The 109094-nt window shown below is 59.2% G+C and carries 119 protein-coding genes, 1 tRNA gene and 1 riboswitch (2 of these 121 running past the window's edge); of the genes, 64 read left to right on the top strand and 56 right to left on the bottom strand.

The genetic code is table 11. The annotated features are described in order from the left end of the window. The 3 genes from HF931_RS03080 to HF931_RS03070 all read left to right on the top strand — a co-directional run. Positions 1-769 carry the 3' portion of a pyrimidine 5'-nucleotidase gene (locus HF931_RS03080; RefSeq protein WP_051602511.1) on the top strand. 5 nt of this gene lie to the left of the window's left edge, so only the last 769 of its 774 coding nucleotides appear in the window; its start codon lies off the left edge, out of view; its stop codon occupies positions 767-769. Next, positions 762-1589: a 2,3,4,5-tetrahydropyridine-2,6-dicarboxylate N-succinyltransferase gene (dapD, locus tag HF931_RS03075; RefSeq protein WP_035549280.1), complete on the top strand. Its 828-nt coding sequence runs from the start codon at positions 762-764 to the stop codon at positions 1587-1589. Before HF931_RS03080 ends, dapD begins: the two co-directional genes overlap by 8 nt. A 99-nt stretch (positions 1590-1688) precedes the next feature. Then, the gene (locus HF931_RS03070; protein WP_272983221.1) at positions 1689-2183 is read left to right on the top strand and encodes an SRPBCC family protein; all 495 of its coding nucleotides are present in this window, start codon (positions 1689-1691) and stop codon (positions 2181-2183) included. Here HF931_RS03070 and HF931_RS03065 read toward each other — a convergent pair. The 5 genes from HF931_RS03065 to gluQRS form a co-directional block, all read right to left on the bottom strand. After that, positions 2180-2425: a hypothetical protein gene (locus HF931_RS03065; RefSeq protein WP_051602510.1), complete on the bottom strand. Its 246-nt coding sequence runs from the start codon at positions 2423-2425 to the stop codon at positions 2180-2182. The genes HF931_RS03070 and HF931_RS03065 overlap by 4 nt on opposite strands. Before the next feature lie 85 nt (positions 2426-2510). After that, on the bottom strand, positions 2511-3611 hold the full coding sequence (locus tag HF931_RS03060) for a Zn-dependent alcohol dehydrogenase (RefSeq protein ID WP_035549274.1): 1101 nt from the start codon (positions 3609-3611) through the stop codon (positions 2511-2513). Between the two features lie 110 nt (positions 3612-3721). Then, positions 3722-5293 (bottom strand): alkaline phosphatase, encoded by a 1572-nt coding sequence (locus HF931_RS03055; RefSeq protein ID WP_273014196.1) that lies wholly within the window; start codon positions 5291-5293, stop codon positions 3722-3724. A 66-nt stretch (positions 5294-5359) separates the two neighbouring features. Further along, the gene (locus tag HF931_RS03050; protein ID WP_273012634.1) at positions 5360-6262 is read right to left on the bottom strand and encodes a DMT family transporter; all 903 of its coding nucleotides are present in this window, start codon (positions 6260-6262) and stop codon (positions 5360-5362) included. Further along, the gene (gene gluQRS, locus HF931_RS03045; protein WP_273012632.1) at positions 6259-7113 is read right to left on the bottom strand and encodes a tRNA glutamyl-Q(34) synthetase GluQRS; all 855 of its coding nucleotides are present in this window, start codon (positions 7111-7113) and stop codon (positions 6259-6261) included. Before gluQRS ends, HF931_RS03050 begins: the two co-directional genes overlap by 4 nt. A 127-nt stretch (positions 7114-7240) precedes the next feature. Between gluQRS and HF931_RS03040 the strand changes: the two genes are divergently transcribed. Continuing rightward, the gene (locus HF931_RS03040; protein WP_273241825.1) at positions 7241-8308 is read left to right on the top strand and encodes a hypothetical protein; all 1068 of its coding nucleotides are present in this window, start codon (positions 7241-7243) and stop codon (positions 8306-8308) included. A 15-nt stretch (positions 8309-8323) separates the two neighbouring features. Here HF931_RS03040 and msrA read toward each other — a convergent pair whose 3' ends face one another. Then, a complete protein-coding gene (msrA, locus tag HF931_RS03035) occupies positions 8324-8980 on the bottom strand; it encodes a peptide-methionine (S)-S-oxide reductase MsrA (RefSeq protein ID WP_035549260.1) in 657 nt (218 codons plus the stop codon). 108 nt (positions 8981-9088) lie between these two features. Between msrA and HF931_RS03030 the strand changes: the two genes are divergently transcribed. Next, positions 9089-9178 (top strand) — tRNA-Ser (locus HF931_RS03030). Positions 9179-9321: 143 nt separating this feature from the next. After that, the gene (locus HF931_RS03025; protein ID WP_273241824.1) at positions 9322-11214 is read left to right on the top strand and encodes a DUF3604 domain-containing protein; all 1893 of its coding nucleotides are present in this window, start codon (positions 9322-9324) and stop codon (positions 11212-11214) included. Between the two features lie 71 nt (positions 11215-11285). Here the strand turns inward: HF931_RS03025 and HF931_RS03020 are convergent, their stop codons facing one another. Beyond that, entirely contained in the window at positions 11286-11738 is a 453-nt protein-coding gene (locus tag HF931_RS03020) for an SH3 domain-containing protein (protein ID WP_273241823.1), read from the bottom strand. 270 nt (positions 11739-12008) lie between these two features. On the opposite strand from HF931_RS03020, the gene HF931_RS03015 reads away from it, so the two are divergent. From HF931_RS03015 to HF931_RS02980, 8 genes are all read left to right on the top strand, one after another. Further along, positions 12009-12527 carry a hypothetical protein gene (locus HF931_RS03015; protein WP_035549252.1) on the top strand — a complete coding sequence of 173 codons (519 nt, stop codon included), beginning with the start codon at positions 12009-12011 and terminating at the stop codon, positions 12525-12527. 38 nt (positions 12528-12565) lie between these two features. After that, entirely contained in the window at positions 12566-13195 is a 630-nt protein-coding gene (locus HF931_RS03010; RefSeq protein WP_273241821.1) for a phosphoribosylanthranilate isomerase, read from the top strand. A 66-nt stretch (positions 13196-13261) separates the two neighbouring features. After that, positions 13262-13645: a nuclear transport factor 2 family protein gene (locus HF931_RS03005; RefSeq protein ID WP_273241820.1), complete on the top strand. Its 384-nt coding sequence runs from the start codon at positions 13262-13264 to the stop codon at positions 13643-13645. 89 nt (positions 13646-13734) lie between these two features. Beyond that, complete coding sequence (gene trpB / locus HF931_RS03000; protein WP_035549247.1) at positions 13735-14946, top strand: tryptophan synthase subunit beta; 1212 nt, start codon at positions 13735-13737, stop codon at positions 14944-14946. A gap of 118 nt (positions 14947-15064) precedes the next feature. Continuing rightward, the gene (cutA, locus tag HF931_RS02995) at positions 15065-15385 is read left to right on the top strand and encodes a divalent-cation tolerance protein CutA (protein WP_035549244.1); all 321 of its coding nucleotides are present in this window, start codon (positions 15065-15067) and stop codon (positions 15383-15385) included. Further along, positions 15385-16212 (top strand): tryptophan synthase subunit alpha, encoded by an 828-nt coding sequence (gene trpA / locus HF931_RS02990; RefSeq protein ID WP_273241819.1) that lies wholly within the window; start codon positions 15385-15387, stop codon positions 16210-16212. The genes cutA and trpA overlap by 1 nt, the downstream gene beginning before the upstream one ends. A gap of 28 nt (positions 16213-16240) precedes the next feature. Next, positions 16241-17221, top strand: a complete 981-nt coding sequence (locus tag HF931_RS02985) for an acetyl-CoA carboxylase carboxyltransferase subunit beta (RefSeq protein ID WP_273012619.1) — start codon at positions 16241-16243, stop codon at positions 17219-17221. Continuing rightward, on the top strand, positions 17218-18471 hold the full coding sequence (locus tag HF931_RS02980) for a bifunctional folylpolyglutamate synthase/dihydrofolate synthase (RefSeq protein WP_273241818.1): 1254 nt from the start codon (positions 17218-17220) through the stop codon (positions 18469-18471). The genes HF931_RS02985 and HF931_RS02980 overlap by 4 nt, the downstream gene beginning before the upstream one ends. A 3-nt stretch (positions 18472-18474) precedes the next feature. On the opposite strand, the gene coaBC is transcribed toward HF931_RS02980, so the two are convergent. Both coaBC and HF931_RS02970 read right to left on the bottom strand, forming a co-directional pair. After that, positions 18475-19707, bottom strand: a complete 1233-nt coding sequence (gene coaBC / locus HF931_RS02975) for a bifunctional phosphopantothenoylcysteine decarboxylase/phosphopantothenate--cysteine ligase CoaBC (protein WP_273241817.1) — start codon at positions 19705-19707, stop codon at positions 18475-18477. Between the two features lie 129 nt (positions 19708-19836). Next, positions 19837-21351, bottom strand: coding sequence for an AarF/UbiB family protein (locus tag HF931_RS02970; RefSeq protein WP_273241816.1), 1515 nt, complete (start codon positions 21349-21351; stop codon positions 19837-19839). 81 nt (positions 21352-21432) lie between these two features. Between HF931_RS02970 and HF931_RS02965 the strand changes: the two genes are divergently transcribed. Next, positions 21433-21612, top strand: coding sequence for a hypothetical protein (locus tag HF931_RS02965; RefSeq protein WP_273241815.1), 180 nt, complete (start codon positions 21433-21435; stop codon positions 21610-21612). 6 nt (positions 21613-21618) lie between these two features. Here the strand turns inward: HF931_RS02965 and HF931_RS02960 are convergent, their stop codons facing one another. Further along, entirely contained in the window at positions 21619-22407 is a 789-nt protein-coding gene (locus tag HF931_RS02960) for a class I SAM-dependent methyltransferase (RefSeq protein ID WP_035549365.1), read from the bottom strand. Between the two features lie 48 nt (positions 22408-22455). Between HF931_RS02960 and mutM the strand changes: the two genes are divergently transcribed. Beyond that, positions 22456-23301, top strand: a complete 846-nt coding sequence (mutM, locus tag HF931_RS02955) for a bifunctional DNA-formamidopyrimidine glycosylase/DNA-(apurinic or apyrimidinic site) lyase (protein WP_273241814.1) — start codon at positions 22456-22458, stop codon at positions 23299-23301. Here mutM and HF931_RS02950 read toward each other — a convergent pair. The 4 genes from HF931_RS02950 to HF931_RS02935 form a co-directional block, all read right to left on the bottom strand. Next, a complete protein-coding gene (locus HF931_RS02950; RefSeq protein WP_273241813.1) occupies positions 23298-23693 on the bottom strand; it encodes a helix-turn-helix domain-containing protein in 396 nt (131 codons plus the stop codon). The two genes, mutM and HF931_RS02950, sit on opposite strands and share 4 nt — an antisense overlap. 103 nt (positions 23694-23796) lie before the next feature. Further along, positions 23797-24150, bottom strand: a complete 354-nt coding sequence (locus HF931_RS02945; RefSeq protein ID WP_273241812.1) for a hypothetical protein — start codon at positions 24148-24150, stop codon at positions 23797-23799. Between the two features lie 28 nt (positions 24151-24178). Beyond that, positions 24179-25129, bottom strand: a complete 951-nt coding sequence (gene gshB, locus HF931_RS02940) for a glutathione synthase (protein WP_273012605.1) — start codon at positions 25127-25129, stop codon at positions 24179-24181. 46 nt (positions 25130-25175) lie between these two features. Further along, entirely contained in the window at positions 25176-25859 is a 684-nt protein-coding gene (locus HF931_RS02935; RefSeq protein ID WP_081806038.1) for a BON domain-containing protein, read from the bottom strand. A gap of 262 nt (positions 25860-26121) precedes the next feature. Here HF931_RS02935 and rsfS point away from each other — a divergent pair, with 262 nt between their 5' ends. The 4 genes from rsfS (at position 26122) to HF931_RS02915 (ending at position 29733) form a co-directional block, all read left to right on the top strand. Beyond that, the gene (rsfS, locus tag HF931_RS02930; RefSeq protein WP_206741152.1) at positions 26122-26454 is read left to right on the top strand and encodes a ribosome silencing factor; all 333 of its coding nucleotides are present in this window, start codon (positions 26122-26124) and stop codon (positions 26452-26454) included. 9 nt (positions 26455-26463) lie between these two features. Beyond that, positions 26464-26928 carry a 23S rRNA (pseudouridine(1915)-N(3))-methyltransferase RlmH gene (locus HF931_RS02925; RefSeq protein ID WP_273241811.1) on the top strand — a complete coding sequence of 155 codons (465 nt, stop codon included), beginning with the start codon at positions 26464-26466 and terminating at the stop codon, positions 26926-26928. A gap of 305 nt (positions 26929-27233) precedes the next feature. Continuing rightward, on the top strand, positions 27234-28529 hold the full coding sequence (locus tag HF931_RS02920) for a TAXI family TRAP transporter solute-binding subunit (protein WP_273241810.1): 1296 nt from the start codon (positions 27234-27236) through the stop codon (positions 28527-28529). Between the two features lies 1 nt (position 28530). Further along, positions 28531-29733: an FAD-dependent oxidoreductase gene (locus HF931_RS02915; RefSeq protein WP_273241809.1), complete on the top strand. Its 1203-nt coding sequence runs from the start codon at positions 28531-28533 to the stop codon at positions 29731-29733. Here the strand turns inward: HF931_RS02915 and mutS are convergent. Then, positions 29730-32429: a DNA mismatch repair protein MutS gene (mutS, locus tag HF931_RS02910; protein ID WP_273241808.1), complete on the bottom strand. Its 2700-nt coding sequence runs from the start codon at positions 32427-32429 to the stop codon at positions 29730-29732. The genes HF931_RS02915 and mutS overlap by 4 nt on opposite strands. Positions 32430-32601: 172 nt before the next feature. On the opposite strand from mutS, the gene HF931_RS02905 reads away from it, so the two are divergent. The 4 genes from HF931_RS02905 (at position 32602) to HF931_RS02890 (ending at position 38537) form a co-directional block, all read left to right on the top strand. Beyond that, entirely contained in the window at positions 32602-34878 is a 2277-nt protein-coding gene (locus HF931_RS02905; protein WP_273241807.1) for an NADP-dependent malic enzyme, read from the top strand. Positions 34879-34978: 100 nt separating this feature from the next. Then, positions 34979-36409: an aldehyde dehydrogenase family protein gene (locus HF931_RS02900; protein ID WP_273241806.1), complete on the top strand. Its 1431-nt coding sequence runs from the start codon at positions 34979-34981 to the stop codon at positions 36407-36409. 156 nt (positions 36410-36565) lie between these two features. Continuing rightward, positions 36566-37141 (top strand): CC0125/CC1285 family lipoprotein, encoded by a 576-nt coding sequence (locus HF931_RS02895; protein WP_035549205.1) that lies wholly within the window; start codon positions 36566-36568, stop codon positions 37139-37141. Positions 37142-37268: 127 nt separating this feature from the next. Beyond that, positions 37269-38537, top strand: a complete 1269-nt coding sequence (locus HF931_RS02890; protein WP_273241805.1) for a multidrug effflux MFS transporter — start codon at positions 37269-37271, stop codon at positions 38535-38537. 7 nt (positions 38538-38544) lie between these two features. Here HF931_RS02890 and rimK read toward each other — a convergent pair whose 3' ends face one another. Together rimK and HF931_RS02880 are read right to left on the bottom strand one after the other, a co-directional pair. Then, positions 38545-39948 carry a 30S ribosomal protein S6--L-glutamate ligase gene (gene rimK, locus HF931_RS02885; RefSeq protein WP_273241803.1) on the bottom strand — a complete coding sequence of 468 codons (1404 nt, stop codon included), beginning with the start codon at positions 39946-39948 and terminating at the stop codon, positions 38545-38547. A gap of 79 nt (positions 39949-40027) precedes the next feature. Further along, positions 40028-42013, bottom strand: a complete 1986-nt coding sequence (locus tag HF931_RS02880) for a protein meaA (RefSeq protein ID WP_273241802.1) — start codon at positions 42011-42013, stop codon at positions 40028-40030. Positions 42014-42138: 125 nt separating this feature from the next. On the opposite strand from HF931_RS02880, the gene HF931_RS02875 reads away from it, so the two are divergent. After that, complete coding sequence (locus HF931_RS02875) at positions 42139-42654, top strand: hypothetical protein (protein ID WP_273012583.1); 516 nt, start codon at positions 42139-42141, stop codon at positions 42652-42654. Positions 42655-42773: 119 nt separating this feature from the next. Beyond that, on the top strand, positions 42774-43076 hold the full coding sequence (locus tag HF931_RS02870; RefSeq protein ID WP_051602507.1) for a SemiSWEET transporter: 303 nt from the start codon (positions 42774-42776) through the stop codon (positions 43074-43076). Here the strand turns inward: HF931_RS02870 and HF931_RS02865 are convergent. Further along, the gene (locus HF931_RS02865) at positions 43022-43906 is read right to left on the bottom strand and encodes an aminotransferase class IV (protein ID WP_035549355.1); all 885 of its coding nucleotides are present in this window, start codon (positions 43904-43906) and stop codon (positions 43022-43024) included. The genes HF931_RS02870 and HF931_RS02865 overlap by 55 nt on opposite strands. A gap of 161 nt (positions 43907-44067) precedes the next feature. Here HF931_RS02865 and ccrA point away from each other — a divergent pair, with 161 nt between their 5' ends. Next, positions 44068-45324, top strand: coding sequence for a crotonyl-CoA carboxylase/reductase (gene ccrA, locus HF931_RS02860; RefSeq protein WP_035549350.1), 1257 nt, complete (start codon positions 44068-44070; stop codon positions 45322-45324). A 74-nt stretch (positions 45325-45398) separates the two neighbouring features. Here the strand turns inward: ccrA and HF931_RS02855 are convergent, their stop codons facing one another. Next, positions 45399-46130 carry a glycosyltransferase family 2 protein gene (locus HF931_RS02855; RefSeq protein ID WP_035549191.1) on the bottom strand — a complete coding sequence of 244 codons (732 nt, stop codon included), beginning with the start codon at positions 46128-46130 and terminating at the stop codon, positions 45399-45401. A 166-nt stretch (positions 46131-46296) separates the two neighbouring features. Between HF931_RS02855 and HF931_RS02850 the strand changes: the two genes are divergently transcribed. Further along, entirely contained in the window at positions 46297-48351 is a 2055-nt protein-coding gene (locus HF931_RS02850; RefSeq protein ID WP_273241801.1) for an ArnT family glycosyltransferase, read from the top strand. Between the two features lie 3 nt (positions 48352-48354). Here the strand turns inward: HF931_RS02850 and HF931_RS02845 are convergent, their stop codons facing one another. The 3 genes from HF931_RS02845 to HF931_RS02835 form a co-directional block, all read right to left on the bottom strand. Beyond that, positions 48355-50592 carry a TonB-dependent receptor gene (locus HF931_RS02845; RefSeq protein WP_273241800.1) on the bottom strand — a complete coding sequence of 746 codons (2238 nt, stop codon included), beginning with the start codon at positions 50590-50592 and terminating at the stop codon, positions 48355-48357. A gap of 108 nt (positions 50593-50700) precedes the next feature. After that, positions 50701-51273: an ActR/PrrA/RegA family redox response regulator transcription factor gene (locus HF931_RS02840; RefSeq protein ID WP_035549182.1), complete on the bottom strand. Its 573-nt coding sequence runs from the start codon at positions 51271-51273 to the stop codon at positions 50701-50703. Between the two features lie 47 nt (positions 51274-51320). Beyond that, a complete protein-coding gene (locus HF931_RS02835) occupies positions 51321-52691 on the bottom strand; it encodes an ActS/PrrB/RegB family redox-sensitive histidine kinase (RefSeq protein ID WP_273241799.1) in 1371 nt (456 codons plus the stop codon). A gap of 26 nt (positions 52692-52717) precedes the next feature. On the opposite strand from HF931_RS02835, the gene HF931_RS02830 reads away from it, so the two are divergent. Beyond that, entirely contained in the window at positions 52718-53395 is a 678-nt protein-coding gene (locus HF931_RS02830) for an SCO family protein (protein WP_273241798.1), read from the top strand. 34 nt (positions 53396-53429) lie between these two features. Here HF931_RS02830 and HF931_RS02825 read toward each other — a convergent pair whose 3' ends face one another. Genes HF931_RS02825 through HF931_RS02805 form a run of 5 tightly spaced genes read right to left on the bottom strand, consistent with a single transcriptional unit; the run spans position 53430 to position 56105 of the window. Further along, a complete protein-coding gene (locus HF931_RS02825) occupies positions 53430-53816 on the bottom strand; it encodes a hypothetical protein (RefSeq protein ID WP_273241796.1) in 387 nt (128 codons plus the stop codon). Beyond that, positions 53813-54202, bottom strand: a complete 390-nt coding sequence (locus HF931_RS02820; protein WP_273241795.1) for a heavy-metal-associated domain-containing protein — start codon at positions 54200-54202, stop codon at positions 53813-53815. Before HF931_RS02820 ends, HF931_RS02825 begins: the two co-directional genes overlap by 4 nt. Positions 54203-54220: 18 nt before the next feature. Beyond that, positions 54221-54868: a hypothetical protein gene (locus HF931_RS02815; protein ID WP_273241794.1), complete on the bottom strand. Its 648-nt coding sequence runs from the start codon at positions 54866-54868 to the stop codon at positions 54221-54223. A gap of 46 nt (positions 54869-54914) precedes the next feature. After that, the gene (locus HF931_RS02810; protein WP_273241793.1) at positions 54915-55268 is read right to left on the bottom strand and encodes a hypothetical protein; all 354 of its coding nucleotides are present in this window, start codon (positions 55266-55268) and stop codon (positions 54915-54917) included. 54 nt (positions 55269-55322) lie between these two features. After that, the gene (locus HF931_RS02805; protein WP_273241792.1) at positions 55323-56105 is read right to left on the bottom strand and encodes a 3-hydroxybutyrate dehydrogenase; all 783 of its coding nucleotides are present in this window, start codon (positions 56103-56105) and stop codon (positions 55323-55325) included. Between the two features lie 30 nt (positions 56106-56135). Here HF931_RS02805 and HF931_RS02800 point away from each other — a divergent pair, with 30 nt between their 5' ends. The 6 genes from HF931_RS02800 to HF931_RS02775 all read left to right on the top strand — a co-directional run bounded on the left by HF931_RS02800 (position 56136) and on the right by HF931_RS02775 (position 62094). Then, a complete protein-coding gene (locus HF931_RS02800) occupies positions 56136-56630 on the top strand; it encodes a DUF350 domain-containing protein (RefSeq protein ID WP_273241791.1) in 495 nt (164 codons plus the stop codon). Positions 56631-56648: 18 nt separating this feature from the next. Next, entirely contained in the window at positions 56649-57470 is an 822-nt protein-coding gene (locus HF931_RS02795) for a S1 family peptidase (RefSeq protein WP_273014459.1), read from the top strand. Then, positions 57467-58366, top strand: coding sequence for an orotidine-5'-phosphate decarboxylase (gene pyrF / locus HF931_RS02790; RefSeq protein WP_273241790.1), 900 nt, complete (start codon positions 57467-57469; stop codon positions 58364-58366). The genes HF931_RS02795 and pyrF overlap by 4 nt, the downstream gene beginning before the upstream one ends. Positions 58367-58465: 99 nt before the next feature. Continuing rightward, positions 58466-60622 carry a PQQ-dependent dehydrogenase, methanol/ethanol family gene (locus HF931_RS02785; protein ID WP_273241789.1) on the top strand — a complete coding sequence of 719 codons (2157 nt, stop codon included), beginning with the start codon at positions 58466-58468 and terminating at the stop codon, positions 60620-60622. A gap of 47 nt (positions 60623-60669) precedes the next feature. Then, positions 60670-61209: a hypothetical protein gene (locus HF931_RS02780; RefSeq protein ID WP_273241787.1), complete on the top strand. Its 540-nt coding sequence runs from the start codon at positions 60670-60672 to the stop codon at positions 61207-61209. Between the two features lie 60 nt (positions 61210-61269). Then, complete coding sequence (locus tag HF931_RS02775) at positions 61270-62094, top strand: sulfotransferase domain-containing protein (protein ID WP_035549149.1); 825 nt, start codon at positions 61270-61272, stop codon at positions 62092-62094. Here the strand turns inward: HF931_RS02775 and HF931_RS02770 are convergent. Next, positions 62078-62758 carry a glutathione S-transferase family protein gene (locus HF931_RS02770; RefSeq protein ID WP_273241786.1) on the bottom strand — a complete coding sequence of 227 codons (681 nt, stop codon included), beginning with the start codon at positions 62756-62758 and terminating at the stop codon, positions 62078-62080. The genes HF931_RS02775 and HF931_RS02770 overlap by 17 nt on opposite strands. Then, positions 62755-63051, bottom strand: a complete 297-nt coding sequence (locus HF931_RS02765) for a YciI family protein (protein ID WP_273241785.1) — start codon at positions 63049-63051, stop codon at positions 62755-62757. Before HF931_RS02765 ends, HF931_RS02770 begins: the two co-directional genes overlap by 4 nt. Positions 63052-63187: 136 nt before the next feature. On the opposite strand from HF931_RS02765, the gene HF931_RS02760 reads away from it, so the two are divergent. Beyond that, positions 63188-63808, top strand: a complete 621-nt coding sequence (locus HF931_RS02760) for a TetR/AcrR family transcriptional regulator (RefSeq protein ID WP_035549144.1) — start codon at positions 63188-63190, stop codon at positions 63806-63808. Between the two features lie 231 nt (positions 63809-64039). Here the strand turns inward: HF931_RS02760 and tsaD are convergent, their stop codons facing one another. Next, positions 64040-65149 carry a tRNA (adenosine(37)-N6)-threonylcarbamoyltransferase complex transferase subunit TsaD gene (tsaD, locus tag HF931_RS02755; protein ID WP_420537719.1) on the bottom strand — a complete coding sequence of 370 codons (1110 nt, stop codon included), beginning with the start codon at positions 65147-65149 and terminating at the stop codon, positions 64040-64042. A 60-nt stretch (positions 65150-65209) separates the two neighbouring features. On the opposite strand from tsaD, the gene HF931_RS02750 reads away from it, so the two are divergent. Next, positions 65210-66082, top strand: a complete 873-nt coding sequence (locus HF931_RS02750; protein WP_273241783.1) for a hypothetical protein — start codon at positions 65210-65212, stop codon at positions 66080-66082. A 19-nt stretch (positions 66083-66101) separates the two neighbouring features. After that, on the top strand, positions 66102-66503 hold the full coding sequence (locus tag HF931_RS02745; RefSeq protein ID WP_273241782.1) for a globin: 402 nt from the start codon (positions 66102-66104) through the stop codon (positions 66501-66503). Positions 66504-66528: 25 nt separating this feature from the next. On the opposite strand, the gene HF931_RS02740 is transcribed toward HF931_RS02745, so the two are convergent. Both HF931_RS02740 and HF931_RS02735 read right to left on the bottom strand, forming a co-directional pair. Next, positions 66529-67335: an enoyl-CoA hydratase/isomerase family protein gene (locus tag HF931_RS02740; RefSeq protein WP_273241780.1), complete on the bottom strand. Its 807-nt coding sequence runs from the start codon at positions 67333-67335 to the stop codon at positions 66529-66531. A gap of 54 nt (positions 67336-67389) precedes the next feature. Further along, positions 67390-68229, bottom strand: coding sequence for a class I SAM-dependent methyltransferase (locus HF931_RS02735; RefSeq protein WP_273241779.1), 840 nt, complete (start codon positions 68227-68229; stop codon positions 67390-67392). A 76-nt stretch (positions 68230-68305) separates the two neighbouring features. On the opposite strand from HF931_RS02735, the gene HF931_RS02730 reads away from it, so the two are divergent. Then, positions 68306-68740 (top strand): helix-turn-helix domain-containing protein, encoded by a 435-nt coding sequence (locus HF931_RS02730; protein WP_273241778.1) that lies wholly within the window; start codon positions 68306-68308, stop codon positions 68738-68740. Here the strand turns inward: HF931_RS02730 and lepA are convergent. After that, positions 68737-70542, bottom strand: coding sequence for a translation elongation factor 4 (gene lepA, locus HF931_RS02725; RefSeq protein ID WP_273241777.1), 1806 nt, complete (start codon positions 70540-70542; stop codon positions 68737-68739). The two genes, HF931_RS02730 and lepA, sit on opposite strands and share 4 nt — an antisense overlap. A gap of 184 nt (positions 70543-70726) precedes the next feature. On the opposite strand from lepA, the gene HF931_RS02720 reads away from it, so the two are divergent. Next, positions 70727-71221 carry a YciE/YciF ferroxidase family protein gene (locus tag HF931_RS02720; RefSeq protein WP_273241776.1) on the top strand — a complete coding sequence of 165 codons (495 nt, stop codon included), beginning with the start codon at positions 70727-70729 and terminating at the stop codon, positions 71219-71221. Between the two features lie 88 nt (positions 71222-71309). Here the strand turns inward: HF931_RS02720 and HF931_RS02715 are convergent, their stop codons facing one another. Further along, positions 71310-72899: an AbgT family transporter gene (locus tag HF931_RS02715; protein WP_273241775.1), complete on the bottom strand. Its 1590-nt coding sequence runs from the start codon at positions 72897-72899 to the stop codon at positions 71310-71312. 155 nt (positions 72900-73054) lie between these two features. On the opposite strand from HF931_RS02715, the gene HF931_RS02710 reads away from it, so the two are divergent. Then, a complete protein-coding gene (locus HF931_RS02710) occupies positions 73055-74152 on the top strand; it encodes an aromatic ring-hydroxylating oxygenase subunit alpha (RefSeq protein ID WP_273241774.1) in 1098 nt (365 codons plus the stop codon). A 247-nt stretch (positions 74153-74399) separates the two neighbouring features. Beyond that, positions 74400-75248 (top strand): hypothetical protein, encoded by an 849-nt coding sequence (locus HF931_RS02705; protein WP_273241772.1) that lies wholly within the window; start codon positions 74400-74402, stop codon positions 75246-75248. Between the two features lie 820 nt (positions 75249-76068). Here HF931_RS02705 and HF931_RS02700 read toward each other — a convergent pair. Further along, positions 76069-76389, bottom strand: a complete 321-nt coding sequence (locus tag HF931_RS02700) for a YkgJ family cysteine cluster protein (protein ID WP_273241771.1) — start codon at positions 76387-76389, stop codon at positions 76069-76071. A 180-nt stretch (positions 76390-76569) separates the two neighbouring features. On the opposite strand from HF931_RS02700, the gene HF931_RS02695 reads away from it, so the two are divergent. From HF931_RS02695 to HF931_RS02660, 8 genes are all read left to right on the top strand, one after another. Further along, positions 76570-76788 (top strand): hypothetical protein, encoded by a 219-nt coding sequence (locus HF931_RS02695; RefSeq protein ID WP_035554145.1) that lies wholly within the window; start codon positions 76570-76572, stop codon positions 76786-76788. Between the two features lie 88 nt (positions 76789-76876). Next, positions 76877-77515: a fasciclin domain-containing protein gene (locus HF931_RS02690; RefSeq protein ID WP_273241770.1), complete on the top strand. Its 639-nt coding sequence runs from the start codon at positions 76877-76879 to the stop codon at positions 77513-77515. An 81-nt stretch (positions 77516-77596) separates the two neighbouring features. Further along, on the top strand, positions 77597-78100 hold the full coding sequence (gene ruvC / locus HF931_RS02685) for a crossover junction endodeoxyribonuclease RuvC (RefSeq protein WP_273241769.1): 504 nt from the start codon (positions 77597-77599) through the stop codon (positions 78098-78100). Then, complete coding sequence (gene ruvA, locus HF931_RS02680; protein ID WP_273241768.1) at positions 78097-78720, top strand: Holliday junction branch migration protein RuvA; 624 nt, start codon at positions 78097-78099, stop codon at positions 78718-78720. The genes ruvC and ruvA overlap by 4 nt, the downstream gene beginning before the upstream one ends. After that, a complete protein-coding gene (gene ruvB, locus HF931_RS02675) occupies positions 78717-79745 on the top strand; it encodes a Holliday junction branch migration DNA helicase RuvB (protein ID WP_035554147.1) in 1029 nt (342 codons plus the stop codon). Before ruvA ends, ruvB begins: the two co-directional genes overlap by 4 nt. Before the next feature lie 105 nt (positions 79746-79850). After that, positions 79851-80093 (top strand): YdcH family protein, encoded by a 243-nt coding sequence (locus tag HF931_RS02670; protein ID WP_273241767.1) that lies wholly within the window; start codon positions 79851-79853, stop codon positions 80091-80093. A gap of 22 nt (positions 80094-80115) precedes the next feature. Then, positions 80116-80244 carry a hypothetical protein gene (locus HF931_RS02665; RefSeq protein WP_272982692.1) on the top strand — a complete coding sequence of 43 codons (129 nt, stop codon included), beginning with the start codon at positions 80116-80118 and terminating at the stop codon, positions 80242-80244. A 102-nt stretch (positions 80245-80346) separates the two neighbouring features. Beyond that, positions 80347-80658: a hypothetical protein gene (locus HF931_RS02660; protein ID WP_273241765.1), complete on the top strand. Its 312-nt coding sequence runs from the start codon at positions 80347-80349 to the stop codon at positions 80656-80658. Positions 80659-80735: 77 nt separating this feature from the next. Here HF931_RS02660 and HF931_RS02655 read toward each other — a convergent pair whose 3' ends face one another. The 7 genes from HF931_RS02655 to HF931_RS02625 all read right to left on the bottom strand — a co-directional run bounded on the left by HF931_RS02655 (position 80736) and on the right by HF931_RS02625 (position 86981). Next, complete coding sequence (locus HF931_RS02655; protein ID WP_273241764.1) at positions 80736-81023, bottom strand: hypothetical protein; 288 nt, start codon at positions 81021-81023, stop codon at positions 80736-80738. Positions 81024-81143: 120 nt separating this feature from the next. Further along, positions 81144-81605 carry a phage tail protein gene (locus HF931_RS02650; protein WP_273241763.1) on the bottom strand — a complete coding sequence of 154 codons (462 nt, stop codon included), beginning with the start codon at positions 81603-81605 and terminating at the stop codon, positions 81144-81146. Positions 81606-81982: 377 nt separating this feature from the next. Further along, on the bottom strand, positions 81983-82204 hold the full coding sequence (locus HF931_RS02645; RefSeq protein ID WP_273241762.1) for a SlyX family protein: 222 nt from the start codon (positions 82202-82204) through the stop codon (positions 81983-81985). A 140-nt stretch (positions 82205-82344) separates the two neighbouring features. Beyond that, positions 82345-82896 (bottom strand): hypothetical protein, encoded by a 552-nt coding sequence (locus tag HF931_RS02640; RefSeq protein WP_273241761.1) that lies wholly within the window; start codon positions 82894-82896, stop codon positions 82345-82347. After that, positions 82889-83785, bottom strand: coding sequence for a DUF4747 family protein (locus HF931_RS02635; protein ID WP_273241760.1), 897 nt, complete (start codon positions 83783-83785; stop codon positions 82889-82891). Before HF931_RS02635 ends, HF931_RS02640 begins: the two co-directional genes overlap by 8 nt. 87 nt (positions 83786-83872) lie before the next feature. Then, positions 83873-85744, bottom strand: coding sequence for a phosphomethylpyrimidine synthase ThiC (gene thiC / locus HF931_RS02630; protein ID WP_273241759.1), 1872 nt, complete (start codon positions 85742-85744; stop codon positions 83873-83875). Positions 85745-85807: 63 nt separating this feature from the next. After that, positions 85808-85919, bottom strand: a riboswitch (TPP riboswitch). A gap of 63 nt (positions 85920-85982) precedes the next feature. Beyond that, positions 85983-86981, bottom strand: a complete 999-nt coding sequence (locus HF931_RS02625) for a hypothetical protein (protein ID WP_273241758.1) — start codon at positions 86979-86981, stop codon at positions 85983-85985. 167 nt (positions 86982-87148) lie between these two features. Between HF931_RS02625 and HF931_RS02620 the strand changes: the two genes are divergently transcribed. The 4 genes from HF931_RS02620 (at position 87149) to HF931_RS02605 (ending at position 89708) form a co-directional block, all read left to right on the top strand. Beyond that, positions 87149-87502, top strand: a complete 354-nt coding sequence (locus HF931_RS02620; RefSeq protein ID WP_273241757.1) for an ArsR/SmtB family transcription factor — start codon at positions 87149-87151, stop codon at positions 87500-87502. Between the two features lies 1 nt (position 87503). Continuing rightward, the gene (locus HF931_RS02615; protein WP_273241755.1) at positions 87504-87965 is read left to right on the top strand and encodes an SRPBCC domain-containing protein; all 462 of its coding nucleotides are present in this window, start codon (positions 87504-87506) and stop codon (positions 87963-87965) included. 66 nt (positions 87966-88031) lie between these two features. Continuing rightward, positions 88032-88790 carry a meso-2,3-butanediol dehydrogenase gene (gene budC / locus HF931_RS02610; protein ID WP_273241754.1) on the top strand — a complete coding sequence of 253 codons (759 nt, stop codon included), beginning with the start codon at positions 88032-88034 and terminating at the stop codon, positions 88788-88790. A 114-nt stretch (positions 88791-88904) separates the two neighbouring features. Continuing rightward, a complete protein-coding gene (locus tag HF931_RS02605) occupies positions 88905-89708 on the top strand; it encodes a hypothetical protein (protein ID WP_155841944.1) in 804 nt (267 codons plus the stop codon). 4 nt (positions 89709-89712) lie between these two features. Here the strand turns inward: HF931_RS02605 and HF931_RS02600 are convergent, their stop codons facing one another. The 5 genes from HF931_RS02600 to HF931_RS02580 all read right to left on the bottom strand — a co-directional run bounded on the left by HF931_RS02600 (position 89713) and on the right by HF931_RS02580 (position 92426). Continuing rightward, positions 89713-90423 carry a hypothetical protein gene (locus tag HF931_RS02600; protein ID WP_273241753.1) on the bottom strand — a complete coding sequence of 237 codons (711 nt, stop codon included), beginning with the start codon at positions 90421-90423 and terminating at the stop codon, positions 89713-89715. A gap of 67 nt (positions 90424-90490) precedes the next feature. Then, positions 90491-90853: an MmcQ/YjbR family DNA-binding protein gene (locus HF931_RS02595; protein ID WP_273241752.1), complete on the bottom strand. Its 363-nt coding sequence runs from the start codon at positions 90851-90853 to the stop codon at positions 90491-90493. After that, entirely contained in the window at positions 90850-91206 is a 357-nt protein-coding gene (locus tag HF931_RS02590; RefSeq protein ID WP_035554179.1) for an ArsC/Spx/MgsR family protein, read from the bottom strand. The genes HF931_RS02595 and HF931_RS02590 overlap by 4 nt, the downstream gene beginning before the upstream one ends. Before the next feature lie 33 nt (positions 91207-91239). After that, positions 91240-91620, bottom strand: coding sequence for a hypothetical protein (locus HF931_RS02585; protein WP_273241751.1), 381 nt, complete (start codon positions 91618-91620; stop codon positions 91240-91242). Positions 91621-91673: 53 nt separating this feature from the next. Next, positions 91674-92426 (bottom strand): phosphodiester glycosidase family protein, encoded by a 753-nt coding sequence (locus HF931_RS02580; RefSeq protein ID WP_273014134.1) that lies wholly within the window; start codon positions 92424-92426, stop codon positions 91674-91676. A 228-nt stretch (positions 92427-92654) separates the two neighbouring features. On the opposite strand from HF931_RS02580, the gene HF931_RS02575 reads away from it, so the two are divergent. Both HF931_RS02575 and HF931_RS02570 read left to right on the top strand, forming a co-directional pair. Continuing rightward, positions 92655-93164 (top strand): PadR family transcriptional regulator, encoded by a 510-nt coding sequence (locus HF931_RS02575; RefSeq protein WP_273241749.1) that lies wholly within the window; start codon positions 92655-92657, stop codon positions 93162-93164. A gap of 81 nt (positions 93165-93245) precedes the next feature. Then, positions 93246-94742, top strand: coding sequence for a tryptophan halogenase family protein (locus HF931_RS02570; protein WP_273241748.1), 1497 nt, complete (start codon positions 93246-93248; stop codon positions 94740-94742). Between the two features lies 1 nt (position 94743). Here HF931_RS02570 and rlmN read toward each other — a convergent pair whose 3' ends face one another. Then, positions 94744-95913 (bottom strand): dual-specificity RNA methyltransferase RlmN, encoded by a 1170-nt coding sequence (gene rlmN, locus HF931_RS02565; RefSeq protein WP_273241747.1) that lies wholly within the window; start codon positions 95911-95913, stop codon positions 94744-94746. 174 nt (positions 95914-96087) lie between these two features. Between rlmN and HF931_RS02560 the strand changes: the two genes are divergently transcribed. Beyond that, complete coding sequence (locus HF931_RS02560; protein WP_273241746.1) at positions 96088-96732, top strand: OmpA family protein; 645 nt, start codon at positions 96088-96090, stop codon at positions 96730-96732. Positions 96733-96818: 86 nt separating this feature from the next. Here HF931_RS02560 and HF931_RS02555 read toward each other — a convergent pair whose 3' ends face one another. Then, the gene (locus HF931_RS02555; RefSeq protein ID WP_035554190.1) at positions 96819-97334 is read right to left on the bottom strand and encodes an invasion associated locus B family protein; all 516 of its coding nucleotides are present in this window, start codon (positions 97332-97334) and stop codon (positions 96819-96821) included. Positions 97335-97571: 237 nt separating this feature from the next. Between HF931_RS02555 and HF931_RS02550 the strand changes: the two genes are divergently transcribed. Both HF931_RS02550 and HF931_RS02545 read left to right on the top strand, forming a co-directional pair. Next, entirely contained in the window at positions 97572-98102 is a 531-nt protein-coding gene (locus HF931_RS02550; protein WP_273241745.1) for a sigma-70 family RNA polymerase sigma factor, read from the top strand. Between the two features lie 21 nt (positions 98103-98123). After that, positions 98124-98786, top strand: a complete 663-nt coding sequence (locus tag HF931_RS02545) for a cupin domain-containing protein (protein WP_273241744.1) — start codon at positions 98124-98126, stop codon at positions 98784-98786. Here the strand turns inward: HF931_RS02545 and HF931_RS02540 are convergent, their stop codons facing one another. From HF931_RS02540 to HF931_RS02530, 3 genes are read right to left on the bottom strand one after another with little or no spacing between them, the layout of a single operon-like run. Continuing rightward, positions 98787-99311, bottom strand: coding sequence for an RNA methyltransferase (locus tag HF931_RS02540; RefSeq protein WP_035554193.1), 525 nt, complete (start codon positions 99309-99311; stop codon positions 98787-98789). 1 nt (position 99312) lies between these two features. Then, complete coding sequence (locus HF931_RS02535; protein WP_273241742.1) at positions 99313-99633, bottom strand: hypothetical protein; 321 nt, start codon at positions 99631-99633, stop codon at positions 99313-99315. Beyond that, positions 99633-100505 (bottom strand): isoaspartyl peptidase/L-asparaginase family protein, encoded by an 873-nt coding sequence (locus tag HF931_RS02530; protein ID WP_273241741.1) that lies wholly within the window; start codon positions 100503-100505, stop codon positions 99633-99635. The genes HF931_RS02535 and HF931_RS02530 overlap by 1 nt, the downstream gene beginning before the upstream one ends. A 99-nt stretch (positions 100506-100604) precedes the next feature. Here HF931_RS02530 and HF931_RS02525 point away from each other — a divergent pair, with 99 nt between their 5' ends. Together HF931_RS02525 and HF931_RS02520 are read left to right on the top strand one after the other, a co-directional pair. Next, positions 100605-101594, top strand: coding sequence for an NADPH:quinone oxidoreductase family protein (locus HF931_RS02525; protein ID WP_273014142.1), 990 nt, complete (start codon positions 100605-100607; stop codon positions 101592-101594). A gap of 70 nt (positions 101595-101664) precedes the next feature. Beyond that, complete coding sequence (locus tag HF931_RS02520) at positions 101665-101958, top strand: PilZ domain-containing protein (RefSeq protein ID WP_051602821.1); 294 nt, start codon at positions 101665-101667, stop codon at positions 101956-101958. A gap of 88 nt (positions 101959-102046) precedes the next feature. Here HF931_RS02520 and dnaK read toward each other — a convergent pair whose 3' ends face one another. Next, positions 102047-103960, bottom strand: a complete 1914-nt coding sequence (gene dnaK / locus HF931_RS02515; RefSeq protein ID WP_035554202.1) for a molecular chaperone DnaK — start codon at positions 103958-103960, stop codon at positions 102047-102049. Positions 103961-104264: 304 nt separating this feature from the next. Here dnaK and HF931_RS02510 point away from each other — a divergent pair, with 304 nt between their 5' ends. Both HF931_RS02510 and HF931_RS02505 read left to right on the top strand, forming a co-directional pair. Further along, positions 104265-104477 (top strand): DUF2061 domain-containing protein, encoded by a 213-nt coding sequence (locus tag HF931_RS02510; RefSeq protein WP_273014143.1) that lies wholly within the window; start codon positions 104265-104267, stop codon positions 104475-104477. 78 nt (positions 104478-104555) lie between these two features. Further along, on the top strand, positions 104556-105401 hold the full coding sequence (locus HF931_RS02505; RefSeq protein WP_273241740.1) for an SMP-30/gluconolactonase/LRE family protein: 846 nt from the start codon (positions 104556-104558) through the stop codon (positions 105399-105401). On the opposite strand, the gene HF931_RS02500 is transcribed toward HF931_RS02505, so the two are convergent. The 3 genes from HF931_RS02500 to HF931_RS02490 form a co-directional block, all read right to left on the bottom strand. Continuing rightward, positions 105398-106006 carry a nucleotide exchange factor GrpE gene (locus HF931_RS02500; protein WP_035554204.1) on the bottom strand — a complete coding sequence of 203 codons (609 nt, stop codon included), beginning with the start codon at positions 106004-106006 and terminating at the stop codon, positions 105398-105400. The genes HF931_RS02505 and HF931_RS02500 overlap by 4 nt on opposite strands. Next, entirely contained in the window at positions 106003-107094 is a 1092-nt protein-coding gene (hrcA, locus tag HF931_RS02495) for a heat-inducible transcriptional repressor HrcA (RefSeq protein WP_035554205.1), read from the bottom strand. The genes HF931_RS02500 and hrcA overlap by 4 nt, the downstream gene beginning before the upstream one ends. 63 nt (positions 107095-107157) lie before the next feature. Continuing rightward, positions 107158-108828, bottom strand: coding sequence for a formate--tetrahydrofolate ligase (locus tag HF931_RS02490; RefSeq protein WP_035554207.1), 1671 nt, complete (start codon positions 108826-108828; stop codon positions 107158-107160). A 90-nt stretch (positions 108829-108918) separates the two neighbouring features. On the opposite strand from HF931_RS02490, the gene rph reads away from it, so the two are divergent. Beyond that, positions 108919-109094: the 5' end (the start) of a ribonuclease PH gene (gene rph / locus HF931_RS02485; protein WP_273241739.1), read on the top strand. 550 nt of this gene lie beyond the right edge of the window; 176 of the gene's 726 nt are visible here — the first part of the coding sequence; its start codon is at positions 108919-108921; its stop codon lies beyond the right edge, outside the window.

Raw genomic sequence — 109094 nt, 5'->3', positions numbered from 1 at the left:
CTCCAGCAAGGCGGGTATTCATCTCGCGCCATTTGGCCAGTTCGGTCACGTCGCCGATTGGGTGTTTGATCTCGACAACACGCTTTATCCGGCAGAGTGCGACCTGTTCGCCGAGATCGATACGCGCATGACTGAGTTTGTATCCCGAACTTTGGATTTGCATCCGGTTGAAGCCCGCAAGGTCCAGAAAGAATACTACGCCACTTATGGTACGACACTTTCCGGGCTCATGAAGGTGCATCAGATCGATCCAGCAGATTTTCTCCACCATGTGCACGATATCGATCTCTCACCGTTGCCAGATCTGCCGGCGTTGAGGCAGGCCATCCGCGCGCTGCCAGGGCGCAAGTTTGTCTATACGAACGGCTCTCGCCGCCATGCTGAGCGCGTGGTGGACAGGATGCGGCTTGGTGATCTGTTCGATGGCAGTTTCGGGATCGAAGATGCGGACTATACACCAAAGCCTCATCTGGATTCCTACAATCGGTTCTGCGCAATGCATGATGTGGCGCCGGGCAAGGCAATTTTTTTCGAAGATCTCGCCCGAAACTTGCTGCCAGCCAAGGATATGGGGTTCACCACAGTGCTGGTGCATTCGGAGAAAGACTGGAGCCACGAGCCGGTTGAGGCCCGCCCGGCAAACCTGCAGGATCTGTTGGGGGATGACGGGCCCGACCACATAGACTATGTGACGGGCGACCTTGCCGCCTTTCTTGAGGCGGCGCTTGAAACTTTGCCGAACAATTCTCCCGGAGACCAAGATGACTGAAGCCCTTGCCAATGCGATTGAACAGGCGTGGGAAAACCGCGACACGCTGACAACCGAGACCAAGGGCGAAGTTCGTGAAGCTGTCGAAGCGGCAATCGAGCTGCTTGATTCCGGCGAAGCGCGCGTGGCCAGCCCCAATGGTGATGGCACCTGGCAGGTTCACCAATGGCTGAAGAAGGCTGTTCTTCTGTCTTTCCGCCTGAACGCAAATGGCATGATTTCCGGCGTGCCGGGTGGCGGAAACTGGTGGGACAAGGTGCCGTCGAAGTTTCAGGGTTGGGGCTCGTCTGAATTTGAGGCCGCCGGGTTCCGGGCGGTGCCGCCTGCCGCCGTGCGCCGCGGCGCCTACATCGCGAAGAACGCCGTTCTGATGCCATCCTACGTCAATATCGGCGCGTATGTGGGCGAAGGCACGATGATCGACACATGGGCCTCGGTAGGCTCGTGCGCCCAAGTCGGGGCGAACTGCCACATTTCCGCCGGCACAGGTATCGGCGGTGTGTTGGAGCCGCTTCAGGCCAATCCGACCATCATTGAAGACAATTGTTTCATCGGCGCACGCTCCGAAGTGGTTGAGGGCGTGGTCGTTGGGGAAGGCTCGGTCATCGCAATGGGCGTGTTCATCACCCAGTCGACGAAGATCGTGGATCGCAAGACCGGCGAGATCACCTATGGCAAGGTGCCGCCTTACTCCGTGGTCGTTCCAGGCACGTTGCCAGACAAGAATGGCGGACCGAGCCTGGCCTGCGCTGTGATCGTAAAGACGGTTGATGCGCAGACGCGCTCCAAGACCGGCGTCAACGAATTGCTGCGGGACTAGCCTTCGGTATGTTGAACCGTGCCGTGGCGGCATGGTTTGACTTGAGGGCAACATCGCTCTCTCCTGTCTTTACACAATAAGACGACAGGGGAGGGCCTGATGGCCAAGGCATTGAAACAACACAAGGCAGTGGGCGAGGACTATCTCGCCACGGTCAAACCGAAACTTCGTGCGTCGCACGCGTTTCCGTTCCCGGCCAGCGCAGTATGGGCTGCGTTGCTGGATGCTGATGCGTGGACGGAATGGTTGCCGATCACGAAAGTTATCTGGACCAGCCCTGAGCCATTCGGCGTCGGCACAACGCGCACCGTTGAAATTGGTGACCAGCGCGTTGAGGAAGTCTTCTTTGCGTGGGAAGACGGCATGCGCATGGCGTTCTATTTTGACAAGTCCACATTGCCGGTCTCGGCGGCAATTGAGGACTACCGTGTCGTGGCGACTGACAGCGGGTGCGAGCTGCATTGGGCTGGCAAGGCGAGCGCGCCATTGGTGCTCGGTGGACTGGTTTCAGGCCAACTGGCAAAGGGTATTCGCGAGGGACTGCCGAAGCTCGAGGCACTGATCCGGGATAACCCCTCCCGGTTTGGACTTTAGCCGGCCTCCTTCTTCAGGATCAGCCAGCGATAGATGCCGATGCAATTGATCACGGTCAGGACGAGGTTCTGATAGAGCAGTGGCGGTTCGTTTTCTGCAACGCCGATTGCGACCCAAGCCGTTGAAGAGACCGCGAAGATCACAAAGGCGGTGCCGGTGATCTTCCGTCCCAGATCTGCTGAGATCATGATGGCGGCACAGATTCCTGTGCCCATGGCAATCCATTCAAGCATTTCGAGCATGGTCAATCTCTCCAGCCTTTTATGAAATCTGTATCCGGCTGGAGAGGAAATGTCGGAAACCTCTAGAAGTTCCGCTCGAAGGGCTTTAGTCGAACACCACGACTTGTCGGGCGACAGTGCCCTTGTTGTCTTTCAAATTCTGCAATGCGCCCGTAATGCCTTCCAGGCCGATACGATCCGAGACCAGATCATCCAGGTGAAGCTTGCCTTGCTTGTAAAGCTCAATGAGGCGTGGGAAATCCACACGGAACCTGTTGGAGCCCATGATGGCACCTTGTAGCCGCTTCTCCGTGGCGAGCAATTCGATCCCCGGAATCTCGATATTCACGCCGGGTGTGATCATGCCGATGACGGTGGCCACGCCGCGCGGACGCAACATGTGATAGGCCTGTTCCGCCGTCTGTTTCAGGCCGACGCACTCAAAGGAATAATGGACACCGCCATTCGTCAGCTCCTTGACGGCTTCGATCGCATTCACCTTGCCGGGATTGACCGTGTCCGTTGCGCCAAAGCGTACCGCCATCTGGAGTTTCTCATCGGAAAGATCGACCGCGACGATGCGGCTGGCCCCGGCAATCGCTGCACCATTGACCGCCGCAAGTCCGACGCCGCCGCACCCCAGCACAGCGACTGTTGATCCGGGTTCAACCTTGGCCGAGTGGAAAACGGAGCCGACACCGGTGATGACACCGCAGCCAATCAGGCAGGCCTTGTCCATCGGCATATCCCTGTCTACGGCGCACAGCGCGTTTTCATGAACAAGGATCTGCTCTGCAAAAGAGGAAAGGTTCAGGAACTGGCCGACTTTTTCGCCCTTGATGGACAAGCGCGGCGCTTCGGTGGGTTGGCGCTGGAAATGATCCCGGTTCACCGTATGGCAGACTGACATATGCCCCGTCAGGCAGTACTCGCACGTTCCGCAAAACGGCGACAGGATCGAGATAACGTGGTCGCCCGGCTTCACCGCAGATACCATTGAGCCAACTTCTTCAACCACGCCCGCGCTTTCATGGCCCAGAATGACCGGTAGTTCAGCCGGGAAGTTGCCGTCCCAGAAATGTACGTCTGAATGGCAGACGCCAACCGCCTTCAGTCTAACCAGCACTTCGCGCGGGCCGGGCTTGGAAATGGTAACATCTTCGATGGATAGCGGCGCATTGGGCGCGCGCATGACGGCAGCCTTCATGGGTTTTCCTCCTCTGTCCGGTCTCCGCGCTCTTTTTTGGCGCAGATGACCAGCGATGGAGAAGTTTCACCCAGAATGCGCGGCCTGAACAGGCCCGACGCGACGGCAGTCTATTCTGTCGGGGCTGACACGAGACCGGAAGCGCGGCCCATGACATGGAAGATTTCGTTCTGTTCCATTACGCCAGAAACGAGTTCCGATCCGGGGCCAGTCGCGAAGATGGCAACATCATCGCCGCCATGTGTTTCAGACGCCATGAACACAAGCGAAGGCTGCTGGAAGTTCTTTTCGGTCGTATCAATGTCGGACAGGTCTTCGCGTACACAATCCTGTTCGCCGGAAACGAGGCGACAAGCTGTCATCCCGCTGGCGTAGGACAAGGTCGTATACGGTTTGCCGTCTTGCGCATCCATGGGCGCATTGTCGAGCCCACTAACGACCTTGCCGAGGATCGGGTTTCCGCGTTTTGGGTAACCTGAAATAGTCATCGTGTGAGAGTGATCTGCCGTCACGATGATCAGCGTTTCGTCCGCATTCGTCATCTCGAGTGCAGCGGCAACGGCCTGGTCCATTTCATCGGTTTCATCCAGGGCCCGGATCGCGCTGACGCCATGATGGCCGTGATCAATCCGACCGCCTTCCACCATCAACATATAGCCTTCATCATTGCGGGACAGGCGCGTGATCGCCGCTTTGGTCAGGTCGACGAGCGACGGCTCGCCCGCTGGATCATCGGCGCGGTCGATCGCGAACTTCATGTGAGAAGGTTCAAACAGGCCAAGCACTTTGGCGTCGCTTGCGAAGTCGATCGCATCGAACCCTGCCTTGTCAGTAATGTACACGTGGTCATCGGACTTGGCCGTCCACTCTGCAGTGAGGTCCCGGCCATCTTCGCGATTACCTGACCAGTCCGCGTTTTCCACATCGGCCTGATCGACGGTGGTGAAGCTTCCGCGTCCGCCGGCCATGGCCACTTCAAAGCCGTCGCCTTCCGGCCATTCGATCAATTGACGGGCAATGTCCTTGCACGCGCTCGCGTCGCCGCCTTTCAGGTCCGCATCATTCTCCCAGTCGCGGCTTGGCGATTTGGCGAAGGTTGAGGCGGGGGTCGCGTGGGTCAGGCGCGCGGTTGAAACCAGTCCGGTTGCAAGACCAGCGCGTTCTGCCAGCTCAAACAGGGTGTCGGTTGTATTGCCTTCCACGCTGGCGCAATTGTTGAAGCGTGTGTCCTGCAGAACGCCCAGCATACGGGAATTCGTTTTGGCGCCCGTCACCATTGCCGTTGCAGTAGAGGCGGAATCGGCCACCTGGAAATCATGGCTGTAAGTCTTTGACAAGGCCATGAAAGGCAGGGTTTCCATGGTCAGTCGATAGGATTCGCCATCAAGCCCGCGCTTCTGACCGGCATAAATGCGCGCAGCCGTGATGGTCGGAATGCTCATACCATCGCCAACAAACAGGATGACGTTCTTGGCTGGTTTGACACCGCGTTGCTGGATACGCGCGTCCACTGCTTCAGCGGCGGACTGATAGTAGGAGTCTCCGGACTGAATTGGGGTGGCTGCTTCGCGCGTGATTGTCGGCGTGGAAGTGCTGTCGGTTCCGGCGCTATCGGATGAGGCTGAACAACCGGCAATTGCCAGAGCGACGATAGAAACAAGGGGAAGGGCGGTGCGGCGCATGGGGCAGTCTCCGGAAGAACAGGTTTGCGTCGGCCTTAGACGCATTTCGTGACATTTATGCTGCAATCAGTCGACTGGCTGCGGTTTGTGCCCGCTTTGCGCAAGCCACACAGCAAACAGGATAAGCGCGCTGCCAGCGGCCTGAATGCTGGTGAGAGGTTCATTGAATAATTGCCATGAGACAGCGGCAGCGACGACAGGCTGGATCAGGATGAGGACCCCTGCGACCGATGTTGGTGTGATGCCCAGGCCGGTGATGATCAGGCCCTGTCCGATGACATGAATCCCGACCCCCAGAATGAAGGGGGCGAGAAAGCCCGAGATATGCGCGGGCAGGAAGTCTTCCCGGAAGGTCATCACCATCATGCCGGCGACGATGATTTCCACGCAGGTCAGCCAGAAGACGGCGTCGATGCCACTCATCGTTCGACGTGCGAGTTTGGACGCCAGCAAGTAGCCGGAAACGAGGACTGCCGCAGCAAGGGAGAGCAGGTCGCCTCGGATATTGCCGCTGCCGCCCCCTGCCGCGCCGAGAGAAAGCGCGGCAGCGCCCGCCATCGCGAGGATAACGGCGATGAACCAGACGGGTGTTGGGCGCTCCTTCAGGAAAAACCATGCTGCGAATCCGACACCGACATTTCCGAGATTCACGATGAAGGTGGCATTCGATACGCTGGTTAGGGTGAGGCCCCAGTGCCAGAGGCCGATATCCAGTGCGAAGCACGTGCCTCCAATGACAATGAACATGTTCGGCTTGCTGGGCAGGCGTTTCTGGATGCCGAGAACCAGAAGGAACAGAACAGGTGCAGCGAACACGTACCGCCAAAAGGCAATCGCTTGAGGCCCAAGATCATCAAGGCCGAGGCGCAAGCCGATCGGCGCGAAACCAATTGCGATTCCGCCGCACAGCATCATCAGGGGTCCGACCCAGTGACGCGCGGCCGGCGCGGGAATAGGAGTGTCTGTCATGCGGAGAAGCCTGTCATGGCGCGAATGTCTTGCGGCGTCTTGCCGTGTTCACGCCATTCACGCAATCCCCGGTCTCCGGAGCGTTTGGACAATTTCTTGTCATCCGGACCCATAATAAGCGGGTGAAACCGGTAGAGAGGCTGGGGCCAGTCCATAAGCGCCTGAAGCAAGGCGTGTATTGCTGTCATCTCCCGAATGTCCTCTCCGCGGATGACATGCGTGATGCCTTGAAGCGCGTCATCATGACAGCAGGCAAGGTGATAGCTGGTCGGTGTGTCCTTGCGGGCCAGTACGACGTCGCCAAAAGGTGAGGGGTCTGCAGCGACTTCAGTCGTGCCTGTGTCGCTGAATGTCGTGTAGCTGAGCGCCTTGTAGCGCGAACCGAGCCAATCTTGGGCCGCGGTGAGGGACAATCGCCAGGCGTAGGCGCGCCCCCTTTCAATCAACTCCTGTTCTTCGGCAGGTGGCAGGGGCTTTCCTGTATATCCAGCGATATCGGGGCTCGCGCCTGCAGGCAGGGCGGCTGCAATCTCCCGCCGGGTCTTGAAGCAGCGATAGACGAGGCCGCGAGACCGAAGAGATTCCAGCGCGCCTTCATACTCTGCAAAATGGTCCGACTGTCGTCGTACTTCGCCGTCCCAGTCGAGATCCAGCCAGTTCAGGTCTTCGAGAATGGAGGCCTCGTATTCCGGCTTGCAGCGCGTCAGGTCGATGTCTTCGATCCTCAACAACACTTTGCCACCATATCTGCGGGCTGTATCCCAGACGTGAAAAGCCGACAGGGCGTGGCCAAGGTGAAGATGGCCGGTCGGCGAGGGTGCAAACCGCGTTACAAATCTCTCTGCGCCCATTCGGTCCCCTGAAATCAACTCGCCCAGAACACGATCTAACCATCCTCGAAGCCGCCTGAACAGCGTTTGCCTGTTGCCAGTGCGGGGTTGGGCTCGTATCGCACACATATACCGGAGGTCTGCCCGAATGCCCGTGAATGACTGGTTCACAAACGCTGAGCGCTGGTTCGAAGCGAACGTCGTTGGCGCGCCAGAGCTCGCCACGTTCGGGTTCGTCATGCTGGGTGTATTGGTTTTGGCATTGCTTGCGGTGGCGTTCAGCCTTGTCCGGTCCGTGCTGAAGTCATTGCGCAATGAGGCAGGTGCACGCGCCGCGCGCAACGACAAATCTCCGGGCTATCGAATTCTTGTGGCGCGCCCGACGGGTCAGCGCGCAGGCCGTGCCTGGAAGTGGCTGTTGTCGTCTCTTGAGTCTTACGTGCCGGAGTTCAGTTTTGGCGCGCCATTGAAAGTTTTCCGCACAGGCAGCATTCGCGGCGGTGTTGAGACCCGCGCGGTGCAGCGCGCTCGCCGCCGTTTGCAGACGGCGGACGCCGACATGCTGGTCTGGGCGGACCGGACCGGCCGAAAGGAAGATGGTTTCGTCGTGCACGGCCTTAGCCGCGGCGGAGGTCTGACGCCGGCTGAGGCGCGCCTCTTTACGCTGACATTGCCGGGCCGCATGTCCCATCTGGAGGGGCAGATGCAGCGCGTGGCAGCCTATTTCCTCGCCCGCGAGCTGCAGCCAGCGCTGGCGAACCCACAATCATTCCGACCGGAAAAGATGAAAACGCTGTCCAACGCGCTTTCTGATATTCTGGAGGATACCCCGGCGCTACCCCTGCCGCTGCGCAGCCGGATTGAGGCGGATTTCTGCGCGTCTCTTGTGCATATCGCCGAACAGTCAGGGGATATCGAGGCCCTGGAACAGGTTATCATGCTGCGTCGGATCCATCTCGACGACATCAAGAACGATCAAGACGCCTCACGGGCAGTGCAGGCGCACATGGATCTGGGGCGTGCCTTGTTGGCCAAAGCGACGAAGCAGTTTGATCGCAAGACTGTCGAAGCCGCGATTGGTCACCTATCAAAGGTGATCGAGGCACTTCAGGCTGACCCGACCATCAAGCGCGCGCAGGCCGCGTCTGACGCCATGTACAAGGCTCAGAACCTGATCGAGACGCGCAAGCGCTTTGCGGTAAACTTCGGGGCCTAGGGGCGCCCCCGCCAATCAGGTGGCGACGCCGAGCCCGATAGGGCAGGACACGCCTGTACCACCGATGCCGCAATAGCCATTGGGGTTCTTGGCGAGGTATTGCTGGTGATAGTCTTCAGCAAGGTAGACCGGCCCGGCCGGGGCCACTTCTGTCGTGATCTGGCTGGCGTGGCCATTCTGGGCGAGGGCTTTTTCGTAGACCGCAATCATCTCTTGTGCCGTCGCGGCTTGCGCGTCAGACGTTGTGTAGAGGGCTGAACGGTACTGCGTGCCGATGTCGTTGCCCTGCCGCATGCCTTGGGTCGGGTCGTGGCTTTCAAGGAACAGCTTCACCAGATCAGCGAAGGTGACTTCGGACGGGTTGAAGATCACTTCGACGATTTCGGTATGCCCGGTGCCCCCGGAACAGACTTCTTCATAGGTTGGATTTGGCGTGAAGCCGCCTGCATAGCCGACACGGGTCAGCCAGACGCCATCCTGTTGCCAGAAAACGCGTTCCGCGCCCCAGAAACAGCCGAGCCCGAAGATGGCCGTTTCGAACCCTTCCGGGATGGGGCCTTGCAGGTCGCGGTCAAAAACGTAGTGGGTGCTGGCGGTCGGAATGGGCTGCGCGCGGCCGGGCAGGGCGCTGTCGGCATCCGGAATCGCGACGGGCTTTTTCGAGAACAACATGAAACGGTCTCCCTTTCAGCGGCTCATATGGGATTGTCTGCCACGAACGGCAATCACAGTCTTGCGATCTTGCAGACCTTCGGTTATTGGCTCCCCTCTGCTGAGCACGGTGAGGTGGCCGAGTGGTCGAAGGCGCACGCCTGGAAAGTGTGTAGGCTAGCAATAGTCTCCAGGGTTCGAATCCCTGTCTCACCGCCAGCATTTCCCGGGTCTAAACGATGCGATCGTCAAGGCTGAGGGCGTCGCTCGCACAGACGGAATCCCGATGGAGCACGTATTGTCGGGTCATGTCCTTGCTCAGATATTCCCGTTTCCGCCTCTGGATCCTATGGTCTGCCGGTATGATTCTGCTTGCAGCTTTAACGGCATGCGATGGCGCTATCATTGACGCGCCGTCGCCGGTTTCCGGAAATGAGACGGAGTTTGCCGAAGTTACGTCAACAGGAGCGGGCGTAGCATTCAATTCGGAGCGCAATGCATATTTCGGAGACCTCCACGTCCATACGGGCCTCTCCTTCGATGCTTATCTCGGGAATGTACGCACCTTGCCGGAAGATGCTTACCGGTTCGCGCGTGGAGAGACGATCACGCACGCCAATGGCATGCCTGTTCGCCTCTTGGGGCCCCCGCTCGATTTCGTGGCGGTGACGGATCATGCGGAGTACCTTGGCGCGATGCGGGAAGCGAACGATCCGGCTCGTCGGTTGTCTAAAGACCCGCTCGCTGCCGGGTTGTTCAGTGAGAACCCTGCGGAGGCCAATGCCGCATTCTTTCGGGTTCTGGCTCGCTATCGAGCGAACGACATGCCGGAAGGTTTCAAGGCACCTGATGTGATCGGCAGGGCATGGGGTATCGTTCAGGACGCCGCCGAGAAGTATAATGAACCCGGTCGGTTCACGACTTTTGTCGGATACGAGTTCACCTCCGAACCGGGTGGATTGAACCTTCATCGGAATGTCCTGTTTCGATCGGCGACCGTGCCGGAATTTCCGTTTGCCGCGTTGGATTCCGAAGACCCCGAAGACCTCTGGAACAAGATGGAGCAATGGCGCGAAGAGGGGGCCGACGCGCTGGCCATTCCTCATAATTCCAACGGGTCGGACGGGATCATGTTTGAACTTGTTCGCCGGAACGACGAGCCGATGGACGCAGATTATGCCGCCTTGCGTATGCGCAATGAGCCGCTGGTCGAGATCACGCAGGTCAAGGGGACATCAGATACGCACCCGATCCTCTCTCCGAATGATGAGTGGTCAGATTTCGAGCTGATGGAAAAGCGGGTTGGGTCCAATGGTGACGTCACCAACTTCCGTGGCAGCTATGTGCGCCAGGCATTGAAGGATGGTTTGCTCCTGCAAGAGACTGAAGGGTTCAATCCCTTTCGGTTCGGCTTTGTAGGTTCTTCTGACACGCACAACAGCGCGCCTGGATCGGTAGAAGAAGCGAACTATTTTTCAAAGGCAGGCGTTGTCGATGGAACGGCTGAGCTGCGCAGTTCGGTGCCGCCGGACCGTGCGACCACCTGGCCTGATGGGACACCAAATTCCCGCGAAGCATCCAAGCCCTATCAATCCTGGAGTTCGGCTGGCCTTGTTGGTGTGTGGGCAGAGTCGAACACCCGCGACATGATCTTTGATGCTTTGCGGCGCAAGGAAACGTTCGCCACTTCCGGGCCGCGGATCAAGGTTCGGTTTTTTGCTGGATACGATCTGGCGGGAGAGGGAGGGGTGATCCCAGAGAGTATCGCCCAGATGGATGCACAGGCCGTCCCAATGGGGGGCGATCTGTCATATCAAGAAGGCAAGGCGCCTGAGTTCTTTGTTTGGGGACTTCGCGATCCGTCATCTGCGTTCTTGCAGCGTGCTCAGATAGTGAAGGGGTGGGTCGAGGACGGACAATCTCGTGAGCAGGTGTTCGATGTCGCATGTGCTGATGGCGGCACGGTTGACCCCGAGACGTTCCGGTGCCCAGACAACTTCGCAATGGTGGATCTGGCGACATGTACGCCCACGCCGTTCAAGGGAGACGTTGCTCTCCGCACGCTGTGGCAAGACCCGACGTTCGACCCTGACCAGCGGGCCTTCTACTATGTGCGGATACTGGAAAATCCGACGTGCCGCTGGTCTACCTGGGACGCCATTCGAAACGGCACTCCGCCCAACCCAACGCTCCATCCAGTCATACAGGAAAGGGCGTGGAGTTCTCCAATCTGGTTTGAGCCTGGACCAACCTAGTATGGTGCAAGCCACTGCGTCCGACGGCTTTTTGATGCGAGCCGTCGGAGAAGAGGTGAAACTGAGGTGGCTTACCGCGCAGGCCGTGCGTCCTGCTTTTCCTTCTGAGCCGACGGATGTTCTGGCTTCCTTGAAGGGGATGCTTCAGGCTCGTGTTTCTGGTGGCTGTCAGGTTGGGCGGCATCTTTCTGCGATGGTTTGTCCGCTGTCCGCGCGTTTGCGGCCCTTACCGGTTGGGGTTTGTTGTCTTGCAAAAGGGGCGCGTAAATCCATTTCTCGGGCTGGCCTGGGCCAGAAATCCGCGCCCAGTCACCTTTGGTGACATAGATGGACACTTCCGTGCCAAGGTTCAGTACAGTGACGATGGAGTTGCTGACTCCGGGGCCGCCGCGCACATTTGCCGCTTCTGCTTTCACATAGCGCGGAGCGGGTTGGGACGATTGCGCGGTGGCAGTCGGCCCGAAGAGGGCCGTGCTGGCTACAAGACTTGCGGCGAGGATTGATTTGATGCGGTGCACTGGCATGGGTGCCTCCTGATCTGCTGGATTGGGACTGATTGCCATCCTGACCGGAGAGTGTGCCCGTCTTTTGTCGGGGGGAAAGAAATTGGTGTCGACCTGCAACATGTGTGACGGCGCAGTGACAAGGCGAAGGTATTCAGAGGGCAATCTTCACAGATCGGAAACTTGGACATGAAATCGCTGCAAATCCTTTATGGAATTTGAGCGATTGTTAACCAATTGGGCGGATCGTGAAGAAAGTTTCATCAACCGTCTCTGCCAAGGAACCTTGTCATGCTGATGCGCGCAGCTGCCACTCTTGCCGGAACTCTCCTCATCGGACTTCCGGCGTTCGCCCAGGAACTCATCGTCGAACAACAGGTCGAACGTGTGATCGTCATAGAGGACGAGGAGGGCGGTCTGGAGATGGAGTTGCTGCCGGCTGAAGAAGTGAAGCCGGGTGAGCAATTGTTCTATTCAGTGACGTACTCAAATCCCGCGGATGCTCCGGCGAAAGACGTTGTTCTTACCCTGCCGGTGCCAGAGGATGTCAGTCTGCTCGGGGATTCTGCCGTTGCAGAATATGATCAGGCCTCGGTCGATTTTTCAGTCGATGGTGGCGCCACGTATATTCCGCGTGAAAAGCTGATCGCGGAATCGGGCCTTGAGGAAATTCAGCCGGTTCGCGTGTCCATGCCGGAAGAGATTACGCACATGCGCTGGACCTTCAACCGCGAGATCGGGCCAAAGGATTCTGGCAAGATTTTCTTCGCGGCCGTCCTCAAGGACAATCCACGTCCCGTCAGCCCGTGAATTGACGAAGTGTTGCCTGCTGGCGTAACGCCTGCGGCATGACCCAAGTAAAGATCTGCGGCCTGACTGATCCGGACCTCGTGCGCCATGCCGCGCAGTCGGGTGCGGACTGGATTGGATTTGTTTTCGCTGAAGCCAGTCCGCGGTTTGTCACGGAACCGGCGGCCGCGAGCCTGTTGATGCAGGTTGGTCCCGCCCGGCCCGTGGCTTTGCTGGTTGATCCAGACGACGCGCAGATTGATCGTGTTGTTGATCTCGGGTTTCCAATCCTCCAATTGCACGGGCAAGAGACACCAGACCGTGTGGCGGACATCAAGGCGCGAACCGGCAAGGAAATCTGGAAGGCGATCGGTGTTGCCGAAGCCGATGATCTCGTTCGGGCGGGTGATTTTGCTGCCGCGGATCGGTTGCTCATCGATGCCAAGCCTCCCAAGGGGGCTGACCGTACCGGCGGCCATGGTCTCGCATTTGATTGGAACCTGTTGAGTGCGTGGACCGCGCCGCGCCCGTGGCTGTTGGCGGGCGGGCTCAATCCGGGCAATGTGGCTGATGCAATTCGATTGACCGGGGCACCGGCTGTAGACGTATCTTCCGGCGTCGAGCGGCGAAAAGGTGTGAAGGACCGCGACCTCGTTTCAGAATTTCTTGGCGCCGCAAAACATTCTTAGAAATTACGATTGTTCCGTTTTTGTTCTGTGTTACGGTGAGGGCACATGAATGAGGGAGGAAACATCATGTTTTCAGAAGAATTGACCCGCGTAGCAAACAGCCTGGCGGAGTGCTGCAATTCCGGGCGAGAGGCGGAAGCGCTGGATACATTATACGCCCCCGACTGCGTGTCCGTCGAAGCGTTGGCGATGGGGGATGGCGGCCGGGAAACAGCCGGTCTTGATGGCATCCGCGGCAAGCATGACTGGTGGTATGGCGCGCACGAGGTTCACAAGGTGAGCGCAGAAGGTCCTTTTCTCTTTGGAGACGATCAGTTCTCGCTCGTGTTCGATATGGATGTCACCAACAAGGAAACAGGTGAGCGGATCCAGATGAAGGAGGTCGGCTTATACACGGTTTCCGGTGGCAAGATTTCTCGCGAAGAATTCTTCTATCCATTGATGGGCTAGCCCTTTACGGAGGCGGTCGCATCACCGCGCTTTCCTTGGCTCGCCCTTCGGTCTAGATACGGGCGTGAAGTGCAAGGAAAGCAGGTAGAATGGATTTGCGGAACACGTGGGACCAATGGCCGGATGCGAATGGCCGTTTCGGAGAGTTTGGCGGACGGTATGTGGCCGAAACGCTGATGCCTCTGATCCTGGATCTGGAGGCAGAGTACCGCAAGGCCAAGGAAGATCCGGCTTTCAAGGCCGAGATGGACGACCTGTGGACCCATTATGTGGGACGTCCATCACCGCTTTATTTTGCTGAGCGCCTGACAGAGCATTTCGGTGGCGCAAAAATCTATTTCAAGCGCGATGAGCTGAATCACACCGGCGCGCACAAGATCAACAATTGCCTCGGTCAGGTCCTGCTGGCCAAACGCATGGGCAAGACGCGCATCATTGCCGAAACGGGTGCCGGTCAGCATGGCGTTGCCACGGCCACCATTTGCGCTCGTTTCGGTCTGGAATGTGTCGTGTTCATGGGCGAGACTGATGTCGAGCGGCAAAAGCCGAACGTGTTCCGCATGAAATTGCTTGGCGCCAAGATTGTGCCGGTTTCGTCCGGTACAGGCACGTTGAAAGACGCCATGAATGAGGCGCTGCGCGACTGGGTCACCAACGTAGATGACACATTCTATTGTATCGGCACGGCCGCTGGTCCGCACCCGTATCCCGAATTGGTGCGCGACTTCCAAAGCGTGATCGGCAAGGAAGCGCGCGCACAAATCCAGGAGCGGGAAGGGCGTCTACCGGATGCCGTGATGGCGTGTATTGGCGGTGGCTCGAACGCGATTGGCCTGTTCCATCCCTTCCTTGAAGACGAGTCCGTGCGCCTGATCGGTGTTGAGGCCGCCGGGCATGGAATTGAGACGGGTGAGCATGCGGCGGCGCTGAATGGCGGCCTGCCAGGCATCCTGCATGGCAACAAGACCTATCTTCTGCAAACCGACGATGGGCAGATCGTCGACGCGCATTCGATCTCAGCGGGCCTCGACTATCCCGGCATCGGGCCCGAGCACGCATTCCTGCGCGATACAGGCCGGGCGGAATACCTCTCTTGTACTGACCAGGAAGCGCTCGACGCGTTCCAGCTTTGCACACGCCTTGAGGGCATCATCCCGGCGCTTGAGCCTTCGCATGCTTTGGCCCGTGTGGGGGAAGTTGTGAAAGAACTGGGCCCAGACGGTTTGCTGATCCTGAACATGTGCGGCCGGGGCGACAAGGATGTGTTCTCCGTGGCGAAGGCGCTCGGCGTCGACATGTAGAGCGGAACGGAATGAGCATGGTCCGCCGCATCACGCTTGGTGCGAAGGATTCGGATGGACGCGGAGACAAGAAAATGCTCCCCTTCACCTCTGACCAACCTGCTTCGAAGAGATCAGATTGACCGATATCATACTTATCCGAATTACCTGTCCGTCTCGCCACGTTGCCGAAACCATCGCTGATGGCGCCATTGAACATCGCCTCGCGGCGTGTGCAAACCTGGAAGGACCGGTCTCGTCTACCTATCGGTGGAAGAATGTCGTCGAGCAGGCGTTCGAGTTCGTGCTCTGGCTGAAAGCGCCTCAAGCGAACTGGGACCGGATCGAAGCGCTGGTCCTGACGCACCACCCCTATGATGTACCGGCCATGGTCGCGCTGCCTTGCATTCAGGCGAATGCGCCTTATGAGGCTTGGGTTCACGAGAATACGGACACCTGATGCCAACTTCCCGCATTACAGATACTTTCGCCAAGGCAAGCGGCGAGTCCCGCGCCGTTTTGGTCTCCTACCTGATGGCTGGCGACCCCGACCTTGAAACAAGCTTCGCAGCCATGTGCGCGCTTCGCGACAATGGGGCAGACATTATTGAACTCGGCGCACCGTTCACGGATCCGATGGCAGATGGCGCGTCGATCCAGAAGGCCGGGCTGCGCGCGCTCGCCCACAAAACGACCCTCGCTGACACGTTGGCGCTTGCTGCGCGGTTTCGCGAGGATGACAAGACGACGCCCGTGATCATCATGGGATACGCCAATCCGGTCTTTCGCATGGGCTTTGCGAAGTTCGCCGAGGCGGCCCATGAGGCGGGCGTCGATGGCACGATCCTGGTTGATTTGCCGCCCGAAGAAGACGGAGAACTGCGCGATGCATACGCGCCGTATGATCTTTCCGTCATTCGCCTGGCGACGCCAACAACCCATGAGGCCCGCATGCAAAAGGTCGCCGAGGGCGCCAGCGGCTTCCTGTATTTCGTCGCAGTGACGGGCGTTACCGGGGCCGGAAGCGCCGATCCGCAGGCCATTGCCGGGAACATTGAGATGGCAAAACTCGTTTCCGGATTGCCTGTTTGTGTGGGATTTGGCGTCAAAACTGGCGATCAGGCTGCAGAAATGGCTAAAATCGCCGATGGGGTTGTCGTAGGCTCTGCTTTCGTGGACCATGCGGAAAAGGCCCACGAATCGGGGGAATTTGCTGATGCACCGCGGGGAATGGGCGCATTGGCGAAAGAGTTGAGCGAAGCGATCAGGACGGTCGCCAAGCAGTGATGTTGAATGCCGCCGAGGAGGTTCTGGCATGAACTGGATTACAAAGGTCACCCCGCCGGGCCTGAAGACCATGCTGGCGAAGAAAGACACGCCCGACGATCTGTGGGTGAAGTGTCCGATTTCCGGCGAACTCGTCTATCGGACAGATCTTGAAGAAAACTGGCATGTGACACCGGCTGGCGCGCATCTTCGTATCAGTCCGCGCACGCGCCTGCGCCTGCTGTTTGACGATGAACGCTGGGAACCGCTGGAGCTGCCTTCCGTTCCGCATGACCCTCTGAAATTCAAGGACGACAAACCATACCCGTCGCGCCTCAAGGCAGCGAAGGCAAAGATTGCCGCCAGGGACAAAAAGGAATCCGAGGGTGGCGGCGCGCCGATCATCCAGGAAGACTGCATGGTCGCGGCCTATGGTAAAGTTGGCGGCGTGCCGACCGTTGTGCTCGTCCAGGATTTTGCCTTCATGGGCGGCTCACTCGGCATGGCAGCCGGTGAAGGATTTGTCGCGGCAGCGCATATGGCGCTCGCCCGCAAGGCGGCCTTTGTCGTTTGCACCGCGTCTGGCGGCGCGCGTATGCAGGAAGGCACACTCAGCCTGATGCAGATGCCGCGCACAACGCTTGCCATCAACGAGCTTGCGGAGGCGAAACTTCCTTACATCGTCGTGCTGACCGACCCGACCTCAGGCGGCGTTTCTGCGTCTTACGCGATGTTGGGAGACGTCCACATTGCGGAGCCGGGTGCCATGATCGCCTTCTCTGGTCCGCGCGTGATTGAGCAAACCATTCGTGAGAGCCTTCCGAAAGGATTCCAGCGCGCGGAGTTCCTGCGCGAAAAAGGGCAGGTCGACATTGTTTGCGATCGTCGGAAGCTGAAAGACACGCTGTCCAATGTGATGTCCATGTTGATGCCGAATGCGCGACGGGCAGAGGATCGTTTGCCGGCCTCTCTGACGCCTCCCAAGACACACGCACCGAAATCCCACAAGAGTAAGGGCAGCTCTGCTTGATTGGTAACAGTCCGGCCCTGGCCGAAGCGCTGGGGCGGTTCGAAGGGCTATATCCAGAGACGATCGAATTATCGCTCGGGCGTGTACTGACTGCGCTCGACCTGCTCGGCCGTCCGCAGGACAAACTTCCTCCGGTTATCCATGTCGCTGGAACGAATGGCAAAGGGTCCACCTGTGCCTTCATGCGCGCGATGATGGAAGCTGCAGGTTTGCGGGTGCATGTTTTTACAAGCCCCCACCTTGTCCGCTTCAATGAACGCATCCGGCTTGCTGGGCAGATCGTTGATGACGCTCGGCTGATCGACTGGCTGGAACGCACCTATACAGCGATCGAAGGGCACGAGATTACGCATTTCGAGGCAACGACTGCCACGGCATTGCTGGCATTCTCCGAAGTGCCGGCCGATGTGCTCATTCTGGAAGTTGGACTGGGCGGTAGTTATGATGCGACGAACGTTATCAACCAGCCAGCATTGAGTGTTATTACGCCAGTTGATTTCGATCATAAGGCCTTTCTCGGCTCAGACCTTCGCAAGATTGCTGGAGAGAAGGCCGGGATCATCAAGCCCGGCTGCCCGGCTTTGACGGCGATCCAGCGCAAGGTCTGTGATGACGTTATTGCGAAACGGGCAGATGAGGTCGGAGCGCCGCTATACCGACTCAAGGCACATTTCATTGATGCGATGCCGGAGGATCTCGGCTTGTTGGGAGAGCATCAGCGCGCCAATGCTGCGCTCGCTGCAATGGCGGTGCAATTGTTCGGCAATTCGACAGTCATTGATCAGGATGCGATCTTTGAAGGCGCGCGAAATGTGATCTGGCCTGCGCGCATGCAGCGCCTGAAAAAAGGGCCGGTTACGGATATTGTGCCGAGTCTGGAAGTGTGGCTGGATGGTGGGCACAATCCCCACGCTGCACGGGCGATCGCGAAGCAGCTTCAAGGCCTTCCGGGGAAAACGGCGCTTGTTACCGCCATGCTCGCCTCAAAGGATTCAACAGGGTATTTCATGCCGTTTCGCGAGGTGAGGCCCGATGTTTTCACGCTCCCGAACGCTCCGGGTCATCAGGGCGCAGACCCGCAAGCGCTCGCTGAAGCGGCAACCAATGCAGGTTTGAAGGCAACCGCTTGCGGAAGTCTGGAGGACGCGATGAAAGCTGCGGCCGCAACAGGTGTCGACCGTATCCTGATCTGTGGGTCTTTGTATCTGGCGGGGGACGTACTTGCCCGCAATGAAGAACTGCCGACCTAGCGCCTATTCAGCAGCGAGTTTCAAACCGTCGCCTTCATCTCCCACGGTTTCGGCAATTTTCAGGGCAAGGCGGCGGGCAACTTCGTCCTTGCCCATGCGTGGCCAGCGTTCGGATCCGTCTCGCGAGATCAGAGCAATCTCGTTCTCTGTTCCCCCCATCACATCGCCAGACACATCATTGGCGACAATCCAGTCACAATTCTTGCGCTTCAGCTTCGCTACGGCATGCTCCTCGACATCATGGGTTTCTGCCGCAAAGCCGATGACGAGGGAAGGGCGATTCTTACGCTTGTTGGCCAGCGTTTTGAGGATGTCCGGGTTTTCCGTCAGTTCCATGGATGGATGCTCGCTGCCCGCACCTTTGATCTTCAGCTTCTTGGTCGCTGCGCGGGCAGGGCGCCAGTCCGCAACGGCGGCCACTGATACGAAGACATCAGCGGGCAGAGCATCTTCGCAAGCTTTCAACATTTGCCGCGCCGTCTCAACGGGCACCAAATTCACGCCGCGCGGGGCAGGCAGGGAAACCGGCCCAGATACGAGCGTGACCTGCGCGCCCAGACGCGCGAGCGCTTCGGCTATGGCGTAGCCCTGTTTGCCGGACGAATGATTTGAGAGGAAGCGGACCGGGTCCAGCGGTTCCCGTGTCGGGCCGGCTGTGACAAGGGCGTGAGTACCGGAAAGCGCGCCGGCGTTTTCACCCGCCAGCATGCGCTCAATCTCGGCTACAATCGCCGGGATCTCTGGAAGCCGCCCAGGTCCAAATTCACCACAGGCCATCGCGCCTTCGTCCGGCTCCATCACCGTAACGCCATCGGCGCGCAATGTCTCGATGTTGCGCATGGTGGCAGGATGCTGCCACATCCGGACATTCATGGCAGGCACCATCAGAACCGGCTTGTCGGTTGCCAGCAGAGTTGTGGATGCAAGATCATTGGCAAGGCCACCAGCGGCTTTGGCCATCAGGTCTGCGGTCGCCGGGCAGGCGACGACGAGGTCAGCCGAACGAGACAGCTCGATATGGCCCATTTCGGCTTCGTCGCTGAGGTTGAAGAGTTCGGTGTACACCTTGTCGCCTGACAGGGCTGAAATAGACAGGGGCGTCACGAATTCCTGGCCCCCCTTGGTGACGATGCAACGACAGGCAATGTCGCGCCGGCGCAACTCCCGGATAAGCTCCAGGCTTTTATAGGCGGCAATTCCGCCGGAAATGATCAGGAGGATGCGTTTCTGCGTCATTAATCGGGGCCTTCAGTCTTGATGGCACTCTTACCGCAAATTCCTTGCCGATGCCCCATGAAATCCCCGTGAACCTGCCGTGTCAGTTAAGGATTTCGCCAGGTTTTGCAGGATTTTGCTGTCATCGGGCTATTTCGCCGCCCATATGGCGAGGGCTACCAGAGCCGTGATAAAGCCGAACCAGCCCCACCAGGGCGCAAACCGTCTGGTTGGCGGCGGGAGCGGTGCAGGCGGCTCAAGTGAGGCCTCAAACCGGTCCATCACTTCCGGCAATCGCTTCAGCCGGTTGGTAATCTCTTTCACATTTCCCGCCACCAGCTTTGCTGCGCCCTCCGGGCCGAAACTGCGGCGTATCCAGCCTCCAACAACCGGTTCAGACGCGAACCAGATATTGTGTGAGGGATCAATCGCACGTGCAACGCCCTCGACCTGAACCATTGTTTTCTGGAGCAGAACCAGTTCCGGGCGCAGAGACATGCCAAATGTGTGCGTGTAGTCGAAGAGTTGCAGCAGAACGCGGCCCATCGAAACTTCTTCGGCGGGCTTGCCGTGAACGGGTTCCCCTATGGAACGCAGTGCTTGTGCAAACTCTCCGACGGATTGGGTGGCCGGAACGTATCCAGCTTCGAAATGCACCTCGGCAACGCGCAGATAGTCGCGTTTCAGGAAGCCCCACAGAATTTCCGCCAGGAACCGGCGCTCTGTCATGCCGATCCGGCCGATGATGCCGAAATCGATCAGGGCTACTTTTCCCTCTGGCGTGATAATCAAATTCCCTTCATGCATGTCCGCATGAAACACGCCGTATTCGATGGCATGCGTGAGAAAGCCTTGCGTGATGTCGTTCGCCAGTTTCTTGCGGTCGATACCCGGACGGTCCAGCGCCTTTGGGTCAGTCAGAGGTGTTCCATCAATCCAGTCGATAGTCAGAACACGGCGACCCGTGCGATCCCAATCGACGCCCGGCACAACGAAATGGCCGGATTTCTGACTGATCTCATGCATTTCGTCTGCGCCGCCTGCTTCCAGACGCAGATCAGTCTCGCGCATCATGGCAGCGGCGATGGTCTCTGTGAACGCAACCGGTTTGAGGCGCTGGCTTTCCGCGGATATGCCCTCAATTGTACGTGCCGCGCGCTTCATGGCGGAGAGTTCTACCGTCAGCTGTCGCTCAATTCCGGGACGCAGGATCTTCACGGCGCGAGTGCCACCTGCCAACTCCATCTTGTGGACCTGCGCCAGAGAGGCGGCTGCGACCGGGTCTGACAGATCTCCGAACAGGTGTTTTGCGTCGGCCGCGCCGAATTCTTCAGCGAGGGCAGCGCGCGCTGCTTTCATGGAGAAGGGGGGCAGCTTGTCCTTCAGCCGTCCCAGGTCTTCGGTTACTTCGGCGCCGAATACATCGGGCCGCGTCGCCAGGAATTGCCCCAGCTTGATGTAAGCCGGGCCGAGCTTTTCGAGAGCGCGGGCAAGTCTCTGGCCAGGCCGACCTTTCGCGCCACCACCGACGAGCCGCAGGATCCGTCCAGCGATTCGGGCGGGTAAGGGCAGGCGGGTCTGATATGCGCCCGGCAAGATGACGTCATGGCGGGCCAGAGCGATCCCTGCACGCATCAGGCGGCGATAATCTCCGATCATTCCCATGTGCGGCTCCATTGCGCCGTGGGAACCGGTCGTTCCGTGCAGCGTTTGTTCAGGGATAATCTATTTATGGAGGAGGCTATCATGGCCACTAAAAAAGCACCGAAAAACAAAGGAATTCTATACTTTGTGATGAGTGGTTTGCTTGTGTCGGCGATGATCGCCGCAGCTGTGTATTATGCAGACACGAGTCCGCCACCCAATGAGCTGTTGTTGGACCCGACCCAGCGCTCCAGTTTGACACCGGAAATGAACCCGAGCTGACGCGCATTAAACTGCCCAGCCAAAGTGCAGGGCGGCGATGCCACCGGAGTAATTCGTTACACTGACGCGGGAGAACCCCGAGGCTTCAATTTCCTGACGGAACTCATCCTGTGCGGGGAATTTGCGGATGGATTCCACGAGATACTGGTAGCTGGCTTCATCGCCAGCGACGAGGCTGCCCAATTTCGGGATGACATTGAAGCTGTACGTGTCATAGGCGGCCTGCAGCGCAGGCACGGTCATATGGCTGAATTCCAGAACAGCGAGACGACCACCCGGTTTCAAGACGCGGCGGAATTCTCGCAAGCCCGCGACGCGGTCCGCAAAATTGCGAATGCCAAAGGAAACCGTCACCGCATCAAATGATCGGTTCGGATAGGGCAGGCTTTGACCATCAGCGCAGACCCAATCGAGACGACCCTCCCATTTTTGATTGTCCGGGCGCGCCTTGCCTGCTTCCAGCATGGCATCATTGATGTCGCACACAATCGCCGTCGCTTGCGAATCGAGGCCGCGTCGTTTGCCTGCCTTGTCGGCCAGCGTCAGGAACGCACGGGCGAGCTCACCCGTACCACCAGCGACATCCAGATGCCGTTCTCCCGGCTGGGGATTTACCTGGTTCATCGCGTCATGCTTCCAGAGGCGATGCACGCCTGCAGACATGAGATCATTCATCAGATCGTAGCGAGACGCCACTGAGCGAAAGACACCCTTCACACGGGCGACTTTTTCTGACTCGGTTACGTCCTCAAATCCGAATGAGACTTTGCGTTCGGTTTCACTGTCTGCCGTCATGCGTGTCACCATAGTTGCCTCGTGCATGGTAGGCTATATGCCATTGCCATGCCTGAATTACCCGAAGTCGAGACAGTTCGCCGCGGACTTGCCCCTGTGATGGAAGGGCAGCAGATTCTGCACCTCAGCCAGAATCGCGCTGATTTGCGGTTTCCTTTTCCTGAGCGGTTCGCTGAGCGCCTCACGGGCGCGCGCATCTCACATCTGGGACGAAAGGCGAAGTTTCTCACGCTCGCCTTGTCCACGGATGAGGTTCTCGTCATGCATCTTGGCATGACGGGGCGCTTTACCGTTTCTGACACGAAAATTGGCGAGTTCCACCATGAAACCGGAACCGATCCGCGCCACGATCACGTCGTGTTTGAACTCGCAAGCGGGGCGCGGGTGACCTACAATGACCCCCGGCGGTTTGGATTCATGGAACTTTGGCCAGCCGCGCAAATCGAGGCCTATCCACGGTTAATGGCGATGGGGCCGGAGCCGCTGTCGAACGGGTTTTCGGAAGCGTATTTGAATAGCGCCCTCAAGGGACGGAAAACACCTGTCAAATCTGCCCTTCTGGACCAGGCCGTCATTGCCGGCCTTGGCAATATTTATGTATGCGAAGCGCTCTGGCGAGCAGGTGTGTCGCCCCGGCGACACGCGGCGACAATCCCGGGTCAACGGGCGGCACGGCTGGTGCCAGCCATCAATGATGTGATTGCCGAGGCGATTGCGGCGGGTGGGTCCTCCATTTCAGACTTTGCGAGCGCCAGTGGCGAACTGGGGTACTTCCAGCATGCTTTCGCCGTCTATGACCGGGAGGGGCAGGCGTGTCGGAACTGCGATCAGCCCATTCAGCGTATCGTCCAGTCTGGCCGGTCGAGCTTCTTCTGTAGCAAATGCCAGCGCTAGGATTGCCGAGCTGAAAGCGCGCTGAGAATTCGAATGGCGGCCATCAGGTCAGCTTGTTCGGCCAGATCGTCGATGTGTTTTTTTGCTTCCTGTTGAAGCATTCTCAGTTTGCGGGCTTCCGACTGCTGGCTGGTCGGAAGTGCGGGAACGGGCAGGAAGAAAAACCCTACAGGCTTGCCGAGTGCGATTGCCACTTCCCGGAGTCGCCCAACCGACAACCGACTGTGCCCAGCTTCATATTTCTGGATCTGCTGAAACGTCAGTCCCAGTGTGCTGGCCAGGTCTTCCTGCGTGAAGCCCAGTTCGCGCCGAGCCTGACGAATCTGAACGCCCGTAAAGCGATCCGCGCCAGTGGGCCGTCGGGATGTGGTGTTTGACCTGTCTTGCGGCATCTTGATGTCCTGGACACAGCGCTAACCCAGGAAGTGTATACAATCAAAAGTTGAAATCAACTCCGATCGATCAATTTGCACCAGCAACGGTTGTGCGGCGGCGCTATTTTGGGTCGAGCCGGATAACTTCCTCACCGGATTCTGCCGATTGTTCTGGCAGGGACAGGATGGTGGGCGGCTCATCGTCAAAGTTTCCAGTTCCAAACTCGCCGGACCGGATCAACAGGCCATCATCTTCATCACCCTGTCCAATGCGCAGGTTCAATGAGCCAGAGGTCGAGTCGTCCGACAGGGTGGTTGATGGAAGATTCAGGTTCAGCGACCCTGTGTACTCATCTTCGATCTGAGCGGTCTCTGTTGCAATGACGGCTTGCGCCTCTTCGCTGTCAGCCGCCTGCGAACAGGCGGTGCCCACAAGGCAAAGTGAAGCGAGCGCAAAGGTTGTCGTCAGTTTCATGAACATGTCCCCATTCTTGGCGCGTGCCCTAGCGGCTCGCAAGTTTGTCCAGCACAGAGTCCCAGAAAATGGAGGCGATATCAATGCCGCTCAGCTTCTTGATCGCCTGAACTCCGGTTGGAGATGTGACATTCACCTCGGTCAGGCGACCGCCAATGACGTCTATGCCTGTGAGAACAAGTCCCCGACGCTTCAGCTCCGGACCGATGGCATCACAAATTCGTTTGTCGGCATCGCTCAGGTCGCTGGCTTCGGCAGTGCCGCCAACAACGAGGTTGGAACGGACCTGCCCATCCTTGGGGCGGCGGTTCACTGCGCCTACGGCCTTGCCATCGATCAGGATGATCCGCTTGTCACCTTCGCTGACGGCTGGAAGGAATGCCTGAACCATCACTGGTTCGCGGGAGCGGCTAAAAAAGAGTTCGGTGAGGGAGTCAAAATTGGAGTCGCCGTTCTTCAGGCGGAATACACCTGCACCGCCATGCCCATAAAGGGGCTTGATGATGATGTCCTTGTGCCTGTCACGAAACTCCTGAATTGCTTCTAGATCGCGCGACACAAGGGTAGGGGGCATTAGCTCCGGGAACATCAGCGGAAAGATTTTTTCCGGGCTTGAGCGCACGCCTTCCGGATCATTCACGACCAGTGTCTTGTCCGAAATCTGCTCCAGCTGGTGACAGGCCGTAATATAGCTCATGTCGAAGGGCGGATCCTGACGCATCAGGATGACATCGACATCGGTTGCAAGGTCCAGTCGTGTCGTGTCGCCGAACAAGCCCGGCGTTTCCCTGACGCGCTGTACGCGCGCCGGGCGCACTTCTGCCGTAAGCCGGCCTGCCTCCGTGCTGAGTTTTTCGGGGCCGTAGACGAACAGCTCCATGCCGCGCGCCTGCGCGGTCTCAGCCAGGGCGAATGTGGTGTCACCGTCAATATTGACGGATTCGAGCGGATCCATCTGGATCGCAACGCGCAAACTCATGGGGGCGGCTCCTTCATGGGCCACCGCCCGTGCGGTGAGGCCCTGCTTAGTAACTTGCGCCGATCAGCTCGCCGTCGGCACTTGTGTCATATGAGGCATCAGGCGCGCTTTGATAAGAGGCTCCGCCCTGGAGTGTTGGCGCAGCCTGTTGAGAGCGGCCATCCCGCACGCGAACATAAGATACAACCTGCTTCACGCCGCCAACGACGCTCGCTTCCTCAGCGGCGCGCTTCAGTTCTTCTGCTGAGCGGGCGATGCCCATCAGGTAAACGACGCCATTATAGGTTTCGATATTGAAGTTCACACTCTTGACGGAGCTCGATCCAACAAGGCGAGAGCGAACCCGTGCCGTGATCAACTCGTCCGATACATTGGCCAGGAAGCCGCCTGCTGGTTCGATCCGAATCTCGTTTGCGACGTCACGTGTCAGCGGCGACGTCCAGGCTATGCCTTCGGCTTTGACCCGGTCCTCCGGCGTATCAACGCGCCCTGACAACAGAACGAGACCGCTCGTTACTTCAACATCAACTTCGCCAAACCGATTTGCGCTTTCGGAAAGAAGCTTGCTTTTGATCTGATTTGAAGCGGTCGCATCGTCGACGGCTTCGCCAAGTGATTTGTCCTGAACAGCGGCGACACCCACAGCGCCAGCTGTACCAAGGGCCGCTGCGGCACAACCGCAAAGGGGCATGGCCAACACAAGGGCGGCGGCGGCAAGTTGCGTGCGCATATGAGTCTACTCCATCAGCGATCTTATCAATGTGCGTACCTGCCATCAGGTTGCGGCGAAAATCTGGCGAGACTGACACCAACTGCAAATTGGCATGGTTTCCCGCTGAAATCGATCCGAATCACCCGTAATTCACTGGTTGTTCCGGCCTACGGATGCTATTATCTTGAGCAGATCGTAACCAGAAGGAACCGGACCCCTGACCCCTAGCGCCCCGCGGCTACAGCCCGCCCAGCAGGCCACTCTCGACGACATCCGCAACGTGGCCGAAACTCTCGCCAAGGCCCTTGAGGATGACAAGGCGGAAGATGTTCTCTTCATCGACCTTGAAGGCAAATCTTCGCTCGCTGACTTCATGATCATCGCATCAGGCCGTTCCGGTCGTCACGTCGCGGCTCTGGCAGATCATCTCGCACAGGACATCAAGAAGCTGACCGGACGCCCGGCCAGTATCGAAGGTATGCCCAATGCTGACTGGGTGTTGATCGATACCGGGGACGTTATCGTGCATCTGTTTCGTCCCGAGGTCCGTGAGTTCTACAACCTCGAAAAGATCTGGGCCTCTGACAACGCCCACCGCACACCCGCGAATTAGCGCGCACGGATGCGGATCATTTTCCTCGTCGTCGGTCGGATGAAGTCCGGGCCGGAGCGCGAACTTGTCGATGAATACATCAAGCGGGCCGGTCCCATTGCGCGGTCTCTTGGATTTAGAGGAATTGAAGAGGTCGAGGTGGCGAGCGGGGGCGGGCTCGACGCAGAGGCCGAGCGGATCCTGGCGAAACTGCCCGCTGGCGCCAAATGCATTCGACTGGACGAGTTCGGACGAGCTCACCGCTCCCGTGATTTCGCCGCCAATCTTGCAAAATGGCGCGACCAGGGTGTCCCAGACCTGGTGTTCCTTATTGGTGGAGCGGAAGGCTATGGTGACGCAGTGAAAGCAGCGGTGCCGGACACAATCGCATTCGGGCCTCAGACCTGGCCACACAGATTCGTTCGCGTCATGATTTCAGAACAGGTCTATCGTGCTGTGTCGATTCTGGCGGGAACACCCTATCACAAAGACTAACCAGCGTAGAGCGATGGCGCAGGCATCAGGATCATGATGAACGCCAGAGCGGCAATCAGGCCCATCACCGTAACTGACAGAAGTCTTGTCAGGGAAATTGGATTGCTCACCGGTTCGGTCCTTTCTTGCTGCTCGGGCCTATTTGGTGCCGCGTTGCCTATATGAACACTCTCCTAACGGAATAGGTTCCATGCGCGGCGTGCATGCGGCCATTTGAAGGCAGCGCGTTACGCTTTGTTGATCCTTGCAAGTTCCCGGCCTAGAGCTTTAACCGTCATGGAAATGCGAGGTGGGAGGCCTGGTTGATGTCGGGATTGCGGGATTTCCTGAAAGTCTATTGGCCATTGGTGGTCGTCGCCCTTGCCGGGGTATTGCTGGCCCTCGTGCTTATGGACCCGGCCCCTCCAAAGAATATTCGATTTGCCGCCGGTAGCCCGGGCGGCGCCTACCATGCGTTTGCAGAGCGGTATCAACGCTTGCTCGCGGAAGAGGGCGTTGAGGTTGAACTTGTTGAGACTCAAGGTTCGATCGACAATCTGCGTCTGCTCGACGATTCCGAAGCCGATGTCGGACTGGTGCAAGGCGGTCTTGCGACGGATCGCGACCGCGAAGAATTGCGGTCGATTGGTGGGCTGTTTCCGGAGCCGTTCTGGGTTTTCGTTCGCAGTGATTTTCCCGCGGAAAGCCTGGGAGACTTGCGCGCAGCCCGCATCGCTATTGGGGGAGATGGCTCAGGCACGCGTATTCTGGCGCTGGACCTGCAGGCAGATTATGGCGGGGAATGGATCGAGACGACGCGATTGACGCTATCCGGCACGACAGCGGCGGACGCGCTTCTGGCAGGTGAGGTCGATGCCGCCGCGTTCGCGGCTTCAGTAGAGTCCTCCTATATTGATCGGCTTCTGGTCAATGAGGATGTGCGCCTACTACCATTCGAGCGCGCGCCTGCGCTGGCTCGGCGTCACGAGGCTTTGTCCGATATCATCCTGTTGCGCGGTGTGGTGGACATTGGAGAGGACATTCCGGCAGCAGATGTGCCCCTTGTCGCTCCGGTGGCTCAATTGGTCGTCCGCAAGGATTTGCACCCGGCGATTGAGGCACTGCTCATCGACGCGGCTACATCAATCCATTCCGAAGGCACGCTTCTCGCGCCTGCTGGACACTACCCGGACCCTGATCTGATTGATTTGCCGATAACGGATCAGGCGCGCCGATACTACCAGAATGGACCTTCCTTTCTTCGGCGCTATTTCTCTTTTGATGTGGCGAACTTTCTGGAGCGCGCCTGGGTTCTGGCAATTCCGCTTCTGACGCTTCTGTTTCCGCTCGTTCGGGTGGCGCCACCTATCTATCGCTGGCGCGTGCGCCGGAAGATCTATGTCTGGTATGAAGACTTACGCACGCTTGAAGAGCGGGGCCGGGCTGCAGATCGCGATGATCAGCGAGATCAGGTGCTTGAAGAACTGGAGGCATTGCAAGCCGAGATCGGCGCGGTGGAGGTTCCCTTGTCCTACACGGATGACCTTTATCGCTTACGAAGCCATGTTGAGTTCGTGAAGCAGCTCGTTTGCAATCATAACCCGGTAAGGGTTGCCGGCTGACATGTCTGAGGCCCGCAAGATTGCGATTGCCGGTGCGGGTATTGGGGGACTTGCAGCAGCGGCGTTTCTTGCCCGCGACGGCCACAAGGTTTCCGTATTTGACCAATTCGATGCGCCGAGACCTGTCGGGGCTGGACTGATCCTGCAGGAAACCGGTCTCACCATATTGGGCGAGTTGGGACTGCGCGAAGCTGCGTCGGAGCTGGGTTCAACCATTCGTCGCCTGCATGGACAATCCGTGGACAATGGACGGACGGTGCTGGATGTTCAGTATGGGGCTTTGCGACCGGGACTTTGCGGGGTTGCGATCCAGCGCGGCGCACTGTTTGATCTCGTATACCAAGCCGCTGTATACGCAGGCGCAGAAATTGTGCCTTCGATGCGGATCATTTCGGTAAGCGCCGGACAAGGCCTGTTGACGACAGGGGAGGGGACCACACTTGGCCCATTTGACATTGTGGTGGATGCACTTGGCGTTCGGTCGCCGTTATCCCTGCGGGCTCGCCATGCGCTTCCATATGGAGCATTGTGGGCAACTCTTCCGTGGCAAGAGAATGCTGGCTTCGAGTTGGACGCGCTGGTCCAGCGGTACAGACAGGCGCGCCAAATGTCAGGCGTCATGCCATCTGGCCGTTCAAGCGACTCTGCGCAGGAATGCCTTACCTATTTCTGGTCTATCCGCAATGATGCATACATGCAGTGGAAACAGGCGCCATTATCAGACTGGAAGCGTGAGGCCATTGATCTCTGGCCGGAGACCTCCGCGTTGCTGGAGCCGCTGGAAAACCACGATCAGTTGACATTTGCCCGATATGAACATCGCACGCACAGGCCGGTTGTTGACCAGCGTGTCGTTCACATTGGCGATAGTTGGCATGCTGCCAGTCCGCAATTGGGGCAGGGAGCCAATATGGCGTTGCTGGATGCGTATGCGTTGGCGCGCGCGTTGGGAGAGCCAGACGAGCTCGACCGACAATTGATGTACTATGCCCGCATGCGAAAAATGCATGTTCGATTGTTTCAGGCCATGAGCTGGTTGTTCACACCGGTCTATCAGTCCGATTCCGGGAGCCTCGCTTGGCTCAGGGATTGGCTGGCGGCTCCAGTCAGTCGTATATCTCCCGCTCCGAAAATTCTGGCGGCCATGGTAAGTGGCGGTCTCGGGTCTCCGCTCAAACGGCTGGGACTGCTGCCGGGAGCTTAGTCTGAGGCCAATGCCTTCAGTCGATATATTAGATCAAGCGCTTCGCGGGGTGTGAGCGAGTCCGGATCTATTTGTTGCAAAGCTTTATCTGCCTCTGATGGGGCGAGGATCTCTTCGGGGACAGCATCGTCTTCCGTGTCCGGTGTAAAAGATGCAGCTGCGAACAAGGGCAGGCTTTCGGGTGCACTGGGTTCCGCTTCCAGCTGTTTCAGTATTTGCCCTGCGCGTCTGACGGCCTTCTTCGGAAGTCCCGCCAGTTTGGCAACTTGAACACCATAGGATTTGTCTGCCGGGCCAGATTGTACTTCGTGCAGGAAGACAAGATCGTCCTTCCACTCTTTCGCGCGCAGCGACGCGTTTGCTGCACCGGGCAGGTCTTCGACGAGCTTTGTCAGTTCATGATAATGCGTGGCAAACAAGGCCCGCGATTTATTGACTGAGTGCAAATGTTCGACCGCTGCCCAGGCGATGGCAAGGCCATCCCATGTTGAAGTGCCGCGACCGACTTCGTCCATGATGACGAAGCTGCGCTCGGTTGCCTGGTTCAGGATTGCGGCAGTTTCCACCATTTCAACCATGAAGGTTGATCTGCCTCGGGCCAGGTCGTCCGACGCGCCGACGCGAGAGAAGATGCGGTCACAGAGGCCCAGGGTGATGGATCGTGCGGGCACGAATAAACCGGACTGGGCCAATATCACCGCCAGTGCACCCTGCCGCAAATAGGTCGACTTACCTGCCATGTTTGGACCGGTGACGAGAAGTAGGCGCGTACCCGTATCGTCGCCGCTCAGGTTCAGATCATTTGCAGTGAAGCCTTGCCCATCTTTCTTCAGCGCGGCTTCGACGACCGGATGGCGCAAGCCGGTCGCCTTGAATGTGGTGTCATCGGTCAGGGCCGGGCGAACCGCATCCGCTTCGAATGCCCATTCCGCGGAAGCGGCGGCGACATCCAGTTCAGCAATGGCAGAGGCAGACCGGGAGAGGGAAGGGCTCAGCCCATCAATGCGGCTGCAGAACTGGTCAAAGATTGCAAGTTCGCGTCCTTTGGCTTCGTTTTCTGCGCGCGATATTTTCCCGGCGAGTTCAGACAATTCCTGCGTTGAAAAGCGAACATTGCTGGCCAGTGTCTGGCGATGAATGAAGGTCTCTGACAAGGGGGGCTTCATGAGAGCGTCCCCATGCCGGGCAGGCACATCAACAAAATAGCCGAGCACATTGTTGAATTTGATCTTCAGCGCAGAAATGCCGGTGTCGTCCGCATATCGGGCCTGGAGCGCAGCAATGATCTGGCGGCTGTCATCACGAAGGCCGCGCGCCTCGTCCAGCGCAGCGTCCCAACCTTGGGCGATGAATCCGCCGTCACGGGCCAAGGTAGGTGGGTTTTCGGACAACGCTGTTTCGAGATCGCGGGAGAGCTCGGCAAGCGAGGCATCCTTGTTGAGGTTCAGCGCTTGGGTTGCGTCAGAAATCCTGGACGGCAAGACGGTTCCCAGAGCTGTGAGGCGGCTTGCAGCTTCGTGGGCGGCAACCAATGCGCGACCAATGGCGACAAGATCCCGCGGTCCACCTCGCCCGAGGCGGAGGCGGGTTCGTGCCCGTTCAAGGTCTGGCGCTGCTTTGAGGCTCGATCTGACCGTCTCAACCGTATCGCGGTCGTCGGCAAACCAGGACACGGCATCGAGGCGTGCCTCGATCTCGTCCCGGTCGACGGACGGACGCGCCAGCCTGGCGGCCAGAAGGCGCGCGCCGGGCGCTGTGACAGTCCGATCAATCGTGCCGAGCAGAGAGCCACTGCGATCTCCGCGCATCGACTGGTCGATCTCGAGGCTTGTTCGTGTTGCCGGATCAATGGCGAGATGGCCTTCCGATCGAGCTCGAACCGGTGGGTCCAGGCGGATCTCGCTGCCTGCCTGGGTCAGCTTCACATAATCCAGCAACAATCCAATCGCTGCGAGCTCTGCGCGATTGAAATCACCGAGCGCCTCCAGCGCGGCAATGTTGAAGGTCTCCTTCAGCAGGTTTTCGCCAGCTTTGTGATTGGCGCTACGGGCCGGGCGGAATGTGACCGGAGCGCTTGAGAGCGAGACCGTGTTGGCGACGGCAGTCTTGTCGAGATCGCCGTCGGACACCAACAATTCGGAGAGGGGGTAGGCCATGAGGGAGTCGGCCAACGCATCGGCAGCAAGCGCCGTGACATCAAATCGTCCGGTTGAAACATCGCACACCGCAATTGCAGCTTCGGTGCCACCGGTCCCGAGCGCGATGGCGGCAAGCGCCTGATCCTGTCGTGCCGGCAGCAGCGCGTCTTCGGTCAGCGTTCCTGGCGTTACGATGCGGACGATGTCGCGATTAACGATCGCCTTCGAACCGCGTTTCTTGGCTTCCGCCGGAGTTTCTGTCTGCTCACATACCGCAACCCGGCATCCGGCCTTGATCAGTCGTGCGAGATATCCCTCGGCGGCATGGTAGGGTACGCCCGCCATCGGAATGGGCTTGCCATCATACTCCCCCCGAGAGGTTAGCGTGATGTCCAGCACCTTCGCGGCTTCAATAGCGTCCTCGAAGAAGAGCTCGTAGAAATCACCCATACGAAAGAAGAGCAGGGCATCGGCGTGCCGTGCCTTGATCGACAGGTATTGCGCCAAGAACGGGCTCGGCGCGGACGCAGGTTTCGAGGGTGTAGCGGTATCAGCCATGGAGCGGGACGCTAGCGCCAGTGCCAGAGATTCGCAAAGCCTCGCACCAGCTTGCGCGCGACAAAGTGATCATATCGCACTGATTGGCCGGTTTTGCTGTTGGCATGCCAATCGCACCGGCCTAGTTTGCGGCCTCATCTGAAACTTTTTGCAACAACGGATTTTCCGCGCGATGACCACAAAACGGCCGAGCTTCACAGATCAGGAAGCCCTCGATTTCCACTCGCAGCCACATGCTGGCAAGATTTCGATGGTGCCGACCAAGCCAATGGGCACTCAGCGCGATCTGTCGCTGGCTTATAGTCCCGGCGTTGCCGTTCCTGTTCTCGCCATCGCTGAGGATGAGGATCGCGCCTACGATTACACGGCTAAGGGCAACATGGTGGCTGTTATTTCCAACGGTACCGCTATTCTTGGTCTCGGGAATCTGGGGCCAATGGCATCCAAACCGGTGATGGAAGGCAAATCCGTCCTGTTCAAACGGTTCGCTGACATTGACAGCTTCGATGTGGAAGTCAGCACGACGGACGTCGAGGAGTTCATCACAACCGTTCGCAATATCGGCGCGACTTGGGGCGGGATCAATCTGGAAGACATTTCTTCGCCGGATTGCTTCATCATTGAGAGTCGTCTGCGTGAAGAATTGGACATTCCAGTCTTCCATGATGACCAGCACGGCACCGCGATCATCGCGGCGGCTGGCCTGATCAATGCGTGCCACATTACGGGCCGCAAACTGGAAGACCTGAAAGTTGCTGTGTCCGGGGCAGGGGCCGCCGGCCTTTCCTGTGCAGGTCTCATCCGGCACCTCGGCGTGAAAGCCGAGAATATCCTGATGTGCGACTCCACTGGTGTGGTCTATGAGGGGCGCTCCGAGAAGATGGATCAGTTCAAGTCTGCCTTCGCGGTGAAGACAACCAAGCGCACGCTTGCGGAAGCCATGGATGGCGCCGACGTCTTTCTGGGACTTTCGGTGAAGGGCGCTGTCTCAACAGAGATGGTGAAGTCCATGGCGAAGGACCCGATCATCTTTGCAATGGCTAATCCGGATCCGGAGATTACGCCGGAAGACATCAAGTCGGTTCGCGATGATGCGATTATTGCGACCGGACGGTCGGACTATCCAAACCAGGTCAACAACGTTCTCGGCTTCCCATATATTTTCCGCGGCGCGCTTGATGTGCGGGCTCGTGGTATCAATGAGGAAATGAAAGTTGCGGCTGCGCAGGCGCTGGCCGAGCTGGCGCGTGAAGACGTGCCGGATGAAGTGGCAGCTGCGTACCATGGTGCCCGCCCAAGCTTCGGGCGTGAATATATTATTCCAACCCCATTTGACCCGCGTCTGATCAGCTTTATCCCGCCATTCGTGGCCCAGGCCGCAATGGATACCGGCGTTGCGCGTAAACCTATTGAAGACATGGAAGCCTACCGCCACTCTCTGGCTCGCCGGGCTGACCCATCGGCTTCGTTCATTCAAGGCGTTCAAGCTCGTTGCAAGGAGCTGCAGCGCCGGATCGTGTTCGCTGAGGGCGAAGAGCCTGCCGTTGTACGTGCCGCTTTCAGCTTCAAGAACCAGGGCCTTGGCCATCCGATCCTTATCGGCCGCGAAGCTCAGGTCGAGCGCGCCATGGAACAGATGGGTGTCGCCAAGGGGTCGCTGGAAATCATCAATGCGCGCGTATCCGACAACAATCCGCTCTATACGGACATGCTGTATGCGCGCCTCCAGCGTGACGGCTACCTGAAGCGCGACGCCCAGCGTCTCGTCAATCAGGACCGGAACGTGTTCGGTTGCTGCATGCTGAAGAATGGTGATGCTGACGGCATGGTGACCGGGGTGACCCGGAACTACGACGTCGCGTTGAATGACTCGCTGCTCGTCCTGGACCCGATCCCGGGCCAAGCTGTGATCGGCATGTCCATGGTGATTAACCGGGGACGCACCGTCTTTATTGCGGACACGAGCGTTACCGAACTGCCGCAGGGCGAAGATCTCGCCAACATAGCAATGGAATCTGCGCGCGCGGTTCGTTCGCTCGGATTCTCTCCGCGCGTTGCCTTCCTCTCCTACTCTACGTTCGGAAATCCGATGGGTGAGCGTGGGGAAAAAGTGCGCGAAGCGGTGGCAATTCTCGACAGTATGGGCGGCATCGATTTTGAGTATGAGGGCGATATGAGCGCCGACGTTGCACTCAATCCGAGCCACAAGCTGCTCTATCCGTTCTCCCGCCTGACTGGCCCGGCGAACGTGCTGGTGATGCCTGCGATTCATGCAGCTTCAATCTCGACCAAGCTTCTGGAGTCCATGAGCCGTGCAACGGTGATCGGCCCGATGCTGCTTGGTTTGGAAAAGCCGGTTCAGATCGCCTCCCTCGGTGCGACCGTGGGCGACATTGTGAACCTCGCCACGATTGCGGCTTTCGACGTAGATCACGTACACGGCAGCTGATTTCGCGGCCATTGAAATTACGCTGCGTCAGGACTCGCCCGTGGCGGGTGGCGCACCTATAGTCGTGTCAGCAAATGGACCACAGGGAGGCCCGAACAGCATGAAAGAATACAAGCAGTTCTATATCGACGGCGCATGGGTAGATCCCGTAGAGCCACGGACAATGGAAATCGAAAATCCGGCAACTGAAGAGAGTTTTGCCGTCATCTCGATCGGCTCGAAAGCAGATGTCGACAAGGCCGTTGCTGCTGCGAAGGCTGCCTTCCCATCATTTTCGCAAACGAGCGTGGAGTATCGCGCTGAGTTGCTGGAAAAGATTGCTGCAGGCATCAAGGCACGTATGCCTGAAATGGCTGAGGCGATCTCAAATGAGATGGGCGCGCCGATGTGGCTGGCCAACGCTGCGCAAGTGCCAGCTGGTATGGGCCATTTCGGCACCACCGCTGCGATCCTTCGCGAATATCAATTCGAAGAATTGAAAGGCACGACGTTGCTCCGCAAGGAGCCGATTGGCGTCTGCGGGTTCATCACGCCATGGAACTGGCCGCTCAATCAGATTGCCTGCAAAGTGGCGCCTGCCATTGCCGCAGGCTGCACGATGGTTCTGAAGCCATCCGAGATTGCTCCCCTGGATGCCATGATCCTCACCGAAATCATGCATGAGGCCGGTGTGCCGAAGGGCGTGTTCAACCTCGTGAACGGTGATGGTCCGGGCGTTGGTTCCTCTCTCTCGGCCCACCCGGATGTTGACATGATGAGCTTTACCGGCTCGACCCGTGCTGGTGTTCTGGTCGCCCAGGCCGCTGCACCGACGGTGAAACGCGTCGCCCAGGAGCTGGGTGGCAAAAGCCCGAATATCATCCTGCCTTCAGCGGATCTCGAAAAGGCCGTCGGCGGTGGCGTGATGCAGATGATGACCAACTCTGGTCAGTCCTGTAACGCTCCGTCGCGCATGTTCGTCCAGAAGGACCAGCAGGAGCAGGCGATCGCTATTGCAAAAGCCGCTGCTGAATCTGTGAAGGTGATGATGCCTGCAGAGGCGACGCCGGGCGCGATCGGACCAATTTCCAACGGAAATCAGTACCAGAAGGTTCAGGACCTGATCCAGAAGGGTATTGAAGAGGGCGCAACCCTGGTTGCTGGTGGTCCGGGACGTCCGGAAGGCTTCAACAAGGGCTATTTTGCGCGTCCGACCGTGTTTGCAAACGTGACGAATGACATGACGATCGCTCGAGAAGAAATTTTCGGGCCGGTGCTGGTCATGATCCCGTATGAGGATGTCGACGATGCGGTCCAGATGGCGAACGATACGGTTTATGGTCTCGCAGGCTATGTGCAGGGCGCAGAAGACGAGGCCCGCAAAGTGGCCAACCGTATCCGCGCTGGCCAGATCCAGGTCAATGGAGCCCGCCCGGACTTCACGGCGCCATTCGGTGGCTATGGCCAGTCTGGCAATGGCCGCGAATGGGGCGAATACGGTTTCGAGGAGTTCCTCGAAGTGAAAGCCGTGATGGGCTACAAGGCCGCGTAATCTGACGTTTCAGACAAATGAGTACAGGGCGGCCTCCGGGTCGCCCTTTTTTGTTCCAGGAACAATCTGCTCGCTGAAACGTGAAGCCAATTCAACTAGTGTTCAGCCAGCTTCCTCCATAAAATGGCGGGATCAACACTGAGGAGGGTTCGCCCCATGCCCACATTAAAGCTTTCAGGCGCATTGGCCGCGCTGGCCTTACTAGGTGCCTGCGCCACCGCTACGCCCTATCAGGCTGCCATTGACGGCAATAGCGGCTACTCAGAAGTGAAGATTGAAGACAATCGCTTTCAGGTCGAGTTCTCCGGTAATTCGCTGACTGACCGAAAGACGGTAGAGACCTATCTTCTCTATCGCGCTGCAGAGCTGACTCGTCTGAATGGGTATGATCATTTCCGGGTTGTGCGCCGCGAAACAGACTCGAACAGCCGACTGGTTCCGGTTGGGGGAGCATATTCTCCGTATTACAGCCATTTTCACCTGAATTATGCCTATTTCGGCCCCTATGCCCGCTATTATCACGATCCTTTCCTGCGATCGCGGCACGCGCGTTTTGGGCCGCTCGACCCTTACTGGGGCGGCCCATCTGAATATCGTGAGCGTACCAAGTACGTGGCATCTGCCGAAATCCTGATGGGAAAGGGCAAGAAGCCTGACGATGCGGCGTATTTCGATGCTGAGCAGGTAACCTACAATCTGGGCATGAACATAGTTCGGCCTCAACCAAACTGACCCTTGATTGCGAAACCGCATTGCAGCCCCGCCTTCTGGCGGGGCTTTTTTATGTCTTCGCCACTGGCCTTTGGTCCCAACGCGCCCCAAATGGACCGGCTAGACGAAACGCGGGGACTTTCCGGACATGCCAGATTCAGAACAACCCCCGCAACAACCTCTCATAAAACAAGGCGCACACGGTCGCTCGGTGCCAAGCCGAACCGAGATGGTGGTCATGGTTGCCGCCTTGATGGCACTGAATGCTCTGGCCATCGACATCATGCTGCCTGCGCTTGGGGAAATCGCCAGTGCCACCGGGCTGACAGGCGCGTTGCCAGAAGATGCCAATCGGCAACAATTGATCATATTCGCCTACATTCTCGGCTTTGGCGCCCCACAGCTTTTCTGGGGACCGATTTCTGACCGGTTTGGGCGGCGGATGCCATTGTTCATTGGCCTGATCGGATACGCGCTAACGGCGGTTCTGTGCGCAGCATTGCGAGATTTTCACGCCCTGTTGGCGGCGCGTTTCCTTCAAGGCGTTTTTGCCTCTGGCGCCCGCCTGGTTGCGGTCTCGGTTGTGCGGGACCTTTATGCCGGCCGTCGTATGGCGGGATTCATGTCTCTCGTCATGACCATCTTCATGATCGTTCCAATGATCGCGCCAGCGATGGGGCAGGTCGTCTTGTTCATCGCGCCTTGGCAATGGATCTTCGGTGTGCTGGCCCTGTTTGGTCTGGCGCTTCTGGTCTGGACCTGGTTTCGCCTGCCAGAAACCCTCCCCGAAGATTCGCGCAAGCCGCTCAATCTGGCGTCGGCCTTTGGAAACTATCTGGAAGTCGGACGCAGCCGCGTCACCTTCGGCTATATGTGCGCGTCCGGCATTATATTTGGTGCGCTCTTTTCCTTCATCGGTTCCTCCGAGCAGGTCTTCCGCGGTGTATTCGGACAGGAAGAGACGTTTGCCTTCTGGTTCGCTGGCATCGCTGCAGCACTGGCGGGCGCGAACTTCTTCAACTCCCGTTTCGTGGAGCGTGTAGGTATGCGCCGGCTCAGTCACGGGGCGATGGTCGTGTTCATCCTGATGTCGTCGGCGCTCGCGTTGAGGACCTGGCTGTTTGGTGAAAGCCTTTACTGGTTCTTCCCGATGTTCACGCTGACCTTTGCCTGTTTTGGCATGATGGGTGCGAACTTTTCAGCGCTGGCGATGGAGCCGCTTGGCAAGATCGCGGGTACGGCGTCCGCAGCCTACGGGTTTGCGACGACGACTGTCTCCAGCCTGCTCGGCATGGTGATCGGCAGCTATTACAACGGAACCACCCTGCCCTTGATGCTCGGCTTTGTGGCGCTCGGCGTTGGATCGCTCATCGTTGTTCTGATCACGGAAAAAGGAAAACTGTTCAGTTCTCGCTGATTGCCGTTCAGCGGCGCTTGCGTGATGCAGGTTCACGAACGCGGGCAAGCGGCCGGACCTGGCTTTCAAGATGTTCGATGATCAGGCCGGCAATATCCTTGCCCGTGGCGGACTCGATACCCTCAAGGCCGGGGGAGGAATTCACTTCCAGAACTTTCGGGCCTTTCTCCGTTTGCAGAAGGTCTACGCCAGCGACCCGCAGGCCAAGTACCTTTGCTGCCTCCCGCGCCGTATCTCTCTCCTGCCGCGTCAGTTTGATCGTGGATGCGGTGCCGCCACGGTGCAAATTTGACCGGAACTCGCCCTTCTGTGCCTGGCGCTTCATTGCGCCTACCACCTTGTTGCCAATCACAAAGGCTCGCACATCGGTCCCGGCCGCCTCTTCCACGAATTCCTGAACCAGGAAGTTGGCGTCCAGCCCGCGGAAGGCGTCAGTCAAGCTTTCCGCAGCCTTGCGCGTTTCTGCCAACACAACACCTTTGCCTTGTGTCGATGAGAGCAGCTTCACCACCACGGGCGCGCCACCCGCCAGAGAGATAAGGTCTTTCGTGTCTTTCGGGCTGTGGGCGAAGGCGGTGACCGGCATGTCTATCTTGGCGCGCGCAAGTAATTGGTGGGCCATCAGCTTGTCGCGCGAATGCCCGATGGAACTCGCGCTGTTCAGGCAGAAAGCGCCAGTATTGGTGAACTGGCGCAATACGGCGAGCCCGTAATCCGTTATCCCCGCACCGATACGCGGGATGACGGCGTCATAACGCGGCAGCGCCTTGCCATCATAATGCACTTGCGGGTGCGTTGTGCCGATTTGCATGTAGCAGCGTGCCGTGTCGATGGCTTCGATCACGTGGCCCCGCGCTTGCGCTGCTTCTATCAGGCGCTGACTGGAGTAATTCTTCGGCTCACGCGTTAGCAGGGCGATCCGGAGGGGGCGTTTTACAGGGCGCTTTTTCGGCAGGCCGGCATAGGCGGCGAAGTCCAGCTTCGGCTGACGGAACGACGCGTTGGCATCGACAATCATGTCGGGCTGGATTGCGCCGCGTCCGAACAGCATCCGGTAGGACATGCTTTCGCGATTGGTTAGCGTCAGTTGGATCGGCCAGCGTCGGCCACCCATTTCCACATCGGTCTGGATTACATAGCGCAGCTCTGTTTCCCCGTTCGAGCTTGTCACGTCGCGGCGGTCCACGACCGGTGCTGAACACGTCACCTCGAGCGCGGGATTGTTCGGGTCTGGTTGTATCAGGAAGCGTACTTGCGGCGCGTCAGCCGGACCAAATGGCTCAATCACGCTGGCGTGCAGCGCAGACGTGCGCGCGCCTGTATCCACCTTCGCCTTGATTGCTGGCAGGCCAAGATCAGGCAGCGCGAGCCATTCCTCCCAGCCGAGTTCAAAAGGTTTGGAATGGGGCATGGTGAAGCCTTCCTGCTTGTGCGCGCCCGATAAAGGCGAACGGTCAGGTATTCAATCTATAATGCGCAGATTGTGTGCCTCAGCCTTCGACCAGCCATGCCTTGTCCACGATGCCCACCACGTCGCCCATGATCTCGGTGATCTTGAAATCCTTCGGCGTGTAAACGCGGGCGATGCCCATCTGGCGCAGGGCGCGGGAATCTTCCGGTGGGATGATGCCGCCCACAACAACCGGGACATTGTCTAGGCCGACCTTGCGAAGCTCGGCAATCGTTTCGCGCACCAAATCCAAATGGCTTCCGGACAGGATCGACAGGCCCACGACATGGGCGTTGTTTTCCTTCGCCTGCGCGGCGATCTCGGATGGTGTGAAACGAATGCCCTCATAGACGACATTCATGCCCACTTCCCGGCCGCGCGCGGCGATCTGCTCGGCGCCATTGGAGTGGCCATCAAGGCCTGGCTTGCCGAGCACATAGGTCAGCTGGCGGCCGAGCGCTTCGGAAACGCGTTCAACTTCCTTGCGGACCGCGGTGACATCTTCCTCGCCTTCGGTCTTGATAACCATTGCAACGCCCGTCGGCGCACGGAATTCACCGAATACCTCCCGCATCGCGGTGCCCCATTCGCCGGTCGTAACGCCGGCCTTCGCGCAGACAATGGATGGCTCCATGATGTTGGTGCCATCGCGCGCGGCCTGTTTCAGATTGGCGAGCGCCTCATCGACGGTAGACTGGTCGCGTTGGCTGCGCCATTCCTTCAAGTCGCGCACCTGGGCAGATTCTTCTGCGGGGTCGACAGTCTGGATCGAGCCGTCACCCGCGCCGAGCGGGCTGTTTTCGCTTTCTGTATAGCGATTGACGCCCACCACAGTCAGCTCGCCGCTCTCGATGGCCTTGATGCGCTCGATATGAGCGTCGACCAGACTTTCTTTCATGAAATCGATCGATTTCGTCGCCCCGCCGCGCTGATCAATGTCGGCAAGTGTATCGCGGGCCAGCGCTTTCAATTCCTCAGTCTTGGATTCGATGACGTGGCTGCCATCGAAAATGTCTTCATATTCCAGAAGGTCCGTCTCATAGGCGAGGATCTGTTGCAGGCGCAAAGACCATTGCTGGTCCCACGGGCGTGGCAGGCCAAGCGCCTCGTTCCAGGCCGGTAATTGCAGGGCGCGGCACCGAGCTTTTTTGGATAGCGTGACCGCCATCGCTTCAATCAATATGCGATAGACATTGTTTTCAGGCTGCGGCTCGGTCAGGCCGAGCGAGTTGACCTGAACGCCGTAGCGGAACAGCAGCGCCTTTGGGCTGGTGACGCCATAGCGCTCGCGGCCAATCTCCTCCCAGAGTTCCACAAAGGCACGCATCTTACAAAGTTCCGTAACGAAACGGACACCGGCGTTCACAAAAAATGAAATACGACCGAAAACAGTCTCAAAGTCTGATTCCGGAACTTGTCCGCCGGCTTTCACCGTATCCAGAACAGAGATTGCCGTCGCCAGCGCGTAGGCCAGTTCCTGCTCCGGTGTCGCGCCCGCTTCTTGCAGGTGATAGGAGCAGACATTCATCGGATTCCATTTGGGCACTTCAGTATAGCACCAACTAACCATGTCGGAGATCAGGCGAAGGCTCGGCTCGGGCGGGAACACATAGGTTCCGCGGGAGAGATACTCCTTAACAATGTCGTTCTGGGTCGTCCCGCGCAGCTTTTTGCGATCATCTCCGCGTTCATCTGCCAGCGCGACGTACAGCGCCAGCATCCAGGCCGCCGGCGCATTGATCGTCATGGACGTGTTCATCTCTTCCAGCGGCAACTGATCGAAGAGCAGGCGCATATCGCCAAGATGCTTCACGGGCACGCCGACCTTGCCGACTTCGCCCTTTGAAAGGATGTGGTCGGCGTCATAGGCGGTCTGTGTGGGCAGGTCGAAGGCGATCGACAGGCCTGTCTGGCCCTTGGCGAGATTGCCGCGATAGAGCTCGTTGGATTTCGTCGCCGTGGAATGGCCCGCATAGGTCCGAAAGATCCACGGGCGGTCCGGCGTGTGCTGGTATGCTTTATCCATGTCTGCCACGGAATTCTCCCCTTATTATGTTGCGCCGCAACATGCCGTGTGAAACGACACAAGGCAAGCGTGCATGCTTGCGTCAGGATGTCAGAGCAACCAGATGGAGGCGAGAGGAGAAATACGTGAACCAGCCGACCAGTCTGATCCAGTCCGCCTTGCTTCTGCGGATAATCGCTATCCTCATCTTTCCGCTTGGCGTGGTCGTCGCGGCGCTTCTGGAGCGCAGCGTGCTTATGGTGGCGGCGTTGGCGGCCGGAATGCTTCTGGCCAGCTGGGTTGAGCGTTTCCGGTTGCATCGACTGACTGGCCATGAAGGGTATCCCGCAGTGACGGGACTGCTGCCAGGGTTCGCCGTGCGTGCGGGTTTGCTGGCAGGATTGTTCATTGTCTGCCTCGGCGTGTTTGCGTTGTTTCGAGAGACGTCCCTGGCGCGCGGATATGGCGCGGTGGATGTCGGGCTATTCTGCGCGACAACGGGCATCGCCCTGCTGGCAAATACTTTCAGTGCGCGCATCGCAACACAGGAAGTGTCGGCAGTGATGAGCCAGATGAATACAGGCTTTTCCAACAGCGCAAGTTCCGGAGCAGGGGAAGGCAACGGAGAAATCATCGAAGGCGAGATCATCGACAAGGAATAGCCATCTTCCTGTGTGAAATCCGTTAGCGCAAACATCCCCATATTTGCTACGGCTTTCTGGACATTTCGCGGCTACCTGAAATCAGGTATAGCGCCCCTGCGTACACGGAGTTTCCGGCGATGACTGACATGATCGGCCTTGTGGCCGCTGCCCTCACCACGCTTTCATTCCTGCCACAGGCCCTGATGGTCATCCGGACCGGCCGGACGGACGGCATTTCCCTGATCATGTACACGATGTTCACGGCGGGCGTGACGGGCTGGTTGGTCTACGGCTTCCTGCTCAACTCAATGCCGATTATCATCGCCAACTTGGTTACAATCCTTCTGGCGAGTGTGATTTTGGGCCTGAAAGTGCGCCACACGCTTCAGGCGAGGGCCCAGGCGGCCACTTTGGAGACGTCTGCGCCCAGCGCTTCATAATATAGCCGCTGTACAAGACGGGTTACCGGGCCGGGCTTGCCGTCGCCGACAGGGCGGTCTTCCAACTGGACCACAGGCGCAATCATCGCACCGGCCGAGGTGGTGAAGATCTCCCGCGCAGCATAGGCTTCATCGGGAGTGAAGGCGCGTTCTTCCACGGTGAGGCCTCGATCTCTCAGGCGGGCAATAACATGTGCGCGCGTAATGCCGGGCAAAATGTCGCTGGACAGGTTGCGGGTGATGATCTGGTCGTCCTCGGTCACGATCCACGAATTGGCTGAGGCGGCTTCGGTAACGTATCCATCTTCCACCATGAACGCGGTTTGCGCGCCCGCTTCACGCGCGGATCTATAGGCGAGGGCCTGAGACAATAACTGGGTTGTCTTGATGTCGCGCCGCCGCCAACGAATATCGTTCAGGAAGATCGCGCGAATTCCATGCTCCGCAACCGGACCGATCAAGGGGCGATGATCGGCGAAAAGAAGTACGGTCGGTGTGAAGACATCCGGCCCGGCAAAGTCGCGTCCGTCATATGCACCGGCTGTGACCTGCAAATAGATCAGACCTTCCTGCAAACCGTTCCTGTGCAGGAGCTGTACATGCAGGTCTTCCCAGTCAGCGGCGCTGTGCGGGTTCGGGATGGCGATGGCGTCCAGCGTGTTACGGAGCCGTGAAACGTGGCCCTCGAAATCGACCAATCGTCCGCCATAGACTGCAGTTACTTCATAGGCGGCATGAGCAAAAAGGAATCCTCGATCCAGTGGGGAAATCCGCGCATCCTGCCGCTGGGTAAATGCGCCGTTCAGATATACGATGTCGCCCATTGGCATGAATGCAACGCCCCCTTGCTGATTTTTGTGCAGCGCAACAAAATTCTTGCATGCGTCACACTCAGCGGCCAAGGTGGCGGGAACCGGATGTTTTGTGAAGACATGAAAAATGTGCGCCAATGCGTTCCGGAAGTGTAATCAAGGAGGAGGGCCCCCCTGCCATGGCAAGGGAGACAAAAGACATTTACGAACTCGGTGAGATCCCGCCGGAGTTCCACGTACCGAAAATGATGCATGCCTGGGCAATTCGCCGGGAGCGCCACGGTCGACCGTCAACGGCGATGCAGCTTGAGCAAGTGCCTGTGCCGGAGATCGATTCCGACGAGGTGTTGGTGCTCGTCATGGCAGCTGGCGTGAATTATAACGGCATCTGGGCCGGGCTGGGCGAGCCGATTTCGCCATTCGATATTCACAAGCAGGATTATCACATCGCAGGCTCAGACGCCGCGGGGATTGTCTGGGCGGTCGGCCGCAAGGTGACTCGCGTGAAGCCGGGCGATGAAGTTGTCATCCACTGTAACCAGGACGATGGCGATGATGAGGAGTGCAATGGCGGCGACCCGATGTTCTCGCCGAGCCAGCGCATCTGGGGTTATGAGACTCCGGACGGTTCTTTTGCGCAATTCTGCCGCGTTCAGGCGCGTCAGTGCATGCCGCGTCCGAAACATCTGACCTGGGAGGAGAGCGCCTGCTACACGCTGACACTCGCAACGGCCTACCGGATGCTGTTCGGACACCGCCCGCATATTTTGAAGCCCGGTGAGCACGCCCTGATCTGGGGCGCATCCGGCGGACTTGGCAGTTTTGGGGTTCAGCTTTGTGCTGTCACCGGTGCGCACGCGATTGGCGTCGTTTCGTCAGATGACAAGTTCGACCACGTCATGTCGCTTGGCGCGAAAGGCGTGTTGAATCGGAAAGACTTCAATTGCTGGGGCCAATTGCCCACAGTGAACGGCCCGGAATTCAGTGACTACATGAAGGAAAGCCGCAAATTCGGCAAAGCGATCTGGGAAATCACCGGCAAGCAGGATGTCGACATCGTGTTCGAACATCCGGGCGAGTCCACGTTCCCCGTGTCGGTTTTTGTCGTCAAGCGTGGCGGCATGGTTGTGATCTGTGCCGGCACGACAGGCTTTAACCTGACTATGGATGCGCGCTTCCTCTGGATGCGTCAGAAACGGGTGCAGGGCAGCCACTTTGCAAACCTGAAACAGGCTTCGGCCGCCAACAAGCTGGTCATTGATCGCCGGATTGATCCCGGCATGTCGGAGGTCTTCCCTTGGGCAGACATTCCGGCAGCGCATGAGAAGATGCTGGATAACAAGCACCTTCCAGGCAACATGGCCGTGTTGGTCACCTCGCCGAAGCCGGGCCTGCGCACGGTCGAAGACGTGCTCGCTGTCAGCGGACAGGCCTGACCCTTCCGACCCAATAGGAAAACCCCCGTCGGCGATGATCGGCGGGGGTTTTTCCTTGCTCTGAAAACGCCAGGCTAAAGCTCGTCCATGCCGCCCGGATTGCGACGGCGGCGGATCAGCCACATGACGCCGCGAAGATCAGACAGGGCATCAGCCAGTCGGCCAAAATTGGTGTAGTTCGACTTGCCGGAGCCACGCTCGCGGTGGTTCACATCGCGATATTCTACATCGAACCCCTCCGCCCGCATCAGGGCAGGGACGTAGCGATGGATGTGATCGAAATAGGGAAGCTGCAGGAACGCGTCGCGATAAATCGCCTTCACGCCGCAGCCCGCATCATCGCAATCATCTTTCAGCATACGCTTGCGGATCCTGTTGGCAAATGTGCTGCCGAAGCGTTTCCACGCGGTGTCCTTACGCTTGGTGCGGCGCCCCATCACCATTTTTAGGGATTCCGGTGCGTCAGCGCGTGTCAGCTGGCGGTAGAGATCTGGCAGGTCGGCCGGGTCGTTCTGACCGTCGCCATCAAGTGTGCCGACCACTGGTGCGCGGGCGGCGAGGATACCGGACCGTATAGCGCGGCTCTGGCCAGCATTCTTGCGGTGGCTGATGACGCGCAGCATTGGAAAACGCGCCTTCAGGTCCACGAGACGTGCACGCGTATCGTCGCTGGATGCATCATCTACAAACACCATCTCGAAGGCGCGGCCATCCAGCGCGCGATGAATCTCGGTGACCAGGGGTTCGACATTGCCGGATTCATTGTGAACCGGAACGACAATGGAAAATTCGAGTGACTGGGCCATGGCTGGCACCTTTCAGCAGGGGAATCGCGCACGCGCGCGAGGCAGGTTTCGCACGCTCATACAAAGCGATTTGACGCAAGGCGAGCCCTATGGCGCATCTATCGCTTACTGAAACTCAGCGCAAAACAATGAAGACGCGCCGGGATGAACACGGTAAACGGCATTTATGACTTTGCTTGATCGACTGTCGACCGGCTGGAAGCCGTGGGTTGTCCTGTTCATCCTGACCTTCGGGGCAGCCGCGCCGGGCGTGTTCAACCTGCCCGCGCTGGACAGGGATGAAAGCCGGTTTGCGCAGGCCTCCAAGGAGATGCTGGAAGAGAAGGACTATATCCGCATCCAGTATCAGGACGAGCTTCGCAACAAGAAGCCGGCTGGTATTCACTGGCTGCAGGCGGCATCGACGGCTGTCTTCACCGGCCCGGAGGCAAAACAGATCTGGACATATCGCGTGCCCAGTTGGCTCGGCGCAGCGTTCGGGACACTTGCCTGTTTCTGGACCGGGCTGGTGCTGGTCGGTCGCAGGGCAAGCTTTGTCGGTTCGGCCCTGTTTGGGGCGACCCTGCTGCTGACTTCGGAAGCACACATTTCGAAAACCGATGGCGTTCTGGTTTTTCTGACGACGCTCAGCATTGGCGCATTGGCGCGCCTCTATATGCGCCGAGACCAGTCCAAGAAGATGGCGCTACTGTTCTGGGCCTGCATGGGCACAAGCTTCCTGATCAAGGGGCCAGTTACGCCTATGGTGGCGGCCTATGCCGGCATGGGCGCCTGGGTCTGGGCCAAGGCGACAGATGGGAAGGGCGGCGACTGGTGGCGCGTTCTGACATGGTGGCCGGGGCCCGCGATCTTCGTGGCGATGGTGCTGCCCTGGTTCCTGTGGATTCAGGCGGCGACCGACGGGCAATACATCAAGGGCGCGGTTGGCAAGGATCTGAAAGACAAGTTCACTGGCGCGTCCGAAGGGCACGGCGGTTGGCCTTTTTATCATTTGACGCACATTCCGGCCTGGTTCTTCCCGGCCACCTTGTTCTTCGTTCCGGGGCTCGTGGCGGCGTGGAAACGGCTAAAGCCTAGTCGTCCGCGCGGGCAAGCCTGGTTGAAGCATGTCGTGCTTGTCAGCGGTGCGATCTTCGTCGGACTGCTTGCCTTGAATTATGTGTTGCCCTTCATGCCGCGCCCGCAAGGCGATGGGATGATCGCAAGCTCCTTGAACTCAGTTGCATCATTGAAACCGCTTCCGGCTTGGCCTGCGCTATTCATTGGCGTGTTCTGGTGGCTGTCGGGCCGTGACACATGGATGGCGCGGTGGCCTGTGGGCGAGGAGGTGATTCCTGACGAGACGCGTGCCATGCGCTTGCTCGTCGCCTGGGCTCTGCTGACATACGCCTTTTTTGAGCTGATGCCGACGCTGCTCAGCCACTACATTCTGCCAGCTTACCCGGCGTTTGGGCTCATGGCGGGCTATGCCTCGACACGCATGATGGAAGGTGAGTTCCTGCCGGTCACGCGGTGGGTGTCCATTGCACTGTTCGCTCTCGGTGCCATCCTGTTGCTGGCGGTCTCCTTTCCCGGGGTCACGACCTATTTCATGGCAGAGACGGCAGGCGACTTTTCGACGGCGCTGCCCAAGGATGTGTTGGAGACTTGGACGGACTATCGGGAATTCCCGCTCTGGTTCTGGTGGATCGGCTTTGCGCTGTGCGGCGTCGCGATTATCGAGTTCAGCCGCCGGCATGAGTGCAATGCGGCCATGTTTGCCATCTATGCCGCCGTGGCGATTGGCTGGCATGTTCGCATTTTCATGTTGCCAACCCAGATTTGGGTGCAGCCGACAGAGACGGCGCGTCTTGCCTTGGAGGATGTGTGCGGTGTGCCGGGTGAGGCATGTGCGTGGGAAGCGCCACAGCGTATTCTGGCGCTCGGCTATGCAGAACCGTCCTATGTGCTCACGCTGGGCACACAGAATCTGCATCCGCCAGAGACGCCGCTCGACCTGCCTGAGGATCTTTCAGCCTATCCGGTGGTCTATCTGGTCAATCTGGAAGACCGCAAGGCCGAGCCGCCCATTCAGGATGAACTCACGCATCTCCGGTCACAGGCAGAGCAGATGTCGCTTTGCGTGACCGAGACCGAATCCTATTACGCACTGAACTATTCCAATGGTGATCCAGTCAACTTCCGCGCCTTGAGGTTTGATGCGGGCGGCTGTCCGGACTGATGGCTAGAATTCGTATCCGATCCGCAGGCCATAGGTGCGCGGGTCAGACCGGAACGTGTCATAGCCGATGAAGCCATACCCGGACACGGCATAGTCTTCATCTGTCAGGTTCCGACCCCAGGCTGTGAGCGTGACGCCCGTGTCTCTGAGGGTGAAGCTTGCTTCGGCTTGCAGGGTTGTGAAGCCTTCCTGCATGCGGCTCTCCAAGCCTTCCGGATCAAGATAATAGTCACCGCGATATTTGGCATGAATGGAAATGCGTCCATCAATCGTGTCCGTGGCCGCAAATTCATACTGGCCACCGAACGTGGCTGACACGTCAGGTGCAAAGGGAAGGGGGTTGCCGTCAAAAGTATCTGCATTGCCGCCAATGTCGGATTCCTGATCAATTTCGGTTTCGAGCAGGGTGAGTGCGCCTTGCAGGGCAAATTGCTCTGTAGCCTGCCAATTGAAATCAGCCTCCATCCCATAGGAAATCGCCTTGTCCAGATTGGAGAGGGAGTTGGAGGTGATGCTGGAGCCGTCCGGCAACACAAAGTTCACGAAGATGCGGGCCTGCGGGTCAGAATAGTCCTGTGCAAAGGCGGCGACCGCATAGGTCAGTCGGTCTGTCTTCCCCTTATATCCGATCTCATAGGCCGTCACGGTTTCCGCATCGAACAGGCCTTCATCCGCGAAATGGGTCACATTGTTCTGGACTTCGCCATTGAAGCCGCCCGACTTGTAGCTGTTGGAGACGGACGCATAGGCCGTTCCATGTTCCATCGCATAGGATAGGGCGGCGTGGCCTGAGAGATATGTCTCTTCAATTTCATTCGACCCTGCAGCTAGGCCGAGCCCGCCCACATTGTTGTAGCCAATGGTGCCATCTTCAAAAATATGCCGCCCACTGCCTTGTCCCTCGATTTCCTCACGCGTAATGCGCGCGCCCAGCGTCGCGGTCAGGCTGTCGGAGAGGTCGAACTCATTGTGCGTGAACGCCGCAAGGGTGGAGCGATCCTGACGGATGTCTGTCACGAGCGTCATGGCAGCGGTATCAGACACGGGGGTGGGGCCAGCGCGGCTCGCTGCGCCAACATAGGGGCAGGTTCCCAACAGGGTGTCGGCGTCGAGTTCGCCGCACCAGATTGTGTAGGTCTGGCTGAAGTTCTCAATTGATCCCGACACACCAATCATGGTGCTGCCGCCATCCCAATCCGTGTGCAGTCGGATTTCCTGCGAATATTGGCGGAAGTCTCGGAGGTAGGCGAGGTTGGCGTTGAAGTTCGGATTGCCAAACAGTGCGACCGCGCCGTCGAAATCAAATCCGTATTCCTGATTATAGCCCTCAAACGCCGTCAGGGATGTGAGTGCCCAGCGCCCAATATCGCGCGCGTATTCGGCTGAGATGCCGTAGAATTCGTTGTCCGTATCCTGAATGCCGTCGCTGCCAACCGCGATTTCATGATCGTCCAGATCAAGGGTGTCATTACGCGGGGCGGCGTTGACGCCATTATCCTCTTCATAATGCGTGCGCAGCAAAAGTGATCCATCCGCGACGCTGTCCCAATTGAGGCCTAGCCGTACGCCGAACTCGTCACGCTCACCACCTGCGGCCTCTGGCCCTGCAACATTGTCCAAAGCTGCATCACGGGACAGGTAGCGCCCGGCGAGCCGATAGCTGAACCCGGAATCGAAAGAGTCGCCATATGCGCCATCCAGGTCCATGCGGTTCAGATTGCCATAGCCAAGACGGACATATCTGCGCTGGTCATTGCCCGGCCGGGCCGTGATGAAATTGATCGCCCCACCGGAGGCGTTGCGTCCGTACAGCGTGCCTTGCGGGCCCTTCAGCACTTCAATTCGGTCCAGATCGTAAAGCATCAATCCGGTCTGCACGTTCGTCGCAAGATAAACGCCATCGGAATAAACAGCTGCCGCTGTTGGGGTGAGTGCCTGATGGTCGACCGCGCCAACGCCACGTATCTGAAAGGCCACTTGCGTGCCATTGGCCACGGCGGCTTCGACACCCGTCAGCAGGTCGGTCACGTCTTCCGCGCTGACATAGGCATCAGCCAGTGAAAGGTCGCCACTATCGATTACACTGACAGACATGGGGATGTCTGAAAGCGGCGCTGCGCTCGGCGTGGCAGTCGTGACGATTGTGTCCAGCCTTTGCGCCGTGTCACCGGTTTGGGCGGCGGCGGGCAGGGCAAGCGAGGCAAGAATGAGCGGGGCGACGCAGCGCGAATTCTGTTTCATGCGCGGCAGTTACCAACCCGCTGGAATGCGACGCAACTTCATTTAGCTGATAGCTGAGCTGCACGAGCGAAACCGACGTATTCTGGCAACACTGCTGCAGGTTCAGGTTTACCGGGGGGCCCGTTTTGCGAGGATACGCTGCAGTGTGCGCCGGTGCATGTTTAGGCGACGTGCCGTTTCGGAAACATTGTGATTACACAATTCGTACACGCGCTGAATGTGTTCCCAACGTACACGGTCCGCAGACATCGGATTTTCCGGCGGGGCAGGTTTTTCGTCTGGTGAAGCCGTGAGCGCACGGATGATATCGTCAACATCGGCTGGCTTCGACAGGTAATCGACGGCTCCGGCCTTCACAGCGGCGACTGCTGTCGCAATTGCGCCATATCCGGTGAGGATCACTGCGCGCGCGTCAGGACGGTGTTTTTGCAGGACTTCCACCACATCAAGACCGCTGCCATCTTCCAGGCGCAGATCCAGAACCGCGAAAGCGGGCGGGTTAAGACGGGCAATATCCTTGCCTTCAGAGACCGAAGATACCGCAGAGACCACAAAACCGCGTTGAGCCAGGGCACGGGCCATACGCTGCACGAAGGGGCCATCATCATCCATGACGAGACAGGAGCGGTCCTCAACATCCTTGAGGCTCTCGTGCAGATTTACGTTAACTGGCCGATCCATGATCTTATCCTTGGTGTAATATTGGCCATATAGGTCTGAACCGTCACTTAATCCAAGTCAGGCGCCTGCAAAAGAGTCAGTGGCCACAGGGTCTGGACCACAGCGCCGCGTTTCGGCGGTGTCCGGTTTCGCGTCGCAATGCGGCCACCTGTGCGCTCAATCAGCGTCTTGGCGATGAAAAAGCCAAGCCCCATGTCGCCGCCGCCCAGATGCGCTTCGCCGCGTTGCGACACATAGGGTTCGCCCAGTTTCGGCAGCACTTCCGGAGCAAATCCGGGGCCGTCATCGCTGATTGTGATGATGATCTGGTCCGCCGTCCAAGTCGCCACCACATTCACGCGCGTATCGGCAAAGCTGACAGCATTCTCGATGAAGGCCCCCAGCGCATGCAGCACTTCCGGGCTGCGCTTGAGGACCGGGGCGCGAGCATCACCGCCGTCTCCGGCCTCTGCCCGGACACGCACCTCAACACCCAGGCCCTTGAAGGGGGCGGCCGCCTCGGCAACCAGTGAATCGAGCGGGATCTGGGCGTGGACAATGTCTGTGGCTTCCCGCGCTTCGCGAATGGTGGCCAGAATGGCGCGGCAGCGGTCGGCCTGTTCGGCAATCAGGATAATGTCCTCTGCGCGTGGGTCGTCCGGCCCCAGGTCGCCCTGAAGTTCCTTTGCAACCAGATGAATTGTCGCCAGCGGAGTGCCGAGCTCGTGGGTTGTCATGGCAGACATCGCGCCCAAGGCTGACAGTCTCTGTTCTCGCGCCATCACCACGCCGGCCGCGTCCAGCGCCCGCACGAGCCGCGCTTCATCCTGACTGACCCGCGCCGCCGAAAGGGCAAAAAAGACAACGCCGACGGCAAGCGCCGCGAACTGGCCAAGCTGGAACAGCGCCGGCAGGGCAACAGTGCTATCGGCAACGCCCCAGGGCAGGGGCAGGTGAATCATCGGCATGAGGGCGGCCAGCAGGAGCGCGAGCAGCGCAATCAGCGTCGCCCGGAACGGGCTGAGGCTCAGTGCGGCCACTGTCACCGGAGCCACCAACAGCAACAGGAAGGGATTGGACAGGCCGCCCGTCGCAGCAATCAAGGCCGCCAGTTGCACGGTATCAAAGGCCAATTGCAGTGTGGCCTCCCAGCCGCGCGTCAGGCGCTGGCTCTGGAAGGCGAAAGACAGAAAGACGTTGAGCCACGCCGAGGCGGCGATAATCGACAGGCAAAGCGCCAGCGGCATGTCGAAATTCAGGCCAAATGCAACAAAGAGTACAGCGGCGGTCTGCCCGGCCACGGCAAGCCAGCGCAATGTGATGAACGTACGAAGGCGCGTCCGCCCGAGGGCCGACTGCGCCGATCCCAGCCCTTCCGGGGGCAGGGTGAAGATCGCATCGTCGAGATCTATGTGTCCGTCGCGGGTTAAATCATCCATTTGTGCCTTATGCGGCAGCGTGACGCTTGCGCCAAGCGCCGCTTGCGGCCCATATCGCCTTCATGATGATCAGATCGCTCCTTGCCCCATCCGCCTTGCTGGCCGCCGCCTTGCTGGCCGCGTGTTCCCCATCGTCTGCGCCGGAAGCTGACACTGCCCCGCGTGCCAAGTCCAGCGGCGTGCAGGCCAGTTGCACTGGCCGGGCCTATCCCGAGATTGGCGGGCCGATTTCCCTGATCAATGATGCGGGCGAGCGCGTCACGGAAGAGACTTATAAGGGCCGTCCGACGCTGATCTATTTTGGCTTCACCTATTGCCCGGATGTCTGCCCGATGACGCTGGTGAATGTGGAGCGCGCCTATTCGCAGTTGCCTGAAAATATTGAGCCGCCCCAGACCCTGTTGATCTCTGTAGATCCCGAGCGTGATACGCCAGAAGCGCTTGCCGCTTACGTGAAAGCGCCCCGTTTCCCGGAAAACCTGGTCGGGCTGACAGGCTCACCGGAAGACGTACGCGCGGCAGCCGACGAGTTCCTGTCGGATTATTCCCGGATCGAACAATCGGGCAGCCAGTCGGAATACACGATGGACCACACATCCTTGTTGTACCTGATGGACGAGGACTGGCAGCTGAAAACCTTCTTCACACATGAAGACACGGCAGAGACCATTTCGGCCTGCCTTGGCGAATTGCTGGCAGAATAGTTAGAGGCCCGCCGGGCTGGCGGGCCTGTCTGTTTCAGGCCAGCAGGCCCGCTGCGAAAAACGCAAAGAATGCGCCGATCACGAATGCGCCAACGCTGATCCACCAGACGATCCAGCTGATCCGGCGCGCCCGTGTGCAAGCGCGTGCCTGGGCCGGGTCGACTGGGCAGGGCAGCGAACGGGCATGCCATTGCCAGGCTCCGGCCATTGCGATCATCCCTGCTGCGATAGAGAAGACCAGCTCCTTCTTCTTGCCGAGCCAGGTGATCTGCGGAACCGCTTCGATCAGGCCCGCCATGACGGCCCCTGCACCGATGCTGACCAGCAGTGCGGGCAGGGCGCAGCAGATCAGGGTTCCCGTCGAAGTGAACAGAGACAGGAAGGCCGGCAGCGTGCTTGGCGCTTTTACTTCGCCGCTCATGCGTCGTCGCCCCGGTCTATGCTGACGAGCGAATAGCCGGATTTGCGAATCAGCTTTCCGATTGTATCATCATCCATGCTCGCGCCGGCCTTCAGGCCAAGGACGATTTGTCCGTTGTCCAGGTCCACAGTCACGCTTTCCACGGCGTCCTGTTTCTTGAACACTTTGCGGACGGCCTGCGCACAAAAATCGCAGACAAGGCCATTCACCTTGGCGGTGACGATTTGGGCAGAGTCGGCCACGTCTTTTGTGTCCACCAGATCGGGCGCTGCACCTTCATGTGCAGAATGATCCATTTTTGAATGGTCCATCATTTCGTCAGCCAATGCTGGCGTAGTCAGGACGGAAAGGGCGAGGATGCCAAAGGCGATCTTGTTCAGTTTCATGTCTGTGTTTCCTGTAAATCAGAACCGGATGATCCAGTTCGCAAGCAGTTCCTCGGTCTCCAGAGTATAGCCGATTTCGACCATCTGGACGTCCTTGAAGAACCGGATGAGAGGGGTTGTGGTTGTGGGCTCGGCTGCTTCCGGGTGGTTGTCCACCTGCAGCATCAGCCAGGTATGGAGGTCTCCGAAGTCGCCGATATAGGGGGCAACGCCGACCCGCGCACTGTGGCGCAGGCTCTGGTTTCCGGCATAGTCGGTCGCCCGTGCCTCATAGGAGGTAAACCAGCGCCGGGTTTCCCAGTCCGCAGCGAATGCCGCGAAACCTGAGAGCTCTCCCGACGCATCGCCGAACGGGTCAGCTTCACCAACGCCCAGTTTCAGATAGGTGTTGGCCTGACTGCTGGGGCCATTCCATCGCTGCAGCAGGCGATTGTATTGCAGGCCGGTGAATTGCACGTCTTCGGCCCAGTTCCGCTCGGCATAAAAGCCGATGGAATCCGAGGCCGTTGGCGAGTAATGCAGATGGAGCGACGACGCATCGCCATTGTTCATCTGCATTGCCGTCCAGCCTCCGGGATAGGAAACGGGACGTGCCTCGGCCATGGGGGGCAGGGCCGCCAAAGTCAGGCATGCCGCAACAGGTGCGGCGCGGGATAGGAAGGACAAGGCCTTCTCCTTTGTTCCGGGTTGAATGGATGTTTCTCGGGAAACATCACACCCGGGGAGGGGGCGGCTCCGGTACAAAGGTGATCGAGACGGGATGTGCGTCCAGCGGCGCATCAAACAGCGGTGGATAGGTTTGGCTTACCTTATCCCCTGCAGCAACTGTAGGAAGCGCCGCAACGATGGCAGGACAGCAACACGCTGCATTGTCCATCATGCCATCCATCGGTTCATCAGGCGCGTCGGCTGGGGCATGCTCCATCATGCCCATGTCGCAATCGGCCGCCATTGCGTGAACCATCTGGCTCGCCTTGGCAGACGGACAGTCCGCTTGCGCGGCGCTGGCCGTGCCAGACACAATCAGCAACAGGCTGAAGCAGAGAAGAGCAATCCTTTGGAGCATTGACCAACTCCTATCATGAAACTGGCCGCGCCCGTCAAATTACAAGGCAGTGACCTATTGCGCCACCCAGCCTCCATCGATCGACAGGTCTGCGCCATTGATCTGGTCGGCGTCAGGCGAGCAAAGGAAGGCGACGAAGCCGCCAATCTGCTCTGCTGTCACGAACTCCTTGGTTGGCTGGGCAGCAAGCAGCACATTTTTCACCACTTCGTCGCGGGTCATGCCGCGCGCCTTCGCAGTGTCGTCAATCTGGCCATCAACCAGCGGCGTATGCACATAGCCGGGACAGACAAGATTGCACCGTACGCCGTGTTCCGCCCCTTCGAGTGCAGTCACCTTGGTCAGGCCGGCGAGGCCATGCTTGGCGGCGACGTAAGCGGCCTTGAACGGAGAGGCGACCTTGGCATGTGCGCTGCCTGTATTGATGATGCGGCCCCAGCCCTTTTCCTTCATCGGCCCGAGCGCAAGGCGCGTGGTGTGAAAAGCCGCTGACAGGTTCAGCGCCATGATCAGATCCCATTTGGCAACGGGGAAATCTTCCAGCGGAGAAACAAATTGCGTCCCGGCATTGTTGACGAGGATGTCCACCCCGCCGAATTCCTTCTTCACATAGTCGAACATGCCTTCGATGGCGTCCGGTTTGGTCAGGTCAGCGCCTGAATAGCCAACCTGTACGCCGTGTTCCGATTGCATCTCTTTCTGGAGAGACGCAATTTCATCGGCGTCGCCGAAGCCGTTGAGCACAATATCGGCTCCGGCCTGCGCGAGCCGCTCGGCGATCGCCTTTCCAATGCCGCTGGTCGAGCCGGTAACGAGGGCGGTTTTCCCCTTGATCATGAATCTGTCTCCTTGAGGCAATGGCATGCTATGGGTAGGGATAAGTATGGCTCAGTTCGGGTCAATGGAAATCAGAGGAAATGGCGAGCGTTTATGGGCGGTGAGACTTTAGCTTTTGTCGAGGCCTTCCCGCGCTTCCTGGTCTGGACGGGGGCGGCCGGCATCATGTTGGTCGCTGCCAGCACGATTTATGTGCTGCTGACGCCCTGGAAGGAGCTGGCGCTTGTAAAGTCCGGAAACGCCGCCGCCGGGTTCGCGCTGGCGGGCGCGATTGTCGGGCTGGCCATTCCCATCGCTTCCTGTTTGGCATCAAGCGTTACATTGGTCGACCTCGCCATCTGGGGCATCGTGTCATTGTTGATCCAGTTGCTGGTCTACCGGCTCGTGGACGTGCTGCTGACCGATATTCCACGTCGGATCGAGGAGGAAGAAGCGGGCGCCGCCGTCGTGCTGGTGTCTGCCAAGCTGGCTTCGGCCCTGATCATTGCATCGGGTCTTTGGGATCCGGTGCTGCAAAGGTTCTAGGGGAGGGCTGGAGACTTCATGCGTTCGTTCGACTGGGTGATCTATGCGTTGGTTCTGGGCGTTGTCGTCTGGACCCTGTTCTCGCGAGATCCGAAAGCGGACGCGCCGGAGCCTCCGCTTGCCCAGATCGAATCAGAAGGCCCGACGCTGCCGCCGCCCTCTCCGCTGGATGAACAGGTGCTGGTGCAGGTCAGCGAACCGAAAGACGGGATCGGGACAGCTTTCGCCGTAAACACGTCGGGCCAGTGGATCACGGCGCGGCATGTCGTCGATGGATGTAATTCTGTCGGCCTGCTCGTCGCCCCCGGCCAATATGTTCCGGTCGACAGTATTGTCGTGGACCCTGATCACGACCTGGCCTTGCTGACGACAGGTCGTAGCCCGAACCCGGTGAAACTGGATCTGGAATCTCCGCTCCGGATCGGCACCTATGGCTATCATGTCGGCTATCCACAGGGGCGCCCGGGGGAAGTGGCGACCAAGCTGATGTCCCGCTCGAAACTGATCACACGGGGCCGCAGGGAAGGGGCAGAGCCCATTCTCGCCTGGGCCGAGATCGGACGCACACGCGGCCTGACCGGGCCGCTCGGGGGCATCTCCGGTGGGCCGGTGTTTGACGCGAATGGTGCGGTACGGGGCGTGATTGTCGCGGAAAGCCCGCGTCGTGGCCGCATCTATACCGCCGCGCCGACCTCCGTCGATGCCTTCCTGACCAGTCTGAGCATCAACCGCGAAGACGGTCCAACCGAAGTCTTTGCTGAAGAGACCTATGGTCCTGTATCTGATAATGCCCGCCGCCGTTTGCAGGTGGTGAAAGTGGCCTGCCGGGTGACCCCATGACACATTTTGCTTCTCGTCTCATCGCTGGCGCGCGCCAGCTGGGCCCGCTTTGCGTGGGCATTGACCCGCATCCCGGGCGTATCCCTGCCCTGTTTGGCGGCGACGCACCAGACGGGCTGGCGGCTTGGGGCGAAGCCGTGGTCGCCGCAGCAGCTGGCCGCGCCTGTGTGGTGAAACCTCAAGTCGGCCTGTTCGAGCGCCATGGACCGGACGGCATGCGTGCCCTTCAGCGCGTGTGTGATGCGTCAAAAGCGGCGGGTCTCATGGTCATCACAGATGCGAAACGTGGCGACATCGGTACGACTGCCAAAGGGTATGCCGCTGCCTATCTGTCACAGGACGCGCCATTCTATTCTGATGCTGTCACGGTGAACCCGTACATGGGCATGGACACGCTGGAGCCGTTCCTTCAACAGGCCGAAGCGAATGGGAAGGGCGTCGTCGTATTGGCGCGAACGTCCAATTCTGGGTCTGCCGATTTTCAGGCGAAGGATCTTGAAGGCGCGCCGCTTTACGCCCGCGTGGTTGAGGCACTCGCCCCCGCGATAGAGCGCCTCAAAGGCGCGGATGGCTGGTCCAGCTTGATGCTGGTGGCCGGGGCGACAGGGCCAGATGAGGCTCGCAAACTCAGGACACTCGCGCCGGACGCCTTGTTTCTTGTGCCCGGATATGGCGCGCAGGGCGGTGGCGCGGCGGATGCGCTTGCCGGTTTTGCGGAAGTGGACAGGCGTCTTGAAGGTGGTGTGGTGAACGCCTCGCGGTCGGTAACTTTCCCTGACGGTTCGGAATCTGCCGCCGACAAGACGGCGTGGACGTCCCTTGTCGAGGCTGCGATTGATGCGGCGCAGGCCGATCTCTCCACGCATGCGCGGCTTGGCGCGGCAACGCCCGCCTGACCTAAAGACAGGTCTCGACAATCGGCCTGCCTCCACTACTCTCCCACTCCAAAGCGGCATCAGACCGTCTCAAGGAAACGAACAGGGAGAGGAACCGCCATGACACACTGGCAGTCCACACTGATTGCATGGGCATCCTTTGCAATTCTCGTCGCTTGCGGGCAGGCGAAAACCGCCGATCAGGCCCCATCGGCGGAACCGGAAGCCTTCGCGGCGGTCGACACCCAGCGCATCAGCACTGCCAGCGCAGGCGAGGAATGGCTGACATATGGCGGCACCTATGATGAGCAGCGCCATTCCAGCCTGACGAACGTCAACACGGACACGGTCTCCGATCTCGGCGTGGCATGGACCTATGATCTGGCGACAAATCGCGGCGTGGAATCGACCCCCATCGTGGTCGACGGTGTAATGTATGTCACTTCGGCCTGGTCGCTGGTCTACGCGCTGGACGCAAAGACAGGCGAAGAGCTGTGGGTCTATGATCCGGACGTGGATCGCGCTGTGGGTGTTAAGGCCTGTTGTGATGTCGTGAACCGCGGGGTCGCTGTCTATGATGGCAAGGTTTATGTCGGTATCATTGATGGCCGGCTGGAGGCGTTGGACGCCGAAACCGGCGAAGTCGTCTGGAGCAAGGTAACCGTCGACCAGTCCAAGCCCTACACGATCACCGGCGCGCCGCGCGTGGTGAACGGCAAAGTGTTGATCGGCAATGGCGGCGCGGAGTTGGGTGTGCGCGGCTACATCTCTGCCTATGATGCGAATACCGGCGACAAGGTCTGGCGGTTCTACACGGTGCCCAATCCTGAAAAACAGCCGGATGGCGAAGTGTCCGATGCCGCATTTGAGGACATCGGCAATGTCACATGGGGCGATGACGGCGCATGGGTCACCGATGGCGGTGGCGGCACCGTCTGGGATTCCATCGTGTATGACGAGGTCAACGACCAAATCATCTTCGGCGTAGGGAATGGCTCTCCCTGGAACCGTGATTTCCGTGATCCGTCTGGCGGTGACAATCTCTTCCTGTCGTCGATTGTCGCGGTGGATGCCGAAACCGGCACCTATAAATGGCACTTCCAGACGACGCCGGGCGACAATTGGGACTACACGGCAACGCAGACCATTATTCTGGCCGACCTGCCGCTCGGCGAAGATGGTGCAAGCCGCCGCATCGCGATGCAGGCCCCCAAGAACGGCTTCTTCTACGTACTGGATGCCGAGACCGGGGAGTTCCTGTCCGGGGATGCCTTCGTCCCGCAGAATTGGACAACCGGCCTGGATGAGAATGGCCGCCCCATCGAGATCGCGGATGCGCGGTATGGAGAAGTGCCTTACCAGCAGACACCCGGTCCTCTCGGGGCGCACAACTGGCACCCGATGGCCTTCAATCCGGAGCTGAACCTCGCCTACATTCCGGCGCAGGAGATCCCGCAGGCCTATGCAAGCGATCCGCGGTTCGAGAGTGACGCGATCGCCTGGAATACCGGTGCGGACTTTTCCGCAGGTGTGCCCCCGATTGCCCCGCCGGAGGTCGCCAAATTCCTTCGCTCAAGCTTGAAGGGCCGCCTGATTGCGTGGGATCCGATTGCCGGAGAGCCGCGCTGGACGGTCGAGCACGACAATGCCTGGAATGGCGGTGTACTGTCCACGGCGGGCGGTTTGGTGTTTCAAGGAAAGCTGAATGGTGAGTTTGCCGCTTATGACGCGGCAACTGGCGACAAGCTCTGGAGCCATGACTTGAAGTCTGGCGGCGCGTCTGGCCCGGGCACATTCATGATTGACGGCGAGCAGTACGTTACGATCACAACGGGCTGGGGTAGCGCCTTTGGTCTGTCAGCAGGCTTTGCCTATGACGAGACGGTACCTTCCACGGTCGGCAAGGTCGTGACGTTCAAGTTGGGCGGTGAGGGTGAGATTGCAGATCCCGATTTCCCGATGATGGACAAGACGCCGAAAGCGGATTCCTTTGGCGACGAGACAATGATCGCGGAAGGCGCGGTCCACTATGCGCGCAATTGCACGGTTTGCCATGGGCCGCTGGCGGTCAGCTCGGGTGTCCTGCCAGACTTGCGCTGGTCCGCCATCACAGGGAACGAAACCGCATGGAAAGGCGTCGTGATCGATGGCAATTTGGCGGTGAACGGCATGGTGTCCTTTGCGGATTATCTGACCCCGGAGCAGTCGGAATCCATCCGCGCCTATGTGCTCGCTCAGGCCCATGCAGCTGCGACGGCCGAGGCTGGCGAGAACTGACCGTTTTGTGAGTGGCGCGGCCTGCGGGGTCGCGCTACATTGTGCTCATGCACATTCTGGTCCTGATCTTCGGCATCCTGATGACGATTGGCGTCTGGTCATGGCGTCTCCAGATGGCACGCCGTGGCGCGAAGGCGGCGCTGGATGCAGCTGGCGCCATCGCGAATGCCCCGCGCCGGTTTGCCTTTCGCTACAAGGCGGGGAAGGGTGGCATCAGCCTGATCGAAGACCCGAGAGAGGCCGCTGCCATCATGATGATGGAGGTGGCCCGTGCCCGCGAAGGCCCGCTGACGGAGGCGCAGGCAAGAGTGATCGATCAGGAAATGATCGCCCACTTCAATTTCACGCAGGCCGAGGCGGACGAGTTGTCTGCCCATGCCGCCTGGGTGACGAATTCCCTGCCGGACCCGCAAGCGGCCATGCGCAAGCTCAGCCAACTCATCGTGAGTGCGCCTCAGCTCGGCCCAAAGGAAATTGTCGATCTCGACGCCATGCTGGTCGCCGTCTCCGAGGCTGAAGGCGTGCCGACGCGGGAACAACTTACCCTGTTGCAAGTGTTCAGAGACAAGGCAGGCCTGAAGACCTGACCCGCTCAGCCGCTTAACAGTGGTTGCGCGCCTCGCCCCGGCGCAATAGGGATTCAGTCCATGTCAGAGTCTCTTCCCAGTGAATATCGCGCCAAGGTGTTCAACGAATCCTGGACGAATTTCTCCGTCCTGCGGCATGGCCGGTTCGATGGCATGCTGGTCACGTCAAAGAATTCCGGGACCCATTGGCTGAAATACATGTTGGCGGTGGCGTTGGCGGAAACGTATGGCATCGCCCATCCGCCCTATTTCTCCGAGAACGCCGTGCGGCCTTATATTGGCTGGCCCAAGGATGATGTGACGTTCCCACAGCTTCCACGACTGGCCTTCAGCCACACGATCCCGCACCATCTGGCCGAATGGGGATGGGCGCGCAGCATGGCCAGCCTGCCGCCTTACGTGCTGGCGGTGCGCCATCCCATGTCCATTCTCGCCAGCCATCACGCCAAATGGGAATATGACATCAAGGTTGACTGGCTGACCTATCTGAAAGGCGATCCCGGCGGGTCGAAGTATCGCTGCGATCTCTACTGGCTTGCCCGCTTCTGGAACCGTTGGGGCGATATTCGGGCCAAGCATGGCGACAGCATCTTTCTGGTCCAGTACGAGCAGACCCAGAAAGACCCGCGCGCCATCCTTCAAGCCGTATCGGACCATTGGGGGCTGGGCCTGACGGCGATGGCGCTGGATACGGCGCTCGCAGCAGGCACAAAGGAAGCGATGGCCGAAAAGGTTGATCCGGACGCTGAACCCAACGTGCTGCAGAATCGCAAGACTCCGCTGTCAGAACTGTTCACCGGAGAGGCGATGGACATTTATGCCGATCATGTCCGAACCCTGTTCCGGCACGATCTGGACTATGACCTGCTCAGCCTTCCGGCTTGAGATAACCGCTTGAGCGTCCGTCGCGCGTGTATTTGATCCACCAGGGTTCGGCTTCAGCCTGCTTTTCCAGTTCCAGGAAAAGCGGGTCTTCCAGCACGGCTGCCGAGTATTCCGCAGCGGCGCCCGTCAGGGGCAGGCCATAGGTGCGGAAACGTGTCACGACCGGCGCGTAGAAAGCGTCAGCCGCGCTCCATTTGCCAAACAGGAAATCCCCGCCAGCGCCATGTTGCGCGCGCATCTCGTCCCACATCGTCTGGATGCGGGCAATGTCGGCCTCAAGCGCTTCAGTCATGTCCGGGGTTTCAGAGCGGCTGCGAATGTCCATCGGGCATGCCTTGCGCAGTGCCGGGAAGCCTGCATGCATTTCGCTTGTCACCGCGCGGGCGATCGCGCGCTTGCCAGCGTCCTCTGGCCAGACCGCTCCGACAGGGGCCCAGTCTGCAATCCATTCTGTGATGGCCAGGCTTTCCCACACCGTCACATCATCCCAGATCAGCAGCGGAACCTTCGCCGTCGGGCTGATCTCTTTCAGCTTTGCGGATGTGTCCGGGAAATCGAGTGGCACGATCACTTCTTCCACGGGCAGGCCAACACGGCGCGCAGCTAGCAGCGGCCGGATCGACCAGCTGGAATAGTTCAGGTTTCCGAGGATGAGCTGTCTCATGCAGGCTTTCCTTCTCCGACCAGCCATTTGACTTCATGCACGTGCGTGTGGCCGAACACGCCGGCCTTCGCATAGGGGTCTTCGGCGCCGAGCGCCTTCGCGGCGGCCAGGCTCTCGACCTCTATCAGGCAGAGTGAGCCGATCATTTGACCATCTTCCGACATCAAGGGCCCGGCCATGCGCACGGCGTCGCCCAGTGTTTGCACCCAGGCAAGGTGGGCCGGGCGGTTGGCAGCGCGCAGTTCTGCGCCATTGATTTCATTGTCGAGATTGTGGAAGGCAAAAAGCGGCATCTATCTAGGCTCCGGCAGCAGTATGTGTGTTCAGGCGTATGGCATATTGCCCTTGTCCTGCCCATAGGGGGGAATTGAGGAACAAATCGGCTGAATGAATCATTGATCCTTCAGTAACTCGGAGTATGGTGCCCGCATGAACGACACAACCGATACCCGCCAGCTCATTCTGGATGCCGCGATGGAGCGCATCGTCCATTATGGTTACTCGAAGACGACGATGTCCGAGATTGCCAAGGACTGCAACATGTCCGCGGGCAACATCTATCGCTTCTTCGCGTCCAAGCTGGACATTGCCGAGGCGATCGCGCGCAAGTTCAATTCCGAGCTGTACCAAACCTATGCGGGAATCTGTCGCCAGTCTGATTCCGCCGCAGATCGCCTGCGCCGGTTTTTCGAATTCAGCATGGTGCGCACCTTTGAAGCCTTTGAGGAAAAGGACAAGTTGATCGAGCTGGCCGAGACACTGAGCGACGAGCGCCCGCTCTTCTTCAACGAGCAGCTGGCGCAGGAGCGCGTCTACCTCGTCCAGATTCTCGAAGCCGGGATGGATGCCGGAGAATTCCGGCAGATCGAGCACAAGGACGAGACGGCCGAGATGATCCAGGCGGCGATGATGAAGTTCCGGTTCCCGCAAATGTTCTCGCACCTGACGCTGCCGAAACTGAAGCGTGAGCAGGCCGGTGTGATGAACCTTGTTCTCGCTGGATTGTCCCCTGGTGCGACAATTCCGGATCGCAAAATAGATAAACTCTGAACATTTTCGTTTTCATTCATTGATTATTATTCAGGGCGTTGCTATATGGCAGGCATCGGCAGCGATTGGCGCTGTCGTTTCATGCTGAAAGATTAGAACAATGACCCTGTCCAAGACCGAAGCCCGCCAGTCCCTGGTCGCTCTTCTTGCGGCACTTCCGATGGCGGTTGCCATCCTCGCCGCAACATATTCGCTGGCTGAGTACGTCGTTTAGACTTTGATGGGGCCGTTCTAAGCCTTAGCGCCTCGGCGGCCCGTATCGTAAACGGGGGTGGCCTTTGCGGCGGCCTCGTCCAGCGGCCAGCGCGGTCTCGCCCCGGTGGCAAGGTCGCCGGCGTCACCTTCCACCAGTCCGGCAGCCAGTCGCTCCGCACCCGCCAGCGCGATCATTGCCGCATTGTCCGTACAGTGCTGCAGCGGCGGCGCAATCAGTGTCGCGCCAGCCTCCTCGGCCACGCGGGTCAATGCTGCCCGGATCGCTTTGTTGGCCGCAACACCCCCAGCGACGACAAAGCGTTTATGTCCGTCTTCACCCGGATCAAAATCAGCCAGAGCCAATGCGGCCTTGGTTGAGAGAATGTCGGTCACGGCGCCTTGGAAGCTGGCGCAGAGATCCTTCAGCTGGGCTTCTAACATGTCCGTGTCTGCGGCTGCGCGGGCCACAGCCGTTTTCAAGCCTGCAAAGCTCATGTCCAGTCCCGGCCGGTTAAGCAGGGGGCGGGGCAGGTCAAAGGCCTCCGCATTTCCCCCTTCCGCCAGCCGCTCCACTGCAGGGCCGCCCGGAAAGCCAAGGCCAAGTGTCTTGGCAGTCTTGTCGAACGCTTCTCCGACGGCGTCGTCAATCGTCGAGCCGAGCCTGCGATACTGGCCAAGACCCCTGACTTCCAAGAATTGGCAATGCCCGCCTGAGACGAGCAATAACAGGTAGGGGAACTGGCAGTCATTCCCGAGCCGCGGGCTCAGCGCATGACCTTCCAGATGGTTCACCGCCACAAAGGGCTTGCTGGCTGCCTGCGCGATCGCCTTGCCGGTCATCATGCCGACGAGCACCCCGCCGATCAGGCCGGGCCCCGATGTGGCCGCCACGCCATCCAGCTCTGAATAGGAAACGCCTGATTCATGCATCGCGGCCTTCACGGTGAGGTCCGCGAGTTCGGCATGTGCTCGCGCAGCGATTTCCGGCACCACGCCGAGATAAGGTGCGTGTTCTTCCAACTGGGTGCGGATCACGTCCGACAACAGCTCGGCCCGCCCATCCGTCAGGCGCAGAACGGCGGCGGCGGTCTCGTCGCAGCTGGTTTCAATGCCCAGAACTGTCAGCGTCTTGCTCATGCAAGGCATGTAAGCGCCTCATTCCCATTTGGAAAGCGCGGCCCGCAGGCGCTATATTCAGGAAAAACAATGGGAGGAAGCATTGTGGCGACACCGTTTCGGTGGAACATCGCCCGTCGGGAGCAGTTGGGTAGCCTGATTTCCGGGGTTTCGCCGCCGCAGCGGCTGAACGACATGTTCCTTGAATCCCTTCGCGCGACCGCTGCGCGCATCCTGGCCCATGCCAACCGGTCTGACCTCGCCTTTATCGGGCGCACGCCGGAAAACCTGTATGATTACCTGTCCGGATGTTTCGAGGGCTTGCGCGATACGCCTCAGCTTCATCTTGTCCAATACTCGCTCCGAAATGCGGTCTCGGTCGAGCAATTGCCGGAGTCTGCGCGACAGGGCTTGTTTGAGTATCTTACTGCCTTGGGCCTCGGACCAAAGGCCATTGCGACGGGGCCACGCCCGATTGCCCTGGTCGATTTCGTCGCGTCCGGCGGCACGATGGAAGGCCTGATCCGCCTGATGAAGATGCAGGCAGAACAGGAAGGGCAGGACTGGACCGCCGTTCAGCGAAGACTGCGCATCATTGGCCTGCGTGTGCGCACGAAGAACTCCCCCAATACCTGGCGCTGGCAACAGCATCAGGATTGGCTGCACTTTATTCCGGACACGATCATCCGCAATGTCTCCGCGCCTGCCGCTTTTCTCTACTATCTGGGCAATGACCAACCCAAGGTGACTGCCAGCTTTCATCCGGGGCGATGGGCCGAGGAAGAAGGCGCGGCGCGGCGTCCCAGCCGTGACCAGCAGGCCGCGCTCGGCTTTGCGACGCAGCTCTATGACCTTGGCCGGACACGCGAAGAGCGCCAGAATCTTGCCAAACGCATCGCCCGTCACCGAAAGATGAACCAACGCGCCACGCGTCGCCTTGTCTTGCGATTGCGCGGCGGGTGAGGGGCCGGTAGGGTGACTCATGACCTCGTCTGACCAGATCATTCATTCCCTCGAACGCTTCGGCGCGTTGTGCGCCGATCCCGCACCGCTGATTTACCAGCGCCTGTTCGCGCAGCATCCGGAGTTTGAAGACTTGTTCGCGATGGACAGTGATGGCGGTGTGCGCGGCTCCATGCTGACCACCTGTTTCGAATGCATCATCGGCCTTGCCGAAGGCAGCCAGTTGCCGCGCTTTGAGCTTCAGTCCGCCCGCCTCTCACATCAGGGCTATGGTGTGCCGGAGGCCAGGCTGGACGACATTTTCACCATCATCCGTGACACCTGCCGGGACACGCTGGCAGGGGAGTGGACACCCGCCATGAACACCGCGTGGACAAACATTCTGTCAGAGATCGCCAGTATGGGCCACGCCCCGGCCTGAGCCAGACAGGCCGGGGCGCTCTGCTCTATTGGCCCTTGAATGCAGCTGGTCGCTTTTCGAGGAACGCCATCATGCCTTCGCGGGCGTCTTCTGTCTTCAGCAGGGGCAGCAATTGCAGGAAGACATGATGAACATGCTCCGTAAACGGCTCTGATAGTCCCATCCGCATCAAACGCTTTGATGCCTGCACGGCCAGTGGCGCATTTGAGGCAATTTCCTTGGCCATTGCGCGGGCTTCGTCCGTCAGCGTGTCGTGTGGCACGACTTTCGCGCACAGGCGTTCGGCCAGACAGTCCTCCGCGCTCAGCGTGCGGCCGGTAAAGATAAGCTCGCATGCTTTCTCCCAGCCCAGCATCCGGGGCAGGAACCAGGTGCCGCCCGATTCCGGCAGGATGCCGCGCTTGGTGAAGGCCGCCGCCATCTTGGCCTTGTCCGACATGATGCGGATGTCACAGCCGAGCGCAGTGTCCATGCCATAGCCAGCCGCGCCGCCATTGATGGCACAGATGGTGGGCGTGTCCATGTTGAACAATACAGTTGGCGGTGTATTACGCAGGTCCAGCGTCGCGCTCGCAACTGCGCCCGACCCGATGCCTTCGCCCTTGGTCGCGCTTTCCAGATCGAGCCCCGCACAAAAGGCCCGGCCCGCACCGGTCAGGATCACGCAGCGCACATCTTTGTCAGCGTCTGCTTTCAGCAGCGCCTCGCACAATTCATCCAGCATGGGGCCGGAAATTGTGTTCATCCGCTCCGGCGCATTCAGCGTGATGGTCGCCACATGGTCGGCCACCTCATAAAGAATTTCGGCTGGTTTTGTGTCTGTGTCCGCCACGGCGTATCTCCCTTTTGTTTTGGAAGGTAAGGTAACGCGGTCAGGCGAGTGGGCCTAGGCTGCCCTCGCGGCAGTCTTCCAGCAGGCTGCCGTGAAGACGATTTCGTCGCCCATGGCAAATTCCATGAAGGCAGCTCGGACCACTTCGATCACCTTTTCTTTGGTCGCCTCATCCACGCCCTGCGCCATCGCATAGCCGACCGGTCCCATCAGTGAGACGTAAAGGTCCATTGCCGACAGCGGAAACCGGCATTCCACGTCCAGCTTGTCAGTCATCACATCCTGCCATCCGGCCTCGGACAGAATGCGCTCCACGCGCGCAGAATCGGCAAAGCCGAACTGGCCCCGCGCATTCGGCTCGCGCACTGGAAGGTCCGGCAGCAAGGGGCGGGCGGCGGCTTCAGCGGCCGTCATGAACGGGTTCTCCGCCGGGTCACGCCAACTGAGCAACACCATGCTGGCCCCCGGCGCAGCGGCGCGGTTCAGATTGTGGAAGGCCGCGACGGGATCTTCAAAGAACATCACGCCGAAGCGGGAGGTGATCAGGTCATAATGATTGGCGGCAAATTCATGCGTCTGGGCATCGGCCACAATGAATTCGGCGTTTGACCCGGCTTCAGCAGCGCGCTTGCGGGCATGCGTGATCATCGTTTCGGAAATGTCGAGGCCGAGGCATTCTGCATCCGGGCCAAGGGTGCCGCTCATCGCCAGCGTCGTCGCGCCAGTGCCGCAGCCAATGTCCAGCACGCGAGCCGCCCCCGCTGCCGTCGCGGTCTCAACCAGTATTCGCTCAAATGGCGTGAAGGCCGCATCCAGCAGCGCCTGCGCCCGCACCCAGGCTTTGCCGCCCGGGCCGTTCCACAACTCTTCCTGATCCTTGTTTGCCGTGCTCATCCTGCCTGCCTTTTCCTTGTCTACTTGCGTTGATGACGGCATCCTGCCACTTCAAGTCAGCTTGAGGTCAAGACCTATGTTGGAAATTTCAGACGTCGCAAAGCAATCCGGCATCCCGGCCTCCACGCTGCGCTATTATGAAGAGCGTGGCTTGATCCGCTCGGCCGGGCGGCGGGGCCTGCGCCGCCTGTTCGAACCGGACGTTCTGGAACGGCTCGGCCTGATCTCTCTCGGGCGGGCCGCCGGATTCACGCTGGAAGAGATTGCCGCCATGATGTCGGAGGAGGGCCCCCGCATCGAACGCGCGGCGCTGGTGTCAAAGGCAGATGAGCTGGACGAGAAAATCCGTCAAATGACGATCATGCGAGACGGCCTGCGCCACGCCGCCAAGTGCCGCGCGCCGAGCCACATGGAATGCCCCAGCTTCCGCCGCATCCTCCGCGCCGCCATGACGGGGCGGATTTCTGTGGGCTCTGGTAGATCAACGGGCCTGAACGGACGGAACGATTAATCCCCATCCATCCGCAACGCGGCCACAAAGGCTTCCTGCGGAATCTCGACCTTGCCGAACTGGCGCATACGCTTTTTACCGGCGGCCTGCTTGTCGAGCAGTTTCCGCTTCCGGCTGGCGTCGCCGCCATAGCATTTCGCCGTCACATCCTTGCGCAGGGCACTGAGCGTTTCGCGTGCGATCACCTTGCCGCCAATGGCTGCCTGAATCGGGATCTTGAACATCTGGCGGGGGATGAGGTCTTTCAGCCGCTCACACATCTGGCGGCCCCGGCTTTCGGCGCGGTCGCGGTGCACCAGCATGGCGAGGGCATCCACCGGCTCGTCATTCACCAGGATTTGCAGCTTGACGAGGTTCTCGGCGCGGTGGCCGACAATCTCATAGTCAAAGCTGGCATAGCCGCGGCTGATGGATTTGAGGCGGTCATAGAAATCGAACACGACTTCGTTGAGCGGCAGCTCATATTTCACCATTGCGCGCCCGCCGACATAGGATAGCTCGGTCTGGATGCCGCGCCGGTCCTGGCAGAGCTTCAGAATGCCGCCGAGATATTCGTCCGGCGTGTAGATCGTGGCATTGATCCACGGCTCGCGGATTTCCTTGATCTTGGTCACTTCCGGCATGTCGGCCGGATTGTGCAGCTCGATCTCGGTATCGTCCGTCATCGTCATTTCATAGACAACGCTCGGCGCGGTCGCGATCAGGTCCAGGTCGAATTCGCGGCTGAGGCGTTCCTGGATGATTTCCAGGTGCAACAGGCCGAGGAAGCCACAGCGGAAACCCATGCCCAGCGCGGCAGAGGTTTCCATCTCCCACGTGAAGCTCGCATCATTCAAGCGCAGCTTGCCCATCGCGGCGCGCAGTTCGTCAAAATCATTCGCGTCCATCGGGAACAGGCCACAGAATACGACTGGTTGCACGTCCTTATAGCCGGGCAGGGCCTTGTCCGTTGGGCGCTTTTCTTCCGTGATCGTATCACCGATGGCCGTGTCGCTGACTTCCTTGATGGAGGCGACGAGGAAGCCGACTTCGCCCGGCCCCAGCGCATCGGTTTCGGTAATCTTCGGATTGAACGTGCCCACCTTGTCGACCTCATAGGTCGCGCCGGTGCGCATCATCTTGATCTTCTGCTTCTTCTTCAGCATGCCATCATGCACGCGCACGATGACGACCACGCCCAGATACGGGTCATAATAGGCGTCAACCAGTGCGGCCTTCAGCGGGGCATCCGCCTCGCCCGTTTGCGGGGCAGGCAGGCGCTGCACGATGGCCTCCAGCACATCGGGGACGCCGAGGCCCGTCTTGGCCGAAATCTCCAGCGCGTCAGAGGCGTCGAGCCCGATCACATCCTCGATCTGTGCTTTCACGCGGTCAACGTCCGCAGCGGGCAAATCCACCTTGTTGAGCACGGGCACAATTTCATGATCCTGGTCGATCGCCTGATAGACATTGGCCAGTGTCTGCGCTTCGACGCCCTGCGAGGCATCAACCACCAGAAGTGAGCCTTCGCATGCGGCGAGACAGCGGCTGACCTCATAGGCGAAGTCCACATGCCCCGGCGTGTCCATCAGGTTCAGCACATAGGTTTCGCCGTCCTGCGCCGTATAGGTCAGGCGCACGGTCTGGGCCTTGATGGTGATGCCGCGCTCTTTCTCGATGTCCATCGAGTCGAGCACCTGTTCCTTCATCTCACGGTCGGTCAGGCCGCCGCAATGCTGGATGAGGCGGTCGGCCAGCGTCGACTTGCCATGGTCGATATGGGCGATGATCGAAAAGTTGCGGATTTTGTCACGTGATATCATGGGCGGGATATAGCCGCGCTTTGCCCTGTCGGGAAGCGGTCTCATTCAGGCAGAGCATGCCACAGGGCCGCAGACGGGCAGAATATCGCTGTTTTCCATTAAATTCGGGCAATTCCGGAACGATTGGTCCGGCCTTCCATTGATTCGGCGTCACAGGAATACGAACGCACGGAAGGATTCCCCCATGAGTATCACCACTCTGAACGATCTCTACATTGACCAGCTGCAAGACCTCTACAGCGCCAACCGCCAGTCCCTGAAAGTCACGCAGAAGCTCGCCGACAAGGCTAGCAATTCGAAGCTGAAAGACGCGCTCCAGCGCGGCGTGAAGGGTATCGAAGACGGTATTGACGCCGTTGAGGGCCTGATCCGCAAGCACGAGGCCGATCCGCGCGGCGAATTCTGCCAGGGCATGGAAGGCCTGGTGAAGGAAGCCAAGGCGCACGCCATTGAGGCCGATATTGACGACAAGGATGTGCTCGATGCGTCGATCATCTCCCAATACCAGCGCATGACCCACTATGCCCTGGCCGGCTATGGCACCGTTGTTGCCTTCGCCCGCCGCCTGCGCTTGAGCGATGATGTACGCATGCTGCAAGCCTGCCTCGACAGCACCTATTCCGGCGATCGGGAAATGTCTCAGCTGGCCGAAGGCGAAGTGAACCGCGAAGCCGCCTAAGGCGCCTCGCATACCCTGCCAATAGGGGAGGAAGCCCGGCTCTGACTTCTGTCAGGCCGGGCTTGCCATGTCTCTTGCTCTCTCTTGCCTATCCGCCGGTCCCAGGCACGGTGATGTGCGCCGGCGCGCCGGGGCCGAAATCGAGCCCCAGGAAGATCCAGCCCATCATCAGCACCACGCCCGTGATCAGCATCCAGATCGAGTACGGGATCATCATTGCCGTCAGGCTGCCGAGGCCGAAATCACTTTGCCAGCGCCGCGCAAACACCAGGATTAGCGGGAAGTAGACCATCAGCGGCGTGATGATGTTGGTTGCGCCATCGCCCACGCGATACGCTGCCGTCGCACCTTCCGGGCTGACACCCAGCAGCATCAGCATCGGCACCAGCACAGGCGCCAATAGCGCCCACTTCGCGCTGGCCGAGCCGACAAACAGGTTCAAGAGCGCCGAGAACAGCACGATGAGGCCCAGAACGATCGGCAGCGGCAGGCCGCTGGACTGGATTGCGTCTGCGCCATGCACTGCCGAGATCAGCCCAAGATTGGACCAGCCGAACATCGCCACAAAATGGGCCGCCGCGAAGGCGAGGACGAGGTAATAGCCCAGATCCTTCATCGCCTCGGTCATCATGTTCACGAGGTCACGGTGATTGTTGATCGTATTGGCCGCCGCGCCATAGGCCCAGCCTGCCGCCAGGAACAGGATGAGGAAACCCGCGACCAGCGACCGGAAGAACGGCCCGGCCTTCTGGTACCACGGGTCGCCATCTGTGCCCGGTCCATCCGCCAGAAGCGGCGTACCCGGCCCGAACGTCATCAGGGCCCACAGGGCGCACACGCTCAGCACGGCGAGCCCGGCCATGCGCAGGCCCTTTTGCTGCTCAGCGGTCAGCGGCTTGTCTTCATCGCCCGCCTGAACAGCTGCGTCCGGGGCAGGGGTCCATTTGCCAAGGCGCGGTTCGATCACCTTGTCGGTGACGAACCAGATGACCGGCAGGTAGATCAGCAGCAGCGCGATGATGAAGTAGGTGTTGCCGGCAATGTTCATCGTCCAGCCCGCATCGATATTGCTCGCGCCATAAGCGGCCTCGGTGATGCCGAACAAGAGCGCGTCGAGCTGGCCGGGCGAGATATTCGCCGAAAACCCGCCCGAGACACCGGCAAAGGCCGCCGCAATGCCCGCCAGGGGGTGGCGCCCGGCCGAGGCAAACAGGATGCCTGCCAGCGGGATCATCACCACATAGCCCGCATCGGCGGCATGGTTTGACAGCATCGCCACCAGCGCGACCAGTGGCGTCAGCAGGAATTTCGGCGCATTGCGCACGGCCGCGCGAATTGCGCTTGAGAACAGGCCCGAGCGCTCTGCCACGCCCGCGCCCAGCATCACGACCAGCACATAGCCAAGTGGATGGAAGTGCGTGAACGTTTTTGGCATCTCCACCCAGAGTCGCTGGATGTTTTCCGCCGAGAACAGGCTGGCCGACTCAATGACCAGCGGCGTGCCGCCGTCTGTTACTTGCGTCGGGTGCGGCGCGCTGAAACTGGTCCAGGCCGCGATCTGCGAAATCGCCATCAGGGCGATGATCAGGTAGAAGAACAGGAAGACCGGATCGGGCAGGCGGTTGCCCGTCTTCTCCACCCATCCCAGGAATCCCTTATTGGTCACTGTCTCGGCCATGCCCGATACCCCATTGTTTCCTCGCCAAAGGCGACACCATATTGCCAATTGCCGCGCTGGCAATATTCGGCGCCATATGCGCGACAGCCCGAACACTGGTTCGCCCCTGTCAAATGCGGTAATCAGGCGTCTCACTTGAACAAACGGCCCCGCCCATGCCCGACACACAGCACAATGCGCCCAAGCAGGGCATCACCGATAATGGCTTCCTGACGGATAGCTGGTATCTGGCCGCGCCCTCGGATGAGCTGAAACCCGGCAAGCAGCAGCGCATCATGGTGCTGGGAGAACCTGTCGTGGTGGGTCGCACACCGAAAGGGGAAGCGTTCGCCCTGCGTGATATCTGCCCGCACCGGCTTGTGCCGCTATCGGCGGGCCAGCAACTGGAAACCGATGGCGAGTGGACGCTGCAATGCCCGTATCATGGCTGGCGCTTCGGCACGGATGGCGGCTGCAAGCTGATGCCATCCCTCACAGACGACAGCCCTTATGACCCGTCAAAGGTGAAGGTGCGCCGCTATCCGGTGCATGAGGCCAATGGCGCGGTCTATCTCTATGTTGCGCACAATCCCCGCAGCGCGGAGCCGCCGGCCGTGCCCCCGCCGGAATTCGGCCCGCTGCCGGAAAAGCCCGGCTTTGTCATCCATGACGTATTCAACGCGCATATGGATGATGCCGTGGTCGGCCTGATGGATCCGGCCCATGTTCCATTCGTGCACAATCAATGGTGGTGGCGCCCGCCCTCGGTGGGCCTGAAGCTGAAGGAAAAGCCCTTCGTGCCGACAACGCGCGGGTGGGCGATTGACCGTCACCCGCCCAGCTCGAACTCAAAACTCTATCGCTGGGTGTTCGGCGATGATGTGGAAACCGAAATCCGGTTCCAGCTGCCCGGCTATCGCTGGGAAATAATCTCGAACGACACCGCCCGCCTCCTGACGCTTACCTGCCTGACGCCAGAAGCCCCGAAACGTACACGGATCACCCAGTTCACCTGGTGGACCGGCGCGCCGCTGCTGCACCTCGCCGTGCCGATCGCCAAGCCGATGGCCCGCAAATTCCTGCGCCAGGATGGCGACATGGTGGATCTGCAAAACCAGGGCATGGCCCACCAGAAGGCGATGATGTGGATCGACGACATCGACATTCAGGCCAAATGGTACCAGCGGCTAAAACGTGAGTGGACGGAATGCCGGACAGAAGGCCGCGACTTCACGAACCCGATTGAACCCCGTGTGCTGAGGTGGATGAGTTAGATAGTCATCCACCCTGTTCTGCTATACATTGCTATCCATGAATCGTCTGGTCACTAAGAATCAGCTCGGCGAGTTGATAAATATTCGGAGAGAAGCAAAGCAGGCTATCGCTGATCTCCCCTGTATGTTGAACAGGTTTGGGTTGTGTGAATCCAAACCTGTTCAGTCCCACACTTTATCCGCGAGCGTTTTACGAACCATTTGTCAGAGTGGTGAGTTGTACAGACTCAAAAATGATCCCTCCGAGATGGACGACGATCAGAGGTATTCACCTGCGAAAATCGGCGTGCGAGCTGCAACGGCATTCAAAGGGTTTTGTGCCACACACGATCGTGACCTGTTCGTTTCGATAGACAAAAAAGAATTTGATCCAACCCCAGAGAATATGCAGCTGTTATTCTTCCGGGCCATGGCCCAAGAGATCACAAAAAAAACTGCCAACAAGCTGATCTTTGATTCGTATTTCACAACGGGCAGCAATTTCGTTTCGGACGGGAATGTCGAGAGAATTGCTCTGCGTACAACTATTGGTTTGCGGGATAGTTTCTTCGATTTTGATAGCCTTTGGTCAATGATGGAAGATCGTGAAGAAAGTATACAGTTCTTTGCTTTCGATCTTGATTGTTTGCCCTTCTTCGCCGGAATTGGTGTGGTTAATCCCGAAGCATTTCCAGTGTACTTTCGCCATAGAGATTCCTACGATGGTCGCGTTTTTCGGAACATACTATTCAGTGTGCTGCCGACAGCATTTGGGGTTCGGGTTGCCTTTGCCTGGTTTCGAGGATGCAATCATCTCGTGAAGCCTCTTCTTGATAGATTTCGATGGGCGAAGAACAATCTCTTTGAATTTAGCCTGCAGCTGTGTCTAGAACATTGCGAGTGTACCTATTTCAATCCGGATGTTTGGTCCCAGATTGATGAAAAGACGGAGAAGATAATCGTCGAGTTGATGAGCTTGAACGTCGATGGCTTGCCTTACGACATTCAGAAACGTCAACTGCATGAGGCGGGCTTAGATTTCAGTTATCGATTCCGTAGAAGATTCACTAACTCTGTATGGGCTACGCGAAGGTACAATCGAGAAAGGCTCAAGTGACTCTTGGACTTGCTTGCTGTCAAAAACATCAATCAAATGCTTTTAACGTAAAGCTGTAGGGCAGGTTAGCCAAGCGCAACCCGCCACTCTGCTCACCCCTAGGCGGTTCCCCTCCTCTCCGGCGCATGCCGGAGTCTCCTGCGGCTGGCTCCGCGCTCTAACGGCGGGAGGCCTCGGCATGCGCCGGGGAGGTGGTATTTGGCGGCCTGTGCGCCTCCCCCAATCCGTCTGATAGCTCCCCACTCCATACTTCCCTCCTGCCCTCACAGGAGCCGGATCAGGTGCCGTTCTGGTTGTGGGGTCAGGGACAGGATGGGCTTTGCGGGAGATATACGGTCCCGCACGGTCCTAGGCAGGTCAGGCCAGGGTGAGCCGAGGAAGCTCGGTTGGGAATCCGCCTCGTCCGGACGCACGGGAGTAAGGCCTCCCCGGATGCGCCTTTCGTGTGAAAAGCACGGGGGCAGTGTTCGCGCGGCGCCGGTAACGAAGACCCGGGACCTTGGGCCCTTTCGAGGTGTCCGCTGAAGACCCTGTCCGGCGCGGCGGGCGGTAACGCTCCATTCCGTAGCCATCTACAAATCATCAGGCGGAGCGCCACGGCGCCCGCCGCGCCGACGGCTTCGCCAGACGGAGCTGGACTACAGGATACCCGGATGGTTGCGGCCAGTCCGGATGTTTGTGCTGGAGGGAACATCGCAGACCCCCACCTGTCCTCCCCCTTGCAGGGGGAGGAACGCAGACAGCAACCGCCTTGCTTGAGGGTCGTTCTCCCCCTTGCAAAGGGGGAGCTAGAGGGGGATCGCGATGGCATGGCCATCGCCTAGGCCGCGACGGGGCGGACGCGTTCACCCATGATACCATTGGCGCGGCGGGCCTTGACGCATTCAAAGCTCCCCGCACGGAAGGCCCGGCAGGCTTCGGGCCGGTCTTCATACACGCCGCACGCCGCCTTGCCGTTCGACAGGTCCAGATGCACGCAATGGCCGCACTCGAACTTTACAAAGGTCTGGCCCTGTTCGGAAAACAGGCTGTCCGCGGGCAGGCTGCGCCCGGCATCCCACGGCAGCAGGGAAAGATAGCGGGGGTTCCGGCTGAAACAGCAGGCGCCGCAGGACACACAGTCGAACGACGAATCTGACATGGAATATTCCTGGCTCCACCGCCCGGCCCGCGCCTGTCGCAGCTCCCGGCGGCGGCGCGATATGCGCCCGAATGCGGCGTCTGGCAAGCGGGAATTTTTTGCGCGTGGGAGGCTCGCGCCGCGCAACCTTTGTCGCGCGCTGGCGTTTGTCCCACAACTCAATCCTGAAAGTTTCAATCCATGTTCACCCAGCTCAATCCGCCCATCCCCCTGACTGTGAAAGATCGCGGTGAGGGCTATGCCATCGGCGTCATCGATTATGGCCAGGAGCACAATCTCATCTGGGTCACGATCATTACCGAAACGGGCGAGATCTGGTGCGCGCCCAATCCTTCTGTGCGCGGCGTGGTCAACTGGACCATGAACCGCCCGCGTCCGGCCATGGAAAGTCCTCATTGAGCGCGTGAATTGCGTCTCGCCCTGATGAACCAAATCGCAAGGTACGCGTTACCTGAAGACTGCTTGCCGGAGGAAAGGATCCCCGCTGATGAAACGCCAAATGATTGTCCCTGCTGTTGCCGCCCTCATGCTCGCCGCCTGTTCGGGTGACGCGCCAGATACACCAATGCCGCAAGACCCAGTGCAGCCCTATGCGGATGATGTCGATATTACGCCGCCCGTAGAGGCTGACCCCGATATGAATGACAGCGAGAGCTATACCGAGACAATGGACCGGGACCAGATGGTGACCTCCGGCCCGAACGTCGTGGACACGCTGGCCGCTGATCCGCGCCTGTCTACGCTCTATGGTGCGGTTGAGGCCGCGGGCCTGGACGAGACGCTCGCAACCGGCGGGCCCTATACCGTGTTCGCGCCCACCAATGAGGCCTTCGACGCGCTGCCCGAAGGCCAGCTGGAGGATTATCTCCGCCCTGAGAAAGTCGACCGGCTGGTCCGCATGCTGGAATATCATATTGTGGAAGGCGATCTCCGCGCCTCCAACGTGCCCGCAGAGGAAGACGGCGTGCCGACACCCAGCCTGAACGGGCTCGACCTGTCCCTGCGCGACATGGGCGGCGGCGAGCTGATGATCAATCAGGCAAGCATACTGGAAAGCGATATCGAGGGCGGCAATGGCGTCGTTCATGTGATCGACTCCGTGCTGGTTCCCCGGGAAAGCGAATAGGGAAACGCCATTGCAGCGGATGTGAACAAATAGCGAAAACGCAAGCTGTTCTTAACCCTCCATCCTGATAGGGTGGAGGGCATGACAGCGACGATTCGAATTCTGGGGATTGATCCCGGCCTGCGCCATACGGGCTGGGGCGTTATCGAGCAGACCGGCGCACGGCTTGCCCATATCGCACATGGGGTGATCTCGGTGGACTCGAGTCTTGCCATGTCAGAACGGCTTGGCGGCATATTCGAGGCCGTCGGCGAACTGGCCCGGCATTATGGTCCTCATGCCTCCGGCGTTGAGGAAACGCTCGTCAACGCCAACCCGCGCTCGGCGCTGAAACTTGGCCAGGCGCGCGGCGCGGCAATGGCGGCGCTGTCCATGGCGGGGGTGCCGGTCGCGGAATTCGCCCCACGCAAGATCAAGCTGGCGATTGTCGGCACGGGCACGGCAGACAAGGATCAGGTGGCCTTTATGGTCAAGCGCCTGTTGCCCCGGGCGGGGGAGATGAAATCGGATTCGGCGGATGCGCTGGCCTGTGCGATCTGCACGGCGCACCATCTGCCGCTGGATGTGAAGCGGGGCGCGGCATGATTATTGGCAGGTTGACTGGCACCGTCGCCGCCCTCGGCGCGGATCATGTTCTGATTGATGTAAATGGAGTCGGCTATGTCTGCATGGCCGGCGCGCGACTCCTGTCGAAACTGCACGCAGGCGATGATACGGTGCTGCATGTCGAGACCAAGGTGAGCGAAGCGGCGATCACGCTTTATGGTTTCGGTACGGATGAGGAACGCGCCTGGTTTGTCCGGCTGCAAGATGTGCACGGCGTTGCAGGCAAGGCGGCAATGGCAATTCTTGATGCGATCACGCCGGCCGAACTGATGGATGCAATCGCGCTTGGTGACGCGTCTGTGCTGACGCGCGCAAAGGGCGTGGGCAAGAAACTGGCTGAGCGCATCACGGGCGAATTGGCCGGGAAGCCACCACCAATGGGGCGGTTCGGTCAGTTCGAAACGGCCAGGGTGGCCGGACTTGCGAGTAAGCCAGTGGCCGCTGCGACAGGTGCGCGCAGCGAAGCGATCTCGGCGCTGGTCAATCTTGGTTATGCTCAGGCTGATGCCGCGCGCGCAGTGGCCAGTGCGGCAAAGGATGCGGGCGATGAGGATGTCAGCCAGCTGATCAAGGCGGCGCTGAAGGAGCTCGCGAAATGAGCCGCGAGGGCGCTCTGTCTGATCCGAACGCGCAAGGCGGCGACGCGCTGGACCGCGCGCTGCGACCGCAAGCGTTTGACGATTATGTCGGCCAGCGCAAGGCGAAGTCGAACCTAAAAGTCTATGTTGATGCGGCGAAGAAACGCGAAGAGGCGCTTGATCATGTGCTTCTGTTCGGGCCGCCGGGGCTGGGGAAAACAACGCTTGCGCAGATACTTGCCAAGGAGATGGGCGTAGGCTTTCGTGCGACGTCAGGCCCAGTCATTGCCAAGGCCGGTGATCTTGCGGCGATCCTGACAAATCTTGAGCCGAACGATGTTTTGTTCATTGACGAAATCCATCGCCTGCCGCCAGTTGTCGAGGAAATCCTGTATCCAGCCATGGAGGATTACGCGCTCGACATTGTGATCGGGGAGGGGCCGTCGGCAAGGTCTGTGCGTCTTGATCTTGCGCCTTTCACACTGGTTGGCGCGACGACCCGAGCGGGGCTGCTGGCCACACCATTGCGGGACCGGTTTGGCATTCCGCTCCGGCTTGAGTTTTATGAACCGGAGGAACTCGCCCGCATCGTCATGGCGGCGGCGCGTAAATTGACGGCTCCGATTACAGAGGATGGCGCGATCGAAATCGCTAGCCGTGCGCGTGGCACGCCGCGCATCGCGCTACGCCTTCTGCGCCGGGTGCGTGACTTTGCAGAGGCGGACGGCGGAACGATCACAAAGGAAGCGGCGGCGAGCGCGTTGAAGCGGCTTGAGATCGACTCCGATGGTCTTGATGCGTTGGACCGTCGCTATCTGCACGCGCTGGTGAAGACGTATGCGGGCGGGCCGGTAGGCGTGGAGACGCTGGCGGCGGCGCTGTCTGAAGCGCGTGATGCGGTGGAAGATGTGATCGAGCCCTATTTGATGCAGAAAGGCTATGTCGCCCGTACGCCGAGGGGCCGGGTTGCGGCGCCGCTGGCCTATGAGAGGCTTGGCCTGCCAAATCCCGGCGGGCAGCAATCGGGGCTGTTCGGCGAAAAATAGTCGATCACGGGCGTGCGCAGCCACTACGTATTTCCCCCGATTCCGATGGAGCGGGCGTCATGAGCACATGATTGGCAGACACAGCCAATCAGGGAGAATTTCTCTATGTCTCATACGCCGCACGAGCTCGCCGAGGAATTTCCGGACGCCGCCGACCGAATTCACGAGCTGAAGCAGACGGATGCGCATTTCGCCCGTCTGGCGGATGAATACCATGAGCTGAATCGCCAGATTCACCGCATCGAAACCGATATTGAGCCCGCCAGTGATGCGTTCCAGACGCGGCTGCGCAAACAGCGGATGATGATCAAGGACGAGATCAACCGCATTCTGGGCGCAACGGCCTGAACAGCACGGAGAGGAGCGGGCAATGGGAAACCTCAGCGTTGATGCCCTGGCCATTGCGGCGCTGGTCGGATTCGCCACCTTGCTGCTGATCGGAGCGGGCCTGACAGCCTGGCTCTGGAAGCAATCGGGCAAGTCCGAAGGCGACCTTTAGACGATCCAACTGCTATTTTTCCCCTTATTTGCGAATTAGGGGAAGACTCTTCAACCTTATGGTGTTACTAGAAATGCAATCGATTGTAGTGGGGACTAGCAATTGGCACATTCATTTGCAGGACTGGCAGGCGAATTTCCCGATGTCATCGCGGAAATCTTCGAACTGACCTCAACCGATCCGGAATTCCGTCGCCTTGCCGAGGAGTTCGAAGACGTGACGCACGCCCTGGCGGAGGCGGAATCCAGTATCGAGGATGACGCGTTCAGCAATCGCGAGGCGTTGCAGGCGCGGCGGGATGAGCTGCGCGAGACGTTGTGCGCCATTCTGTGTGACATGACCGGCGATGCGCAATGGTGTGACCAGGTTCCGCTAGAATCCCCCGTGCGCCGTGCCCGCCGGCCTGCCGCCTGACATTTGACGCAGCACGTGCGGCCGGCATGGCGGGGCCATCCGGGCGCAAAAAGGCAAATTTCGATCAGTTTGGGGATTCAGGGCGGGGCGCGGGCAATGCGCGCGGCGCCGGCCAGGGGACGTTCCCCTTTGGCATGGCCCGCCCATGACGCATCCACGGCCAACCGCGAGGGGCATGGCAGCAACGCCGCAAGGCAGGCGGGCAGGTCGCTGGCGAGGCTGGGCCGTTCCCAGCGCGCGGACCATTCCGGCAGAACACGCCGCACCGGCGCATCAGCAATATAGCGAACGCGGATTTGCCCGGTCCGCGTAACCGTCACCCATATGTTCCGCTTCACCTTCCGCTGCACGGCGGCAAGGCGCATAAGGTTCCACCACAGAATGGGCCAGCAAAAGGCCCAGACATGCTGGTAAAAGGGGCGGTAGCGCGGGTCCATGAGCCGAGCATGGCATACCCGCTTATCAGACGAATTGGTGCGGGTTGATCAGTTCCGTGAAGGGAAGATGCCCTGCGTCACGACGCATTGTTTCAGTGTAAGATAAGGCTGCATGTTGTTGCCCACGGAGGAGTCGCCCAGCGCATCGCCATCGCCCGTATCGGCCAGCGCCGGGGCGGCCATGTCAGTCTCAACGCCGCCGCGCTCACCCAGGCGGCGCTCTGTCAGGCCGGGGCCCTGGCCCGCGCCGACGACAACCCGCCCGCGCAAATCGGGCAGGGCAAATGTGGTGCGCCCATCCCCGCCATACATGGTGCCGAGCAGGGAGAAGAGGGCGGTATTCTGCGAAATCGGCAGCAGGCGGCCATCCGCCTCCAGCGTGCCGCGCGGGCAGAAATTGAAGCCGACGGTCAGGATCTCGCCGAGATATTCGTCCGGGCCGGCCTGCGCCGATGGTGCGGCCAGTGTCGCCGTGATGATCGCTGCCGTGAAAATGGAAAGCCGGGCCATGTCGTCTCCTCCCCTTTATGGATGGAAATCAGTCTAGGCAGCTTTGGGGGCACGGCAAGGGGGGCGTCGATTGCCATCAACACCGCATCCCCGGCGGACGCCGGGGTCTCCCGCGGTGAGGGCGCGGAGCCTGCCGCAGGGGACTCCGCGCCCTGCGCTTGCGCTTGGGCCTGCTGCGGGGCGAATGCAGTGCATTCGCTTCATCCCTTCGCAGCGCCGGAGATACGGAGAGAGGGAAGTTTGTCATCCCGGAAAGCGCGCAGCGCTTATCCGGGACCCATCCTGCCGAAAATCACCCATGCTGCTGGGTCCCGGATATTTGCTGCCGCAAATTCCGGGATGACAAGGTTGAGACGTGGAGGGACTGGCGGGTTGCGCTAGTAATGCGGCGGGGGCCGGTCCACGGGGGCGGCCTGGCCGGCGGACTGCTCGGCGTCCGCCACGCGCTCGGCAAGGCGCGCCACCTGCCGCTCCAGCCGCTCGATCAGCTTCCATTGCGCCGTGATGGCGGCGTTCAAATCCTCAATCGTCTGGTCCTGATGGACCACACGCATTTCAAGCTCGTCGAGGCGGGCGGAGGTGGAGGGTGTGTCTGTCATGGCGGAGGGATTAGCGCTGGGGGTGGGGGGTGGCAATGGAAGGGAGGGGCTAGAGTGGTCATGGCCCGCCAACTCTGCGCATGAAATGGCGGATTACGCTGACGCTAACCCGCTTTACCGCAATGCCGAGCATCGCTTTTTTACATAGGAGGGTGGCTTCTGGGCTTATTGAGCAATTCCACCATCTTAAAAATGGTGAGCACAACAGCGATCATCAGAAGAATGCCATAAAAAAGTAGCCATACACCAAGAAAAGCCAATGCGCGGTTCGTAGTTTCTCCGACTCCCCAAAAGTCTGGCAGCGGTCGTTCTTGGTAAACGAGTGCATAAAGAATCGTTATAATTTGTATGATGAGCGCATGTGTGAGGATTCCCACGACCATGATTAGCGGGGACTTTCCGTTAAAGCGATCACTCGGTTTACTCAGAATTCTTTTGGTGTGTTCATCCAACAGCGCAAATAAGAGCGCGAATGCTGCGATCGAAAACCCTGCTAAGCTGGGAAATATTGCCAGAACTGTTGAAGTCCATCGTTCAACATCGTTTTCTACTATTATGGAACGCCAACTGCTGGCGGCGAGCGCCACGGCCAATCCAAAGTAAGATGAGAACATGATCGCCCGAATGCCGCCCACGGCAGAATAGACATCGTTCAAGTTCCCAAATAAGTTAGATCGATTTGTCTCAGCCATTCGGGTCTGTTGTCTTTTCTCTCAGTCTATCTCTCATTTGATTGACTTTCGATATCAAGGTCGAAGCAAGGCGATTGAACACGCTCAGTTCGGATTGGACTTCGGGATCATAGGTGTCTTTTTCAACTAGTGGAGAGTCTTCAGTCGTATGGGTGGTCACGATGCCATTAACAAGGCTTTTTGTTTGCACTTTGCCATTCTCAGACGCGACGATTGCAAGGTTGAAAGATCTTTCTGTTGGCACCAAATCCTTCTCAGTTTTGGTCCTAACCACCTCCTCGTATTCGTCGCCATTTTCCCGTTCTAACCGTTCTTCAATTTCTTCCGCCAATCCGCGTCCGATGTCTGTATTGGGTCGGCCAATAATAAATCGCATCTCTTTAAGGTGGGGCATGCGGAGTAGCATTTCAGCTTCATCATAGCTCTTGATGATATCAGCTTCCACTCTTCCGAACTTTTGACTAATGACCGACCAGCGAAGAGCTTGAGCGAAGTATGTTTCCAATGACCGAGCACTTAAAGACTTGGAAGCCGAGTAGCTTGAAAACAAAACGACATGGCTGTCCTCGTCTAATTTGAAGTAAAATTGTGCAAGGTTTGGGCGTAGAGATTCAGGAATGCTGATTTCGTCCAATTTTTCTGGCGGTGCTGCGTCAAAATCTTCTAGATCGAACCAATCTCCATCAATGTCGATCTCCGTATATTTTGACAGGATTCCCATCTTCGATGATTCATCAAAATAGCTGATAGCTACATATGAATCGCCATATACGCGTACGCCTTTTCTTTGCTCCGCGAGGGTAGCAATTAGTGCGCTGTAGTCGCGATCTTCATCAGTTGATATGCGAATGTTGATCGCTGACACTTCTAACTTAGGTGGTCTTGCCATGCCTCTCTCCAGGGGTGAAATTTTGAGCAACCTTTAGGGGGATTTTTCGGGGTTGTCTAGATAATCAGGAGAGAAGCTATGGCGTCTCTACCGTACATAAATCTCCGCGCCCTGTGCGATGAATTCCGCGCTCTTTTCCTCCATCCCCTTGCGCGCTTCTGCGGCCTGCTTCTCCAGATCGGTCCGTTCGTTCTCGCTCATGTTCGCGGCGTAGTCGCGGACCTCCGCCGTGATCTTCATGCTGCAGAATTTGGGGCCGCACATGGAGCAGAAATGCGCGACCTTGTGGGCGTCTTTGGGGAGGGTCTGGTCGTGGAAGTCGCGGGCGGTTTCGGGGTCGAGGCTGAGATTGAACTGGTCTTCCCAGCGGAACTCGAAGCGCGCGCGGGAAAGCGCATCGTCGCGGATTTGCGCGGCGGGGTGGCCCTTGGCGAGGTCGGCGGCGTGGGCGGCGAGCTTGTAGGTGACGACGCCGACTTTCACATCGTCCCGGTCCGGCAGGCCGAGATGCTCCTTGGGCGTCACATAGCAGAGCATGGCCGTGCCATACCAGCCGATCATCGCTGCGCCGATGCCGGAGGTGATATGGTCATAGCCGGGCGCGATGTCCGTGGTGAGCGGCCCCAGCGTATAGAAGGGGGCCTCGCCGCATTCGCGCAGCTGTTTCTCCATGTTCACCTTGATCTTGTGCATGGGCACATGGCCCGGCCCCTCGATCATCACCTGGCAGCCCTTGTCCCAGGCGATCTTTGTCAGCTCGCCAAGGGTTTCCAGTTCTGCGAACTGGGCCGCGTCATTGGCGTCTGCAATCGCGCCGGGGCGCAGGCCGTCGCCGAGGGAGAAGCTGACATCATAGGCGCGCATGATGTCGCAGATGTCCTCGAAATGTTCGTAGAGGAAGCTTTCCTTGTGGTGGGCCAGCATCCATTTCGCCATGATCGAGCCGCCGCGCGAGACGATGCCGCACACGCGGTCTGCCGTCAGGTGGATATAGGCGAGGCGCACGCCGGCATGGATGGTGAAATAGTCGACGCCCTGTTCGCACTGTTCGATCAGCGTGTCGCGATAGACTTCCCAGGTCAGGTCTTCGGCGACGCCGTCCACCTTTTCCAGCGCCTGATAGATCGGCACCGTGCCGATCGGGACGGGGGAGTTGCGGATGATCCATTCGCGCGTGTTGTGAATGTTGCGGCCGGTGGACAGGTCCATCACATTGTCGGCGCCCCAGCGGATGGCCCAGACCATCTTGTCGACTTCTTCCTCAACTGATGAGGCGACGGCGGAGTTGCCGATATTGGCATTGATCTTCACGAGGAAGTTCCGGCCGATGATCTGCGGCTCCAGCTCGGCATGGTTGATATTGGACGGGATGATCGCGCGGCCAGCGGCGATTTCCTCGCGGACGAATTCCGGTGTGATGAATTCCGGGATGTGCGCGCCAAAGCTCTCGCCCTGTGCGATCTGCTCTGCGGCGCCCTCTGCGGCTTTCGCGCGGCCAATGTTCTCGCGCGTGGCGACATAGATCATCTCTTTCGTGATGATGCCTGCCTTGGCGAATTCGTATTGCGTCACCTTGTGACCGGGCAGGCCGCGCAGGGGCTTGTGCTTCACGGGGAATTCGCGGGCCAGATATTTGCCGGTGGCGCCGCCATTGTCTTCCGGCTTCACATCGCGGCCGTCATATTCCTCGACGCCGCCGCGCTCCAGCACCCAGGCGCGCCGGTCGCGGGCGAGGCCTTTTTCGACATCAATGGTGACGGACGGATCGGTATAGGGGCCGGACGTGTCATAGACGGGCACGGCCGGCTCGTTCGCGGAAGGGTGAAGGTCAATCTCGCGGTGCGGCACGGCGATGTCAGGCGCATCGGCAGGATGGGAATAGACCTTGCGGCTGGCGGGCAGGGGACCGGTGGTGACTTTGGGGGTCTCGAACTGGCTTTGATCGGCGGGCTTGTTCATGGCGCATCCTCGCGAGCGTTGAGGCCTGCACCATTCGGCATGGGGGGAATCCGGGCAGATTTGCCCATTGTCGCATTCCGTCCCTACGCCGGCGCAAACCGGATCAGGTTCAAAGGGTGCTCGGGCGGCATCAGCCCAATCTCAGCGCTTACCAGACGCGCCCCTCGGATGCGGTGCAAACTAGTCCAATCACGTGGCGATTGAAAGAGGGCTTTCTGCCGGTGGCGGTCTGGCGGCTTTACGGGGTCTTCGACCAGCCCGTCACATCAATATATGTTTGCTCGTCACCAAGACGGAACTCGAGATGCGAGCCGGTCTTCGCCTTCGAGGCGTAGAACGCGTTGTAGGCCTCGGCCGCGTCGCGGGCGCGCGCATTGCGCTGATCGAGCAAGTCTTCGCGCAGCTGAGACACGATTTCGCGCCGGTCGCGGTCCACTCGGAAGTCCTCAATTGCCAGTTTGATCTGATTGGCCTGACGGTCAGAATACTGCGCCCACTGGCCCATGACTCTCGCGCGATCATAGAGGAATTGGGTTTCACTTGCGGGGCAGGCTTTCGCGAGCGACGAGAGGCGATTCTTCGCAAACTCGACCCGCCGATCATAGACGGCGAGATTCTGGTCGTAGAATTTCAGATCGTCCTCATCTCCCAGGCCAGCGGTTCCGAATTTCGAAGAAGCCTCCAGCAGCTTGACCCAGAATCGGCCTTCCACCTCGTCTGACAAACGCGGCGTCTCTCCATAGGGGCATACAGCAGGGGCGCCTCCGGTCAGGCTCGGCTCGACATGACCGGACTCGGCAAGCAGGACGAGGTGGGGCAGGAACGTCAGGCCCAGCGCGTTGCGCGCATGGCCCCACGCCCAGAAGCTTTGCTCAGCGCCGCTTTCGTCTGTGTAGGTAAAAGGCTGCATCTTGGAATCATATGTGTCGGAGGCCTGGCGCAGCATTTTGAACGCGAAGTTGATCTGCTCCATCTTCGCAACGGGGTCGGTTTCGCGTGCCACAGCCGATGTCATCAGATGGATAGACATTGCGATGCCCTGATAGTCGTTGGGGCAATTCGCGAAGTCAGCTTTCAGATCCTCGTATACGGCGCCGGTGTCCACGTTTTCGCCCGCAGCCTGAAGGGATTGCAGCTTGCGCACCAATTGCTGGTGATGGTCAGCCGGGCAATCGGCCAGCGCGGCTGGAATGAAGCAGGCGGTCGCGGCCAGCAGGGCGGCAAGTTTCAGGCGCATAAATCCTCCGGGAAAGCATGGGTCGGGAGAATCTAGCCGGTGTGCTGCGCTTTGCGAATACCTTGTTTTGCTGGGGCGTTGTGGGTGGCACTCACTGTGGCGACAAAATAGTTAGTAGAATTACTAAGTGACTTGACGCCTTTGCGCGCTTCGAGATAGATAGCTATATGGCTAACTATTCTTCTTCCGATTCATCCGCCCTCGACCGGGCCTTCCACGCCCTCGGGGATGCCACACGGCGCGGAGTTCTGGCGCAACTGGCGCTTGGCGAGGCGCCGGTGTCGAAACTGGCCGAACCCTATGACATGGCCCTGCCGACCTTCTTGCAGCACCTCAAAGTGCTGGAGGCTGGCGGTCTGGTGTCCAGCCGCAAGAAGGGACGGGTCCGGCTTTGCCGACTGGAAGCCGCCCGTCTTGCGGAGCTGAAGAACTGGATCACGCAATATGAACAGGCCTGGTCTGCACGGCTCGACCGGCTTGATGATTTCCTGAACGAGAACGACCCCAACAAGGACACCTGACATGACCCATCACACCGCTCAGCATGGAACTGCTACGCTTGAAAAAGGCCTGTCGGCCTCACCCGCGCGCGTCTTCGCCGCCTGGGCCGATCCAGACCAGCGCAAGGTCTGGGGATCGCCTTCGGATGAGATCGACATGCGTATCGATGCAGCTGACTTTACCGTAGGCGGAGAAGATGTGACGACCTGCCTTGCTGGCGATGAGGCTGTCGCCGTGGTACGCGGGCGGTATCATGACATCCTTCCTGATAAACGGATTGTCTATACGGAGATCATTTCTTCCATGGATGCGCTGGAAGGAGCCAGCCTTGTTACTGCAGAGTTTCTGGCCGAAGGGGCGGGCACGCGTCTGGTTGTGACCCTGCAAACCGTCGCTTTGGACGGATCAACCTTGCTGGAAGAGGCGCAAGAAGGTTGGGGCAGCGCATTGATCCGGTTGGAGGAATTGCTGCAGGCAGGATGACAGGGAGTGGAACCGCGTTGGTCCCCAATCATTGGCTTACAAGACAAAGCCAGATTGGAGACCAGCATGTCAGACGCCCCAACAGTTATAATCACCGGCGCCGGATCGGGCATCGGCGCGGCAACCGCAAAGCGCTTTGCTCGCGATGGCTACAATACGGTTCTCAATGGTCGGACCCGGGAGAAACTGGAGTCGATCGCCAGCGAGATTGAGGGTGACCGGGTAAAAATTGTCGCTGGAGATGTGTCGAAGGTTGAAGACGTCGATGCTTTGGTGGCCGAGACCCTTGATGCGTTTGGTCGCCTGGACGTGCTGGTCAACAATGCGGGCATTGCGCGTGGGGGGCGACCGGGAAAGCTGTCACGCGACGACTTTCAGAAGATGCAGGACATCAATGTCGGCGGAATCTTCAACACCGTTACAGCGGCGCTTCCACACCTGAAAAAGTCGAAGGGCAACATCGTAAATGTGTCGTCTGTCTCCGGTCTGGGAGGGGATTGGGGCATGTTTGGATACAACACGTCTAAAGGCGGTGTCAGCCTGATGACCAAGGGTATGGCGCTGGACCTTGCTGGTGAGGGTGTCCGCGTCAATGCGGTCGCGCCAAGCCTGACCAGGACGGACATGGCCGATGGCATCATGGATGATGATGGATTGCTGGAGCGCTTCCTGCAGCGAATACCAATGGGGCGGCCCGGCGAACCTGACGACGTTGCGGATGTGATCGCCTTTCTGGCAAGCCGGGATGCGCGTTTTGTGACGGGGGTCGTCCTGCCGGTGGATGGCGGCGTATCGGCGTCAAACGGCCAGCCGCAATTGGGGTAGGGGCCTGGCCACTGCGGAAACTGCAGTTGTTTAATGCCTGAGGGCGATTTGTTAACCTTATGGCGACACCGAATCGCCATGTTGGGCGCGAACCCGATGACGGAGACGTGCCCAATGGCTTTTACCGCGACGTTCGGTCCTGCCGAGGAGACCAAGGCGAAGTCGAAATACAAGACGTTCAAGGTGGACCTCTGGGCAACGGATCTGAATCCGACCGAGATTGGCATCATGAAGCGGACCCAGCACGAGGCTGCGTCTGATCAGTTCACCAAGGACATGGAAATTTTCGGGCAGGTCAAGGATGGCCGCGAGCGGACGGGGATTCTCGCCTACCGGAAGGAATTGTGGAAAACCGAAGAGGGCATGAAGCGCCGTCTTGTGCTGAAGCTTTTCTCTGAAGGCATGCATTGGCGCGGGACCGCCGAACTGCTGATGGGGCGCTCACTCCAATTGAGCATTGGGGCGAAGGGCGTTCCGGTCCCGGCTTATTCCGTCAATATCAGTCGCCACGACCAGATCATTCAATTGGAGCGTTCGGCGCACAAATGGCCCTTGTTTCCGGAGAAATTTTCCTTCTTCATCGATACGAAGAATGGGCCGCGTTTCTACCGTCTCCGCCGCAATGTGATCGGCATTGGCGCGGATTACAGCCTCTATGATGACCGGGGCCGGAAGATCGGCAGCCTTGACCACCGGATCATCAATCTGGGTGGTTCCTGGATCGTGAAGCTGGATGCGGCCGAGAGCTACGCAAAGCTGGAGGCCGTCCTGCAGATATTCTGTGCCCTGCTGAAATTCAATGGATCTGCGCGCAGGCACGTCGCGAGAGAGGTCGAGCAACTTCACATGGGGCGGGCCGTGCGTGAACTCGACACACAGGAACGTAATCTTTATCTCAACCCGCGCCGCAGGCGCTGATCGCTCAGGCGACTGCCGGTTTCAGTTCGATCCACAATTGCTCTGACTGTGCCAGCAGGCGTCCGTCGCGGGTGAACAGACCGGTCGCGGCGCCATGCTTGCGCCCATCATCGAACAGAGACCATCCGACCACGATCAACTCATCGCCAGGGGCGGGCCGGTCATGGATGTGGGCGGCGATCTTGGCGAGCACCATCGGATTGTCCTGAAAGCCGATCGCGAACGCGCCGGGGCAATCCAGCGCGGCCCAGAGGATTTCCGGGCGGATCAGGCCGTCTTCGCCCGCAAGGCTGGCATCGGGTGTCCAGACATCTGTCACGCCGTCATAGCCGTCAGGTTTCCCGGTGAACAGGCACAAGCCGTCCTCGGTGCGTTCCGGCCCGCAGACATAGCAGCCAGGAAAAGCGTGCGTTTCGACCGGCGGGAAATGGTCCGGGCCGGATTTGGCAATCTCGAAGCCCGGCGCAGCAGGGGGCGGAGCAAGCGCCTCGGTCGGGCGCACCAGCATGACGGTTTGCTCGCCATGGCGGACTTCATACCCGTCATCTGTCTTGATCACCTGCATCGGTGTTTCCAGCGGCGGTGGCGCACGCAGGGAAACCTCGGCCGGGCCGTCGATCTGGCTGGCGGCAAGTCCGGCAGCGATACCACCATTGGCGGAGCCCGGCGGGCCGTTGAACATGGCGGGGACGGAAATCGTGAAAGCGGTGGACATAGCTGGCTCCTGTCCTGCGCGCATGGCCCAGTCACAGCCTTGGCGTCAATGCGACACGCGGGTTGGTTTAGTCGATCAGGCCAAGTTCACGCTGCTTTTTCTTGCTGAGCGCGCTGCCGATCAGCCGGAAGGATTCGGTGAGATATTCCTTGAGGTCCTCATCCGACAGGGTTTCTTCGGAGAAGCGCTGAATCCATTTCATGCCGCGTGAGGCGAGATAGGGCGCACCTTGGCACCCGGGTTGTTCCTTCAGGATGTGAAAGCTGATCGGGCGCACCTTGAATGTGCATGCCGCCAGCTGTTCCCCATCGGGTGTTCCAATGGCGAAGACCTTGTTGCCAATCTTCCACACATGGGACCCGCCCCATTGTACCACATGTTCGGTCTGGCCAAGCCCCTCACAAAAGGAATTGTATTCCTCCAGGGTCATTGCGTCAGGGCCTGCTGCGCGCCACTGTCCCACCCAACAAGAATATCTGCGCCGGTATCAATGACGGGTCGCTTGATCAGGGTTGGATTGGCCTTGAGCAAGGCTGCTGCGCCATCGCCCAGCGCGCCGGATTTCTCTTCGTCCGACAAGGTGCGCCATGTGGTCGAACGGCGATTGACCAGCTTCTCCGCGCCAACGGCCTTGAGCCAGGCGGGCACAAGCCGATCAAGGTCGGCCTCTTCGCGTATGTCCACGAAGGCGGTGTCCCTGTCGGCAGCGTCCAGGGCTTTCAGCGCCTTCTTGCATGTATCGCAATTCTTCAATCCGTAGAGGGTCACCGGGCCAGCCGACATGTCTTTTCCTTTCGATTCTTCTGTGTGACGAGCCTAAAGCGCGCCGAGCGCAAACACCACGGCCCCAATGGCGAGCGCAACAACCCCGAAGCCGCGCAGATGGTCGTCATCCGGCATCATCCAGTGGGCAATCGCCCATATCGGCTTTGGCCAGGCGACCAACAACAGGCCTTCGATCAGTCCACCAGCCAGCAGCAGCGTCGCCAACCCGTCAGAGATGTTGGTGAAACTGTTCTGGAGCGACAAGGTTCCGCCCGCGGAAAACAGCATCACAGCGCCGCAAAGGAAGCCGATCGCCGGGCTGGCCTCGAGGTCGTCGATCATCTTGGCGACGCGCAGGGGATCGGTCAGCAGACCAGCGCCCGCCGCCATGAAGTAGAGGCCGAAGAGAAGCAGGATCGTGTCGGTCAGCATGGGTCATTCCTCCCGTCGACAGAAATCCATACTAGCATGCAGGCGGTTTCGGGTCAGTCGTTTTTGGTCGGGCGCGCGACGCCGATGATGGGGCCCATGTCGAGCCCTGTCTCGTTTCGACCAATACCAGGCGCATAGAGTTTTGAGATGAATCCGTCGAGGAACAGCGCGTTTGGCGCTCCCAACTCGTCGCGGAACAGTGTTGCAAAGCTGTGGAAATTCACGGGCACATCGCTGATTGCGAAATACAAGGTGCCGTCCTTGCCGACGCCGACCCCATTCCGGCGTTTCTTGCTTGGGCCGTCCTGATTGAAGTTCGGGTGCAGGTCGCCATCGATCACCAACATCGGGCCGGACTGGGTGGCGTGGATGGCGTCCGGCGAAAGCGCATCGAAGGCGCGACTTTCGGTGACATGCGCGGCGCCGGCGCTATCAATCCAGAACACGCCATTGGGCAGCATTCCGAAATTGCCAGGCACTTCACGCGTGACAATCGGGGCAGTCTGAACCCCGTCTTCGATGTAGAGGCCAACGGGCCGGCGATCCTGATGATACATGCCCGCATTCATGGCGAAGACAAGCGTTTGATCCTGTGTGGCCAGGTGCGCTGAAAGCCGGTCAAACTGTCCGAATGGCGCGCCATCCGGACCGGACAGCCAGAGACGTACCGGCGTTTCCGCGGCGAATGTGCAGACCGTGTAGGGCTGATCCAGGTGGATACGTTGTTCGCACTCAGTTTGGGGCTGAGCGCGGGCGCAGGCGTGTATCAGACAGGCGCAGAGCAAGGTGAAAATCAGGAATCTCATTTCGCCAGATTAGCCGGTGGAAAGAGGTAGCGCCACGTACATCTCAGCAAGGTTGAGATGGAATCTCATATTATCGATATAACGAAACTTGAATTTCGATATATCGATACAATATACAATTCAGATATATCGAAAGGACAACAAATGAGATATCGAGAAAACCAACAGAACGCCCGCCGCCACAAAGGCGCCGGAGACAGAGGTGATGGATTTGGGGGACGGATGAGAATGCGACACGGACGAAAACAGGGACATGGCCCACGAGGTCGGCGACGCCGCCCCCTAAATCATGGTGACCTGCGCGTGTTGATCCTGGATCTGCTCACCAGCGAGCCGCGTCATGGATATGACCTGATCCGCGAGATCGAAAGCCGGACGGGTGGCGCATATGTGCCCAGCCCCGGCGTCATCTATCCTGCACTTGAAGCGCTGCTGGACCTCGGTTTGGTCAAGGTAGAACTGGATGGTCAGCGCCGGATGTTCCAATTGACCAAAGCTGGCCAAGCCGAACATGAGGCAAACACCGAGACCTTGCAGGCGATCGCCGAACGCCTCGCGGCACTGCAGGAAAGTGAACGGCCGGAAGATCCGGAAGATGTACGCGGTGCAATGCACAGGCTACGACACACCGTACGCGATACAGTCAGGTCTGACCCTGACAATGCTGCAAACCGCAAGGCTATTGCCGATATTCTGGCGGACGCCCAGCAACGTATTCACCGATTGAGAGCCGATTGATCAGAAAGGGGCTGTCGTCTGCGATTGACCCCTACATAATCCTGCGGGCTATATCATGAACAGGGTCGTTGGAGGCAAAAAATGGTTCAGTCAGTCCTGATCGTGGGAGGCGGAAGCGCGGGTTGGATCACCGCCAATCTGTTGAATGCGCATTGTCGTCGAACCGGGCGCGACACTCGCATCGTGCTGGTCGAGTCCCCTGATATACCCACGATCGGTGTGGGGGAGGCCACTGTACCAACGATCCGACGTACCCTGAACGATATAGGGCTTCCAGAGCAGGATTTTCTGGAGTCAACAGAGGCGACATTCAAGACTCTGATCCGCTTCAAAGACTGGAATTTGGGCGAGACTTACGACCATCCGTTTGATCGGAGGCCTCGCCCTCAGTCAGACACGGCCGCAATTGCATGGTCTGCGCAAAATGGTCTCCCGTTCGACCGGCATTTTTCCGTCCTGACACAATTGGCTGACTTCAATACTGCGCCGAAGTCTCCACGACATCCTCAGTATCAAGCAAGCTTTCCGTATGCTTACCACCTCGACGCCATCAAACTGGCGGCGCGCCTGTCTAGCTTCGGGCAGGCCAACGGTATAGAATACAGGTTGGGGAACGTGGTGGACGTGATAGTGTCGCCGGAGGGGTTGATTGCAGGCGTAAAAACCGACCGAGGCGATGACCTCACCGCAAATCTTTATATTGATTGCACGGGGTTTCGTTCTGTACTACTTGGCGGAGCGCTGGACGTGCCTGTCCGGTCGTTTGAGAAGCATCTTTTGTGCGACCGCGCCGTAACCATGCGCGTGCCTTATGATGTGTACCGACCAGAACGCATACTAACATACACGAAAGCGACGGCACGGGAGGCTGGGTGGCAGTGGGATATCAATCTTCAGTCGCGTCGGGGCATCGGGTATGTGTATTCCAGCCAGTTCCTCGACGAAACCGCGGCCGAAGCCGCGCTACGCCAGTATGAAGGCGCGCATAGCGATGAGTTGGAAGCAAGGCACATCCGTTTCGCTAGTGGGAAGCGGGAGGTCAGCTGGAAGGGGAACTGTGTTGCGGTTGGACTTTCGGACGGCTTCTTGGAGCCACTGGAATCATCCGGCCTGTATCTTATCGAATTCGCGGGGCTGGCGATTGCAAACATGTTAGCCGATTTCGAGTCCGCGCCTCAGGCAACCATGCGATACTACAACCGCATCACAAACGATTTGTATGATGAGATATTGGGATTTCTGAACCTACACTACGTCATTTCAAATCGTCGAGATACTGCATTCTGGCGAGCTGCGACCTCTGACGAGGTGATTGTCGATGACCTGCGGGATCGATTGGAGCTTTGGAAGCATCGGGGGCCAGGCCAATTTGACTTTCCGGGCGCCGACAGGCTTTTCGCTCGCGACAGCTATGAATTCATTCTGCATGGCATGAGATACGTGAAGGGAGCAACCCACTCCCGCGCCAGCATCCCGGACCTTAGTCAAGTGGTGATGAAGGCCCGGGCCGAGTTGCCGGACCATGAGGCGTTTCTATCACTAGTGGAGCGTGCGGCTGAGGCGAGAAAGTTGTCTTGATTCAAACCGTGCTGGATTCAGCGGCGGCCAATGCTTCGCGGCGTTTTTCGGCGGCGGATTTCTTGACGCTTTCAGAGCGCAATTGTCCGCAGGCGGCGAGGATGTCCCGGCCGCGTGGCGTGCGGATCGGAGAGGCATAGCCAGCCCGGTTGAGGACTTCCGCGAACTCTTCGATCGTTTCCCAGTCCGAGCACTCGTAGGGGCTGCCGGGCCAGGGGTTGAACGGGATGAGGTTGATCTTGGATGGCACGCCTCTCAGCAGGCGGACGAGATCACGCGCTTCCGCCAAACTGTCATTGACGCCCTTCAGCATGACATATTCAAAGGTCACACGCTTGGAATTGCCCAGATCCGGATAAGCTCGGATGGCTTCAAACAGCGTCTGCAGATCGTATTTGCGGTTGATTGGCACAATTTCGTTGCGCAGATCGTCATGTGTCGCGTGGAGCGAGATGGCGAGCGCGGCGCTGGTGCGGTGGCCGAGCTCTGGAATCTTCGGCGCGACACCAGCCGTCGAGACCGTGATCCGGCGGCGACCAATCGCAATGCCGTCGCCATCCGAAATCGTGTCGATGGCTTCTGCGACATTGTCCAGATTGTAGAGCGGCTCGCCCATGCCCATGAAGACGATGTTCGTCAGCTTCCGGTTCTCTGTGGAGGTTGGCCACTCGCCGAGCCCATCGCGCGCGATCAGGACCTGCGCCACAATTTCCTGAGCAGTCAGATTGCGGACCAGTTTCTGTGTGCCCGTGTGACAGAATGTGCAGTTCAGCGTGCAGCCAACCTGGCTCGACACACACAGGGCTCCCGCTTTGCCAACGTCAGGAATGTAGACGCTTTCGCCTTCGATGCCCGGTCCGAAACGTGTCAGCCATTTCTGCGTCCCATCGCGGGAAATCTGATGATCCGTGATTTCAGGCCGCGTCAGATCGAATGTTTCGTCCAGCCGAGCGCGCAAATCTTTCGCGATGTCCGTCATCGCGGAAAAATCCTGAGAGCCGAAATGGTGCAACCAGCGGCGCAGCTGTTTCGCGCGCATGCCCGCTTTTTTCGGGTCCAGGCCAAGCGCTTCCATTTCTGCCTTCAGGGCAGGCAGGGACATACCCGCAAGAGAGCGAGGGGCAGCGGGCGCGGCGTCAGCGCGGCGCGAAAGGTCGAGTTCAATCTTCATGGTCCCGCGCCTATAACATGTTGAAGGCTTTCAAGGAATTACTCCCTGCAGGCGGAGTCTTACCATGAGTTAATAATCCTGCCCTTGTTTTGCCATTGAAGGAACCGACACACTGCGCCACGCGTTGATAAGCGTGCCCAATTCCGGGCTGTCCTTTCCAAAGGAGCTGATGAAATGAAACGTTTTTCCTATGCGCTGCTTGCGCTTCCCCTGATCGCCCTTCCGGCCTGTGAAACTGGCCCGAGCCAACGAGTCCTGACGGGTGCAGGCGTGGGAGCCATTCTTGGCGCAGGCGCCGGTACGCTGGCAGGCGGCGACGATGGTCGCAATGCTGCAATTGGCGCTGCAGTTGGCGCAATCGCAGGCGCTGCTGTCGGCGACTATATGGACAAGCAAGAGCGCCAGCTGCGCGAGCAGACCGCCGGTACCGGCATCGGTGTTGAGCGCCAGGGTGACCAGATCGCGCTGACCATGCCGTCGAACATCACATTCTCTGTGAACAGCGCCACGATCCAGCCAAACTTCTATGGTGCGCTGAATGATGTGGGCGCAACACTGGTCGACTATCCGTCGACAGCTGTCGACATTATTGGTCATGCCAGCTCTGACGGCCCGGACGACTACAATATGGAGCTGTCCCAGCGCCGCGCAGAGTCTGTACGGTCCTATCTGGTAAATCAGGGCGTGACGCCAGTACGCCTGGCGGCTGTGGGCATGGGTGAAACCCAGCCGATTGCCGACAATGCGACAGCCGAAGGCCGCGCAGCCAACCGCCGCGTCGAGATCATCCTGACGCCGATCACGCAGGAAAGCTACTAATCGCGACTAAGCCGGTTTGAATGGCTAAAGGAAAAGGCCAGCTGCACATGAGCGCAGCTGGCCTTTTTGCAGTCGGCTTTGAGGCATTAGCGACAGATCGCAGACGCCTTGTCGATCGCTGCGGCCGAGCCGCTCAGCGAGAAATGATACGCGACTTGCGTGTTGCGCTTGGAAACAGCTTCGACGCGCAATTCGCTACCCTTGCGCAGGGCGGACACGATGCGGGAATCGTCGGAATCGTCTGCGAAGGCTTCGCGTCCCACGCCAAACAACGCCCAGGAGGAACGGCCGACGCTTGCCTTGGGGGCGAGGTCTTCACGCAATTCATAGCCGACCTTCATGCTCGGCTGGTTGCGTGCCCGGCCAGATTTCCAGTTCGTCACATAAAACCAGACATCGCCATGATCGGCCGCGCGAGGCGCCTTGTCGGTTGCTTGTGTTGCAGCGTAGCAGATGGTTTCGCCATTGGCCGTATCAGTAAAGACTGACCAGTCCTTGTAGCGCCCGATCGCTGTCGGGCTCGCCGATGCCAAGGGGGCCGCGAGAGCGGCGGCCACGGCAAGCGAAATGAGTGATTTGCGGCTGAGTCTCAGTGTGTGCATTTTCTATACATGTCCCTTGGCTCGAAGCGGTGCCGGCACCATAGAGACAACAGGGTTAAGGCTAAACTACGGCAAATGGTTTACGGTGTGCTTCACGCTGGCGTGTTCGGCCCAATGGTTGCCTTTGTGGTCTGACACAAGGATAGTGGTGGTTCGTCCCAGTATGAGAGTTCGCGTGTGAACGACACTGTAACAACATCAATTTCCCCCAGTGTCAGGGCACACCATGCAGATTGCATGGCGCTGATCGCGGCGAAGAAGTGCCGGGAGTCTTTCTCGGTACTGTTCGATTTCTATGCCCCGCGCGTGAAGAGCTACATGCTGCGACTGGGCGCAAGCGACAATGAGGCCGAGGATCTGGCCCAGGATGTGTTGGTCACAGTCTGGCGCAAGGCTGACATGTATGACCGGAAGCAGGCATCGGTTTCGACCTGGATCTTTCGTATCGCGCGCAACCGTCGGATTGATAGATTTCGCAAGGCGTCGCGCCCGGAACTCGACGCCGATGAACCCATGCTGCGCCCACCGGATATCGAGCAGCCGGACGAGGCGCTGGATCGCGCCCAGATCGAGGAAAGCGTGCGGGCGGAGCTGGCAAAGCTTCCGCACGAGCAACTCGAATTGCTGCAAGCAGCATTCTATGAGGGCTTGTCACATTCTGAAATTGCCACAAGATTCGGATTGCCGCTCGGTACGGTCAAATCCCGCATCAGGTTGGCGTTTGGCCGATTGCGCGGTCAGTTGGAGCCGGGAGGCACTGATGCCTGACCCGAAGCAATGGAATTTGTCATGATGCAGGAAACGTCACCTCCATCTTTCAGCGAACTGTATTCCGCCTATGCCGCGGGCCAGCTGGATCCGGGATTTTCGCTGTTGCTTGAAACGCAGAGCATGCTGCGCAGTGATGTGCGGGGCGCGCTGGCGGTGAGCGAGACCATTTCCGGAATCATGTTCGAAACTGCCACTCCGGTGGCCATGTCTGCGGGGGCAGGGGCCCGCGCGCTGGATCTGATTGATGCGCTGGAACGAGAAAAAGACCTCCCGGCACGATCCGCGCCATCCGATGCCGAACTGGCAGAGTTGCCCGAGCCGCTGCGGGATGCAGCCTTTGAGGCATTTGACCTTGCAGGTTGGCAGGGCACTGCGCCCGGTATCCGCCGTATGAAGCTGGACGTGAAAAGCGAACTCGAAGTCGAGCTGTATCGCATCCAGCCGAATGCCAGAGTGCCGCGTCACTCACATGGTGGTACGGAGTTCACGCTGGTTGTCGCCGGTGGGTTTACCGATGAAACGGGCAGCTACGGGCCTGGAGATCTGGCCGTCAAAGGGCCGGATGACACTCACCAGCCTGTCGGTGATGCCGGTGAAGTATGCTTCGCACTGGCGGTTCGTGATGCTGGTTTGAAGTTTACCGGCGTCATGGGCATGATCCAGCGCGTACTCGGCCGCTGACTATTTTCTGTCTTTGCCCGGAACATGGGTGTTTGCGAGTCCGTCCCCAGCCGTACCACCCGGCATGATTGGTCGCGGGGCGTAGCCACCCATCGACAGGTGCCGGTCATACATGACGAGCGCACCCGCCAGGCTGACATTGATACAGAACTTGGTCGGGATCTTCACGACATGATCGCATCTGGCGAGAATTTCCGGCGACAGGTCCCCCTTTTCCGGCCCGAGAATGTAGGCCGCCTGCGGAGGATGTCGGAAGGTGGGAAGCATCACGGCGTCATCGGTCAATTCAATGCCGACCATCTGACAGCCGCGCGGTAGTTGCATCTCGTCAACATTGTCCCATTGGTAATAGGGCACTTGCCCAGCCGTCTTCGATGTATCCGCCTGATAGGCTGCGCGAAGCCTGTGCTCGGCATTGATCGAGAAGACAAAGCTTGCCCCGAACGCATTTGCCGTGCGCATCAGGGCGCCAAGGTTCATGGGTTTTGAAATCCGTTCGGATCCGATGGCAAAATAGCCGCGCATGTCAGAAGGCCTCCAGGCCGAATCTCAGGACAACCAGCAAGGCTATGATCAAGGGAAGCGTATAGATCGACACACGTCGTGCCAGGCGCAAATGGCCAAGTTGGTTAGGGTAGGTTGTATTTAGATGTTCGGAAACGTCGTTGTGCGACACCCGGCGACCCGCATCGACAACGCCTTGCCGGTAGGCGACATCTGACGGCAGGCCGCCGAACTTTTCAGACGAGGCGCGACGCAAGGCGACAGATATCATCCATCGCATCTGCAGGGCCAGCAAAAGCGCAAAGACGGTGAAACCGAGCAGGATGAACAGGATGATCGTCATCAGCCAAACGTTCCCACTTCGAAGCGGCCATTGGAGTCCACCATGCCGCGTTTCAGGCCTGAGGAGTTCCAGAGCATGGAAATCTCGCCCGATGCGGAAATAGCGATCATGCCGCCCTGACCGCCAAGCATGCGTACATCGTCCAGTGCGCCCTGAACCGCGTCCTCCAGCTTGGCGCCGCCATAGCGAATGCGTGCGGATACGTCAGCGGCGGCGGCGGCGCGGATAAAGTATTCCCCAAGACCCGTGCAGGACACAGCGCAGCGCTCGTCTGCCCAGGTGCCTGATCCGATCAGGGGCGTATCGCCCAGCCGTCCCGGCGTTTTGCCACGAATGCCTGCCGTGGACGTGGCGGCCGAAAGGTCCCCATAAATGTCCAGCGCAACGGCTCCGACGGTGCCGGTGGAGTTGATCATGTCTTGGGTCGTGAGTTCATCGACCGGATCGTAATAGGAAGCCGGGTCTTCGATTACTTCCAATCCGGAATCTGCAAGCAGCTTGCGCGCCCCATCTGCGATCAACAGCACGTTCGGGGTACGCTCCATGACCGCTCGTGCACAGGAAACGGGGTTGAGATAACCCTGCAGCGCGCCGACGGCTCCGGCTGTGCGATTGCGACCATCCATGATGGCGGCGTCCAGTTCATAGGCTCCGTCCAGATTTGGCGCAGCGCCCTTGCCAGCGAGGTAGAGGCCGGATTCCTCCAGTCCCTGGACCATCACTTCGACCACGTCCAAAGCTGCTTCCCCATCCTGCAGACGCGTCGCACCATTCTTCAACAGGGTCGCCAGATGGGCTTCCTGCAGGGAATAGTCATTGCCTGGTATCGGACCGGCCCCACCGTGCAGGGCGAGTGCCCATTTCTTTGCCATTGGATCGCTACCTCTCCGCTACGTCAGGCTTGGACTTTTATTCGGCACACCGCTACCGTCTGGCAGCAGAAACAACAAGACGGGAAGGAAGTTGCAGGCATGAAAGCAGTGCTCTCCAAGGAAGTAGGCGGACCGGATACTCTGGTGATCGAAGACGCCCCGATGCCGGAATGCGGCAAGGGCCAGGTTCTGATCGAGGTGAAGGCGTGCGGGGTGAATTTCCCGGACTCGCTCATTATCCAGGACATGTACCAGTTCAAACCACCCCGCCCATTCTCTCCCGGCGGTGAAATTGCCGGATTCGTGAAGGAAGTTGGCGAAGGCGTCAGCCACGTCAAAGAAGGTGACCGCGTGCTTGCGTCAATTGGCAATGGCGGAATGGCAGAATATGCCGTGGCCGCTCAACACGCTGTCATGCCCATTCCGGACGGGATGCCGTTCGAGGAGGCTGCCGCCTTCCTGATGACCTACGGCACCAGCTATTATGCGCTCAAGGATCGCGGAGATCCGAAGCCTGGCGAGAAGCTTCTCGTGCTCGGCGCGGCTGGCGGTGTGGGTATTGCGGCGGTTGAGCTGGGCAAGGCAATGGGCCTCGAAGTCATCGCCGCCTGTTCAACACAGGAGAAAGTGGACTTCTGCCTCTCCAAGGGCGCCGACAAGGGCCTTGTCTATGCGCGCGATCTCGACCGCGATGGTCAAAAGGCTTTCTCCAACGATATCAAGGAAGTTTCCGGTGGCGGTGTCGACATCATCTATGACGGTGTTGGCGGAAACTACGCGGAACCATCGCTCCGCGCCATGAACTGGGAAGGGCGGTTCCTCGTGATCGGCTTCCCCGCAGGCATTCCGAAATTGCCACTGAACCTCACCTTGCTGAAAAGCTGCGATGTGCGCGGTGTCTTCTGGGGCGCAGCGGTTGCGCGTGACCCGAAAGCGCATGCGCAGAATGTCGCGGAGCTGTTCAAGCTATACAGTGAAGGCAAGATTCGCCCGCACATTTCCAATACGTATCCGCTGGAAAAATCCGCAGATGCGATTCAGGAACTGATGGACCGGAAAGCGCAGGGCAAGGTGGTGGTTGTCGTCTAGGCGATGCAGAGCTGTAACCGCAATTACAGTTAACGTCTGAACCAAACTGCCGCTCGCGCATAATTCCGGTATGACGGAAGAGCGCAAGGTTCAGGAAAATGACGGCCGCGGCGGCAAACGGATGCGTTTGTTGCGTCGCGGTCGTATTGTATTGAATCAGCGTCATAGCTCATTCGATGTCGGAATCCGGGACTTGTCTGCCACGGGCGCCAAGCTGAAGCTCAGCGAGATCTGGGCCGTGCCTGATGCCTTCGAGCTACAGATATTGAAATCTGACGGTTCTGTGGAGCTGATCGTACCGTGTGCGAAGCGATGGCAGAGCGGTATTCTGGTCGGCGCGCAATTTGTCCGACCGCCACGCTAGTTCTCCGTTCGCCTCGTTCTGCAAGACCATCCACGAAAAAGCCCGCCAGATCTCTCTGGCGGGCTTTTCTTGTGAAGGAAGGCGTTGACTAGGCGGACTTCTGGTCGCCGTCGACTTCCTCGAAGTCTGCGTCCACGACATCATCGCCGTCTGCCGCAGCATCTGCAGCCGCATCAGCGCTGGCAGTTTCTTCCTGCTGGCTGGCATAGATGGCCTCGCCAAGTTTCATGGCGGCGGTCATCAAGGCCTGATGCTTGGCCTGAATATCGGCGATGTTGTCGCCTTCACGGGCCTCTTTCAGCTCATCGGACGCTGTCTTGATCTCGGCTTTCACCTCGTCAGACACCTTGTCGCCATGCTCCTCGACCTGCTTTTCGGTCTGGTGCACGAGGGCTTCAGCCTGGTTCTTGGCTTCGACCAGCTCGCGGCGAGCCTTGTCTGCGCCAGCATTGGCTTCGGCGTCGGCCATCATGTTCTTGATGTCGTCTTCCGACAGGCCGCCATCTGCCTGGATGGTGATGACCTGTTCCTTGCCGGTCGCCTTGTCCTTGGCGGACACGGACACGATGCCGTTGGCGTCGATGTCGAAGGTTACTTCGATCTGAGGCACGCCGCGCGGGGCCGGCGGAATGCCTTCGAGGTTGAACTGGCCGAGCATCTTGTTGTCGGCGGCCATTTCGCGCTCGCCCTGGAAGACCTTGATCGTCACGGCAGGCTGGTTGTCGTCAGCCGTCGAGAAGACCTGGGACTTCTTGGTTGGGATCGTGGTGTTGCGGTCGATCAAGCGCGTGAACACGCCGCCCAGCGTTTCAATTCCCAGCGACAGCGGGGTAACGTCGAGCAGGACAACGTCTTTCACGTCGCCTTGCAGAACGCCGCCCTGAATGGCCGCGCCGATGGCAACCACTTCGTCCGGGTTCACACCCTTGTGCGGATCGCGGCCGAAGAATTTCTTCACGGCTTCCTGAACTGCCGGCATACGGGTCATGCCGCCAACGAGGACGACTTCGTCAATGTCGGAGGCGGACTTGCCCGCATCAGCGAGCGCTTTCTTGCACGGTTCGATGGTCCGCTTGACGAGGTCTTCGACAAGGCTCTCGAACTTGGCGCGGGTCAGCTTGATATTCAGGTGTTTCGGGCCTGTTGCGTCTGCTGTGATGAAGGGAAGGTTCACTTCATACTGGCTGGCTGAAGACAGCTCCTTCTTCGCCTTCTCGGCCTCTTCCTTCAGGCGCTGGAGGGCCAGCTTGTCGGCCTTCAGGTCAATGCCCTGATCCTTTTTGAATTCTTCCGCGAGGAAGTCGACGATGCGCAGGTCGAAATCTTCACCGCCGAGGAACGTGTCGCCATTCGTCGACAGAACTTCGAACACGCCGTCACCAATTTCCAGCAGGGACACGTCGAACGTACCACCGCCAAGGTCATAAACCGCGATGGTCTTGGACTGGTCGCCCTTGTCGAGACCATAGGCGAGTGCGGCCGCGGTCGGCTCGTTGATGATGCGCAGCACTTCGAGGCCGGCAATCTTGCCTGCGTCTTTCGTAGCCTGGCGCTGGGCGTCGTTGAAGTAAGCCGGAACGGTAATGACCGCTTGGGTAACTTCACTGCCCAGATAGGCTTCTGCGGTTTCTTTCATCTTAGTCAGGATGAAGGCAGAGATTTCCTGCGGGGCGTAGTCTTTGTCGTGGCCTTTCACCCATGCGTCGCCAGATGGGCCTTTGACGATCTCAAAAGGAGAAATCGCCTTGTCCTTCTGCGCGGTCGGATCGTCGAACTGACGACCGATCAAGCGCTTGATGGCGTAGAAGGTGAAATCCGGGTTGGTCACGGCCTGACGCCGGGCTGGCATGCCGATCAGGCGTTCGCCACCTTCTGTAAAGGCGACAACGGATGGAGTTGTGCGCTGGCCTTCAGCGTTTTCGATCACCTTTGCCTGCCCGCCTTCCATGACGGCGACACAGGAGTTGGTCGTACCAAGGTCAATACCAATGATTTTGCTCATGTTGCATCTCTCTTTTTATCAAGCCGCCACGGGCCGTGTTCTGTTGCGGTCTGCTCAGCAGCCCCGGACAGCCAGTGGCTCTCTCCAAGGGTTCAAATGAGGTGGCGGAAGCGGTTTTAATCCGCGCGCCGGTTCGACTTGCGATATGGGAAGGGTTTAGCGCGTCTCAAGGGGGGAACAATACGTAGCTGTACAGGTTTTTGGCGCTTCACTGCGATAGGTAACCTCTATGGCAGGGAGTTCATCAATTTATTTGATAATGGTTCTCACTCGCACTATCTCTATTGGTGTGAAAGGAAATTCCATGCCCCGCCAACTGATCAAGACGCTGACTTATAGCCTGATGCACCTCACCGTGGCTGTTGCCGTGGCATTCGCCCTGACGCGCAACTGGCACGCCGCTCTTGCCATTGGCTTGATTGAGCCTGCCGTGCAGACAATCGCCTATACTTTCCATGAGCGTTTATGGGAGCGTTTGCCGCTCCGCCGGACACCTGAGGCCGAACCAGTGGTTTGATACAGGCTCGGAAAAGCTGGACGCATCGGCAGCCCCCTTGGCATAGTGGCGAAAACACATGCCGGGGAGGCTTCAAATATGTTCCGTTCGCTCGTAATCTCATCCTCATCCATTGTTCTTGCGGCTTGCGCGGCAACCGTGACCGAAACGGTTGCGGAGCCTGTAGCGGTCGCCAGCATCGAACAGGTCTGGGTGTCTGAAGGCTTTGAAAGCCCCGAAGGCGCGGCCGAAGCGCCGAACGGTGGATACTTCATCTCCAATGTGGTCGGGGAGGGGCGCGACAAGGACGGTAATGGATACATCGCCCATATTGGTCCAGACGGCTCCATCATTGAGCAACATTGGGCGGCGAAGCTGGACGCGCCCAAGGGTATGGCCGTTCTCGACGGCGTGCTGCATGCGACCGATATAGACTCGGTCGTGTCGTTTGACATCGCCAACGGCAAGCGGCTCGGCAAGGTGCGAATCGAGGGCGCCCAATTCCTCAATGATGCGACAGAATGGGGCGGGTCGATCTATGTCTCTGACTCCGGCGATGCGGCAATTTACAAGATAGTGGACGGCGCAGCTGAGCTTTGGCTGCAGGACGAGCGGCTGGCAGGCGTAAACGGCCTGCTCGGCGATGGTGAGCGGATGCTGGTCTCCACCATGACGACCGGCAGCCTGTATAGCGTGACCGCAGACGGCGAACTGACAGAGATTGCCAACGGAATGGAGAATGCCGACGGGATCGGGCTGGTGCCCGGCGGTGGCTATCTCGTGTCATCCTGGCCGGGGCAGATCCACTATGTCGGCGAGGATGGCGCGGTAACCACCCTGTTTGACGAGCCGGTCTCGCAGAACGATCTGACCGTGATCGGCGACGCCGTCATCGTGCCGAACTGGCGGCAGAACACGGTCACGATGTGGAAGGTGCGGCGCTAGTTCGCCGCGCCGGCACTGACGGCCACCATGGCGGCGCGCAGGGTGCGCTCGCCGATTTTCCAACCGGGCTGGAAGCAGGAGGCGATGGTGCCATTCGGCTGGTCGGACGGAATGTTCGCGACCGCCTGGTGCTGGTTCGGATCGAATGTGTCGCCAGGGAGGGCAGCAATCACCGTAACGCCATGCCGGGCGAGGGCTGTGTGCAGCTCCTTTTCCGTCATCTCGATGCCTTCGAACAGGTTTCGGCCAGGCTCTGACAGCGCTGCGCGGTCTTCTTCAGACAGGGCCGTCAATGCGCGGGAAAGATTGTCAGACACGCTCAGAAGGTCGCCCGCAAATTTCTCGATTGCGTAGATGCGTGCGTCTGCCACCTGACGCTCAGCGCGCTTGCGCGTGTTCTCGAGATCAGCCAGCGTGCGCAGCAATTGTTCGCGCAATTCCTCTTTCTCGATTTCCAGTTTCTGGACCGGATCCATCTCTTCTTCTGGCGCCGCTTCTTCGGCAGGCGCAGACTTGAGGATATCGTCCGCGGCGGCTTTCAGCTCTGCCTTGGATGCGTTGGAATCGATCTCAGCGGTTTCGCTGTTCTTGGGTTCGTCGCTCATCCTTGCGTATCCTTCTTGCGGCGGGCGGAGAGGATTTGCCCCACCACTTTCGCCGTATAATCCACCATGGGTATGACGCGGGCATAGTTCAGCCGGGTCGGGCCAATCACGCCAAGCGCGCCGATAACCTGTTTTTCGCCTCCCATATAGGGAGCCACAATCACACTTGAACCCGACAGCGGGAAAAGCTGGTTCTCCGCGCCGATGAACAGACGCACGCCGTCCGCTTCCCGGGTTGTGTCCAGGATATCAAGCAGGCTTTGCTGGCGTTCAAGTTCATTGAACAGCTGTCGCACCCGGTCGAGGTCCTCGGCGGCCTGTGCATCCTCCAGTAGGTTGGCGCGTCCGCGAACGATCAGCGACCGTCCCCGGCCTGGCGCATCCCCGCCCCATTGGGCAAGCCCCTGTTCTACGAGAGACGAGGCCGCCTGATCCAGCGCGGCGCGGCGGTTACGCAATTCGTCGCGAATATCGTTCGCAACTTCGGACAAGGTGCGTCCCCGCACGCGCGTGGAGAGGTAGTTTCCGGCCTCCATTAATGTGGTTGATGGCAAGCCTTCCGGCACTTCCACGATCCGGTTTTCGACATCGCCATCTTCGGTCACGATGACGCATAAGGCTTCGCGCCCGCCCAGGGGAACGAACTCAGCGTGTCGCACAACGGCGTCCCGGGTAGGGGAGGACACCAGTCCTGCACCGCCGGTGAGGCCGGAAAGAATGTTCGAGGCCTCGCCCATGACCGCCTCGATATCGGTACCGGCCGATTTCAACCGATCATCAATTTCCATTCGGTCGCCGCGGCTCGGCTCCCCGATCTCAAGGAAGCCGTCTACGAACAGGCGCAAGCCCGTATGCGTGGGCGCACGCCCCGCCGAGATATGGGGTGACTCAAGCAGCCCAAGCTCGGTCAGATCGGCCATCACATTGCGGATCGATGCGGGTGACAGCGCTATCCCGCCCTTTGACAAAGTGCGGGAGCCGACTGGCTCGCCTGTGGTCAGATAGCCTTCGACGATTTCCCGGAAAATGTCGCGAGAGCGCTGGTCGAGGCGCTGCAACAGGGATTGCGTGTCGAGAGGCGGGATCATGTTTTATTGATTAGGCGCGGCCCGGCCTCTGTTCAATAGGCATCGCGCCGCGACGAGCTTGTTTCAGGAGAGGTTCTGGATAAGGCCCAAATGGTCCAGATGCATGTCTTCGGCGGCGGGGCGACGAGGCAGGCCGGGCATGGTGACGAGGTCGCCGCAGATGCCGACCACAAACCCTGCGCCAGCCGAGAGGCGCACTTCCCGCAGTTGCAGGGCATGGCCTTCAGGCGCGCCAACAAGCTTCGCATCGCTTGAAAAGCTGTAAGGTGTTTTCGCCATGCAAACCGGAAAGTTGCCGTACCCATCCTGTTCCCAGCGTTCCAGTTGCTTGTGAACTGAGGCGGGCGCATCGACATGGCTTGCGCGATAGATGCGCTTGGCCACGGTTTCGATCTTTTCGAACAGGGGCATATCGGATGGGTAGAGGGGTTGAAAGTCGATTGGCGTGTCGCTGGCGATCCGGGTGACTTTCCGGGCGAGGTCTTCTGCGCCATGACCGCCTTCGGCCCAGTGTGTACAAATCGACACCTGGACGCCTCGCTCTGCACAATAGGCTTCGATGGCGGCGATTTCCCGAGATGTATCCGACGTGAACCGGTTGATCGCTACGACGACCGGAACATTGAACTGCTTCAGATTTTCGATGTGCCGGCCAAGGTTTGCGAGGCCTCTCTCCAGCGCATCGTAGCTCACCGTTCCGGCATCTTCCTTGGAAATGCCGCCATGCATTTTCAGCGCGCGCACCGTGGCAACAAGGACTGCCGCACTTGGCATCAATCCGGCTTGGCGACATTTGATATTGAAGAATTTCTCGGCGCCCAGATCTGCGCCAAAGCCTGCTTCGGTGATCACATAATCTGCCATCTTGAGCGCAGCTTTCGTGGCGATCACGCTGCTGCAACCATGCGCAATGTTCGCAAACGGTCCGCCATGCACAAGAGCCGGATTGCCCTCCAGCGTCTGGACCAGGTTTGGCAGCATTGCGTCTTTCAACAGCGCCATCATCGCGCCAACGGCTTTCATGTCCTTGGCCGTTACAGGAATGCGGCCACGGCGATACCCGATCACCATGCGCTCCAATCGTTCCTGAAGGTCATGCGCATCCCTGGCCAGGCAGAGGATCGCCATGATCTCCGATGCGACCGTGATATCGAAGCCGGTTTCCATGGGTGTGCCGTTGGGGCTGCCGCCCAGGCCGGTCACGACATTGCGCAGGTTGCGATCATTCATGTCCATGACGCGTCGCCAGGTGATCCGCGTTGGTTCCAGACCGCTGTCTCCGCCCCAGTGCACATGATTGTCGATCATTGCAGCGAGCAGATTGTGAGCGGACGTGATGGCGTGGAAATCACCGGTGAAATGCAAATTGATATCTTCCATCGGAACCACTTGGGCTTGTCCGCCGCCCGTCGCACCGCCCTTCATCCCGAAGCAGGGGCCAAGAGACGGTTCGCGCAAGCAGAGCAGAGTGCGTTCACCAATCCGGTTCATCGCATCGGTCAGGCCGACGCTGGTGGTTGTCTTGCCTTCGCCAGCCGGTGTCGGGTTGATCGCTGTAACGAGGATCAGCTTGCCGTCGGATTTGGCTTTCAGGGAAGATAGATGGCCGGGCGCGATCTTCGCCTTGTCATGGCCATAGGGGATGATGTCGGCAGCATCGATCTGAAGCGCGTCGGCAAGCTCACTCATCGGGCGTTTCTTCGCGCTTCTGGCGATCTCGATATCTGTCGGCATATGTCCCCCTGATCGTCTCTAAACGTGTTCCCGGTGTAGACAGGCGCGGCAAAACCCGCAATCAGGCTCGGCAGAAAAGAGGATTTCGCCATGAGCACGCTAATTCGGCCTTCCGGTCGCGCCTTCGACCAGCTTCGTGACGTTTCGCTGGAGACCAATGTCACCCGTTATGCGGAGGGCTCCTGCCTGGCGAAGTTCGGCAACACCCATGTATTGTGCACTGCCAGTTGGGAAAAGAGCGTGCCGCCTTGGCTCAAAGGGCAGGG

It is taken from the genome of Hyphomonas atlantica corrig., assembly GCF_017795365.1.
Taxonomy (GTDB): domain Bacteria; phylum Pseudomonadota; class Alphaproteobacteria; order Caulobacterales; family Hyphomonadaceae; genus Hyphomonas; species Hyphomonas atlantica.
Note: the sequence above shows the minus strand (reverse complement) of the source record. Positions and strands in the feature narration are given on the sequence as shown.

Excerpts from the sequence above, each read along its gene's own strand:
- dapD (WP_035549280.1), top strand. The coding sequence starts at position 762 with ATGACTGAAGCCCTTGCCAATGCGATTGAACAGGCGTGGGAAAACCGC.
- HF931_RS03070 (WP_272983221.1), top strand. The coding sequence starts at position 1,689 with ATGGCCAAGGCATTGAAACAACACAAGGCAGTGGGCGAGGACTATCTC.
- HF931_RS03065 (WP_051602510.1), bottom strand. The coding sequence starts at position 2,425 with ATGCTCGAAATGCTTGAATGGATTGCCATGGGCACAGGAATCTGTGCC.
- HF931_RS03060 (WP_035549274.1), bottom strand. The coding sequence starts at position 3,611 with ATGAAGGCTGCCGTCATGCGCGCGCCCAATGCGCCGCTATCCATCGAA.
- HF931_RS03055 (WP_273014196.1), bottom strand. The coding sequence starts at position 5,293 with ATGCGCCGCACCGCCCTTCCCCTTGTTTCTATCGTCGCTCTGGCAATT.
- HF931_RS03050 (WP_273012634.1), bottom strand. The coding sequence starts at position 6,262 with ATGACAGACACTCCTATTCCCGCGCCGGCCGCGCGTCACTGGGTCGGA.
- gluQRS (WP_273012632.1), bottom strand. The coding sequence starts at position 7,113 with ATGGGCGCAGAGAGATTTGTAACGCGGTTTGCACCCTCGCCGACCGGC.
- HF931_RS03040 (WP_273241825.1), top strand. The coding sequence starts at position 7,241 with ATGCCCGTGAATGACTGGTTCACAAACGCTGAGCGCTGGTTCGAAGCG.
- msrA (WP_035549260.1), bottom strand. The coding sequence starts at position 8,980 with ATGTTGTTCTCGAAAAAGCCCGTCGCGATTCCGGATGCCGACAGCGCC.
- HF931_RS03025 (WP_273241824.1), top strand. The coding sequence starts at position 9,322 with ATGATTCTGCTTGCAGCTTTAACGGCATGCGATGGCGCTATCATTGAC.
- HF931_RS03020 (WP_273241823.1), bottom strand. The coding sequence starts at position 11,738 with ATGCCAGTGCACCGCATCAAATCAATCCTCGCCGCAAGTCTTGTAGCC.
- HF931_RS03015 (WP_035549252.1), top strand. The coding sequence starts at position 12,009 with ATGCTGATGCGCGCAGCTGCCACTCTTGCCGGAACTCTCCTCATCGGA.
- HF931_RS03010 (WP_273241821.1), top strand. The coding sequence starts at position 12,566 with ATGACCCAAGTAAAGATCTGCGGCCTGACTGATCCGGACCTCGTGCGC.
- HF931_RS03005 (WP_273241820.1), top strand. The coding sequence starts at position 13,262 with ATGTTTTCAGAAGAATTGACCCGCGTAGCAAACAGCCTGGCGGAGTGC.
- trpB (WP_035549247.1), top strand. The coding sequence starts at position 13,735 with ATGGATTTGCGGAACACGTGGGACCAATGGCCGGATGCGAATGGCCGT.
- trpA (WP_273241819.1), top strand. The coding sequence starts at position 15,385 with ATGCCAACTTCCCGCATTACAGATACTTTCGCCAAGGCAAGCGGCGAG.
- HF931_RS02985 (WP_273012619.1), top strand. The coding sequence starts at position 16,241 with ATGAACTGGATTACAAAGGTCACCCCGCCGGGCCTGAAGACCATGCTG.
- coaBC (WP_273241817.1), bottom strand. The coding sequence starts at position 19,707 with ATGACGCAGAAACGCATCCTCCTGATCATTTCCGGCGGAATTGCCGCC.
- HF931_RS02970 (WP_273241816.1), bottom strand. The coding sequence starts at position 21,351 with ATGGGAATGATCGGAGATTATCGCCGCCTGATGCGTGCAGGGATCGCT.
- HF931_RS02965 (WP_273241815.1), top strand. The coding sequence starts at position 21,433 with ATGGCCACTAAAAAAGCACCGAAAAACAAAGGAATTCTATACTTTGTG.
- HF931_RS02960 (WP_035549365.1), bottom strand. The coding sequence starts at position 22,407 with ATGACGGCAGACAGTGAAACCGAACGCAAAGTCTCATTCGGATTTGAG.
- mutM (WP_273241814.1), top strand. The coding sequence starts at position 22,456 with ATGCCTGAATTACCCGAAGTCGAGACAGTTCGCCGCGGACTTGCCCCT.
- HF931_RS02950 (WP_273241813.1), bottom strand. The coding sequence starts at position 23,693 with ATGCCGCAAGACAGGTCAAACACCACATCCCGACGGCCCACTGGCGCG.
- HF931_RS02945 (WP_273241812.1), bottom strand. The coding sequence starts at position 24,150 with ATGAAACTGACGACAACCTTTGCGCTCGCTTCACTTTGCCTTGTGGGC.
- gshB (WP_273012605.1), bottom strand. The coding sequence starts at position 25,129 with ATGAGTTTGCGCGTTGCGATCCAGATGGATCCGCTCGAATCCGTCAAT.
- HF931_RS02935 (WP_081806038.1), bottom strand. The coding sequence starts at position 25,859 with ATGCGCACGCAACTTGCCGCCGCCGCCCTTGTGTTGGCCATGCCCCTT.
- HF931_RS02925 (WP_273241811.1), top strand. The coding sequence starts at position 26,464 with ATGCGGATCATTTTCCTCGTCGTCGGTCGGATGAAGTCCGGGCCGGAG.
- HF931_RS02920 (WP_273241810.1), top strand. The coding sequence starts at position 27,234 with ATGTCGGGATTGCGGGATTTCCTGAAAGTCTATTGGCCATTGGTGGTC.
- HF931_RS02915 (WP_273241809.1), top strand. The coding sequence starts at position 28,531 with ATGTCTGAGGCCCGCAAGATTGCGATTGCCGGTGCGGGTATTGGGGGA.
- mutS (WP_273241808.1), bottom strand. The coding sequence starts at position 32,429 with ATGGCTGATACCGCTACACCCTCGAAACCTGCGTCCGCGCCGAGCCCG.
- HF931_RS02905 (WP_273241807.1), top strand. The coding sequence starts at position 32,602 with ATGACCACAAAACGGCCGAGCTTCACAGATCAGGAAGCCCTCGATTTC.
- HF931_RS02900 (WP_273241806.1), top strand. The coding sequence starts at position 34,979 with ATGAAAGAATACAAGCAGTTCTATATCGACGGCGCATGGGTAGATCCC.
- HF931_RS02895 (WP_035549205.1), top strand. The coding sequence starts at position 36,566 with ATGCCCACATTAAAGCTTTCAGGCGCATTGGCCGCGCTGGCCTTACTA.
- HF931_RS02890 (WP_273241805.1), top strand. The coding sequence starts at position 37,269 with ATGCCAGATTCAGAACAACCCCCGCAACAACCTCTCATAAAACAAGGC.
- rimK (WP_273241803.1), bottom strand. The coding sequence starts at position 39,948 with ATGCCCCATTCCAAACCTTTTGAACTCGGCTGGGAGGAATGGCTCGCG.
- HF931_RS02880 (WP_273241802.1), bottom strand. The coding sequence starts at position 42,013 with ATGGATAAAGCATACCAGCACACGCCGGACCGCCCGTGGATCTTTCGG.
- HF931_RS02870 (WP_051602507.1), top strand. The coding sequence starts at position 42,774 with ATGACTGACATGATCGGCCTTGTGGCCGCTGCCCTCACCACGCTTTCA.
- HF931_RS02865 (WP_035549355.1), bottom strand. The coding sequence starts at position 43,906 with ATGCCAATGGGCGACATCGTATATCTGAACGGCGCATTTACCCAGCGG.
- ccrA (WP_035549350.1), top strand. The coding sequence starts at position 44,068 with ATGGCAAGGGAGACAAAAGACATTTACGAACTCGGTGAGATCCCGCCG.
- HF931_RS02855 (WP_035549191.1), bottom strand. The coding sequence starts at position 46,130 with ATGGCCCAGTCACTCGAATTTTCCATTGTCGTTCCGGTTCACAATGAA.
- HF931_RS02850 (WP_273241801.1), top strand. The coding sequence starts at position 46,297 with ATGACTTTGCTTGATCGACTGTCGACCGGCTGGAAGCCGTGGGTTGTC.
- HF931_RS02845 (WP_273241800.1), bottom strand. The coding sequence starts at position 50,592 with ATGAAACAGAATTCGCGCTGCGTCGCCCCGCTCATTCTTGCCTCGCTT.
- HF931_RS02840 (WP_035549182.1), bottom strand. The coding sequence starts at position 51,273 with ATGGATCGGCCAGTTAACGTAAATCTGCACGAGAGCCTCAAGGATGTT.
- HF931_RS02835 (WP_273241799.1), bottom strand. The coding sequence starts at position 52,691 with ATGGATGATTTAACCCGCGACGGACACATAGATCTCGACGATGCGATC.
- HF931_RS02825 (WP_273241796.1), bottom strand. The coding sequence starts at position 53,816 with ATGAGCGGCGAAGTAAAAGCGCCAAGCACGCTGCCGGCCTTCCTGTCT.
- HF931_RS02820 (WP_273241795.1), bottom strand. The coding sequence starts at position 54,202 with ATGAAACTGAACAAGATCGCCTTTGGCATCCTCGCCCTTTCCGTCCTG.
- HF931_RS02810 (WP_273241793.1), bottom strand. The coding sequence starts at position 55,268 with ATGCTCCAAAGGATTGCTCTTCTCTGCTTCAGCCTGTTGCTGATTGTG.
- HF931_RS02805 (WP_273241792.1), bottom strand. The coding sequence starts at position 56,105 with ATGATCAAGGGGAAAACCGCCCTCGTTACCGGCTCGACCAGCGGCATT.
- HF931_RS02800 (WP_273241791.1), top strand. The coding sequence starts at position 56,136 with ATGGGTAGGGATAAGTATGGCTCAGTTCGGGTCAATGGAAATCAGAGG.
- HF931_RS02795 (WP_273014459.1), top strand. The coding sequence starts at position 56,649 with ATGCGTTCGTTCGACTGGGTGATCTATGCGTTGGTTCTGGGCGTTGTC.
- pyrF (WP_273241790.1), top strand. The coding sequence starts at position 57,467 with ATGACACATTTTGCTTCTCGTCTCATCGCTGGCGCGCGCCAGCTGGGC.
- HF931_RS02785 (WP_273241789.1), top strand. The coding sequence starts at position 58,466 with ATGACACACTGGCAGTCCACACTGATTGCATGGGCATCCTTTGCAATT.
- HF931_RS02780 (WP_273241787.1), top strand. The coding sequence starts at position 60,670 with ATGCACATTCTGGTCCTGATCTTCGGCATCCTGATGACGATTGGCGTC.
- HF931_RS02775 (WP_035549149.1), top strand. The coding sequence starts at position 61,270 with ATGTCAGAGTCTCTTCCCAGTGAATATCGCGCCAAGGTGTTCAACGAA.
- HF931_RS02770 (WP_273241786.1), bottom strand. The coding sequence starts at position 62,758 with ATGAGACAGCTCATCCTCGGAAACCTGAACTATTCCAGCTGGTCGATC.
- HF931_RS02765 (WP_273241785.1), bottom strand. The coding sequence starts at position 63,051 with ATGCCGCTTTTTGCCTTCCACAATCTCGACAATGAAATCAATGGCGCA.
- HF931_RS02760 (WP_035549144.1), top strand. The coding sequence starts at position 63,188 with ATGAACGACACAACCGATACCCGCCAGCTCATTCTGGATGCCGCGATG.
- tsaD (WP_420537719.1), bottom strand. The coding sequence starts at position 65,149 with ATGCCTTGCATGAGCAAGACGCTGACAGTTCTGGGCATTGAAACCAGC.
- HF931_RS02750 (WP_273241783.1), top strand. The coding sequence starts at position 65,210 with ATGGGAGGAAGCATTGTGGCGACACCGTTTCGGTGGAACATCGCCCGT.
- HF931_RS02745 (WP_273241782.1), top strand. The coding sequence starts at position 66,102 with ATGACCTCGTCTGACCAGATCATTCATTCCCTCGAACGCTTCGGCGCG.
- HF931_RS02735 (WP_273241779.1), bottom strand. The coding sequence starts at position 68,229 with ATGAGCACGGCAAACAAGGATCAGGAAGAGTTGTGGAACGGCCCGGGC.
- HF931_RS02730 (WP_273241778.1), top strand. The coding sequence starts at position 68,306 with ATGTTGGAAATTTCAGACGTCGCAAAGCAATCCGGCATCCCGGCCTCC.
- lepA (WP_273241777.1), bottom strand. The coding sequence starts at position 70,542 with ATGATATCACGTGACAAAATCCGCAACTTTTCGATCATCGCCCATATC.
- HF931_RS02720 (WP_273241776.1), top strand. The coding sequence starts at position 70,727 with ATGAGTATCACCACTCTGAACGATCTCTACATTGACCAGCTGCAAGAC.
- HF931_RS02715 (WP_273241775.1), bottom strand. The coding sequence starts at position 72,899 with ATGGCCGAGACAGTGACCAATAAGGGATTCCTGGGATGGGTGGAGAAG.
- HF931_RS02710 (WP_273241774.1), top strand. The coding sequence starts at position 73,055 with ATGCCCGACACACAGCACAATGCGCCCAAGCAGGGCATCACCGATAAT.
- HF931_RS02705 (WP_273241772.1), top strand. The coding sequence starts at position 74,400 with ATGGACGACGATCAGAGGTATTCACCTGCGAAAATCGGCGTGCGAGCT.
- HF931_RS02700 (WP_273241771.1), bottom strand. The coding sequence starts at position 76,389 with ATGTCAGATTCGTCGTTCGACTGTGTGTCCTGCGGCGCCTGCTGTTTC.
- HF931_RS02695 (WP_035554145.1), top strand. The coding sequence starts at position 76,570 with ATGTTCACCCAGCTCAATCCGCCCATCCCCCTGACTGTGAAAGATCGC.
- HF931_RS02690 (WP_273241770.1), top strand. The coding sequence starts at position 76,877 with ATGAAACGCCAAATGATTGTCCCTGCTGTTGCCGCCCTCATGCTCGCC.
- ruvC (WP_273241769.1), top strand. The coding sequence starts at position 77,597 with ATGACAGCGACGATTCGAATTCTGGGGATTGATCCCGGCCTGCGCCAT.
- ruvA (WP_273241768.1), top strand. The coding sequence starts at position 78,097 with ATGATTATTGGCAGGTTGACTGGCACCGTCGCCGCCCTCGGCGCGGAT.
- ruvB (WP_035554147.1), top strand. The coding sequence starts at position 78,717 with ATGAGCCGCGAGGGCGCTCTGTCTGATCCGAACGCGCAAGGCGGCGAC.
- HF931_RS02670 (WP_273241767.1), top strand. The coding sequence starts at position 79,851 with ATGTCTCATACGCCGCACGAGCTCGCCGAGGAATTTCCGGACGCCGCC.
- HF931_RS02665 (WP_272982692.1), top strand. The coding sequence starts at position 80,116 with ATGGGAAACCTCAGCGTTGATGCCCTGGCCATTGCGGCGCTGGTCGGA.
- HF931_RS02655 (WP_273241764.1), bottom strand. The coding sequence starts at position 81,023 with ATGCGCCTTGCCGCCGTGCAGCGGAAGGTGAAGCGGAACATATGGGTG.
- HF931_RS02650 (WP_273241763.1), bottom strand. The coding sequence starts at position 81,605 with ATGGCCCGGCTTTCCATTTTCACGGCAGCGATCATCACGGCGACACTG.
- HF931_RS02645 (WP_273241762.1), bottom strand. The coding sequence starts at position 82,204 with ATGACAGACACACCCTCCACCTCCGCCCGCCTCGACGAGCTTGAAATG.
- HF931_RS02640 (WP_273241761.1), bottom strand. The coding sequence starts at position 82,896 with ATGGCTGAGACAAATCGATCTAACTTATTTGGGAACTTGAACGATGTC.
- HF931_RS02635 (WP_273241760.1), bottom strand. The coding sequence starts at position 83,785 with ATGGCAAGACCACCTAAGTTAGAAGTGTCAGCGATCAACATTCGCATA.
- thiC (WP_273241759.1), bottom strand. The coding sequence starts at position 85,744 with ATGAACAAGCCCGCCGATCAAAGCCAGTTCGAGACCCCCAAAGTCACC.
- HF931_RS02625 (WP_273241758.1), bottom strand. The coding sequence starts at position 86,981 with ATGCGCCTGAAACTTGCCGCCCTGCTGGCCGCGACCGCCTGCTTCATT.
- HF931_RS02620 (WP_273241757.1), top strand. The coding sequence starts at position 87,149 with ATGGCTAACTATTCTTCTTCCGATTCATCCGCCCTCGACCGGGCCTTC.
- HF931_RS02615 (WP_273241755.1), top strand. The coding sequence starts at position 87,504 with ATGACCCATCACACCGCTCAGCATGGAACTGCTACGCTTGAAAAAGGC.
- budC (WP_273241754.1), top strand. The coding sequence starts at position 88,032 with ATGTCAGACGCCCCAACAGTTATAATCACCGGCGCCGGATCGGGCATC.
- HF931_RS02605 (WP_155841944.1), top strand. The coding sequence starts at position 88,905 with ATGGCTTTTACCGCGACGTTCGGTCCTGCCGAGGAGACCAAGGCGAAG.
- HF931_RS02600 (WP_273241753.1), bottom strand. The coding sequence starts at position 90,423 with ATGTCCACCGCTTTCACGATTTCCGTCCCCGCCATGTTCAACGGCCCG.
- HF931_RS02595 (WP_273241752.1), bottom strand. The coding sequence starts at position 90,853 with ATGACCCTGGAGGAATACAATTCCTTTTGTGAGGGGCTTGGCCAGACC.
- HF931_RS02590 (WP_035554179.1), bottom strand. The coding sequence starts at position 91,206 with ATGTCGGCTGGCCCGGTGACCCTCTACGGATTGAAGAATTGCGATACA.
- HF931_RS02585 (WP_273241751.1), bottom strand. The coding sequence starts at position 91,620 with ATGCTGACCGACACGATCCTGCTTCTCTTCGGCCTCTACTTCATGGCG.
- HF931_RS02580 (WP_273014134.1), bottom strand. The coding sequence starts at position 92,426 with ATGAGATTCCTGATTTTCACCTTGCTCTGCGCCTGTCTGATACACGCC.
- HF931_RS02575 (WP_273241749.1), top strand. The coding sequence starts at position 92,655 with ATGCGACACGGACGAAAACAGGGACATGGCCCACGAGGTCGGCGACGC.
- HF931_RS02570 (WP_273241748.1), top strand. The coding sequence starts at position 93,246 with ATGGTTCAGTCAGTCCTGATCGTGGGAGGCGGAAGCGCGGGTTGGATC.
- rlmN (WP_273241747.1), bottom strand. The coding sequence starts at position 95,913 with ATGAAGATTGAACTCGACCTTTCGCGCCGCGCTGACGCCGCGCCCGCT.
- HF931_RS02560 (WP_273241746.1), top strand. The coding sequence starts at position 96,088 with ATGAAACGTTTTTCCTATGCGCTGCTTGCGCTTCCCCTGATCGCCCTT.
- HF931_RS02555 (WP_035554190.1), bottom strand. The coding sequence starts at position 97,334 with ATGCACACACTGAGACTCAGCCGCAAATCACTCATTTCGCTTGCCGTG.
- HF931_RS02550 (WP_273241745.1), top strand. The coding sequence starts at position 97,572 with ATGGCGCTGATCGCGGCGAAGAAGTGCCGGGAGTCTTTCTCGGTACTG.
- HF931_RS02545 (WP_273241744.1), top strand. The coding sequence starts at position 98,124 with ATGATGCAGGAAACGTCACCTCCATCTTTCAGCGAACTGTATTCCGCC.
- HF931_RS02540 (WP_035554193.1), bottom strand. The coding sequence starts at position 99,311 with ATGCGCGGCTATTTTGCCATCGGATCCGAACGGATTTCAAAACCCATG.
- HF931_RS02535 (WP_273241742.1), bottom strand. The coding sequence starts at position 99,633 with ATGACGATCATCCTGTTCATCCTGCTCGGTTTCACCGTCTTTGCGCTT.
- HF931_RS02530 (WP_273241741.1), bottom strand. The coding sequence starts at position 100,505 with ATGGCAAAGAAATGGGCACTCGCCCTGCACGGTGGGGCCGGTCCGATA.
- HF931_RS02525 (WP_273014142.1), top strand. The coding sequence starts at position 100,605 with ATGAAAGCAGTGCTCTCCAAGGAAGTAGGCGGACCGGATACTCTGGTG.
- HF931_RS02520 (WP_051602821.1), top strand. The coding sequence starts at position 101,665 with ATGACGGAAGAGCGCAAGGTTCAGGAAAATGACGGCCGCGGCGGCAAA.
- dnaK (WP_035554202.1), bottom strand. The coding sequence starts at position 103,960 with ATGAGCAAAATCATTGGTATTGACCTTGGTACGACCAACTCCTGTGTC.
- HF931_RS02510 (WP_273014143.1), top strand. The coding sequence starts at position 104,265 with ATGCCCCGCCAACTGATCAAGACGCTGACTTATAGCCTGATGCACCTC.
- HF931_RS02505 (WP_273241740.1), top strand. The coding sequence starts at position 104,556 with ATGTTCCGTTCGCTCGTAATCTCATCCTCATCCATTGTTCTTGCGGCT.
- HF931_RS02500 (WP_035554204.1), bottom strand. The coding sequence starts at position 106,006 with ATGAGCGACGAACCCAAGAACAGCGAAACCGCTGAGATCGATTCCAAC.
- hrcA (WP_035554205.1), bottom strand. The coding sequence starts at position 107,094 with ATGATCCCGCCTCTCGACACGCAATCCCTGTTGCAGCGCCTCGACCAG.
- HF931_RS02490 (WP_035554207.1), bottom strand. The coding sequence starts at position 108,828 with ATGCCGACAGATATCGAGATCGCCAGAAGCGCGAAGAAACGCCCGATG.